This is a genomic window from Embleya sp. NPDC020886 (assembly GCF_044333915.1).
Taxonomy (GTDB): domain Bacteria; phylum Actinomycetota; class Actinomycetes; order Streptomycetales; family Streptomycetaceae; genus Embleya.
Map to the genome: position 1 here is coordinate 1 of NZ_JBIRRX010000001.1, position 80,850 is coordinate 80,850.

Sequence of the window (80,850 nt, forward strand, 5' to 3'; positions counted from 1 at the left end):
TGAACTGCTGTGTATATCTCTTTGGCACGTGCTTTCTCTTTCCGGTTTCCTACAACCCTACGCGGGTCGCTGTCCGGAAGATCAAGGGCACCTCAGGGGAGCAGGTGGGCGTCGTACTCGGCGGACACGGCAGCGGGGGACCATCCCCGCGTGCGTGGGGAGCAGCGAGGTCGTGCGGCACACGTGCGACGAGCCGAGGGACCATCCCCGCGTGCGTGGGGAGCAGAGCCAAAGCCCAGGGACCGACACGCACCGTCTGGGACCATCCCCGCGTGCGTGGGGAGCAGATCAAGTTCGTCGCGCTGGGAGCCGTGACCGAGGGACCATCCCCGCGTGCGTGGGGAGCAGCCCCGGAGGCATCCGCCTCCGGGGGTTTCACTGGGACCATCCCCGCGTGCGTGGGGAGCAGCCGATCCGCTCGCGGGTCCGGGTGGGGGTGGGGGGGACCATCCCCGCGTGCGTGGGGAGCAGTTCCCGAATCTCCTTGTGTAGGCGTTGCGTGAGGGACCATCCCCGCGTGCGTGGGGAGCAGCCGTCGAGTTGTGGCGCGGGAGCGTCCCCGAGCGGGACCATCCCCGCGTGCGTGGGGAGCAGCTGAGCTGCTGCTGCCACGACCCGACCCCAGCGGGACCATCCCCGCGTGCGTGGGGAGCAGCGGGAGATGTTTACCGCCGGGGGATGGACGGTGGGACCATCCCCGCGTGCGTGGGGAGCAGGGACCGCACAGCGGCCCCAACGACGTGAAGTCGGGACCATCCCCGCGTGCGTGGGGAGCAGTTCCCCCGACCCCCACCTTCCCGTTCAACGTGAGGACCATCCCCGCGTGCGTGGGGAGCAGCTACTTCTGTTGGGGCGCGAGTTGCGCGACGCGGGACCATCCCCGCGTGCGTGGGGAGCAGTTCGACCAGGAACACCCGGAGATCCGAGCCGAGGGACCATCCCCGCGTGCGTGGGGAGCAGGGTGACCTGTGGGTTTAGGGCTCGGGGAGGGTGTTTCCGAGCGGTTTCGTTGAGTCGGTCATAGAGGCCATTTCTCGCTTTTGGTGCGTTGGCGACAGTTGCTGGTGTGCTTTCTAGCGGCTCCCGAAGCGGCGGCGTTTGGCGGCCTTGCTCCAGCCCTGGGCGGGCGGCGCAGGTGGGCGGGCCTGTTCGTTGGGTCGCTTGATCAGCGTGAGGCCTTCGTGGTCGACCGGGTGCCATTTGTGGTCGTGGGTCTCGAAGGTGAAGCCTTGTTCGTTGTTGGTGCTGTAGGCCATCAGCGCGCGGCCGTTGCCGGCGTATTGACGCACCTCGTCCCACAGCGCCTGGCGGATTCGGGCGTTGGGGCCGCCGATGAAGACGCCGGGGGAGATCTCCAACAGCCAGCGGGTGAGGAACCCGCGTAGGCCGATGGGGCATTGGGTCAGGACGATGACGGTCACCACACCACCCCGTCGGCGTAGTTGACGCCCGATTCGACGTCTTGTCCGCGGTCGGATTGCAGGGTTACCCGGTCGTCGTAGTCCTCCGCCGGGTCGCCGGACTCCATGTCGGGCAGCAGAAGTCCCTTGATGTCCCGAACGCACCGGTCCAGCAGGGCGACTTCGTTGACACGATCCCGGACGGCGCGTCGGGTTCGCGAGCCGACGTCGTCGTCGCCTTCCGCCGCGACGTCGAAGGCGATCGGGATGCCGATCTCGGTCTTGTAGAGATCCGCCACATCCAGGACGAACGACAGTTCGTGGCCGGAGTGGACGAAGCCCAGCCCCGGTGCGCAGCCCAGGGCGGAGACCACCGCTTGAGCGATCCCGTACATGCACTGGGCCGCCGCCGTGACGGCCTGATTGGCCGCGTCGCCGGAGGCGAAGTCGCCCGGTGTGAAGCGACGTCCGCGCCATGGGACACCCGTCCGGGCGGCTTCCTTGCGGTAGCAGTCCTTGACTCGTGAGCCCTCCCGGCCGAGGAGTTCGTGCCGCGTGCAGCCCGCCGGGTCCTCGTCCGGGAACCGCAGCCGGTACATGGCGCGGGCGACGTGCAACCGACTGCGGCGGTTGGCCCATTGGGTCGCCTGTGCCTCGACCAGGGCCGAGGAACGGCTCAACGCTCGCCCGCCCGCGTAGAAGCGCACCCCCTGTTCCCCCACCCACACCACGCCCGCACCGCTCTCGCCCAGGACGCTCATCGCCTGGTGGGTGATCCGGGTGCCGGGGCCCAGGAGCAGGGTGCCGATCGTGGCCGACGGGATGTGAGTGGTGCCTTGGGCGTCCTCGGCGGTAATGGCGTTCGCGTCGCGGTGCACGACGCAGCGTTCCAGGTAGACGAAGGAAAGCCGGTCGCCGACGCGGGTCAGTTCGCGCGGTGTGGACAGGTTGCGTTTGCCGATGGTGGACACCGCTCACCCCACCGGTGCGAGGGTCATCAGTCCACAGCCGTACGCCTTCGCCTTCCCCAGGCCGGCCACGAGGGTGCGCCGGAGAGTGTCGGCGTCCACGACCTCCAGTCGGCCGTCGAAGGTGGCGGTGGTCAGGGTCACCCGCGCACCGCCCCGGCCTCCGGCTGCGCCGGACTTGCCGAAGGAGAGTCCCTGCCCGTTGCCAACCGTCAGTTCGAACTCGTCGCCCTCGGAGGCAAGTCGACGTTCGGCGGGTTTCGTCAGGACGCGGAAGCCGGATGCCTCCTGACGTTGCAGCAGCCAGCCCATCTGGTGTCGTGGAGTTCGATGGGCGGTGCGCTTGGTGGGTTCGCCGTCGGTGCGGCGGATGTTGTGCACCGGATTCGCGGTGAGTCGGAATGCCCAGATGCCACCCGGGCTGAGCCGGTCCAGGAAAGCGCTGTAGTCGTACGTGTCCCAACCGGGCGAAAGTGTGGGCCAGCCCGCCTGTTCGACGAGGTGGGTGAGGTCGGGGCGAGTCGGGCCGACGATGTAGAGGAGTACTTCGGCCTTGGCATTGTGGTCGATCCGCCACAGCACCCTGGGGGTGCCGGACGTGCTCGGCAGGATGTCCGCGAAGGACGACATCACTGCGGCGTGCAGCACCTGGGGCGAGGACAACAGTCGGCGCGCGCCGGTCCGTGCGGTGTTGACACGAAAACGAGTCAGGTACATCAGGCGCCTTTCAGGCCGCGCGTCGGATCGTGGTCGGCGGGTGTCACGTCGGCGCTCGAAGGCTGCGGTTCGGGGCGAGTCCCCGGAACAGGCACGGTCATCGTCCGAATCGTGCGCAGCGCGTATCGGCGATGTCGCGGGTCGAAGCTGAGCGGCTGATCCCGAAGGGTGTCCCCCGCATCGTCGCCGGCGTCGGCCTCGGTGATCACCGTCAATTCGGTGCGCAGTGCACGTCGGCGGCGCTTGCGGTACCACTCGGACGCTTGCCAGGCTTCGCCGGCCAGGGCCGCGTGGAGAGTGGCGCCGTGGTGGACGCGGATGTCCACCGGCCGATCCGGCGGGCACGATCGACGCCCCAGATATGGCAGGTACACGGGAGCGCGCACGGCCTCGTACAACGCGTTCACGAGCGCGTCGTCGCCCTCGACCGCCGCGACGAAGACGGCGTCGGCGAGGTAGAAGCGCTCGGACACCGGCATGGCCTTCTCGGTGTCGGCGTGCTCGGCGGTCTGGTAGTCGCGGATCCGGGTGCCGGGTTGGTCCACCCGTACCCCGAAGCGCAGCGCGGCGAGGTCCGCCGGGTCTTCCGCACGGTCGCGGCCCTGGGCCGCTGCCAGCAGGCCCAGGACGCCGCTTTTCGTCGGCGCCGACTCAGTGGTGCGGCGGGCGAACCGGGCCGAGGCCCCCCACGATTGCAGGGGGCCGGCCAGACACAAGGTCAGCACACTGCTCACGTGCCCTGGCCCGCGCGCTCGGTCACGGCCGCGCCGACGGCGGTGACGAGTTCCCGGAGGGTCACCTCCGTGCCCAGGTCGGCGAGTGCTGCCGTGTTGGGGCCGATCCGCAGGACCCAGGTGCTGGTGCCCTCGTCGGCGCCGTACGCCTTCTCGGTCGCGGGGACGGAGTCCGCGAGTCGTTCGCAGGCGCGGCGCACGTACCCGCTCGCCGAGTCGGCGGTGATCGGTTCCTCGAAGGCGCCCACGAAGCTGATCGGGCGGGCGGTGCGCAGCTTGACCACGACCGCGTCGGGGAGGGTGTGGTTGCCGAAGGTATTGATCTTCCCGGTGGGCAACGACTCGACGAATCCGCGCACGAACGCCTCGACCGCGCGGCGCACCGGTTCGTCGATCGGTTCGTCCTCGCGCAGGCCCGCGCCGAGGTTGCGGCGCAACAGGTCGACGTCGACGGCGGCGTAGCGGTACAGGGTGGCGGAGTTGAAGTCGACGGTACCGATCATGCCGGCGCCCGGTTCGGCGTCGGTGTTGCGGTCGTCTACGGCGGTGTAGTAGTCGGTCTCGTTCTCGACCGCGTGCACGCTGATCGCGTGGGCGACCTGGGCGGCGGCGTCGACGTTGATGTCGGCCGAGTCGGCGACCATGCGGCCGAACAGGGCGATGTCGACCGAGTGTCGGGTGTCGGCGATGCGTTTGGCCTGGGCCTTGTTGTCCTTGTCCTTGAGGAACGCCTTGATGTCGGCCGCCCCTTCGACGGCCAGTCGGGCAAGGCCGTCGAACTGCCGGTAGCCGAGGAACATCAAGTACGACGATTCGGGAGCGGGCTCCTCTTCGCCCTTCTTCTTGGCGGCCTCGGCGCGGCGCTTGGGCACCTCGATCTTGGCGCCGGTCGCTGCGTGGATCGTCTCCGCCGCCAACGCGAGGGCTTCGGGCCCCTTCAACGACGGGTCGAGTGTCGTGATCCGGTCGGCGAGGATCTCGACGACCCGCTTGGTACGCACGCCCAGGTCCGCGGGATCGAGTAAGTCCCCGAAGAAGCGTCGGGTGGCGCGCTTCCATGCCTGGCTGGAGACTCGGGCCCGTCGTACTCCGCCGTAGACGGCGGTCTTGGGAGAACCGGTGTCGTCGCGGTTGAGGTTGCTCGGGGGCACGGTTTGCAGCACGTGTACGTCGAGGATGGTCCGGCTCACGAAACGTCGTCCTTGTCGGTGGTTGTGTCGGTGTCGTCGTCCGGGCTCGCGTCGGCAGCGGTGGCGGGGGCTGTTTTCGGATCCCGGTAGGCGTGGAAGGCTGTGCCCCAGGCTCGGCGGATCTGTTGCCTCCCGCCTGGTTGCTGCCATCGGTAGAGCTGATCGGCGAGCAGTCCGTAGTCCAGGGGGATCTCCTCCCGACGCAGCAACTGCACGATGTCGCGCAGTCGTTCCGCAAGGGCGATCAGGTGGGGAGCCGAGCCGGCGCGGACGAAACGCTTTCGAATGGGTTCGTCGATTTCCATGCCGGGCATCAACCGGCGTACGGCGGACCCGAGTTCGTGGCCGCCCGGCACGTGCATGCGGTGTACCCGATGGGATTGCTGGTGCAGTGCCCACAGGGTCAGCGCGATGTAGGCGGCGTCGGCGGCACGATCCGTGTCCCCCTCACCGAGCCTGCCGGGTTCGTACAGCGGCTCCGTGCCGAGCAGGCCCCACAGGTCCGGCATGTCTTCGGACGGCTTGCCGGCGCCGCGCCGGATGCGGGCGATCGCGGCGACGGCGTCGCCGCGATCGTCGAGGTAGCCCTTCTGCAGGCCGCGGATGTGATCCGAGACGGTGTTGCCGACCGGGCCGAGCGGGCGGCGGCGGGTGGGGTTCGCGGTTTCGATGGTCATGCGTCGGCCTCTGGGGTGTGGGTCGTCGTGTCGGCCGGGATGGGGGTGAAGGGATGGCCGAGTGCCTTGTTCAGACGGGTCCGGAAGCGCAGGTGGGCCAAGGAGGCGGTGAGCCATTGGGGTCCGCCCTTGGCGTCGACCATGCGGCCTTCCCAGGCGGCGTCACCGGCGCCGTCCACCAGCTCTTCGCCCAGGTCGGCGATGATCCGGTGGGCTTGGCGTTGCCACTCGTGGCGACGTGCGAGCGGGTCGTCGCCGTTGCGGAGGTGGTACAGCCAATGGCGGAACGGGCGGTCCAGGGTGCCGAAGCCGAGATCGCGTGCCGCGGCCCGGCGCGGGTCCGATTCCTCTCCCGCGGCTTGGGCGAGTGCGGTGGCGAGATCTCCCAGTGCCATGACTGCGGCGTCCGCATCGGCGACCGCTTCCACTGCCGCCCGACCGAAACGAAAATCACTCTCGTGGAGCAGGACGACGTCCATCGTCACGCCGTCGTCGACCACCTCGTCGATGACGGATTGTTGCGTGCCGTACACGGCTCCCACGATCCGGGTTCGGATCAATCGTCGTCCCGGCAAAGGGCCTTCGGTGCTCAGACGTGCCACCCAGTCGAGGATCCGCGGCGAGATCACGGACGCGGCGTCTTGCCGCTGTTCCGCGATGCCCCGTTCCCTGCCCGCGGGGAGCAAGGCGGCGAGACCGCGCCACGCGGCACGGGTGGGGTCGTGCTCACGAGGCAGATAGACCAGCGGGAGGCCCAACTTCTTCTCCTGCGTGCGGCTGCGTCGCCAGCCCGTCATCGGTTCGTTGCGATGCATGTCGCGTGCGGCGAGCGGGTCGCCATAGGACAGGACGACGCCGTGGACGCCCTGTGCGTCGTGGTGCAGGCGTACCCGCCGGGACTGCCAGGTGTACAAGTCGCGCACGCCCGAAGGTCGCGAGACGATTTCGACGGAATGCGTTGCACCCGGGCCGTGTTGATCCCTGCGCCACGCGGGGCGGTCGTCCTTGTCGGCCCGTATCGTGCCGGTGTCGGTGGCGATCAGGTTGAGCAGGAGGGTCTCGCGGAGCGTGGCGCCCTCGGCAAACACGCCGCCGAGGTTGCCGGCCCAACCGACGCCCTGCGGATAGCCCTTGCCGCCCTTGACCCTGGGGTCGCCCACCGCGCCCGACTTGATGCCGGAGACGTCGAACGCGTGGGCGTGGACGAGCCAGCGGGCGGACTCGGCGAAATCGAGACGGTCCGCACCGGGCATCCGCATGGCAAAGAACGGATCCCCATTGGGGACGTCGGCGACGATCCGGTTGAGCGAGGCGACCTCGTCCTTGGCCGTATGGAGGTCGGCCACTTGATAGAACGGCGTCGAGGGGTGAAGCAGGTCGAACCGAGTCCGGTGGCGGTCGAGATAGGCCGGTACGGCGGCGAAGGGGTCCTCGCTCTCCCACAGATCCGCCCACGCGTCGATGTCCTCGGGCCCGTCGACCGCGTCGTGTGCGATCGCCAGCAGTAAGCGCAGTAACGCGAACTCCTGCGTGGGCAGGTCACCCACGATCCGTCGAAGGCTTCCCGCCTGAGCGAAGACCTCAGCCAACGACAGTTCGTCCTCGCTCCCGTCCGACCGCTGCACCGGCAACCAAGGCCGATCCACCAGATCGAACGACGGCGGACCCACGTCCATTCGGATGTGCTGCTCATTCCGTGCGGCGACGTTGCCCACCTGAAGTCCATCGGTCCGGCTGTAGTGAAGTTCGAACCCTGCCAGACGGCTCCGACAGTTCTCGTCGAGGACGAGAATCAGCTCGCCCGCGAGCCAGTGGCACTCCTTCGTCTGCCACGCGGGGACGCACAGTTCCTCCAGTTCGGCGATCGCCCGGTCCAGGATCTGCGGCCAGGAGAACTGGTGGGGAAGCCGTAGCCCGCACGAGGCGACGGCTCTGGCCACGGCGGGCAAGGGCACGGCGTCCGTGGGTAGTTCGCGTCCGCCAAGTCCTTTGCCCAACCACGGCAGGGTGGTCAGGGTGCCGTCGGCACGCCGTTGGACGACCAGCACCTCCAGACTTTCCTTGCTGTCGCGCACCTGGGCGCGTCCCGCGCGGGTGTCGTCTGCGTCGCCGACGCCCGCGTCGATCCAACCGATGATGGGGCGGCCGTCCTTGCGGACCTCGTCCAGCCTGAAGGCGTCGGCGGCCGTCCGCTGACGGGCCCGGCGAACCTCGTAGTCGGCAAGAGCCTCCTCCATGGCCGCCGCCCACGCGTCCGGTCCTTGCGGGGCGGACCCGTAGGCTCCCTGGACCAAGCCGCTGATGTCCTCGGGCAGGCACAGGAATCGGTCGTCCGAGTTGCCGTCCTCGTTCATGTGCGGGCCGAGCACGGCCAAGGAGCGCATGAGCGCGTACGGGCCGTAGACGCTGCGGGATCCGTCCACCGGTCGAGGTGGCGTCGCCTGCCAGTCGACGCCCACGACGAGGCAGCGGGCCGTGCGCAGCCGGGGCGGGCGCCGGTCCTGGTTTTCTCCCCGTGGATGACGGTGGAGTCGACCCATGCGCTGCAACATCAGGTCGACCGGACACAGGTCCGTCACCAACAGGTCGAAGTCGATGTCGAGCGACTGCTCGGCGACCTGGCTGGCGACCACGATGTGCGGACCCCGGGGACGCTTGGCCGTCGTACCCGAGGGCCGGCCCTCCTTGCGATCCGGGGGGCCGAATCGAACCAGCAGATCCGCGTCCTTGTCGGCGCGGTCGACGTCGACGAAGCGGGAGTGCGCGACGGTGACGTGTTCGGTACCGAACCTCCGGCGCAGGACGGCAGCCGTCTCCAGCACTCGATTCACCGTGTTGCGCACCACCAGGGCACAGCCACCGTCGGCCAGTTCATGGGCCAGCCGATCGGCCAGCAACTCCGGTTCGTCGTCGAGTCGTTCGAGCAGTACGTCGGTTCGCCGCCCCGAGGCGGCCGGACACGCTGTTTCCGGAGCCGACCCGGGCGACACCGAGGTCAACAGCGGGTAGCCCCCGATCGACGCGAGCGCCGCGAAGCCCTCTTCCGCCGCGGCCGCCGGCCCGGCGCCGGGGGTCCGCTCGGTCGACAGGCCGGCGTATGCCTCGGCCAGTTCGCGTCGCCGCGACGCGGGCAGGGTCGCGGACAGCATGATCACGGGCACCCGGTAGGCACCGAGCCAGGACAGCACCCGGTCCAGATAGGTGTTCATGTAGGTGTCGTAGGCGTGTACCTCGTCGATCACGACGACCTTGCCGGCGAGCGCGAGATGGCGCAGCGCGAGGTGACGGCTCTTGAGGCCGGCCATCAGGAGTTGGTCGATCGTCCCGACCACGAACGACGCCAGCGTGCCCTTCTTGCGTCCCCGCAGCCACTGGTGCGCCACCAACTCCGCCGAACAGCCCCGCACATCGGCCGACGGCCGCCACACATCCTGCGGCCCGAACTGGTCGACGGCGGCCACGGTGTGCCCGGTCCTGCCCATCAAGCCGGCGTACTGCTCGTTGAGCGCCGCCTTGGAGTGGGCCAGGAACACGGACCGTTCCCCGGACACGTCGCCGTCCGTGGGGAGCCGTTCCACCCAGTCCAGCAAGCGAGGGAACATCGCGTTACCGGTGGCCATGGTGGGCAACGCCACGAAACAGCCGCCGGCGCCGGAGCGAGCCGCGAAGATCTCGGCGACCGCGAGCGCCGCCTCGGTCTTTCCGTCCCCCATCGGCGCCTCGATCATCAGCAGACCGGGTACGGGCATCTCGCCCGCCAGCCGCACGGCCTCTTCCTGTACCGGGCGCACTCGCGCTCCGGGCGGCAGCTCGAAGCGCGACGCGAACAACTCGGCCGTCGGCTCGGTGGGTTCCCGTGCGCGCCACGACGGCGGAAGCTTGAGCCCACGCCAGGCTGCGGCCACCCGCTCGGCGTCGGTGCGTGGGTGCTCCTCGGGGAAGTACGGGAACAGGTCGGGGTTGCTGGCGATCCAGTCGGCGATGATGACCAGCCCGGTCAGCAATGCCTGGACGGGCTGCGGGAGCTTCAACGCTCGCCAATCGGACAGCCGATCCCCTACGCCGTACGTATCCGCGCAGGCATCGAGCAGTTCCGTCTGGATCCGGACCCAGGATGCCTCGCTTGCGCCGGGAGTACGCAGCAGTTCGGGATGGGCGACGAGATTGTGGATCTGCTCGTGCGCCGGTGGCGCTCCGTGATGCCCCCCTGGCACGATCCCGAACTGGACCGCGGCTCGGCCCGGCCAGCCGTGACGGTCTGCCAACCACTCCTGCAACAGGAGTTGCCCCGCCAGGGCGTGCGGAGCCATTCGCCGATCCTCACCGAACTGCTTCCGCAACGGCATGCCGAGCCCCGCGCTCCGCATCCGATCCGCGAGGGAGTCGACCTGACACGCGAACGCCGGCGTCGCCTTCCCGATGTCGTGCACAGCCGCCAACCACACCACCAGGAGCCGAGCATCACCGCCCTTCCGAGGCAACGCATCCGCCACCAGACGCCGGACGTTCTCCGGCACCCACCGGTCCCACAACAACCCCGCCACGGCGGCGCTGTCGGCCATGTGCCGCCACAGCGGCAACCATCCGTCCGTCTTTTGATCGTGCTTGGCCCACACCACCCGCGCGGCCGTCGACAACCCATCCCCCAGGCGCGACCCGTCGCACCGCTCACCACTCATGCCTGCATTGAATACACAAACGACTCCGGCCAAACGTTTATCGCCATACCGGCCCCTGGTGATCGCCGATGCGATATGCAAGCCCGGGGCTGCGCCCAACACCTGACGATTCCCCCGGGCAGGCACGGCAACTCAGCGTGCGCGGGAAGCAGCGCGACAGCCGTACCGCCGAACTTGTGCGGACGGGACCATCCCCGCGTGCGCGGGGAGCAGGACACACATCACCCCCTATGGCGTCTCTGACTGGGACCATCCCCGCATGCGCGGGGAGCAGCACCGGTTCTTTCGCGATCACGGATCGTGACGGGGACCATCCCCGCGTGCGCGGGGAGCAGCTTCCACAGCCCGAGTCGGGGCTGACGTTCCCGGGACCATCCCCGCGTGCGCGGGGAGCAGGGCCGGATCACGGCAACCCGCGTGAACCCCCTGGGACCATCCCCGCGTGCGCGGGGAGCAGGAGTCGGGTTCGTCGTCGTCCTGGTGCTCGGGACCATCCCCGCGTGCGCGGGGAGCAGTGACCAGATAGTGAGCGGGAGCCAAAGTCGTGGGGACCATCCCCGCGTGCGTGGGGAGCAGCCGTACCCCTGCGGGTACGCGACGCCATCCGAGGGACCATCCCCGCGTGCGTGGGGAGCAGGTCCGCTTGGCGGCGGGCTGAAGGAAGCGCCTGGGACCATCCCCGCGTGCGTGGGGAGCAGGTTCCGCACGACCACTTCGAGCGGGCGCGCCGGGGACCATCCCCGCGTGCGTGGGGAGCAGCGACCGGGCGCACAACTATCGAGCGGGTTGTCGGGACCATCCCCGCGTGCGTGGGGAGCAGTCCGCCGAAACGAGCGCGGGCGCGGATCGCATGGGACCATCCCCGCGTGCGTGGGGAGCAGCGATACGCCGGCGGATACGACGAGCCCGCCCAGGGACCATCCCCGCGTGCGTGGGGAGCAGCTCGATGCTCTTGCCCATGGCGCTGGCCTGCCGGGACCATCCCCGCGTGCGTGGGGAGCAGGTCATGGGCTGTCGCCGACCGAGGCGGATCTTGGGACCATCCCCGCGTGCGTGGGGAGCAGCCCCGGAGGCATCCGCCTCCGGGGGTTTCACTGGGACCATCCCCGCGTGCGTGGGGAGCAGCGATGGGCTGTTTTCGCAGGTCAGAGAGCTTTGGGACCATCCCCGCGTGCGTGGGGAGCAGGCTTGACGACCTGCGGGTTTAGCGCTTGGCGAGTGCCTTTGCGAGTAGTTTCATTGATTCGGTCATTAGCGCTGTTTTCCTGTCTTTTGGTGCAGATACGAACGCTGTAGTCATGCCTGCGGTGGCCGTGCCGCGAGCAGCACCGAGGAGCAAGATCATCGAGCCCCAGGTCGAACGCCAGCACCTTGGCCCCCGGTCATGATCTCGTGAAGGCGTCGCTCATCCAACTCCCCCGACAGCTTTCACGGTTCGATTCCACAGTCCTGGTCGACGGGATGGCCGCCATCGACACCTCCGGTGAGGTTTCCCTGCGTCCTCCCCGACCGGGTGGGCGTCGGCAAGGTCAAGGGCGGCTCGCCGGTCTCGATTTTCGACAACCGTGCCATGAATCGGGCCAACACGTCGATTCAGACGGCGAAGGCCGGACGCGACGAAGACAACAACGAGCCCGACGAGGAGTGCGCCCCTGGATGCCCGGGCTCCTCGTCCTCGCCAAGGAACTGAAGGAGGTATGACCAGCCTTCCGGGACTGGAGCTTCTGGCCCTGATCAAGCCGCACACGGGGGAGCCAAGAATCATCCGGCCGACGGCGCGTGGCTTCGGTTCCGACGTCGCGGCCCTGGTCGAGGGCGGGAACGGCCGATTCTTCGTCAAGGCTGTGAGGAACCGGCCCGGTGGTCGACGTGACTCTCTCGTCCGGGAACGCCTGATCAACCCGACCGCGCACCCGATTTCTCCAGCGCTGCCATGGAACGCAGAAGACGACGAGTGGGTGGCGCCTGGGTTCGAAATGGTCGAGGGGCGGTGCTCCGATTTTGCGCCGGACTCGCCGGACCTCACCTCGATCGTCGATAGCCTCAACCGCATCGGGGAGTTCGACCTGCCCGAGGTCGCACACGACTGGTCCGAGACCCGATGGAATCGGTTCGCCGCAGACGAGGCGCGGAGCCCGCGCTCTTTCGAAGCGACGCATTGCTCTACACCGACATCAACCCCGACAACCTCCTGATCGGCACCACGACCACCTGGGCGGTGGACTGGTCTTGGCCGACACGCGGCGCCGGATTCATCGATCCGGCCTGCCTGGTCGTGCAGTTGATCGCGGCGGGACAGAGCGCCCTCTCTGCGGAATCCTGGGTATCCCATTGCACGGCCTGGGCCAAAGCCGACCCCACCGCCATCGGCACATTTGCCGGCGCCACCGCGCGTATGTACCGCACGTTCGCCGAGCGCAAGCCGGACGCAGCGTGGCTCGGAGCAATGGCAGCAGCGGCCCGGAAGTGGGCCTCTCACCGCGGCGTGCTCGTCTGAACAAGTCTGCTGGACGACGTTCGGACACAGGAGGCCTGACCAAGCGCTTGGACCCCGACAGAGGGGCTTTTGCGGATGGGTCGGGCCGTTTCGGCGTGCGGTCGCGTCTTGGTCGGGTCGGGCGCGGGTGGCCTTGTGCTAAACGGTCGGCGTGGACCGGCGGAGATGGGCCAGGTCCCACCGTCACCGGCGGTCAGGAGCCCTGGGTCCCCCGGCGAGACCCGGGCGTTGCTCGCCGGGAAAGGCGCTGGCAACGGCGGAGCGGGAGGTCAGCCCGGTGAGGTTCGCCGGGGAGCCTTTCCGAGTGGGCCGGGCCGGTTCGGCGGACGTGTCGGGGTGGGTTCGCGGGGGGAAAGGCTACCCGCGTGGGTTGGGCAGGTCTTCATCCGGATCGCGGGACGACTTCCGGCTCTTCGATTTGCGCCGACCTGCGGTTTTGTGGGGTCGGCCGGCGAGAGCGCGTGCCGAGGGCCGGTTTCTTGAAGCCCGGCGGCGGATTTCGCGTGGGCAGTGTGCTCTCGGCGGGTGTTTCGGGTCGGGGCGGTCGGGAGGGCGTTCCGGCAACGTTCACCGGAGAGCCTTCTTGGGTGGGTCGGGCTGTTTCGGCGGGCGGTTGGGGGTGGGCGGTCGGGCGAGAGGCCGTCCGAGGGCTTCGAGAGTCACAATCCGGATCCCGAGACGGTTTCGAGCGCTCAGGTTTCCGCTGACCTGGGGTTTTGCGTGACCGGGCGGCGAGAGTGGGTGCCGTGGGCCGGGTTGTGCACCCCGGTGACCGGAACCGCCCACTCTCGGCCCGCTTTTCCCTCCTCGCCCCACCGCCCACCTACCGTCCGCCGAACCGGCCCGGCCCACTCGGAAAGGCTCCCCGGCGAACCTCACCGGGCTGACCTCCCGCTCCGCCGTTGCCAGCGCCTTTCCCGGCGAGCAACGCCCGGGTCTCGCCGGGGGACCCAGGGCTCCTGACCGCCGGTGACGGTGGGACCTGGCCCATCTCCGCCGGTCCACGCCGACCGTTTAGCACAAGGCCACCCGCGCCCGACCCGACCAAGACGCGACCGCACGCCGAAACGGCCCGACCCATCCGCAAAAGCCCCTCGGCAGACCTGACGAAAAGCACCCACCCGCTCCGCCGTTGCCGACACCTTTCCGGCAAGCAACACCCCGCGTGCGCGGGGAGCATCGCCGTCGCTGCCCACATCGCGCCTTGCGTCCGGACCATCCGGCGCCTCGTAGCCCTGGTCGCGCCTCGCGGGGGCGCCGAGAGTCGGCCGACCGAGGACGCGGCCCTGGTCGAGGGCCGGGTCGAGGGGCAGCAACGGGGGCGGGGGTGGTTCGTCGCGGATCGGTGGGCGGTGTGGCTCTCTCGTTCGGGGGCGCCTGGTACGGGCGGCCCCGGTCCTTGCCCGTAACCGGAGCCGAAGCCGGAGGCGGAGCCAGGGCCGAAGCCGAAGGCAACCAGACGAGGGCCGGAAGTCCGGCCGGACACCTCCGGTGCACGGCGTCGGAGGCCCGACGGGATCACACACCCGCCGGGAACGGCACGATGTGGCGCGCCACCGGGAAGTCGGCGGCCGCATCGGGTCAGACGGGCCTCGGATCGCGCTCCGGATCAGGGGGCTCGTCGTCGTGGCGCAGACCAACCCGGCCCAAGCGTGGGGACTCGCCGGATCGACGGCACGCGACCACGGCGAGCAGCCCTCGCTCGTGGCCGGCGTCGACCGCCGATGCCGGAGATTCGCTCACACCACGATCAGACCGCCGGGCCCGGGTCGGGGACAAGCCGGAACACCGTTTGCTCACGAGACTTTGAACCGACCGAGAACCCGGAGGCACGTTCCGGCCCTTCGGCCACGTCACCGAGCCGGGACGACCCCGCGTGCCGCGCCGCGATCATTCGGCCATCGGGAACATTTGTCCCCGCCGGTCTCGGATTCCGTCGGGCGGGCCAGGCGACGCCGTAGGTGCGGCGAGCGACTCGGCGGCCCGGAGCAGCTCCTGCAACGCCTTTGAAACCACGTGCAATTCGCGAAGCAGGCGGTCCTCGGAGGGTTCGTGGCACAGTCGAGCCGTGCGCCAACGCATGGTGCCGAGGGCCCGGTGGGTGGACTCGATCGCCGCGCGCAGCTCTTCGAGACGGTCTCCACGAACGGGACCGGAAGGCATCGGGCACTCTCCTTCGCATGTAGCGATCGGCGCGGTATTCACGTGTTCCGCGAAGTCGTCTCGGCTACCCGATCGAACGCCATCACCCGGTCGAGGCGAAGCATCCCGACTCGGATTCGGATTCGGAGACTCGGACTCGGGGCAGCCGCCGCGACTTCGCCCTCTCGACCCGACAGGTCCACGCGCCACGGTTGGCAGTCACTCGTTGCCGGTGTGAGGTCGAGCGCCGGCCGACCGGCGAGTCACGCCGTGCACGTCGATCCGGCAGCGAGACAACCGGACCGAACCGAACCGAACAGGACCTCTCCACGAGAGTAGGGACTCCCCCGACGTCACCCTAGTCGTTCATACGCCGCGCATACGCGAAGAGCCCACACTCGAACACGATTTTGACAACCCATCGGCACCGATACCCGGTCGACCCGTCGGATCGCAGGCGATGCCTTCGTTGGTTGTCTCGGTCCGATCGGACCGTCGCCGTGGCGATCGTGGATGGCGGTGGCCTCCGCCCGGCCGTATCGAGGGCGGTCGGCGGCGCGTGAGGGTGGTGGGGCCGGGCCCGTATGGGACGGAAAACCTTTCGGCTTCAGGACGTTGCTCATGCTCAGGAACGCTCTTCGTACTCTCGCCGCGCAGCGCACGCGGCTTGCCCTGACCGTGCTCGCGATCGTCTTCGGTGTCGCGTTCGTGGCCGGGGTGCTCACGCTCAAGGACAGCATCACCGAGGCGTCCGCGTCGGCTGCGGCCGACGACTTCGCCGGGGTCGCCGTCGGTGTCCGGGCCGATCCCGATCCGGGGACGCCCGACCGGCCGGCGCTGGACGCGCGGCTGGTGGACCGGTTGCGCGCGCTGCCCGGCGTCGGGGCCGTGCGCGGGTCGGTCTCCGGGCCCGCCGTGGTCGTGGACCGCAAGGGGGACCTGGTCGGCCGGGTCGAGGAGGCGGTGGGCACCAACCACGCGCCCGGGCCGGACGGCGTCGATCCGCTGTACCGGGTGACCTCGGGTCGCGCGCCGACCGCCCCCGGGCAGGTCGCCATCGACGACGCCGGGGCCCGCTCGGCCGGCTACCGGGTCGGCGATCGGCTGCGCGTGGTCGCCGGCGGCGGCACCCTGGACGCCACCCTCGTCGGCACCGTGCACGCCGACGACGCCCGGATCCGGCTCGGCGCCACCCTCACCCTGTTCGACACCGCCACCGCGCAACGCCTGTTCGCCGCCCCCGGCGCCTACGACCTGATCACCGTCTCCACCCCGCCCAAGACCAAGACGCCCGACGCCGCACTGCCCCAGGCCGTCCGCGCCCTGGTGCCCGCCGGCGCCGAGACGGTCACCGGCGCCGAACTGACCTCCGAGCGCCGCGAACTGGCCGCCGCAGGCACCGCCGGACTGGCCACCGGGCTGCTCGTGTTCGCGGGCATCGCGCTGTTCGTCGGCACGTTCATCATCACCAACACCTTCACCATGCTGATCGGCCGGCGCACCCGCGAACTCGCGCTGCTGCGCGCGGTCGGCGCCACCCGTCGCCAGGTCACCCGCTCGGTGCGTTTCGAGGCGCTGGCCACCGGGCTGGTCGGCGCACTGCTCGGGTTGCTGCTGGGCATCGCGCTGGCCGCAGGGCTGCTGGCCCTGCTGCGCGGCACCGACGCCGAGCCGCCGCGCGGCCCGCTCGTGGTGCGGCCCACCACGATCCTGTGGTCGCTCCTCGTGGGCGTCGGCGTCACCGTCGCCGCCGCGTGGCTGCCCACCCGCAAGGTGGCCCGGATCCCCCCGATGGCCGCGCTCCGGGCGCACCTGCCCGGTCCGGCCGGGCTGCTGCGCCGCAACCTGATCGGCCTGCTCCTGATCGTGCTGGGCGTGGGCGGCGGCTACGCGACCGTGCGCACCGCGCCCGGCGGCGACGGCCAGTCGGTGCTGATCGTGGTGTGCGGGATGGTGGCCGTGACCGGCGTGCTGATGCTGATCCCGCTGTTGTCCGTGGCCGTGATCGGCCTGCTCGCCCGTCCGCTCACCCGGGTGTTCGGGGTGACCGGCCGGCTCGCGAGCCGCAACGCGCTGCGCGATCCGCGTCGTACCGCGGCCACCGCGTCGGCCCTGATGATCGGCCTGTTCCTGGTCACCGGACTGACCGTGATCGGCGCGTCGTTGAAGGACAGCCTCGACCACGCGGCGGCCCGCGGGTTGACCGCCGACTACGCGGTGTCCACCACGCTGCGCGACCCGATCGCGCCCGCGACCGTGGAGCGGATCGGCCGCCTCCCACATGTCGCCGCCGCGAGTGTGTACCGCACCGCCACCGCGGAGATCGCCGGCGGCGAACGCGAACTGGCCGCCCTGGACCCGGTCGCGGGCCCCGCGGTGATGCGCTTCGACTTCGTCGAGGGCGGCCCCGAAACCCTGCGCACCGACCTGTTCGTGGAGCGGACCGAAGCGAAGGCACGCGGACTGAAAGTCGGCTCGACGGTAGCCGTGACCTTCCCCGACGGAGCCCCGGGCACGCTGCGCGTCGGCGGCATCTTCCGGGCCAACCCGATCGCGCTGCCCTACCTGGTCTCCACCACAACCCTGGATCCGCACCTGGAACGCCCGGTCGGCCGCCAGGTGTTCGTCCGGAGCCTGCCGGGCGAGGCCAAGGCCCTCCAGGCCACCCTGGACGAGGCGTTCGGCGCCGATCCGGCCCTGCGCGTGCAATCCAAGAACGACCTGCGCAAGGGCCTCGCGGCCGGCATCGACCTGCTCCTGAACATCGTCTACGGCCTGCTCGGGATGGCCGTCATGATCGCGGTCATCGGCATCGTCAACACCCTGGCGATGTCCGTGCTCGAACGCACCCGCGAGATCGGCCTGTTGCGCGCGATCGGCTTGGACGCCCGCCGGGTGCGCGACCTGATCCGCCTGGAGGCGGCGCTGATCTCCCTGTTCGGGGGCCTGCTCGGAGTCGGACTGGGCGTCGGGGTGGGCGTGTTGGCGGTGCGCGGCATCGACCTGGGCAACGTGCCGCTCGGCGCGACCATCCCCTGGCTGCGGATCGCCCTGTTCGTGCTCGGCGCGATCGGCGTCGGCGTGCTCGCGGCGGCCTGGCCGGCCCGGCGGGCGGCGCGCATGTCGGTGCTCGGCGCGCTCGGGACCGAGTGAGGATGCGCCGGCTCCCCCGGGCCCGGTTCGCGGTCGGCCCGCCCGGTGACTGGCCGGACCGCTGGACCGGTGCCGGTACCTTGACGGACGTGCCGAACGTGCGTCGCCCACCCGCCGCGTCGATCCCCCGCGCCGTCGTGTTCGACGTCCTGCTCGCCGCGTCGGTCGCCGCCCTGTCCGGGTTGCTGCGCGCGCTCGGGCCGCTGGACGCCGACGGGTGGCATACGCCGAGCGATGTGCCGTGGTGGGGGATCCTGGTCCAGGTCGCCGCCGGCCTCGCCCTGGTGTTGCGGCGGCGCCGGCCGCTCGTCTCGGCCGGGGTCGTGTTCGCCCTCTCGCTCGGCTGGCCGGTCCTGGCCGGGCCCTTCTCCGCCTACGCGCTCGGCGCGTACGCCCCGACCCGGCGCGCGGGTTGGGCACTCGCCGCCGGGCTCGCGCTGACCACGTGCGAACCGTGGCGGACCCAGTCCGGCTCGGACCTGGTCGTCGAGTTCATCGCCATCGGCACCCCGCTGCTGCTCGGCATGTACCTGGCCTCGCGCCGGGGCCTGCTGCTCGCGTTGGCCGAGCGCGCCGAGCGGGTCGAGCGCGAACAGGTCGAACGCGACCGGCAGGCGCGCGCCGAGGAGCGCCGCCGATTGGCGGGCGAGATGCACGACATGATCACCCACCGGGTCTCGCTGATGGTGCTCCAGGCCGGTGCGCTGCGCACGATCGCCGAGCGCGACAACGTGCGTTCGGCCGCCGAGGAGTTGCGCCTGACCGGCTGCCAGGCGCTGGCCGAGCTGCGCGAGTTGGTGGCGGTGCTGCGTGACCCGGACGACCCGTCGCCGACCGGCGCGAGCGCGCGTGGCGGCGGGCCGACCGGGGTGGACGTGGTCGATCTGATCGCCGATTCGCGGGCGGCCGGTGTACCCATCGAGCTGACCGTGAGCGGCACCCCGGCCGCCGTCGACGCCCCGGCCGCCGTGCGTACCGTGCGCCGGGTGGTGCAGGAAGCGCTCACCAATGTGCACAAACACGCGCCCGGCGCGCACGTCGCGGTGTCGATTCGGCACGCGGCCGAGGGCATCGGCGTCACCGTCGCGAACACGGCGGGAGCACGGCCCCCGGACGTCGACCTCGGCACCGGCGGTACCGGCCTGCTCGGCCTGCGCGAACGCGTCGAACTCCTCGGCGGCCGACTGCACGCCAACCCCGACGACGCCGGCGGCTTCGTCGTGGACGCGCACGTCCCGATCGACGTTACCCCGACCATCCACCGAGACCTCGACGAAGGTGCCGCATGATCCGACTCCTGCTCGTGGACGACGAACGCATGGTCTGCGCGCACCTGCGCACGATCCTCGGCGGCGCCCCGGACCTCGAGATCGTCGGCGAGGCGTACGACGGCGCCGAGGCGCTGGAGCAGGTGGTGCGGCACCGCCCCGACGTGGTCCTGCTCGACCTGCACATGCCCGGCGTGGACGGGCTCTCGGCGCTGCGCCGGATGGTCCGACTCGACGCCCCGCCCAAGGTCGTCGTGTTGACCACGATCGACACCGACGACCACGTGCTCCGCGCGCTGCACATCGGAGCGGTGGGCTTCCTGCTCAAGGACACCCCGCCCGAGGACCTGGTCTCGCTGCTGCGGGTGGCCGCCGACGGCAACACGGTGTTGTCGCCGGCCGCCGCGCGCAATCTGATCGGCGCGAGCGCGGCCCGCGACAACGCGCGGCGGGCGGCCCGGCACGCGATCCGCGAACTCAGCGACCGCGAGGCGGAGATCCTGGGCTGCCTCGGCGAGGGCCTGTCCAACGCGCAGATCGCCGGCCGCCTGCACCTCACCGAGGCGACCGTCAAGGCGTACGTGTCCCGCACCCTGACCAAACTCGACTGCACCAACCGCACCCAGGCCGGCCTGATCGCCCACGACGCGGGCCTGACCGGCTGAGGCCGGCCGGACAGGCCCTAGCCGAGCGGATCCCCGAGCCGACCCACGAGTCGATCCACGAGCCGGTCGGCGGTGTCGGGGAGCCAGCCGGATTGGGCGTTGCACAGCAGGTGATCGCCGTGCGGAAGCACGAGCAACTCGCCCAGGGGCGCCTCGTGCGCGGCGAGTTCGGCCGGCAGCACGCCGGGGGTGACGTCATCGCCGCCTTCGACCACCCACAACGGCGTGCCGATGCCCGAGGCGATGCCGGCCAGATCGACGCCGCGCACGAACTCCTCGGCGGCGCCCACGGACCCGGTTCGCACGGTGAGCGTCTCCCGGACGAACAGGGGCAGTTCCGCCCAATCGAGCCGGTACGGGCCGCTGACCGCGACGGTGGCGGCCACGCGGGGTTCGTGCGCGGCGGTCAGGATCGCGTAGAAGCCGCCCAGGCTCATCCCGATCAGGCCGACGCCGGCGCCGGTGTCGAGGTCGGTACGGGTCGCCAAGGCGTCGATCACCCGGCCGACCACCCGGTGGTAGTCGGCCCGGGGCGCGGTGTCGACCAGCACGCCCTGGCCGGGCCCGTCGAAGGAGAAGGTCGCCACGCCGCGCCGCAACAGGGCTTCGTCGACGGCGTGGAACTCCTCCTTGCCGGAATTGAGGCCGGGTACCACGACCACCACCCGGGCCGGCCCGGTTGCCCCGACCGGCCGGCGCAACCAGCCGGCGAACCCCTCCCCCTCGATCCGCGTCGCGCCCGGGTCCAGGTATGCGAACGCCCGCCCCATCGCCGCATCCGCCTCGCGCGCCGCCGCGATGGTGCGCGTGTGGTCGGCGAGCGGCGGGAAGGTGGCACAGTGCAACCAGCGGGCGGCGGTACGAAACGCGTCGCCCGCGGACACGATGTGCCCGTCCGCCGCGTACCGCTCGCCCGCCGCGCGGTACGTCTCGCCGACCCGGCGGAACGCGGGCAGCCAGTCGCGGAGGGTGTCGAGTCCGCCGACGACGCGGTCGTACTCGAACGGGTCGAGTCCGCACACGATCACCCGGGAGCGGTTGCCTGCGGCGAACTGCGGAAGGAATGCGGGCAGTTCGAAAACGGTGGTGCCGGAAGACGAGGTCATGGCGAAGGCAGCGCTCTCTTGCTTGGCGAGTCGGAATCGGTGTCGGACTCGAAATCGGTGTCGGCGTCGGCGTCGGCGTCGGCGTCGGCGTCGAACTCGGCCTCGGAGCCCACGTCGCCCAGGTCAGGCCGCCACGTGGTCCGGGAAGAGCACGCGCGCCGTGTGCCCGGTGTCCGCGTACTCGTGCACCGACGTGATCCGACCGTCCGCGACCACGAAGATCCCCAGGCAGCGGTTGTGGTACTCGACGCCGGTGACCGTCACCGCGTCCGACGTCCACTCGGCGAACACCCGGTCGCCGTCCGCGTGCACCGACACCAGGCGGATCGCCACGGTCTCCGGTCGCAGGAGCGCGCCGACGTCGCCGAGGAAGTCGTCGACGATCGTGTCCCGGCCGACCCAGGTGCGGGAGATGGGCAGTTCACCGGGGTAGGTCCAGGTGGCGTCCTCGGCGAAGCTCGCCCGGATGCTTGGGAGATCGCCTTCGGCGACGGCCTCGACATAGCGGATGACGACGTCCTTGGCGGCGGTGGTGGCGGTGGTCGTGGTGTTCATCGCGTACTCCAAAACGTGTCGGTCGGTCCACCCGGGAAAGCCGGATCAGGGCCGGATCAGGATCGGGATCGGCGTCAGGATCCTGATCGGCGTCAGGAAATGGTCAGTACGGCCTTGCCACGCACCCGGCGTTCGCGCAGCGCGGTGAGGATCGATCCGGTTTCGGACCAGTCGGCGATCCGATCGACCTCCGGATGCAGCCGCCCTCCGTCGACCAGGCGGACCAGCGTGGCGAGATCGGTCGCGTACGGGGTGTCGAAGTCCAGGTAGTGAAAGTGCCGCAGCGTCGCCGATTCGGGCCCGGCGAACAGATCGAAGAAGTCGAGGGTGATCGGCGTGCGACTGGCCTGGCCGAACCAGATCAACAGCCCGCGTCGACGCAACCGGGCCAACGCTCGGGGCAGTTCGGTGCCGCCGGTCGATTCGAGCACGACGTCGTAGGGACCGACCGCGTCGTCGAGATCGTGCACGACCTCGGTCGCGCCCAGTTCGATCAGCCGCCGACCCCGCTCCGGCGACCGGGTGACCGCGGTGACCTCGGCACCGGCGCCGGCCGCGAGTTCGGTGAAGTAGTGGCCGACCCCGCCGGACGCCCCGGTCAGCAGCAGCCGGCGGCCCGCGACCGGTCCCGCCGTGCGCAACAGCCGCAGCGCGGTCAACCCGGCCAGCGGCAGCGCCGCGGCCCGGACGGCGGGGATCGACTCGGGGATCGGCGCGAGCGCGGACGTGGGGACGGCCACGTACTCGGCCCAACCGCCGGCCATCGGGTGCCCGACCACCCGCGTGCACGCCGCGGGCCCCGATCCGTCCGCCGCCGCCTGGACCACCAGGCCCGCGACGTCCTTGCCCGGTCGGTGTCCCGGGCGCGGGTGCTCCAGCAGGAAGGTCTCGCCTCGGTTGACCGCGAACGCCTCGACCTTGACCAGCGCCTCGTCCGGACCCGGGCGCGGCTGCGGTACGTCCTCGTGGGCGACCCACGTGTCGGTCGCTCCGGTCGGTCTCAACGCCTTCATTCGGGGTGCTCCTGGATCGGGTGTTCGGGTTCCGGGCCGGCCCCCGCGAGTGCGCCGGCCGAGTCGGTCGGCCGGGTGCGCCGCTCGGCGTCCCCGTCGGGATCAAGGAAACGTCGACGGCCGAGCCCGGGTCCAACAACCGACCGGCAGCACCGACAACCTTCGGTTGTCACCTATGGTGGGCGGCATGGATCTCGACCTCGCCCGGGTTCGTTCCTTCGTCGCCGTGGCCGAACTGCGGCACTTCGGTCGGGCCGCCGAGCAGTTGGCGATCAGCCAGCAGGCTCTGTCCAAGCGGCTGGCCCGACTGGAGGACGAGCTGGGCGTCGCGCTGGTGGACCGGGGCGGCAAGGGTGGTCGAGGGGTGGCCCCGACCGAGGCCGGGGCCCGCTTCCTGGAACCGGCCCGCCGGGCACTGGCCGCCGCCGACCTCGCGGTCGACGCGCTCCGACAGGCGCGACCCGGCGTGCGACTGGACGTGTGGGGTCACCTGTACGCGCCGATGCGCACGCTCGCCCGGGTGATCGAGGCCGCGCCGGGGCTGGACCTGGAACCGGGCGCGGGCCGCGATCTGCCCACCGTCGCCGCCGCGATCCTGCGGGGCGACGTGGACGCGGGCTTCGGCCGGGTGCATCCGATGCCGGGCGGCACGCCGCACGGGCTGACCCATCGGTTGGTCCGGCTGGAACCGGTGGACGCCGTGGTCGGAATCGGCCACCCGCTGGCCGGCGCCGACGCGCTGCGCCCGAGCGATCTGCGCAACAGTGTGTTGTGGTGCCCGGCGGCGGTGGACCGGCTCGACTTCCTGAAACGTTTCGCCGACACGTTCGGGATCACCGAGTGGGCCACCGGGCCCAACCTGGGCCTGGAGCACTTCGTCGACCGGTTGCGTACCGACCCCACGTGCTTCGCGCTGCTGCCCGCCGACCATGCGCTGCCCGCCGCCGCCCGTGCGGTGCGCTCCATCCCGCTGGTCGAGCCCACCCCGCTGTACGCCTGGTCGCTGCTGTGGAACGCGGATCGCCCTCACCCGCAACTGGCGGACCTGCTACGCGAGTTCGGCCGGATCGGCGCCCGCGAACGCTGGCTCGACCACGACCCGACCCGGGACTGGCTGCCGGACGCCGATCACACCCGGCTCACCGACTGAGGCCGACGCGGCCCGCGTTCACCGCCCCGGGGCGCGCCGGGCGGGTCCGCTCAGGAGACCAGGTCGCACCAGAACGGCACGGTCACCGGTGCGTGTTCGGGGCTGCCGTCGGCGAACTCCACCGCGAGGTAGTTGGCCAGGTTGGCGCCGTAGACCACGATGTCGGTCTGCATCATGGACAACACCGGGTGGTCCCACTGCCCCGCGATGCCGGGCAGGTAACGATGGCCGAATACCGGGACCATCGTCGGCACCCGCGCGAGCTGGTAGCGCGCCGACTTGAGCGCGTGCCGAAGCTGCGCCGGGCGGGCCCCCCACGCCGCCGGCCAGAACGCGTTGTGCTCCACGTCGTACAGCACGCCCTCGGCCGGCCAGCCCAGTTGGGCCTTGAGGCCGCGCGCGTTGCCATCGCGCCAATTCGGCCAACCCTTCCCGATCGGCAGGCCGGCCGACAACAACAGACGGTGATCGGCGGCGAACCGGATATCGAACCGCGTTTCCACCGAATCGAGCTCGTCCGAGGTCAGCCCGGGGGTGATCTCGGCACCGGTGTGCTCCAGCAGCCGGCGGAAATCCTGTTCGGTCGGTCGATCCGGGGGCGGTGTGGTGGTCATGGCCACCGAGCGTAGTCGGCACCGGGCGCCGCCCCGACGGCGCCGGGGCGGCGCGCGGCGTGATTTTGCCCAAGCCGGGCCCACCAGGCACCTGAAAGTCGGAGGATCGGTGTTCTAGCATGAGCGCTCGATATCTGCATGCACGGTGTTGTTGGGATGAACGGTCGGGGGACCCGTTGATCGACGAAGTTCGACATACCCCGTGGGCCGCCCGATGACGGTCCCGCTACTCGCCGCCGTCGCGGCCCTCATCGCCTTGGTGGCCGCCCTGATGTGGTTCGGTATTCGTCGAGGCCCCGCCTCGATCGCGGCCCGCGCCGACACCCTGTTGACCCAGGCCGAGGCCGCGCACCGGGCAGGCCGGCTCGCCGCGGCCGAGCGCGGCTATCGACGTGTCGCGGACGCGCTGGTCCGGCCCGGCACCCCGGACACGCTCACCGGCACCCGCGGCCGGGCGTTGATCGGACTCGGCGAGGTGGCCGGCCGCCAGGGCCGCTCGACGGACGCGATCGCCGCGTTCCGCACCGCGTTCGCGCTGACCGCGCTGCCCGCCGCCGCGCTGGAGCTGACCGCCGCCGAGGCGACCCGGCGGCCCGGACCGGACGCGCTGGACATCGCCATCTGCGTGGACCTGGTCACCCGCACCGACACCGACCCCGACCATGTCGCGTACGACTTCCTGGAGGCCAGGTGCGTGGTCGCCGTCGGCCTGTCCAGGGAGGCGCTGGTCGCGGTCGAGGAGCTCGCGGGTCGGATCGAGGCGGGAGCACCTCGGCTGGAATGGGCGGTGTACGCCCGTGCCTGCGCGCTGCGCGACCTCGGTCGGCCGGCCGAGGCGATCGCCGCGTTCGAGCGCGCCGACCGGCTCGTGGCGCGCGCGGCCACCGGCTACGAGCTGGGCAGGCTGCACCGCGACGCCGGGCGGCCGGACGAGGCGCTCGCGGCGTTCGAACGCTCGCTGACCATCGAGCCGGAGCGGCCCGAGGTGCTGTACGCGATGGCGCTGACCCATCTGCGCCGCAAGCCCGCCGACAAGGTGTCCCGGGACGCGGCGCTGGAAGCCGCCGTGGCCCTGCTCACCCGCACCTGCACGCTGGCCCCCTCCCACGCGCAGGGCTGGCTCGGGCTGGGCCGCGCCCAGCACGCGCTCGGCCGGGACGCGGCCGCCCTGGAGCCGCTGCGCCGGGCGGCCGACCTGCTGCCCGAACACGCGGACGTACAAATGGAGTTCGTGACGCTCACGCTGGCCCGGGGGGAACGGGAGGGGGCCTTCCCGGTGTTGCGACGGGTGCTGGCGAAGCAACCCCGGCACCTCGCGGCCAACCTGACCCTGGGCATCCTGCACGACCAGGACGAGGACTTCGCGGCGGCAGCACCCTGCTTCGAGCGTGTGGTGGCCGCCGAACCCGGGCACGCGCGGGCCCGGTTCGGGCTGGGCCGCGCGCTGTTCGAGCAGGGCGACGCGGCGCGTGCGGTGGTGCACCTGGCCGAGGTCCGCGAGCGCACCGCGGCGCAGCACCATCTGCTCGCCCGCGCCTACAGCGCGGCCGACGAACTCCGGTCGGCCGACGCGGCGTTCTCGGCGGCGATCGCGGCGGGCGACGACAGTGCGCTCGCGCATCATCGGCAGGCGTGCGTGCGTTTGCGGGACGAGCGGCGGCAGGACGCGATCGCCTCGTTCTGGCGCGTGTTGGACCGGGTGGACGACGATTCGCCGTTGGCCGCCGAGGCGTTGTTGTTCCGGGGCATCGCCTATCGGGACGAGGGGGATCTGGGCGCGGCGCGGGCCGACGCGGAGGCCGCGGTGGCCGCCGCGCCGGGCGATCCGCGGGCGCACTACTCGCGTGGGACGCTGGCCGTGCTGGAGGACGAATGGACGCTGGCCCGGCGCGAGTTCGAGATCGCCGCCCGGCTCGACCCGGGGTACGTGCCGGCCCGTTTCGGACTGGGTCTGGTGCGCGAGCACGCCGGCGAGCATCCGGGCGCCGCCGAGGCGTACGAGAGCGGGTTGGCGGATCGGCCGGACTGGACGCCGGGCGTGGTGCGCCTGGGCGCGGCCCGGATCGCGGCGGGCCGGCTCGCGGAGGGGATCGAGGTGCTGGCGCCGGTGCGGACCGAGCCGACCGGCGCGGCGCGCTTCCATCTGGCCCTGGGTTACGCCCGACTGGGCCGGGTCGAGCGGGCGGACGAGTTGTGGGCGGCGCCGGGCGGGGTCAACGACGCGATCCGGACGCACAATGTGGCCACCGCGCGCGATCTGCTGGCCCGTGCCGCGCTGGACGCCGGGGATCACGCGCTCGCGCGCGAGCACTGGCAGGCGTGCCGGGAGGCGTTCCCCGATCACGAGGGGTATCGCGTCGCGTTGGCCGAAACGCTGTTTCGCGAGGGCGCCGAGCTGTTGCGGTTCGGCCGCGATCGCGGCGCGCCGCTGCAGAGCGCGCGGGATCGACTCGGCGCGGCGGTCGCGCTGGTGCCGGGCGATCGGCGGATCCGGGTGCATCTGGCGATCGCGGCGTTGTACGCGGGCGAACCGGCGGTCGCCGTGCGGTTGTCGGCCGCGCTCGATCCGGTGGCCGATCCGCGGGTGGGCCATCTGGCACCGCTGGCCCGGCTCGCGCTCGGCGCGGGCACGGTGCCGCTGGGGGCGCTGGCGGAGGCCGAACCGGCCGCGTGGGCGGTGCGCGGAATGCATGCCGCGCGGGGGCGCCGGTGGGGCGACGCGGCCGAGGCGTACCGGCAGGCGCTGGTGGTCCCCGGGCCGCCGGAGCCGGATCCCCAGGCGGCGATCTGCGAGACGGCGGGCTGTGCGACGTCGGCGCGGGCGGCCTGTGGTCAATGCGGACGGGCCTATTGCGCGGACCACGGGGTGCCGGCCGGCCCCGGTGGGACCGGCGCCGCCGGTGACGCGTTGCCGGCGCGTTGTGCTGGTTGTGTGGACGCGATGTTGGCCGCGTTGACCGCGTGTGCGCATCGGGCCGGGACGAGCGAGGCGGCGGAGGTCGAGCTGATCCGCTGGGCCCGCGGCGGCGACCGCACTTCGGCACACCACCTGTTGGCCCTGTTGCGTGCCCAGCGCGGTGATCACGACGCGGCCGCGGCGGGCCTGGAGCAGTTGTTGGCGGGGCCCGGGGCGAGCGACGAGGGCAGGCTGATCGCGGCGCGGGTGTACGTGCATCGGGCCGCCGTGCACAGTGCCGACCTGGTCGCCGCGGCGGCGGACGTGGAGCGGGCCGCGCGGCTGGTACCGGAATTGCCACAGGTGCGTCGGGCCCGACCGCTGCTGCGCTCGTGGCAGGCGCTCGCGCACGCCCGCGCGGATCGGCACGATGCCTCGATCGCGATCCGGCTCGACCTGGAACGCGCGGTGCCCACCGATGTGCGCAACCTCCAGTGTCTGGCGCTGTCCGCGCTGCGCGCCGGATCGGCCGGCGACGCGGGGCAGACCACCGCGATGTGGCAACTGGTGTGCGGTACTTGGGCCGCGGTGTTGTACAGCCCGAGGTTCTGGATAGACCTGGAGGCGCGCACCGGCCGGGAGATATCCGACGAGCGGATCGACACCGCGCGCACCGGGCAGATCGCGCGGGTGCACCGCGAGTTGCGCGAGCGCGCCGAGCGGAGCGAGGGTCCGGTGGCCGCGTTGTATCGCGAACTGGCCCAGCGCTGGGCGTTGGAGGTGGCCGCGACCGAACGCGTCGCGCAGACCGAGCCGGCGCCGGCCTCGATCGCCTGCGGTCCGCTGTTCCTGGCCCGGGTCGCCGATCCCGAGCACGGCTCGCCGGCGGGCCGCGAACTGGCCGCCGCCGTATCGGCCGCGGTGGATCCGCACACCGCCGAGCTGCTCGGCCCGTTGGGTGTGTACCACCACCTGATCGACGCGGGCCGGTTCGACGAGGCGATCACGGGGCTGACCGCGCTGGCCGGGTTGGCCGGGCCGGCCGCGACACCCGGGGTGGCCGCGCTGCTGGCTCGGGCTCATCTGGCCCGGGCCCGGGATCTGGCCGAGCGCGCGGAGTGGGCGCCGGCGCTGGCGTGTCTGGAGCAGGCCGCGCCGATCCCGGCCGATGCGACGCGGCTGGCGGCCGAGGTGGGAGTCCGGGCCGCGCAGGCCGCTTTGGCCGCCGACCCGCACGAACACACCGAGGCGGCGCGGCTGTTGGAACGCGCGTGGGCGCTGGCTCCGGACGGGCCGGGTCTGCGCGAGGCATTGGCCGGGGCGTACGCGCAACTCGCCCGGCAGGCGCACGAAGGCAAGCTGTACCGCGACGCGATCGCGCTGGTCCGCCGGGCACTGGAGCTGACTCCGCAGGACGAGTCGGTTCGGGCGTTGGCGGCCGGCGCGCTGCGTGGGCTGGTGATGGAGTTGTTGGCGAGGAACACCGACGCGGCCGTCGCGGAGGCGGTGGTGGCGATGCGCGAGGCGTACGCGCTCGATCCCGGCGAGGCGGGTCGGATCGGGCTGACCAACGCGCTGTTCCTGAGCGCCGAGCGCCTGGCGTTGCGCGGCGGCGCGCGCGAGCAGGCGGTGGCGGCGATGCGCGAGGCGCTCGAACTCGCGGACGGGGGCGGCGGGCCGGAGCGTTCGGCCGAGGGCTCGTCCGACTCGGGAGCGCCGGAATCGGCGGCCTCGGGGCCGGCGATCCCGGGCGCCTCGATCGTCGGCTCCTCGATCGCGGCCGAGGCGCGCCGTCGGGTGGCCGCGCTGTTGGTGGACGCGGCCCAAACGCGCGAGCGGGACGACGACTTCGACCGGGCCATCGATCTGCTGGAGGAGGCCCGGCACTACGGCGACGACCCGCCCACCCGCCGGGCGTTGGCGTTCAACCACTACTACGCGCGGCACTACGAGGTCGCGGAGGAGTTGCTGCGCCACGAGATCGCCGGCGGCCTGGAGATCGAGTCGCTGCGCGAGGCGTGGATCGTGGTGGTGGTGGACCGGGCCTACGATCTGCTCGCCAAGGGCGGCGCGTACGAGGCGATCGAGGTGCTCACCCGGGCGCTCGGCGAGTACGAGGAGCCCAGGCTGCGGGACGCGCTGGTGGCGGTGTACCTGCGCGAGGAGCGCTACCAGGACGCGATCCGGACCCTGGAGGCGATCCCGTTGACCCCGGAGAACACCGTGCTGCTGGCCCTGGCGCTGCACAACGAGGGGGTCCGGCAGGCGAACATGGGTCACAACCACACGGCGCTCGTGCACCTGGAGCGCGCGAACGAGTACCACCCGACGGACGGCACCCGGGAGATCCTGGACGAGATCCGAGCCCGGATCCACGGCTACTACTGAACGATCGTCCCCACCAAGCACACCTCGGAGCACCGAACATGCCCGCAGCGGAGCGTTCGCCCTACGACGTCCTCGGCATCACCCCGGCGGCCACCCCGCCCGAGGTGCACGCCGCCTACGAGCGGGCACTGGCCGAGGCCGGCGGCACCACCGAGCGCGAGGACTGCACAACGGCCTACCTGCACCTGCGCAACACCGGCCGCCGGTTGGGCGCCGACATCCTGGAGTACGCCGCCCCCGACCCGGCGACCACGGCCCGCGAAGCCTTCGCCGGCGTCACCGACGAGCCCTTCCTGGCCCCCGACCCGCCGGCCCCACCGATCGCCGGCCTGGTCGTCCTGCGCCGCACCGACTCCACCGCCGACCACCACGAACCCCCGCCCACCACCGGCACCTTCGCCACCCCGACCCGCTTCACCCCCACCGCCGACGTCCTGCCCCCGATCGACATCCCGCGCTGACCGATCCCGACGATCGTCACCGTCACGCACCCGTCCTCGACACGCCGTTCCCCATCGCCGCGCACCCGGCCTCGTGCGCCGGTCTCGTCCCGGCGACGAAGTCCTGCGAGTCGTCCGTCCACGGGCGGAGTGTGCCCAGGGTTCGGGGTGCCCCGCGGCGACGAGGACTTCGGGCCGACCGACGGCCTCCAGGCGGTCTTTGTCGTCGGCGCCGGGCGAACGGTTCCCGTGTCACCGCGTCGCGGGTCGCGTCGAACTGCCTTCTACGGTCGGCAATACGGAGTAGTAACCGCGCGTACTGGTGCGGAACGCTTCCCGCACCGATACTGCGACAGCCCGCGAGAGCCACCTCACATTAGGGACAGGGAACCCTTGACCAGAAACCGTGTCGGACCCGTCGTCATAGGCACCGCCCTGACCACATTGGCCGCTGCCCTACTCGTCCCGACCACCGCGAAAGCAGGGCCGCCGCCGAGCGCGCCCGGCACCGTCACCACCGCCCTCGCCGAGTCGTGGACCCCACCGCTCAGCACTCGGGGGCGGTGGATCGTCGACGCCGACGGAAACCGCTTCAAGCTCAAATCCGGTAGTTGGCACGGCGCCTCGGGTACCTGGGGCGGCTCCGGGGACATCGAGGACCCGGCCAACTATCACGACAAGGAGATCTCCCACGAGATGCCGATGGGGCTGGATCGCGTCGCGATCCCGACCGTCGTCGACAACTTCCGGCAGCTCGGACTGAACAGCGTCCGGCTCCAGTTCTCCAACGAGATGATCCACAAGAGCACGCCGGTCACGGACGCCTCCGTCGCCGCCAATCCGCAACTGCGCGGCAAGACCCCGATTCAGGTCTACGACGCCGTGGTCACCGCGCTCACCGACGCCGGCTTCGCGGTCGTCATGAACAACCACACCACGACGTCCCGTTGGTGCTGCGGCCTCGACGGCAACGAGCGCTGGAACACGTCGCAGCCCACCGAGACGTGGGAGAACGACTGGCTGTTCATGGCCCGCAGGTACAGGGACAACAAACGCGTCGTCGGCGCCGACCTGTACAACGAGGTCCGCCGCAACACGTGGGACGACCCCAACTGGGGCTGGGGCAACGACAAGGACTGGCAGGCCGCGTCCCAGCACGTGGGCGACCGGATCCTGACCGAGGCCAATCCGGATCTGCTGATCGTGGTCGAGGGGATCAACTGGCAGGGCATCCCGCTGGACGGACTCCCGCACGGGCGCCCCACGTTGGAGCCGGCGAACACGCTCTCGCACACGCTCGTGAACGCGCACAAGCTGGTCTACTCGGCGCACTTCTACGGCTACACCGGGCCCAACCACACCGGCGCGACCGGTACCGGCGAGACGCACGACTGGCGCTACCAGGAGCTCTCCCTCACCGAGCTTCGGGCCACGCTGGATCGGCAGGCGTTCTTCGTCACGACCGAGGGGCAACACTTCACGGCACCGCTGTGGATCAGCGAGTTCGGCGACGGATTCACCGAGACGAACCCGCAGTCCCGCGCGTGGTTCGGCAACTTCGTGGACCATCTGATCAGCCGGGACACCGACTTCGCGGTGTGGCCGCTGGTGGGTTGGCAGCGGGACGGGGTCCCGAACAGTTGGTCCCTGGTGTCCTGGGATGCCGCCGGCAACCGCGCCGGCATCCTGGACCCGGGCGACTGGCGCACCCCGATCTGGAACCGTCTGATCACCGCGCCCGCCCGTACCGGACGGATCGCACCGGTCGCCGACTGGTCGATGCTCAACCTGGACCACGGCGACTTCGACGCGTCGCTCGAGATGCGGTCCCGTCCGGACTGGGACACCGGCGCCCGCAAGGGCACGTGCCCCGATGGCCAAAGGCTGATCGGCCTGTCCCACCATGACGGCCGCGGCCTGTGCACCGACGCGGGCGCGGTGGTACCGAGCGCGCCGGCCACGGTCGTGTGGGACGAGCGTTACGTGTCGTACGACTGGGCCGGCGGCTACTCGAAGGTCCAGTGCCCGACCGGGCAGATGATGGTCGGGTACAGCCTGCGCGGCACCACCTTCGCAAGCGCGTTGTGCGCGCCGGCGCCGGTCGGTGCGTCGTCGAGCCGCACGGTGTGGTTCGACCGGGGCGACGCGCGACCCGCGGGCAATCCCGGCGGCGAGTTCGCCTCGGGCAACTACAAGGGTCAGTGCGCGACGAACGAGTACGTGGCGGGCGTCGCCTACACCGGCCGCTTCGGCAAGCCGTTCAAGTACCCGGACGCGCTGTACTGCCGCAGCCTGGCCTGAGCCGGGGAGGCGGGGACCCCGGGTCCCCGCCTCCCCGTACGCGTCGGCGACGGCACCGGCCGCCCGGCTCGCGGGTTTCACGGGGTGGGATTTCGGGCCCTGATGGTTGACCTAGTCCACTGTTGTGAGGATGGTGTCGGCAGGCAGTTGTCCGGAAGCAGGGGAGAGACGCCGTGGCCAAGCGGTTCGAGGGACGTAGGGCATTGATCACCGGGGCCAGTCGGGGGATCGGGGCGGCGCTGGCGGTGCGGCTCGCGGCCGAAGGGGCCGATGTGGCGGTGACCGCGCGGACCCTGCGGCAGGGGAACCTGGCCGGGTCGTTGGAGCGCACCGAGACGCTGATCGCCCGGCACGGTCGGCGCAGTGCGGTCGTGGTGGCCGATCTGTCCGACGAGGCGCAGCGGGCCCGGATCGTCCCCACCGCCGTGGAGGCACTCGGCGGGCCGATCGACATCCTGGTCAACAACGCGGCGATGGCCTCCTACGCGTCGTTGCGGGTGTATCCGCAACGGCGCGCCCGGCTGCACTTCGAGGTGAACGTGCTGGCCCCGATGGAGTTGTGTCAGGCGGTGGTGCCCGCGATGGCCGGCCGCGGCGAGGGCTGGATCGTGAACGTGACCAGCGGCACCGCGCGGCCGTGGGCGGGGCCGCCGTTCGAGTTGGGCGTGCTGGGTACCAAGACCGCGGTGTACGGGGCGTCCAAGGCGGCGCTGAACAGGATCACCAACGCGCTGGCCGCGGAGCTGTACGGGACCGGGATCCGGGTGAACACCATCGAACCGCGAGCCGCGGTGCTCAGCGAGGGCGCGGAGGAGTTGGTCGGCGGCCAGTTGCGGCCCGATCAGATCGAGACCATGGACCAGATGGTCTCCGCCACCCTCGAACTGTGCGACGGTCCGGCGTCCCGGACCGGCGGCGAGTACGTGAGCCTGGATCTGTTGGACGAACTCGGCATCAACGTCTGAGCGTTCCGCCGCGGGGCCGACGAGCGTGCGCCGCCGGGTCGTCACTCCGACAATCGCAACAGCAGCGCGGCGAGCAGGCGGGTCTTGGCGTCGGTCAGGTCCAGGCCGGTGAGTTCGCCGGCCCGGCGGATCCGGTAGCGCAGCGTGTTGGGGTGGATGTGCAGCCCCGCCGCCGCGGCGCGCACGTCGCCCAGCGCTTCCAGCCAGGCCAGCACCGAGTCCGCGTATTCGGTGTCGTGCTCGGCGTCGTGCGCCCGCAGCGCGATCAGTCGGGGGTCGCGAATCTGCCGTTGCTCCCGCAGCAGCGCCTGGACCTCGCCGTACAGCACCGCCGGCCGCACCTGGGACAGCGCCGCCACCTCGGCCGACACGTCGCCGGCCGCCATCGCGTCCAGGACCCGGTCGACCGATTCCCGGGCCGCCGGCGTGCGGGCCAGGCTCGGTGCCGGGTCGCCGACCGCGCCGCGCACCGCCAGGTCGAGGTGGCCGTGCGCGGCCTCGGCGATCTCCTGCGCCCAACCGAGCACGACCGACTCGGGCGGCGGCGCGGACAGCAGTACGTACAGGCGCGAGCCCAGCGGCGCGACGTGCGCGTGGCTGTGCCGGGCCGCCGCGTACACCGAGACCAGGTTGGCCAACTCGGTCCGGGCCAGCTCCTGTGACGACTCGTCCGGCGCGCCCGCCCGCACCGCGAAGCCGATGACCAGCACCGGCCGCACCGGATCCAGGCCCAACTGCGCGGCGGCGGTCCGGGCCGCGACCACGCCGGTGAGCAGGCCCGCGACGCCCTCCCGGGTCACCCCGGCCTCGGCGGGCAGCCGGGTACGCCGGCGGACCAGGTGCAGCGCGGCCACCCGGGCCGCCCCGAGCAGCACCTCCTCGGCCCGCTCGGCGAGCGGCCGGCGGCCCTCCTGGACCCAGATCGTGCCCAGCCAGCGCCCGCCCGCGTGCACGCCGACCGCGAGTCGGCGGCGGATGCCCAGGTCGGGGCGCTCCTCGACGGCGACCACCTCGGTCGTGGTGCGCAGCCGATGGAAGACACCCCAGTCGCGCAGCCGGGCCATGTACTCCTCCGGCCCCTGCCAACCCAGGATGGACAACCGGCGCAGTTCGTCCGCCTCGTCCGGCCCGGTCGAGCGCGAGTAGGCGAGCACCCGGTTGGCGCTGTCCTCGATGCTCACCCCGCCGCCGGTGAGCATCGCGGTGGTCTGGGCGAGCGAGAAAAGGTCGCCGCCGTCCGGGGGTTCGGCGTCCGGCTGCTCGTCCAAGGCGGCGTGCGCGAGGGCGGCGACCCGCTCCCAGCGCGCCTCCGGGCGCACCGAGAGCAGCACCACGCCCGCCGCGTCGGCCACCTCGCGCAGCGCGGCGTGTTCGCCCTTGACCGCGACCGCCACCGCGCCGGCCGCGCCCGCCGCGCGGACCGTGCCCGCCGCCGCCCGGCCGCGCAGCCCCACCGCCAGGAGCAGGTCGCCCGGCATCGCGTGCGGCTCCTCCTCGGGGTCCAGGATCGACACGTGCCGAACCAGGCCCTCCAGGCCGCCGGCGGCGGCTGCGACCCGGACCGGGCCGTCGCCGACCGGGCCACCCAGCGCGGCCAGGAGTTCGCGGAGCGGGACACCGCTTTCGGGCACTGCGGCCCCTTCGTGGGTGTTGGCCGATGAGCAAAGCGTGGAGTTTCGAGTTTAGCCGATCGGATAAACACCGTGGGTCGCGCCCGGCCTACCGTTGAGCGCGAGATCAATGCCCGAAATCGTGGTGGTTCAGCCCCGTCGGCGCGTGGCATTCACACACCGCCGGACCGCCGACACCTCGACGGTCGGCCACCCGAACAGCCGAGAACCAGAGCACCGAACAGGAGCGCCGTTTTGGACGCTGTGACCCAGGTCCCCGCCCCGGTCAACGAGCCGGTACACGACTACGCCCCCGGCACGCCCGCGCGGGCCCGCCTCGAAGCGAAGCTCAAGGAACTGGCCGCGGCCCCGATCGAGCTCCCGATGACCATCGGTGGCGCGCGCCGAATGGGCTCCGGTGAGCACGGCGACGTGGTTCAGCCGCACAACCACGGCGCGCGGCTGGGCACCTTCGCGCACGCCGGCACCCAGGACGCCCGGGACGCGATCGACGCGGCCCTGGCCGCCGCGCCCGGCTGGGCCGACCTGTCCTTCGACGACCGTGCGGCGATCTTCCTCAAGGCCGCCGACCTGCTCGCCGGCCCGTGGCGCGAGACGATCGCCGCCGCGACCATGCTGGGCCAGGGCAAGAACGCGCAGCAGGCCGAGATCGACTCGGCCTGCGAGCTGATCGACTTCTGGCGCTTCAACGTGCACTTCGCCCGCCGCGTGCTGGCCGAGCAGCCGATCAGCAGCCCGGGTGTGTGGAACCGCACGGACCACCGGCCGCTGGAGGGCTTCGTCTACGCGATCACCCCGTTCAACTTCACCGCCATCGCGGGCAACCTGCCCACCGCACCGGCGCTGATGGGCAACGTGGTGGTCTGGAAGCCGTCGCCGACCCAGACCTTCTCGGCCGTGCTGCTGATGCGCCTGCTGGAAGAGGCCGGACTGCCGGCCGGTGTGATCAACCTGGTCACCGGCGACGGCATCGCGGTCTCCGAGGTCGCGCTGAAGCACCCCGCGCTCGCGGGCATCCACTTCACCGGCTCCACCGCCACCTTCCAGCACCTGTGGCGCACGGTCGGCGAGAACATCGCCGGCTACCGCACCTACCCGCGGATCGTCGGCGAGACCGGCGGCAAGGACTTCGTGGTCGCGCACCCCAGCGCCGACCACGACGTGCTGCGGACCGCGCTGGTGCGCGGCGCGTTCGAGTACCAGGGGCAGAAGTGCTCGGCCGCCTCGCGCGCCTACATCCCGCGCTCGATCTGGGAGAGCGGCTTCAAGGACGACTTCCTGGCCACCGTCGACGGCCTGTCGATGGGCGACCCCACCGACCTGAGCCACTTCCTGGGCGCGGTCATCGACGAGCGCGCGTTCGCCAAGAACAAGGCCGCGATCGACCGTGCGCACGCCGACGACACGGTCGAGGTCGTCGCGGGCGGCAGCTACGACGACAGCGTCGGCTGGTTCGTCCGACCCACCGTGCTGGTCTCGGCGAACGCCGACCACGAGATCTTCAAGGACGAGTACTTCGGCCCGATCCTGGCCGTGCACGTCTACGAGGACGACGCGTACGAGGCGATGCTCACCCAGATGGAGTCGGTGTCCGCGTACGGCCTGACCGGCGCGATCATCGCCCAGGACCGCGAGGTGATCGCCCACACGGCGCACGTGTTGCGGTTCGCGGCGGGCAACTTCTACATCAACGACCGCCCCACCGGCGCGGTGGTGGGTCAGCAGCCGTTCGGCGGCGGGCGCGCGTCCGGCACCAACGACAAGGCCGGCGCGATGCAGAACCTGATGCGCTGGACCAGCTCGCGCTCGATCAAGGAGACGTTCGTCCCGGCGACGGACCACCGCTACCCGCACATGGGCTGACCCTCACCCCACCGGTATTTCGGGAGTAGAACATGCTTCGCAGTCCCATCCTCGCGGCGGCCCGCTCGCCGCGGACCCGCTCGCTGGTCGAGAACCTGCCGCCGACCCGGGCCATCGTGGACCGGTTCGTCGCGGGCGACGTGCTCGCGGACGCGGTCCGGGTGACCCGCGAACTGGTCGACTCCGGCCGCAAGGTGACGCTCGATCACCTCGGCGAGGACACCGCCGACCGGTCCCAGGCCGACGCGACGGTGGACGCCTACGAGGCGCTGCTCGACACGCTCGGCCAGACCGGGCTCGCGCGCAGCGCCGAGGTGTCCGTCAAGCTCTCCGCCGTCGGGCAGTTCCTGCCCGGCGACGGCGAGCGGATAGCCCTGGAGAACGCCCGGCGGATCTGCGCGGCCGCGGCGAAGGTGGGCACCACGGTCACCCTGGACATGGAGGACCACACCACGACCGACTCGACCCTGGGCATCCTGCGCGAGCTGCGGGTGGACTTCCCATGGGTGGGCGCGGTGCTCCAGGCGTACCTGCGCCGCACCGAGCAGGACTGTCGGGACCTGGCCTACGAGGGCTCGCGGGTGCGGTTGTGCAAGGGCGCCTACCAGGAGCCGGAGTCGGTCGCGTTCCAGGGCAAGAGCGACGTGGACCGTTCGTACGTGCGATGCCTGCGGATCCTGATGGGGGGTGCGGGCTACCCGATGGTGGCCTCGCACGACCCGCGCCTGATCGCCATCGCGCGTCACCTGGCGGACCTGGCCGGGCGGGCGCCGGGCAGCTTCGAGTTCCAGATGTTGTACGGGATCCGCCCGGAGGAGCAGGCCCGGATCGTCGAGCGCGGCGACCTGATGCGGATCTACCTTCCCTACGGCGCCGAGTGGTACGGCTACTTCATGCGCAGGCTCGCCGAACGCCCGGCGAACCTGACCTTCTTCCTGAGGGCGATGGCCACGAAGAGCTAACCCCCGGTCGGCCGCTCCCCCGCGCCGGACGAGCCGAACACTCGGCCCGTCCGGCGCGTGCGCGTTTCCGGATGCGCCCGGCCGGACGCGATGCGGCGGCTGCGGGCTGCGTGGTGCGGCGGGTGAGACGAAGTGGCCTTGTGGGCGCCGTCGTTCAGACCGGTCGGGTGATCGGGCCTGCCTTGTACATCTCGGCGGCGGGCGCGGTGTCCGTCTGCCGCGTTCGCACGCCGTGTTCGTATTCGACCATCCATCGGGTGCCGTCGTGCCAGATTCGGGTGATGGTGCCGAGGTGGTGGTTGCCGGGGCCGAGCTTGCGCCAGAGATGATCGCCGATCGACCACGGGGGTGAGGTGGGCACGGTCGCTCCTTGGATACGGAATAGGACGGCGGGGGCGATCTGCGTCCGGTGCCGAATGGGCGCGGGGGTGTGTTCGCGGTGCAGGATCATCCGTACGTAGCCGGGTGAGAATCCGACGGTGCGGGCGATGATTTCGGCGGGTATGCCGGCGTGGTGGGCGTCGGCGACTGCGGCACGGAGTGCGGCGCCGGCGGTGCGGCACTGTTGGTGGTGGGTTTGCCGTCGGTGCTGCGGCGTTGTTGCGGGGTTCGGTGGTCGGCCCTGAAGTCGGGTGCGTTCGGCGGCGGTTGCGGCGAGGCGAGCGAGGGCGGCTTGGCGGCCGTGGGGTGGTGGGGTCACGACCCTCCTTTCGGGCGGTGGGTCGATGGCCTTGCCCGGCCGGGCGTGCGGGGGTCTTCAGGCACCCGGCCGGGCAAGGGGTCGAAGGGCCCGGCCCCGCAGCCGTGTCGGAGACTGCGGGACCGGGCGCCGCCCGCCGGCGTGGTCGGGCGCGGGCGGCGGCAGGGGACGGTTCAGGTACCGGACGTGGCCCGGCCGGTCCGGTCGACCGGGTCGAGAATCCCGGCCGGGTCGCGGATCAGGACGGTGTGCAGAAGTTCCGTACCGACCAACGGCGCATCCGGCGTCGGCTTCGAGAGCCACCGCAGCAGGCACGAGCCACCACTCAAGGCAGGTATCTCGACACTGAAGTCCCGCCGCCCGTCCCAGACTTGGATGCCGGGGGGCCAGTGGAATTCGCGGACGGTGCGGGGCCGCGTCAGAAAATGCACCCACTCACGTCCGTACAGCTCCTGCACGATCGGCCCCGCAGCACCGGCGGCGGCCTTCACGAGCAACCTGGCTATGCCATCGCCACGAAACCCCGCAATGCGCACGAGGTCGAAGTGTTCACCGACACTCACAAGTTGCGAATACGCGTGCGGAATCCACTCGTGCGAATCCGGAGTCGGCGTCGCGATCGGGTGGTGATCGGCTGTCATGCCTCCGAGAGTGCCGTTCCCCACTTAGCTTGGATAGATGGCCGGCAGTGACGCCGAGAACCGTGTCGTCGAACACTCCGCCCGTAACGTACGGCCGGCCGTCGTATCAAGCGCAGTCAGGGAGGACGGCGCGGTGTCACAACGACCCAAGCGTGTATCACCCGCGTACAGGATCTTCGGGAGTCAGATCCGGTTCCACAGAAAGGCCGCGAGACTTACCGTCGAGGAACTCGGAAAGCTGATCGGCCAGGCACCCTCGACAGTGCGCGCCTTCGAGTCCGGCAATCGACCCGTACTACCGCCCACGGTGGCGAGATTGGACGAGGTGCTGAGTACCGGTGGTGCTCTCGCCACGTCCGCCGAGTACCTGGCAGGAGAGAAGGTGGCCGATTTCTTCGCGGACACCGCTGCGGTGGAGGCAGAGTGCCTCGGCCTCGATTCGTTCGAGAGCTCGGTAATTCCGGGTCTGCTACAGACCGAAGCGTACGCAAGGGCCGTCATCAGCTCGCGGCGTCCGCCACTGGACGAGGACGAGATCGAGCAGCGTGTCGAGGGACGACTGAGCAGGCAGATATTGCTGACCCGCAAGCCGGCCGCCGCTCTGAGCTTCATCATCGACGAGTGGGTTCTCCGCAGGCCCATCGGAGGTGATGCCGTCTTCAAGGACCAGTTGTACCGGCTCTTGGAGTGCGCGAACATGCGCACTGTGACCTTGCAAGTCATGCCCACGCGATGCGTCGAACACGCAGGGCTCGACGGGCCCATCCTGGTGCTGGAGATGGCGGACGGCCAATACTGTGCCTACACCGAAAGCCAGGGTGACGGCGCGGTCATCGCCGACCCGGAGCGGGTCCGCATTTTCCGTCACAGGTATGCCATTATCCGGGCGCAGGCCAAGTCCATCGAGAAGTCACGCAAGTTGATCGCGGAGATCGCAGGGGAGCTATGACCGTGAAAAGTCTTGGTAGGCCGGCGTGGCGCAAGTCGACCTACAGCGGCAGCGAGGGCGGAAACTGTGTCGAGGTTGCACCGCTGACCGGCACGGTCGGCGTCCGGGACAGCAAGCACAACCCGTCTCCCGTCATCACCACCAGCGTCGAGGCATGGTCCGCATTCCTCGCCGCCACCCGCTGACGCACCGCATTCCGCCCCGCCCCTCGGACCACGGGGGCGGGGCGGTCGCGCGGTCGAAACCGTCCGGGCGATGCGCCGCCGACGGGGAGCGCCGAGCAGCCGCAGCGCGCACTGCGCATTTCCGTAGCGGACCGGGACGCCAGCCCATCTCTTCAAGCATTTCGCTGCGGGGGTTGTGACCTGCGGCGAGTTCGGAGTCGCGGGGGCGCACTCCCCGACGCGTGTTGCGCCCGCGTGCGCCGGCTGTCCCTGGCGAACGGAACGATGCCATCCTGGATGGCCGCTGCGAAAGGGAGGCCATCCATGCCCAGGACCACCGTCGTCCGTGGCGAGCGGATCGAGTTGCCGAACACGCTCGCCGAGATTCGGGCGGCGCTGCCCGAGGACCGCCGCGACGAGTTCGACAAGGTCATGTACGAGACCCCGCTCGATCGACTCGAACGAGACGCCATCCTGCACTGGGCGCTTCCCCCGGAGGCCCAGGAGGACGACGAGGCTGTACATGAGCGCCTCAAGGCCGGCGACTTCAGCGACTGCGTGGACCGAGACGGGAACGCGATCACATGAGCTATCGCGTGCAATACACGAATGAGGCCGAAGACGGCCTCAAACCCCTGTCCTTTGGGCAGGTTCGGGCCTTCAAGGACGCCGTGGACTCGTCCATCGGCCACGCGCCCTACGGGTCCGGCTCCGTACAGGTCGGCAGCGACCGAGATCGCCGGGAAGCGACGATCACGGGAGTGTTCGTCCGCTACACGATCAGCGCCGGAATCCTTGTTGTCACCGTCACCCGCGCCGTTGCGCTGTGAAGCCGCCCACCTGCCCAGGACGCCGGCCTCCCGGGACGGCGAGCGTCCCGGGAGGCCGGCGTCGATGGGCCGTCGTGATCAGCGCGGCAGGCCCAACTCGCGGGCGATCAGCATGCGCTGGACCTCGCTGGTGCCCTCGCCGATTTCGAGGATCTTGGCGTCGCGCCAGAAGCGGGCCACCGGGTATTCGTTCATGAAGCCGTAGCCGCCGTGGATCTGGGTGGCTTCGCGGGCGTTGTCGACGGCGCTTTCCGAGCTGTACAGCTTGGCCAGCGCGGCTTCCTTCTTGAAGCGCTCGCCGTGCACCAGCAGCGAGGCCGCGTGCCGCCAGGCCAACCGGGAGTTGTGGGCGCGCAGTTCCATGTCGGCGAGCTTGAAGGCGATCGCCTGGTTGGCGCCGATCGGCCGGCCGAACGCCTCGCGTTCGCCGGCGTAGCGCACCGATTCGTCCACGCAGCCCTGGGCCAGCCCGGTGGCCAACGCGGCGATGGCCACCCGGCCCTCGTCCAGGATGGACAGGAACTGGGCGTAGCCCCGGCCGCGTTCGCCGAGCAGGTTCTCGGCGGGCACGCGCACGTCGGTGAAGGACAGTTCGCGGGTGTCCGAGCAGTTCCAGCCGACCTTGGAGTACGGCGGCGCCACGGTGAAGCCCTTGGTGCCGGAGGGCACGATGATCGTGCTGATCTCCTTGCCGCCGTCGCCCTTGGTGCCGGTGACCGCGGTGACCGTGACGAAGCCGGTGATGTCGGTGCCGGAGTTGGTGATGAAGCACTTGCCGCCGTTGATCACCCACTCCCCCGCCGCCTCGTCCAGGCGCGCGGTGGTGCGCGTGGCGCCCGCGTCCGAGCCGCCGCCGGGCTCGGTCAGGCCGAAGGCGCCGAGCATTTCCCCGCTGGTCAGCTTGGGCAGCCAGGTCTGCTTCTGCTCCTTGGTGCCGAAGCGGTGGATCGGCATCGCGCCCAGCGAGACGGCCGCCTCCAGGGTGATCGCGACCGAGGAGTCGACGCGGGCCAGCTCCTCCAGGACCAGGCCGAGCGCGAGGTAGTCGCCGCCCATGCCGCCGTACTCCTCCGGGAAGGGCAGCCCGAACAGGCCCATCCGTCCCATCTCGCGCACGATGGCGTACGGGAATTCGTGCTTCTCGTACAGCTCGCCGATCGCGGGCGCGATCACGTCCTTGGAGAACTCGGCGACGGTGCGCCGCAGTTGCTCGTACTCGTCGTCGAGGCGGTGGTCCAACATGGGGCAGGCTCCCGGATTCGGTGTGCGGGGCGGCTCGGCGCGCTCGTGGCGGCACCGGTCCTTCGGAGGGTGGTCGGTCGGCTGCGGGTGTGCAGCCGTCAGGAGTTCGGGTCGGGCAGCACCAGGCCGTGTGCGTCCACCCGCTTGCCGATCAGCGCCTGGACCGCGCGCGAGGGGCTGGGGCGGCCGAGCAGTTCGGCCATCCAGACGCTGGTGGCGACCAGTTCGCCCAGGTCGACGCCGGTCTCGATGCCCAGGCCGTGCAGCATCCAGACCAGGTCCTCGGTGGCCAGGTTGCCGGTCGCGCTGTCCGCGTACGGGCAACCGCCCAGGCCGCCTGCCGAGGCGTCCACGGTGGTCACGCCGAAGCGCAGCGCCGCGAGCGTGTTGGCCAGTGCCTGGCCGTAGCTGTCGTGGAAGTGCACCGCGATTCGCTCGGCCGGCACGCCGGCCTCGGCGAAGGCGGTCAGCAGGGCGGTGACGTGTCCGGGCGTGGCGGCGCCGATCGTGTCGCCCAGACTGAGCTGCGAACAGCCCATCTCGATCAGGGCCTTGCCGACCCGGACCACCTGGTCGAGCGGTACCGGTCCCTCCCACGGGTCGCCCCAGCACATGGACAGGTAGCCGCGCGTGTCGATGCCGGCGGCGCCGGCCCGCTCGACCACGGGGGCGAACATGGCCAGCGATTCGGCCACCGTGCGGTTGAGGTTGCGCCGGGCGAAGGTCTCGGTGGCGCTGCCGAACACCGCGATGCGATCGGCGCCCAGTTCGAGCGCCCGGTCGAAGCCGCGCTCGTTGGGCACCAGCACCGGCAACCGGCGGTCCGCCGTCGCGATCTCGGCATCCGCCCGTACCGCCGCGAACACCTCTGCGGCGTCCGCGAGTTGGGGCACCCACTTGGGTGGTACGAAGCTGGTCACCTCGATCGTGCGCAGACCCGCGCGGGCCAGCCGGCGGACGAACTCGATCTTGGCCTCGGTGGGCACCACCCCGGATTCGTTCTGCAATCCGTCCCGGGCACCCACCTCGTGGATGAACACCCGCTCCGGCAGCCCGGATTCGCGGTGTGTATCCGGCAATCGTCGCGTCATCAGGCCCTCGCCTCCCGGTCGAGCGATCCATCGGGCGAGCCGGCGGGCGACCCGTCGAGCGCTTCTCCGCCCGGTGCGGCCGGCGCCGCATCGGCCGGCGCCGCATCCGGCGTCACCACCGCCAGCGCCTGGTCCATCGCCACCGACGCGCCGGCCGCCACGCCGATCTCGGTGACCACACCGTCGAACGGCGCGGTCAGCGCGTGTTCCATCTTCATCGCTTCCACCACGACCACGGTCTGGCCGCGGCCGACCCGGTCGCCGACCGCGGCCTTGACCACGGTCACGGTGCCCGGCATCGGCGAGGTCAGCGCGCCACTGGCCGCCGCACCGCCGGCCGCCTCGGCCCGCACGGTGTCCACCTCGCTCACCCGCCAGGTGTCCGGCCCGTACGCGAGCCAGCGCACCCCGGACGACTCGGCGACGTAGTCGAAGCGCCTGGTCAGGCCGTCGTGGCCGACCGCGAGCCCCCCGGGCACCACCTGCACCGACGCCGGCACCGGCGGGCCGCCGTCCACGGACACCTCGCCGCCGCGCACCCGCACCTCGATCGGCTCACCCGGCCCGATCCGCAACACGTGCGTGTCCCAGGCCGGCCCGCCGATCCGCCACCCGGTCTGCGCCGAGAACGGATCCGCCCAGCCGGTGCCGGTCCCGCGTTCGGCCCGCGCCGCCAGCGCCGCGGCGACCGCCACCTCCGGCGGGGCCGGGTGCCCGGTCAGGTCGTCCGTCCTGGCCTCGACCAGCCCGGTGTCCAGGTCGCCCGCGAGCACCGCCGGGTCGCCCAACAGCCGGTACAGGAAGCCCAGGTTGGTGGTCACGCCCAGCACCCGGGTCTGCGCAAGTGCCGCCCGCAGTCGGCTGATCGCCGTCGCCCGGTCGTCGCCGTAGGCGATCACCTTGGCCAGCATCGGGTCGTAGGAGCTGCCGATCTCGCCGCCCTCGCGCAGCCCGGAGTCCACCCGGACGCCCTCCAGGTCCGGCTCGCACACCGTCAGCACCCGGCCGCCGGTGGGCAGGAAGCCCCGGTCGGGGTCCTCGGCGTAGATCCGCGCCTCGACCGCGTGGCCGTGCATGGACACGTCGGACTTGCCGATCGCGGCGCCCGCGGCGATCCGCAGTTGGCTCTCCACCAGGTCGACCCGGGTGACCAGTTCGGTCACCGGGTGCTCGACCTGGAGGCGGGTGTTCATCTCCATGAAGTAGAACGAGCCGGGATCCTCGGCCGGCACGATGAACTCGATGGTGCCCGCGTTCACGTAGCCGCAGGCCCGCGCGGCGCGCACGGCGGCGGCGCCCATCGCGGCCCGGGTGTCCGCGTCCAGCAGCGCGGACGGGGCCTCCTCGATGATCTTCTGGTGTCGGCGCTGCAGGCTGCACTCGCGTTCGCCCAGGTGCACGACCGTGCCGTGGGTGTCGGCGAGCACCTGGATCTCGATGTGTCGGGGCCGGTCGATCCAGCGCTCGACCAGCAACGTGTCGTCGCCGAACGCGCCCTTGGCCTGCCGCCGCGCCGCCGCGATCTCGTCCGCGAGCAGCGCGCCGTCGTGCACCAGGCGCATGCCCTTGCCACCGCCGCCCGCCGACGGCTTGATCAGTACCGGGAAGCCGATCTCGCGGGCGATGTCCGCGAGTTCGGCATCGCTCATGCCGGCCGCGCCGCCGCCCGGGACCACCGGGACGCCGAAGGCGGCGACCGTCTCCTTGGCCCGGATCTTGTCGCCCATCAGCTCGATCACGCCCGCCGGCGGACCGACGAAGACCAGTCCGGCCTGCTCCACGGCGGCGGCGAACGCGGCGTTCTCGGACAGGAATCCATACCCCGGGTGGATCGCCCGCGCGCCGGATCGCACCGCCCCGGCGACCACGGCGGCGACGTCCAGATAGCTGGGCACCGCGACCGCCACGTCCGCCTCGCGCACGTGCCGCGCGTCGGCGTCGCCCGGCCCGTAGACGGTGATCGCCCGCACGCCCATGCGGCGCAGCGTGCGGATCACCCGGACCGCGATCTCGCCTCGGTTGGCGACCAGTACAGCCTCGAACACGTCGTGACCCCTCACATCCGGAACAGACCGAATTGCGGCTGCGCCAGCGGCGCGTTTCCGCACGCCGTCAGCGCGAGCCCCAACACGGTGCGGGTGTCGAGCGGGTCGATGATCCCGTCGTCCCACAGCCGCGCGGTCGCGTAGTAGGCGTTGCCCTGCCGCTCGTACTGGTCGCGGATCGGCTGCTTGAACTCTTCCTCGCCGGTCCAGTTCCCGCCGCTCGCCTCGACCTGGTCGCGCTTGACCGTGGCGAGCACGGTCGCGGCCTGCTCGCCGCCCATCACCGAGATCTTGGCGGTGGGCCACATCCACAAAAAGCGCGGACTGTACGCGCGGCCGCACATCGAGTAGTTGCCCGCGCCGTGCGAGCCGCCGATCACCACGGTCAGCTTGGGCACGCGCGTGGTGGCCACGGCGGTGACCATCTTGGCGCCGTGCTTGGCGATGCCGCCGTGCTCGTAGTCCTTGCCGACCATGAAGCCGGTGATGTTCTGCAGGAACACCAGCGGCACGCCGCGCTGGTCGCACAGTTCGATGAAGTGCGCGCCCTTGACCGCGGATTCGGCGAACAGGATGCCGTTGTTGGCGACGATGCCCACCGGGTGGCCGTGGATCCGGGCGAACCCGGTGACCAGCGTGGTGCCGTATTCGCCCTTGAACTCGTGGAAGCGCGAGCCGTCCACGATCCGGGCGATCACCTCGCGCACGTCGTAGGGTGTGCGCGCGTCGGGTGGGACCACCCCGTAGAGCCCGGCCGGGTCGACCGCGGGCGGTTCGATCTCGCGCACGTCCCACGGCAGTTGCGGGCGGTCGCCGAGGGTGCCGACGATGTCGCGGACGATCCGCAGCGCGTCCTTGTCGTCGCTCGCCAGGTGGTCGACCACGCCGGAGATGCGCGCGTGCACGTCGCCGCCGCCCAGGTCCTCGGCGCTGACCACCTCGCCGGTCGCGGCCTTCACCAGCGGCGGGCCGCCGAGGAAGATCGTGCCCTGGTTGCGCACGATCACCGTCTCGTCGCTCATCGCCGGCACGTACGCGCCGCCGGCGGTGCACGAGCCGAGCACCGCGGAGATCTGCGGAATGCCCTTGGCGCTCATCTGCGCCTGGTTGAAGAAGATCCGCCCGAAATGGTCCCGGTCGGGGAACACCTCGTCCTGCATCGGCAGGAACGCGCCGCCGGAGTCGACCAGGTACAGGCACGGAAGCCGGTTCTCCAGTGCGATCTCCTGCGCCCGAAGGTGCTTCTTGACCGTCATCGGGTAGTACGTGCCGCCCTTGACGGTCGCGTCGTTGGCCGCGATCACGCATTCGCGGCCGGCCACCCGGCCGACGCCCGCGATGATCCCGGCGGCCGGCGCGTCGCCGCCGTACATGCCGTCGGCGGCCAGTGGGGCCACCTCCAGGAACGGCGTGCCCGGGTCGAGCAACGCCTCCACCCGGTCGCGCGGCAGCAATTTGCCGCGCGCGGTGTGCCGCTCCCGGGCACGTTCGCCGCCGCCCAGGGCGGTTGCCGCCAGCCGGTCGCGCAGCTCGCCGACCGCGCGTTCGTGTGCCTCCGCGTTGGCCCGGTACGTCTTCGCCCCCGGGTCGGCGGCTGTGCCGAGCACGCTCTCCATGACACCGCCTCAAGTTAACCTGCGTTCACCTGCCCCCGAGGTTAACCACGGTTAATCCGAGTGTCTAGCATGGACACATGACCATGAGCCGTCGAGAGCAGATCCTGCAGGTGGCAGCCCGACTGTTCGCCGAGCGCGGCTACCAGGGCGTGGGCATGGACGACATCGGCGCGGCGGTGGGCATCAGCGGCCCCGCGCTGTACAAGCATTTCCGGGGCAAGGAGGCGATGCTGACCGAGTTGCTGGTCGACATCAGCGAGAAACTCCTGGCCAGGGGGCGGGAGCGGGCCGCGATCGAGGATCCGGCGCAGGCGTTGGCGGCGCTGATCGAGGGGCAGGTCGACTTCGCGCTGCGCCACCCGGACCTGATCACGCTGCACGACCACGCGCTCAACCAGGTGCCCACGGCCGAGCGGCACCGGATCCGCCGGGTGCAGCGCGCGTACGTGGAGATCTGGGTCGACGTCGCCCTCAAGGCCCATCCGGGCCGACTGGAGGACCGCGAGGCGCGCGCGGCGGTGCACGCGGCCTTCGGCCTGATCAACTCGACCCCGCACACCCTGCGCACCCCGCAGCGCATCCTGGCGCCGATGTTGCACCGGATGGCCCTGGGCGCCCTCGCGGCGGCGGCGACGCCCTAGCGGCGAGGGGGCCGCCGGAGGTCGGGCTAACCGACCTCGTATGGGATGTCCACCGCGTCGGTGCGGCCGGACCAGGACAGGTCCAGGTGCCAGCAGCCGGGCGCGGGCAGGTCGATGTCGGCCGGGCCGGGGCCGTTCGCCAGCTCGCGGGTGACGAAGTGGCTGCCGCCGACCAGGGTCGCCTCGATGTGCAGCGCCCGGCTCGGCCGGTCGTCTTCGGCCGGGCCCGGGCGGGCCGCCCACAGGATCCTGCTGGGCCGGCCGGGCTTGGCCGGGGCCGAGTACGGATAGCCGAGCAGGATCGCGACGATCTCCCCGCGCGCGCCGAACACGTGCGGGGCGGACGCCCCCGGCGCGAGGCCCGAGCGCGCCCACCCGGGTAACTCCCCGCGGGCGACCGCGGACCGGCACGGGCCGGCGGCGGCCGCCGGCGACGCCGAGACCACCGCCTGATACCGGGCCGGGCCGCCACATGCCACCAGGGCTGCGGCACTCAAGGCGATGAGCGGACCGACCCGACGGCGTTGCGACGACATGACGCTCCCAACGGCTCGCCCGGTCGGCCCTGTTCGGGCCGCGACGATGCCTCGTGGTGGACCCGGACTCCCCCGAGGAATCCGAGGGGTGATCGACCGACTCCGTTCGGTTACTCGTACGAGAGTTCCCTTCCCGGGCGTGATCCGTCAACCCCGTCCCACGGGCAGAGACTGCGGGGCCGGGCGCGGCGACCCGAGGCCGGGTGCGGCGAGCGGGCGTGGCGGCCTCGGGGACGCGCCGTCATCGGCCGGGTCGACCCGATGCCCGGATGGTGATGTTGAGCCGCCCGCCGGCCAGGCCGGTGGCCGGATCCCCGGTGCCGGGGCGGATCCTGGGCACCCCGTGGTAGGCGAGCCGGGACGGGCCGCCGAACACCACGAGGTCGCCACCGTGCAGCTCCACGTCCGTCCACGGACGGGTGCGGGTCTCGGTGTTGCCGAAGCGGAACACGCAGGTGTCGCCGATGCTCAGCGACACCACCGGGGCCGGCGAGTCCTCGTCGGCATCCCGATGCAGGCCCATTTTCGCGTTCGCGTCGTAGAAGTTGACCAGGCCGATGTCGTACGGGTCGCTCGGGCTCGATCCGTACACCTCGGCCACCGCCCGCCGGGCCAACGCGCCCAGCAGCGGCGGAAAGGGCTTCACCCGCTCGCCGGTGGGCAGTTGCTCGGTGTAGCGATACGGCTCCCAGTAGAGCCCCAGGCACACGCTGCGCACGCTCATCACGCCGCCCGAGGGCATCACCACGTTCCGCATACCGGCCGGCGGCGCCGCCCAGGCCCGCGCCGCCACCACCAGTTCGCGCTGCTCGTCGAGCGTGAGCCAGTCCGGTACGTGCCAGGCCCCGGGCGCGAGTTCGACCCGCTCCCGGGGCAGCCGGAACAGTCCCTCGTTCACCCGCGGCACCGGTTCGTCCGGGCCGAATCGGCCGAAGTCACCACGCACCGCCCGCCGATGCCCGGCCGACGCGGCGCCCGCGGGTGTTCGCTCACCCGGTCACCCACTTCGGCGCGCGCTTCTCCCGGAAGGCCGCCATGCCCTCGGTCGCGTCCGCGGAGGCGAACAACTCGGCGGAGCGCTGCGCGAGGGCCCGACCGTCCCGATCGAAGCCGGCCCGGAGCGCTCCGGTGGTCAGCTTCTTGGACTCGATCAGCCCCTGGCGCGAGCACAGTCGGAACGAGGCGACCAGCGCCGCGACCGCGTCGTCCGCGCCGGCGACGCCGTCCACCGCGCGGGTGAGCAGCCCGATCCGCTCGGCCTCGACGCCGTCGAACACGTCGCCGGTGAGGAAGTAGCGCGACACCGAGCGCGGGTCCATCCGCGGCGCCGTGGTCAGCGAGATCACCGCCGGGCTGAGCCCCAACCGCGCCTCGGTGAAGGCGAACGTGGCCTGTGCGGGCGCGATCGCCAGGTCGGCGGCCCCGACCAGACCGATGCCGCCCGCGCGCGCGTTGCCGCGCAGGTGCGCGACCACCGGCACCGGCACCTCCACCACCAGGCGCAGCAGCGCGAGCAGTTGCTCCGCGCCCTGGGCCATGCCGCCCTCGGCCGCCTCGCGCAGGTCCATGCCCGAACAGAAGGTCGGTCCGGTGTGGGTGAGCACCACCGCGCGCACCCGCTCGTCCACGCCGGCCTCGGCCAGGTGGTGCCGCAGTCGGGCGACCAGGCGGGCGGAGAGTGCGTTGCGGTTGGCGGGCGAGTCCAGGGTGATGGTCGCGATCCCGTCGTCCAGGGTCATCCGCGCCGGGTCGTCGGTCGGCGTCGGGTGTTCCGGTTCGGCGTCCAGGTTGATGCGTGCCGGCTCGGCGTCCACGGTTCTCCTCCGGGTTCGGGGCGGTCGGCGCGACGGCCGGGGGTGACCGGGTCGCGCGGGCCCAGCGCCGCGACCGGCGGGAGTTGCCGCTCGCGATACTGGTGCCGTGGCCCTAGATCCTCACATGAGCGGGTCACCTTCGATCGAACGGCGTCGCTTTCATGTTCCTTTCATGTCCAGCGCGCACATTGGCACGACACGCATAGTGCCGAGTCCACACGGAGGGTGTCCGCGTGCGACCGTGGGGCCACCCGCAGTAATCGATCCCCGGGTCCGCCGAATGAAGGAGCCGCTCGCCATGACGCCCGCCGCCGACACCGGAACGCCGCACATCCTCGTCGTGGACGACGAGCCCGCCGTACGCGAGGCGCTCGAATCCAGCCTGCGCTTCGAGGGCTACCGGGTCACCCTCGCCGACGAGGGCGTGGCCGCGCTCAGCGCGATCGCCGGCGACGCGCCGGATCTGGTCCTGTTGGACGTGTTGATGCCGCGGATGGACGGCCTCACCGCGTGCCGGCGACTGCGCGCCCGGGGCGACACGCTCCCGGTGCTGATGCTCACCGCCCGCGACGCGGTCGGCGACCGGGTCACCGGGCTGGACGCGGGCGCGGACGACTACCTGGTGAAGCCGTTCGAGCTGGACGAACTGCTGGCCCGGGTACGGGCGCTGCTGCGGCGCAGCGCGATGTCCGGCCCGACCGAGACGGCGGACGACGCGCTCGCGTTCGCCGACCTGCGGATGGACACCGCCTCGCGTGAGGTCACCCGGGCGGGCCGGCCGATCGATCTGACCCGAACGGAGTACACCCTGTTGGAACTCTTGCTCACCCACCCGCGTCAGGTGCTGACCCGGGAGCAGATCCTGCGCAACGTCTGGGGGTTCGACTTCGAGCCCGCGTCCAATTCGCTCGACGTCTACGTGATGTACCTGCGCCGCAAGACCGAGGCGGGCGGGCTCCCCCGACTGGTGCACACCGTGCGCGGCGTCGGCTACGTACTGCGTGCGGCGGAGACGCCGGCCTGATGCATCGTCACCTGCCGCTGCGCGCCCGCCTGGCGCTGCTCACCGCGCTCGCCGTCGCACTCGCCGTCGCGGCGGCGGCGGTGACCTGCTGGGTATTGACGCGCAATCAGCTCCGCGAGCAGATGGACCGGACGCTGGCCACCACCGGGACGCCGTTCATGAACCCGCGCGGCGGGCCCAGCGCCACCATCGCCGACATCTGCGGCCGGCCCGCACCGCCGTTCCAGCGTGGCCTGTTGACCTACCAGGTGGTCCGGGCCGACGGGTGGTCGTGCACGCAGTTGGGCACCACGACCGACCCGGTCGCCCCGGTGCCGGTGCACGCGGCGGACAAGGAGGTCGCGGCGGCGAACGCGGCGGAGGACAACAAGGTGGTCTTCCACGACGCGACGGCCAAGGACGGCAAGCACGTCCGGGTGATGACGCAGCACGTGAGTCGGGATACGGCGGTGTCGGTGTCCCGACCGCTGGCCGAGATCGAGAGTTCGCTGGACAGCCTCGCGGTGTGGCTGGCGGTGGTGAGCGCGATCGGCATCCTGGGCGCCGCGACGCTGGGCCTGTTGGTGGCGCGGGCCGCGCTGCGGCCGGTGGACCGGCTCACCGAGGCGGCCGAGCACGTGGCGCGCACCGAGGATCTGGACATCGTGATCCCGGTCGCGGGCAAGGACGAGATCGCGCGTCTGGGCCGTTCGTTCAACGCGATGACCGCCTCGCTCAAGGCGTCCCGGCTGCGCCAACAGCGGCTGATCGCCGACGCGGGGCACGAACTGCGCACGCCGCTCACGTCGTTGCGCACCAACACCGACCTGCTGTTGCGCAGCGAGCAGACCGGACGGCCGATCCCGAGCGCCGACAAGGAGCGCCTGCTGCACAACGTCAAGGCGCAACTGGTCGAACTCTCCGACCTGGTCGGCGACCTGCTGTTGCTGGCCCGCCCGGAGCACGTGCCCAGCACGCCGCCGAGCACGAGTACCGGGCTGCACATGGCGATCGAACGTGCGGTCGAGCGGGCCCGGTTGCGGGCGCCGGATGCCCGGATCGAGACGGAGATCGAACCCTGGTTCGTGCGGGGCGAGCCGGCGGCGTTGGAGCGGGCGGTGGTCAACCTGCTGGACAACGCGCTCAAGTTCGGCGGTTCCGGCGCCGAGGCCACGGTGTCGGTGCGCCTGCGGGACGGCGAACTCACCGTGCGCGACCACGGGCCCGGGATCGCCGCCGCCGATGTCCCCTACGTCTTCGAGCGCTTCTGGCGCGCGCCCGCCGCCCGCGGCCTGCCCGGCTCCGGTCTGGGGCTGGCCATCGTGGCCCGCACGGTCGCCGAGGCGGGCGGCACGGTGGCCCTGGAGCCGGCCGCCGACGGGCCCGGCACGATCGCGCGGATACGGCTGCCGGGCACGCCGGGGTGAGCGCGGGCCCCGCCCGGGGGGTCGCCGGGCCCTGTCCGGCGGATCCTGGTGGGTCCGCGCCGCCCGGCACCGGACGACCCGGCCCGATCCGTCAGGATCCGCCGGACAGGGCCTGAGCAACCACCCGGATGCATGCGGTCGCGGTCGCCACGGCCACCGGTTTGCCGTCGGAGCCGACGAGTTCACCGGCGAGGAAGCACACCTCCCGGCCCCGTTGCACGATCCGCCCGCGTCCCAACAGCCGGCCGGGGCGGGCGGGCCGCAGGAACTGCACGTGCAGGTCGAGCGTCGGCGCGAACCGGTCCGGCGGCAACGTGGCGACCAGCGCCGGCCCGAGGGTGTCGTCGAGCATCGCGGCCAGGAAACCGCCCTGGATCACCCCGACCGGGTTCACGAACCGCTCGTCGGCCGCGAACGCCACCTCGATGGTGCCCCGCTCCGGATCGACCTCGACCAACTCCCACCCGAGCAACAACGCCGCCGGCGGCGGCGCCACACCCGAGCACGCTGCCCCGGGAGCGAAAACCTTACGGGACGTGTCCGATGACTCCATTAGAGTTACCGGATCCTTGTTCGACTCTGTGCTGGGGGCGACTATTCATGGTTGACGCGGTACCGGACGGTGGCGGCGGAAGCTTTCAGGTCACTGTGGATCATCTGCGAAAGACTGTGGATCCGTTGATCGCAACGCTGCAGGTGGCGGATCGGATCTGGAAGGACGATGGCCAGATCGCGGCCGGGGTCGAGCGGTGCGGTTCGGATCCTGTGACGAACGGCGTGCGGCGTTTCGTCCATGAGTGGGGTCATGCCATGGGTGTGGTGGTGAAGCAGGGGTCGGCGATCGCCGCAGCACTCCAACAGGTGGTTGCCAACTACGAGTTGGCCGAGCATCAGGCGCAGCAGGGGTTCGTCCCTGTTCCGCCCGGGCCCCTCGAGCAGCTGTCACAGAACGCCGGGATCCCTCGGCAACCGAATCCGCTCGCGCCGAACCCGCCGGTTCCCCCGGCCGGCCGGACTCCGCCGGCTTCTGCCGCGCCTGCGGCGAAGTAGGGGTGGGCTCTGTGGGCAAGAACAGCATTCCCGATTGCCCGGTCGTCACGGACCTGATCCCGGGTGACGCAAGTGTCCTGGAGACGCTGGCGGATACGTTCGCCTTGTATTCGACCTCGTCGGCGGACGCGGCCGGTCGAATGCGGCCCATGGCGAAGATTGAGGAGTGGGGCGGCAAGGCTGCCGAGGGGTTCGTCGGCCAGATGGAGGATCTGCCGAAGACCCTGGACAAGGCCGTTCGGCATTTCACCGATGCGGCGAACGCGTTGCGCGGATATGCGGGTGCGTTGCGGCAGGCGCAGGCAGACGTCGCGGCGCGGGTAATCCCGGAGGCAAACGCGGCGCGCGCATGGTCGGCGCAGTGGCAGATCGACCGCGAAACCGCCCGGAACAACAACGTGGCCCCGTCGACCCCCGACAAGGACTTGGGCAAGGAACGACTCAAAGAGGCCGAGGAGGAGTTGGGCCGGATCCGGGCCCGACTCAAGGACGCTCAGGAGAGCTTCACCGAGAGCATCGACAAGGGCATCCAGGCGGCACCCAGCGGCGGTGACCCGATCACCACGGCGCTCACCAGCTTCGGGGGCGGTGCGAAGGACAGCGTGGTCGGTCTGGTGGAGACGGCCGCGATGCTGAACCCGGGCCGGCTGTACGCGGAACCCGGGGCCTACCTGACGGACCTCAAGCAGATCGCTGCCGGTTACCAACAGGCGTTCAGCGACCCCGTGGGGTTCGCGAAGAACGCGGTCAACTGGGAGGAGTGGAGCAAGAACCCGGCACGAGCCCTCGGTCTCACCGCCCCCGACCTGCTCATCTCGGTGCTGACAGGCGGCGGCAGCAAGGCGGTGACAATCGCCCGACCGGACGCCCCCGATCCGGTCGATCTGAGCAAAAAGGACCGCCCGAAGGAGACGTGTGAGTCCTGCGGGGATCCCGTCGATCCGGTCACCGGCGAGGTGTCGTTGACGCAGATCGATCTGCGATTGGCGGGTGTGCTACCACTCGTGCTCGGGCGCGATCACCGATCCTCCTACCGCCACGGCCGCCACTTCGGCGCATCGTGGGCATCGGTACTCGACCAGCATGTGGAGTTCGACCAGGACGGGGTCGTCTTCCGGTCCGCCGACGGAGTGACCCTGCGGTATCCGATGCCCGAGCCGGACCGATTCGTACTTCCATACGGCGGCTCGCGCTGGCCACTGGCCTGGGACGGTCAGCCGGACGGAGCGGTCGTGATCGGCAAACCGAAGCTCGGTCTGGGGTTGACGTTCCGCCCAATCGCCGACACGAGGATCTTCCTCCTCGAATCCATCATCGATCGCAACGGCAACGCCATCGCAATCGAATACGACGACCACGGCACCCTCATCGGGGTCCGACACAACGGCGGCTACCAAATCGCCGTGGACACGGCAATGGGTCGGATCGTCACCCTGCGCCTGCTCGACACGCATCCGGAGAGTCATCTTCCGTCTGCGGGCGACGAGTTGGTTTTGGTGCGCTATGGGTACAGTGAGCGGGGCGACCTGACGGAGGTGTTCGACTCCAGCGGTGCGGCCCAGCGCTTCACCTACGACGACGAACACCGGATGATCTCGTGGTGCGATCGCAACGGAACCGAGTATCACTACGAGTACGACTCCGCAGGTCGGTGCGTACGTGCGTGCGGGTCCGACGGATACCTGAGCGGTTCTTTCCGCTACGACGACACGTACCGGGTCACCTACTACACAAACTCCCTCGGCGACATCAGCAAGTACGCCTACAACGAGTGGTCACAGGTCGAGCGAATAGTCGACCCGATCGGCCACACCGTCGTCAAGCAGTGGGACCAATGGCACCAACTCCTCGCCGTCACGGACCGATCCGGGCACACAACCCGATACACATACGACCACCTTGGCAACGTGCTGGGCATCGAGCGCCCCGACGGCACGCAGATAACCACGGAGTATGACGGGCCTGTTTGTCTCCCCGTTCGGGTGACCGGTCCCGGGGATTCGGTTCGGTTGTATACATACTCGGCACGAGGAAATCTTCTCACCTCAACAACCTCCACCGGAAACACCACGGTCTTCGATGTCGACGAATACGGCGCCATCACATCTGCCACGAACTCACTTGGGGCCGCCACAACGATGACGCGGAACCCCGCTGGTCTGCTCACTCGGATGGTCGATCCGTCAGGTGGCGTCACGACGTACGAACGTGATGCCTGGGGCCGGGTGGTTGCCACTACCGCACCCGACGGCGCGGTAACCCGCCAAGCTTGGACTCCCGAGGGCCGACCCTGCCGGCGCGAAGGCCCGGACGGCGCACACCAGACCTGGATCTGGGACGGCGAAGGAAACCTGATCGAGCAGTGCGACGCGGTGGGAGGGATCACCCGCTTCGAGGTGGCTCACTTCGATTTACCTGCGGCCCGGATCGACCCCGATGGAGTGCGATACGAGTTTGCCTACGACACCGAGCTTCGACTGACCGAGGTCACCAACCCACACGGACAGACCTGGACGTACGAATACGACCCGGGAGGTCGCCTGATCGCCGAGACCGACTTCGACGGCCGGGAAATCACCTACCGCCACGATCCATCGGGCCGGTTGATTCTGCGCAGCAACGGCGCAGCCGAGGTCGTCTCGTACGCTCGTGACACAATGGGTCGCTTGGTCTCCCAGCGGCTCGAAGCCGATGGGCACACCACCACCTTCGCGTACGACGCCTGCGGCCGCCTGATCCAAGCGACAAACCGCGACGTGCATCTTGCCTTGAAACGCGACATGGCCGGTCGAGTCGTCGAAGAGAACAGCAACGGTCATGTGTTGGCCAACACATATGACGAAGTGGGACAGCGTACGCGTCGCGAAACCCCGAACGGCGCAATCGCCGAGTGCCGCTGGTCGGCCGGTCGCGCTGACCACGGCGGACGAGACGATGGTTTTTACTTACAATGAGGCGGGCCGTGAAGTCGGGCGAGCCTTCGGTTCGAGTCTCAACCTCGCCACAACCTGGGATATCGCAGGACGATTGAGAACTCAATCCCTCAGCGCCGGCTCGGAACAAAATAAACTGATCGCTACTCTGGATCCAAGCGGGGCGCCCGAGCGGATTACCCATCGCGAGTACAGCTATCGCGCGGATGGCTTCGTCACATCATTGGAGGATCAAGCGACCGGAATTCGTACTTATGATCTCGACCAGATGGGGAGGGTTACCGCAGTCCACGGCCACAACTGGTCGGAACGCTATGCATACGATGCGATCGGCAACGTCACGGATGCATTCTGGCCGGGTTCCGATAACCACGATCAAGGTGGTCGGGAGACTAAAGGGACATTGGTCCGCCGCGCCGGCCGCACCCACTATATTCACGACGATCAAGGACGCATCGCCCGTGTGACACGCAAAACCTTGTCGGGGAAAAGTAGAGTCTGGCGGTACTCGTGGGATGCCGATGACCGTCTGACCCACGTTGTGACACCGGCGGGTGAGCAGTGGAAATACACATACGACCCCCTCGGGCGTCGGGTCGAGAAACGACGGATCGTCGACGACCATGAACTCGCTGAGCGAATTTCTTTCACCTGGGACGGCAATAGACTCGCCGAGCAGTCGACGAACGCAGGTGAAGTCACCACGTGGGACTACGCGCCGGGAACCCACCGCCCGCTGACCCAAACCGATTTCAAGCACTCCGCTCAGGACGAGATAGACCGACGTTTCTACGCGATCCTCACGGATTTGGTCGGCACACCCACCGAATTGGTGTCCTCGACCAGTGAGGTTTCCTGGCGCTCACGGCCGAGCTTGTGGGGAGCGTCCACCGAGGCGGCCGCAGACGTCGTTTGCCTTCTTCGATTCCCCGGTCAGTACTATGATGCCGAAACAGATTCGAGCTATAATCTGTTCCGATATTATCGACCAGAGATCGCATCCTACCAATCTGCCGACCCTTTAGGGCTTGCGGCGGCTCACAACAACCATGGCTATGTGACCAATCCGCTCACACTTCAGGACCCTCTCGGTCTCATTCACTGCGGCACGGGATCACCCGATGACGAGCCCTATTCATTCCCTATTCCCGACTGGGATCCAGGTAACGGGGACGGCGATGGATACGACACCACCCAAGACCACGAGAGGCAGAACAAACAAGCCAGGGACGCCATCGTAGTCGTGCAAGGTGAGATTGGTCGCACACTGACTCCTGCGGAAGTGGAGCGCGTGCATCATGAGATCTCCGGGAAGGGCTACGGCTATCAAGGTGTCTTGGCTGAAGTCCGGCATATGTTTGGAGGAGGGCGGCAATGAGCTTCGAACTGGAGCGGGTGAATGAGAGTCTGCAACGCGTGGTCGGTCTGACGTTTCACGAGATCGGCAGGTTTGAAAGCATGGCAACCCTCGGGTTCGGAGACGAGGTCCCGTTGACGACGACGGACGGCGGACCTGCTCGAACCGGCCGCGCATATGCGTTGCATATTCAATGTCCGTTCCGCTTGTTGCAAGGCAATCGGATCGTGCTTGGGTCCGAGGACCTGTATCGACGCCTACCCGAAGGTTCCCCTCCATCTGCGGACAGGGAACAGGAGTATGCGTACGACCGTGGGGCGGAAGTCGTCGAAGGTGTCCTGAGCCGCGCAAAACCACGCATCCTTTCCATCGCCGTCGCTGAAATCGGGGATCTGCGAATCGAACTGGAACAGGCGATCAGGGTCCAGGTATTTCCGGCGACTCCATCGCGTCATGAGGCGTGGCGTTTCCTGCTGCCCAGGTTCGGGCACGACGACGTCGTCTTCCCCTGGGCGCGCAAAGCGCCGTGATGGGGCCCACTTGGTGCTTCGAGCGCGGATGGCAAACACGGCGCAGAATGGTCCCGACTGTGATCGGGTCCGCCCGGGCCCGACGATGGGACCGGGCGGAGCGCGGGTCACTCCCGGGGGAAGGCCGCCAGGTGCTCCAGTAGTAGGGCGGTCAGGGCTTGCGCGCCGTTCTCGGGGACCCAGTGGTCGACGTCGGCCAGTACCTCGAAGCGGTATGGGCCTGCGACCGAGGCGGCGGTGGCCTCGGCGGCGGTGCGTCCGAGGGCCGTGTCCCGGTCGCTCCAGACGTAGAGGGTCGGGACTTCGATCTCGCCGATGTCCCGCAGCACCTTCGGGTCGATCGCCCGGTACCAGTTCAACGCCCCGGTGAGCGCGCCCGGTTCACGCAGCACCGCGAGGTAGCGTTCGGTGATCTCGGTCGGGAGCGAGGCGAACGCCGCCCGCAGGTAGGCCGCGTCGTCCGCCAACAGCTTCTCCTCGGCGACCCCGCGGGTGCGGAACAGGTTGATGTACGAGGACTGTTCGCGCTGCCCGCTGCTGTCGTCGCGCACCGCCGCGGCGAGTGCGGCCGGGTGCGGCGTGGACACCACGGTCAGCGTGCGCAACCGCTCCGGCCGCAACCCCGCGACCTGCCACGCGAGCGCGCCGCCCCAGTCGTGCCCGACCAGATCCACCCGGGACAGGCCCAGCGTGTCCAGTACGGCGAACACGTCGCCGACCAACTCGTCGCGCCCGTAGGCCGATTCCTGGGGCGGCCGGGCGCCCGGCGAGTAGCCGCGCTGGTCGAAGGCGATCGCCCGGTAGCCGGCCCGGGCCAGGCCCAGGAGTTGCGCCGTCCAGGAGGCGGATGTCTGTGGGAACCCGTGCAGGAACAACACCGGGCGGCCGTTCGCCGGTCCGGCTACTCGGGCGTTGAAGACCCATTCCCCGGCCGGGATCTCGACGGCCTCCACGAACGGTTGCGCGGAATCCGCGCCCACTGAGCTACCCGCCGAGGTGTTCATCCGACCTCCGAATCGCTGTGTCGCGCCGCGCCCGTCTTGCGATCGGCAGCATCGGCGTCTCGAAACGCGAGATTCGCATCCCACGGCCGTCCGCGCCAGCCCCCATCCGGCCGACTGCCGGCGCTACCCCGGTTTCCGGCCGCACATCGATTCTCATCCCGCCTTAAGAAACGCCTCAGACGGCTCCCAGGCCGTCTCGACACCGTCGCGGCATGAGCCTGACGACACCGATTCGCACGCGGATCGTGGACGTGGTGGTGCCCGTGTACAACGAGGCACACGTCCTGGCCGCGAGCGTGCATCGACTGCACGCCTATCTGCTCGGCGGATTCCCGTACGCCTTCCGCATCGTCATCGCGGACAACGCCAGCACCGACGCGACCTGGCGGGTGGCCCGCGAACTGGCCCGCGAACTGCCGCACGTACGTGCGGTGCACCTGGACCGCAAGGGTCGCGGCCGGGCGCTGCGCAAGGTGTGGGCCGAGTCCGACGCGGACGTGGTCGCGTACATGGACGTCGACCTGTCCACCGACCTGGACGCCTTCCTGCCGCTGGTCGCGCCGTTGGTCAGCGGCCACAGCGATCTGGCCATCGGCACCCGACTGGCCCGTTCGGCGGCGGTGGTCCGCGGGCCGCGCCGCGAGGTGGTCTCGCGGTCCTACAACCTGCTGCTGCGCGGGGTGTTCGCGACGCACTTCTCGGACGCGCAGTGCGGCTTCAAGGCGGCGCGCACGGTGGTCGCGCAGGCGTTGCTGCCGCATGTGCACGACGAGGAGTGGTTCTTCGACACCGAACTGCTTTTGCTCGCCGAGCGCAACGGGTTGCGCATCCACGAGGTCCCGGTGGACTGGATCGACGACCCGGACAGTCGGGTCGACGTGTGGCACACCGCGCTGGACGATCTGCGCGGCATGGCGCGGGTGGCCAGGCGGATCGCGGCGGGAACGTTCCGGGTGTCGGTCCCGGCGCGGGTGCGCGACGCGCGGCTGCCGGCGTCCATGCGCGTGCAACTCCCGCGCTTCGCGCTGATCGGGCTGGTCAGCACGCTGGCGCACCTGCTGCTGTACGTCCTGTTGCGCGGTGACATGGGCCCGCTGGCCGCGAACGCGCTGGCCCTGACGATGACCACGATCGCGAACACCGCGGCCAACCGCCGGTTCACCTTCGGGGTACGCGGGCGGGCCGGGGTGTGGCGCCATCAGGCCCAGGGCGGCCTGGCCTTCGTGGTCGGGCTCGCGTTGAGCAGCGCGACGTTGGGCGCCCTGCACGCGGCCGTACAGCGGCCTTCGCGGGGGGTCGAAGTGGGCGCGCTGGTCGTGGCGGGGGCGGTGGCCACCATCGTGCGGTTCCTGCTGCTGCGGGTGTGGGTGTTTCGTACGGCGGGAGTGGTGGCTTCGGTGCATGCGTCGGGGTCGGACGATCCGGGTGGGCCGGACGATCCGAGCGACCCGGCGGATCCGGGCGGGTCGGCGGGTTCGGCCGGGTCGGCGGGCGCGACAGGCCCGGGCGCGCGGATTGCCTCGGTGACTTCGATCACGTCCAACGCGACGCGCGGTGCGGCCGGTTCGGCGGGGTCGACCGGTTCGCCGGTCTCGTCGGGCTCGGTCGGCTCGGTCGGTTCGATCGCTCCGGTCGGTTCGATCGATTCGGCAGGTGAGGACGCATGACCGCCGTGGTGGCTCCGCTGCCCATCCCGGTGCCCGGGAGCGGCGCGGCGACGCGACAGCCCTGGTACGCCCGACTGGCTCGCGGACGCGAGGCGGATGCGCCCTGGGTGCGCCCCGCGTTGCTCGCGCTGCTGATCGGGACCGGTCTGCTGTACATCTGGGGCCTGGGCGCCTCGGGCTGGGCGAACTCGTTCTATTCGGCCGCCGTTCAGGCCGGGACGCAGAGTTGGGAGGCGTTCTTCTTCGGGTCCTCGGACGCGGGCAACTCGATCACCGTCGACAAGACCCCGGCGTCGCTGTGGGTGATGGGCCTGTCCGCCCGGGTCTTCGGCGTCAACGCGTGGAGCATCCTGGTCCCGCAGGCGCTGGAGGGCGTGGCCACGGTCGGTGTGCTCTACCTGGCCGTACGGCGCCGATTCCCGGCCTGGGCCGGGCTGTTGGCCGGTGCCGTGCTGGCCCTGACCCCGGTCGCGGCGTTGATGTTCCGGTTCAACAATCCGGACGCGCTGCTGGTGCTGCTGCTGACCGTCGCCGGATACGCGGTGTTGCGCGCCCAGGAGCACGCGAGCACCCGATGGCTGTTGCTGGCCGGCGCCTGTGTGGGCTTCGGGTTCCTGGCCAAGATGCTCCAGGCGTTCCTGATCGTGCCCGCCTTCGCGCTGGTGTACCTGGTCTGCGCGCCGGTCGGCTTCTGGCGTCGGGTACGGCAACTGCTGTGGTCCGGGCTCGCGTTGTTGGTCGCCGGCGGCTGGTGGATCGCGATCGTCGAATTGTGGCCTGAATCGTCCCGTCCCTACATCGGCGGCTCGCAACACAACTCGATCCTCGAACTGACGCTGGGTTACAACGGCCTCGGCCGGCTCAACGGCAACGAGACCGGCAGCGTGGGCGGCGGTGGCGGAGGGCCGCGCGGTGGCGGCGGCAACTGGGGTGCCACCGGGTGGGACCGGCTGTTCAACGCCGAAATGGGCGGCCAGATCTCCTGGTTGTTGCCCGCCGCGCTGATCCTGCCGGTGGTGGGCCTGTGGGCGACCCGGCGCGCGCCGCGGACCGATCCGGCCCGGGCGGCGATCGTGTTGTGGGGCGGCTGGTTGCTGACCACCGGGTTGGTCTTCAGCTACATGGCGGGCATCTTCCACGCCTACTACAACATCGCGTTGGCCCCGGCGATCGCCGCGGTGGTGGCGATGGGGGCCGCGCTGCTGTGGGAACGGCGGCACGATCCGCGCGCCGCGGCGGTCGCGGCGGTGACCGTCGCGGTCGGCGCGTGGTGGTCGTACCACCTGCTCGACCGCACGCCGGACTGGCATCCGTGGTTGCGGCACGTCGTGCTCGTCGGCGGAATCCTCGGCGCACTGGCCGTGTTCGGCGCCGCGTTCGTCGCGCTGCGTGGGCTCGCGCCGGTGGCCGCCGCGGTGTCCGTGGCGGCGCTGCTGGCGGGGCCTGCGGCGTACACGTGGGACACCGTCGCCACCGCCAAGGGCGGGTCGATCCCGAGCGCGGGCCCGGCGGGCGTGGGCTTCGGGCGCGGCGGACCGGGTGGGCCCGGTGGACCGGGCGGCTTCGGGGACGGGCAGCGTGGGGTCCAGGGCGGCGGGCCGCCGGGGCAAGCCCAGGGCGGGCAACCCGGCCAGGGAGCCCAGCCGTTCCAGGGCCTTCCCGGGCAGAACGGGCAGACCCCCGACGGTACGGCCGGTCCGCGCGGGCAGCGAACCACTCCGGGCAACGGCGCCGTTCCGCCCGGAACGACGCCGCGTCGAGGCGGCGGCGCAGGCGGCGGCGCAGGCGGGGGCGGCATGGGCGGCCTGCTCAACGGCAGCACCCCCGGCAAGGAGGTGGTCGCCGCCCTGAAGAAGAACAGCGACGACTACACGTGGGTGGCCGCCTCGGTCGGCTCCAACAGCGCCTCGGGCTATCAACTCGCCACCGGGAAGCCGGTCATGCCGATCGGCGGCTTCAACGGCAGCGACCCGTCGCCGACCCTGGCCGAGTTCCAAAAGTTGGTCAGGGATGGTCGCATCCACTACTTCATCGGCGGCGGGGCCGGTGGCGGCATGGGCGGCGGCGGAATGCGCAGCATGGGCGGCAGCAACGCCTCGCAGAGCATCTCGACCTGGGTCGAGCAGACGTTCACCGCGAGCACCGTGGGCGGGGTGACCCTGTACGACCTGACGGCACCGACCGGGAATGTTTCCGACGAATCGTCACCAACCGCCTGACGGGCTGTCAATCCACCTACGGTGAGCGGCAAACGGCGGGCCGTTTAGATCCGTAGGATCCTCCCCCGTGACGATCAAGATGCGAAAGGTCGGGGCCGGTGTGATCGGCCTGCTGACGACCTTGGCTGTCGTGGGCGGTTCCGCACCGTCCGCGATGGCCGACGAGACGAATCCGACCGGGCCACCGCCGAAAGTCGAGCTGGTCCTCGACGTGAGCGGTTCGATGAAGGCCAACGACGCCGGCGGGATGACCCGCATGGACGCCGCGAAGAAGGCCTTCAACGAGGTCGTGGACAGTGTCCCGGAGCCGGCCGACTTCGGCGTCCGGGTGCTGGGTGCCACGTACCCGGGCAACGACAAGGCCAAGGGTTGCGTGGACACCCAGCAACTGGCCCCGGTCGGCAGACCCAACAAGGTCGTGATCAAGAACGAGATCGCCAAGTTGGCGCCGACCGGCTGGACTCCGATCGCACTGTCGTTGCGCGAGGCCGCCAAGGACCTGGGCACCGGAGCCGGCAGCCGCCGAATCGTGCTGATCACCGACGGCGAGGAGACCTGCGCGCCGCCCGACCCGTGCGACGTGGCCCGCGAGTTGGCCGCGTCCGGACTCAACCTGATCGTGGACACGCTGGGCCTGGTCCCGGACGAGAACACCCGCCGTCAGCTCTCCTGCATCGCCGAGGCCACCGGCGGCACCTACACCTCGGTGCTGAACGCGGACGAGCTGTCGCAGAAGGTCCAGCAGATCGTCAAGCGCGCGGTGCGCGAGGCGGACGAGACGCCCGCGTCGGTCAAGGGCAGCCCGAACGGCTGCCAGGACGCGCCGTTGCTCGCGCCCGGCGTGTACAGCGACCGCGAGGAGTTCAGCCAGCACCTCTGGTACAAGGTGCCGCTCAAGCCCAACCAGGAGTTGCGGGCCACCGCGACGGTCGGCGCGGACCGCAAGGTCGCGCGCGACTACGACGTGACGGTCACCGCGTTCAGTGAGGACGGCCGCGAACTGGTCGGCAACGCGGGTGCCGGCAACGGCCGTACCGACGTGCAGTCCGCCGGTCTGCGCTACCCGTACAAGACCGACAGCGACAACGCGAAGACGAAGACGATCTGCCTAGTCGTCACCAACGCGTTCGCCGCGCAGCCGAATGTGGCCACCAAGCCGGGCCTGCCGCTGGAGTTGACGGTGGACCTGGTCAAGGCCACCGACAGCAAGGCCGCGAACGTGCACGGCCTGGGCCGGGGTTGGGTGTTCCTCGGCGTACTCGCCGGATTCGGCCTGATCGCAGGGCTGTTGGCCGGTTGGCTGCGTCGCGCGTTCAAGGCTCTCGGAAAGGCGATGTCATGACGGGCGCGATCCGTGGAATGAAGCGGGCGTTGGCGGCGGTCGCCGCGGCGTTCGTGGGTGTGACGTTGTTCGCGGGCCCGGCGATGGCCGACCAGGACACGCCGCCGGGCACCTCGTTCCTGGGTGCGGGCACGCTCGAGTTGGGCGAGGAGGCGCGCTGGTCGGCCTCCCAAGGTGAGTACCTGTACTGGCAGTTCCCGGCCAAGGCGGGCAAGGAGATCCACGCCAAGGTGGACCTGGAGCTGGCCTCGGGCAATGCGCGCAGCGGCCCGGTGACCTACCGGATCGAGATCTACGACGGCCTGCGCCGGCGGCAGCCGTGCGTCGAGGGCAAGCAGGTCGCCACCGCGCAGAAGACCGACAACAAGATCGCCCTGACCTGCACCCCGCGCACGGTGCGCGACTGGGCCGAGCCGTGGTCCACCGACCCGCTGCCCGGGATGTACTTCGTCCGGATCGCCGCGATGGACGTGCCCGCCCTGGACACGGGCGCCGCGACCAAGGTGACCGTACGGGTGGACACCAAGGACGGCGACGACCAGGTGCCGACCTCGGACCGCAGGCTCGCCGACCCGCTGGTGCCGATCACCAAGGCCGGCTCGGTGCTCAAGAGCGGCCAGACCGCGGACACCCGGTCGGTGGCCTGGGACCAGGAAGAGGACCACTGGTACCAGTGGGACTGGATGGACGGCCCGAACGCGCGCTGGTTCTGGACCGCGATGGCGACCTTCGTCGCGGTCGTGTTCGGCATCCTGGGCTACCAGCTCACCCGTAAGAAGCGGCACTGGTTCAGCTAGGACCGGGCCGTCGACGCTCGCTCGTCGGCACCGACGAACCGCCCCGGCACGCTCGACGCCGGGGCGGTTCGCCATGATCCATATCCTGGTGTCGCCTTGACCCGATCCGACGAAGCACGGAGCTTGCCATGATCATCGAACACGCGGACATCACCGTCACGGAGGGCCGCGAGGCGGACTTCGAGGCCGCGTTCCTGCGCGGACGCGAGGTCGTCGCCAAGTCTCCCGGCTTCCGCTGGGCCCGCCTGGTCCGCCAGGTCGAGTCCCCCACGTCGTTCCTGCTGTTGATCGGCTGGGAGACCCTGGAGGCGCACACGGTCGGCTTCCGTGAATCCGACCTCTTCCCGCAGTGGCGGGCCATCGTCGGCGAGTTCTTCGCCGTCCCGCCGACGATCGTGCACTACGAGAGCGACTTGACGCCGGCCGACGAGGGCTGAGCCGCGGCGCCGACGCGGCCCCGATTTGCGCGCCGGATCGGGGTCGCGTTCCCCGACGACTCAGGCCACGAGCAGGCGCAGACCCAGCTCGGCCGCGTCGAGGTCGACCAGGTCGGGGTTGCGTTCGGCCCACCGGCCCGAGGCGAGGTCGGCGCGGAGTGCGTCCACCGCGCGCTTCTCGGCCTGCGGCCCGACCCTGGTCCAGACCGATATCGCGCGGCGCACGTGTTCGTCCAGGTACGCCTCGGGTCGGCGCCAGTACGCCTCGAAGAAGCCGTCGGCACAGTCCCACGGGATGAGCACCGGCTCCATCCGAGCCCCGATCGCGCGGGCGAGCCGATCCACCGAGGGCCGACCGGTGACCAGACCGGCGACCTCGGGCAGGTAGTCGCGGGTGAGCCAGAACCGGTGCAGCCAGCCGGTGTCGGTGGCGTCGTGCGTGAACACCACCACACGACGCGCCACCCGGCGCATCTCGCGCAGCCCGGCGATCGGGTCCTGCCAGTGATGAACGGTGCTGAACGCCATCGCGGCATCGAACGACCGGTCCTCGAACGGCAGGCTCTCCGCGCCGGCGGCCACACACGGCGCCGCACCGGCGGGACGCAACGCCCGCATCACCGCGGACGGTTCCACCGCCGTGACCTCGCGGTCGGGAGGCTCGTAGGAGCCGGTGCCGGCCCCGACGTTGAGCACCGTACGCGCGTCCCCGAGCGCCTCCCAGACCCGCGCGGCGATCCGCGGCTCGGTGCGCCGCGTCGCCGGGTAGGCGGACCCGATGGTGTCGTACAACTGCTTTCCGACCCCTCTCAGTTGCTCCTCCGGCGTGGTCCTGATCCCCATCGCCCGTGCCTCCAGTTCCTTGTCGATGGCCGTCACCATGCCCGCGGCGCGGTCCCGCTGATCCAGCAGCAGGCCGCGCAGTCGACGCAGGTGCGCGACCGCGTCGGTGGCCGGGTCGTCGACCAGATCGGCGATCTCGCGCAACCCGAAGCCCAACCGCCGGTAGGCCAGCACCTCCCGCAGTCGCTCGACGTCCGCCACCGCGTAGGCCCGATACCCTGCCGCGGTCCGCGCGGACGGCCGCACGAGGCCGATCTCGTCGTAGTGATGCAGCGTGCGGACGGTCACTTCGGCCAACTCGGCCACCCGCCCCACGGTCAGGTGCTCTTCCACACCCCCGACAATGCGCCATGACGCCACGTGAGGGTCAACCACGCCACTCCCCCCGGCGCGGCTCCCGGTCGGCCGGGGGACGGCCGGGCGCGCCCGGCCGGCGCCCCGCCGAGCGGCGAACTCAGCCGCGGGGCAGGTCCCAGGTCAGGGAATTGTCGGGAAGGTGGACGGTTTGTCGATCGGGCGTGATCGACAGGCGGAAGGCGTCGACGGCGGGTGAGCCCTGCACCCGCCATGCGGCCGCAGCCCGCTCGGCGAGGTCCCAGAGGCGACGAGGGCCTCCTTCGCGGACCCGCCACGACCCATCCCGCTGGGGCAACAGCGTCGCGAAGGAGCCGTCGACGTCCAGGACATGGTCCAACTGCGGGCCGTCGCCCACCAGCATCCCCACGACCAGGCCCGGCAACGTCGACGACGACGGCACTCCGAAGACGGGCCCGGTCGCGTCCCTGGGACGAACTCCGTTGTCGAGTTGGGTGACCAGAGTGACGTCCTCGTACACCCGGGCCAACGTCGCGGCATCTCCGACCACGGGAGCCCACATCGTGCCCCGCTCGGTGTCCACGCGCTCGAACCACTCGGGCGCGAACACCTCCCGGGGCACCGACTCCACAGCCACGCGCCACGCCGGCGTGCGCAGATCCCCGCGGGCGGCGAGTTCGTCGGCGAGACGACGCCGCAACAGGGCACCGTCCCGGATCGAGGCGGAGGGGGCGGGAGGATTCACGTCGAGCTTCCGTTCCGGAGTAGATCGGCGATCGCCGCCGAGATCGGCATCCCTGTGGACGCCTCGATCCACCCGTACTGCCCCAGTGGATTGCATTCGTAGAACAGAAACTCCCGGACGCGGTGAGGGCAAAATCCAGGGCTCCGTAGGACAGCCGCTGGTCGCGCATGTACCGGATGGTGGCCCGGGCCACGGGTTCGGGGAGTTCCATGACGCTGTACCGGTGACGGCCGTAGTCGCTGCGCCAGTCCAACAGGCCCGAGTCGATGCGCGCGGTGAACCGTGACTCCTTGCTACTGCGGGGACTTCCACGGTGCGTGGAGTTCGTTGTCGGGGGACTTGAACCACGGGCGTTGGCATACCGTGCCGTCGTCCGCGACGGTGACGGTCAAGCCGAAGGCGTGCGCGGGTGGTTGGCCGGCGTTCGTCCAGCAGTGGTAGGCCGCTTGGACCTCGGTCCACAGGTCTCGTGGGCCGGCTTCGTACGCGGCGGACTTGTAGCCGTCGGCGAAGGTGGCCGCTGCAATGGACGGGCCCGCTCCCATGTCGGGGGCGTACAACCACAGGGTGCCCGGTACGGGGTCCGGAACGCAGTTGGGAACGTGGAGGCCGATCACGAATTGCACGGGGTCGTAGGCTCCGCCCGTGATATCGCCGATGTCGATGTCGGGGGTGGACTCGCGCGCGTTGTCGGTCCAGTCGTCCGGGAAAGACGTCTCGGGGTATCCGTGACGTTGGTCGCGGAGTTTTAAATGAGGACGGTCGAACGAACGGCCCACACGCGCGTCCGGGTTCGGTTTTGGTAAGCCTGAGAATCTGGTCGTGAGGGGTGTAGTCGGTACCCCAGGGCATGACGATGGTGGCGCTGTCGCCGACCTGTTCGATCCAGGCTGCGGGAACGCGGCGCACGCCGGCGGTGATGTGGACGCGCTCGTACGGCGCACCAGCCGGGTGGCCGAGTGCGCCGTCGCCTGTGCAACGCACGGGTGCCACGCGCGGAACGTCAATCGCGCACCGCGAAGAATGGCGGCCAAAACGTGTCAACGCCGGCAGATACGGTGACGCAGACGAGGACGCCCCCTATACCGGGGGCCGCCCTCCAGGGTGATCTTTGGGCGACGGTCCGCCGCGCTCTATGTCAACGGAAGCCATCGCTCAGGAACTGCTCCCATGCGCTGGGGGCGAACTCCTGAACAGGGCCGGCATTGAGCTTGCTGTCCTTGACGCCGATGGTCGAGTCGAGCGGTGCAACGGTGACGCAGCCGTTGCCCTCTCCCGAATGGGTGGACTTGCGCCAAGGCGCATCGGGGTGCCTGTTCTGGATCACGAAATCTCTCTCAATTTTCGGTGAAGAAGTTCGAGGGTCTTCTCCTGTGGCAACGCCTGCCTGTCCAACTCCTCGAACACTCGCAGTGTGCGTTGGATGTCGCGCTCATTGTCGCGCAGGACACTCCCGCCGACTACGTCCAGGTATACGACCGAGCTGCTGGCGTCACCAAACTCCAGAAGGTTGATGCCGCAGGGGTACATGGCCTTGAGACCGGCGCTGTTGGGCACGACGCGAATCGTGATGTTCGAGCGGTCGACCTCATCGATGAGGCGTTGCATCTGAGCCGCCATCAGCTCCGGTCCCGCACCAGCGGTCAACAAGAGCGTCGCCTCGGTGATGTAGGCGGTCAGCACGAGGGGTTCGGAACCGTCAAGACGTTCCTGCCGAAGCATTCGTACTCGCGTGTGGTCCGCGCGTTCGTCGGCACCCATGGCCAGGTAGGCGCCGTGCTGGGTCAACGCGGCGTAGTCCCGAGTCTGGAGCAGGCCAGGAATGCCGAGAGGCAAATATTCCTGGGACCGGACGGCTTCGTGCTCGATTGCGATGCGTTGGTACAAGTCCGCGCTCAGGATCGAACCGTACGCCTCGTACCACAGGTGCGGTTTTGGCAGCGCGCCCTCCGCAGGCAACAACTCGTAGAAGCGACCCTGTTGATCCTTCGGCACACCGTAAAGCTTGAGAAGAAGTTTGACGTCATCACGCGTCGGCTTGGCGTCTCCGTTCTCGAGTCGGCTCAACCGGCTGACCGAGAAGGCGCTTTGGGTCTTCTCCACGACCCACTTCAGCGATCTTCCGCGCACTCGCTTGCGTTCCGCCTTGAGCATCGCACCGAGCGTGCGTTGCCCAACGACGCTGCCGCCGGTGACCGAACCGCGTGTGCTCGCCATGACTGCCTCCCTGTGAGCGCTCATTCTGCACCACGAACGACCGTGACGATGTCGCCCGTTCGGGGGACTAAGAAATTCTCTCTGGGATTTTCATTGACGTCACCAGTGAAAGTTTGGCACGGTACGAACAGCAACCCACAGCGCATGCAAGATCACCTTGTGCAACAGGAACACTCAGCCGCACCGACCCCAACCTCCAGGGGAGAGCCGTGCCTACCGACACCACATGCCTGCCGACCCGCGCCGATGACCTGCCGTTGGCGATCGAACGCCCGGATGCGGATGGCCTCGACGAAGTCGCCTCGCTCTCCGCCATACGGAAGAGGGCGGTGGGCCTGTGTGTCGCCGCCCGCATCGACAGTCGAAGATCGACAGCGCGGAGTTGGCGCTCAACGAGTTGGCGACGAACGCCGTTACCTACGGCAGGCGCCCGATCGTGGTGTGTATCGCCATCGCGGGGCGTCGGTTGGTGGTGGCGGTGTGGGGACGCGCGGGGTGACTGCCTTCCGAAGCCGGTCCTCACCAAGTCCTCGGCAAACGGCACTCGCGGCCGGGGATTGCTCATCGTCAAGGAGTTGGCCGACGCCGTCTCATGGCTGACCGACGGCACATCCAAGTGCGTCCGGGCCGTCTTCGAACTGCCGACCTCGGCCAATCCGCACTTCCTCGCGGTGCGCCTGTGCTGTCCCGCTCCGCCGCCGGATTCCGAGGAATCGGCCCTCGCGTCGTGAGCGAGCGACCGAAGCGACCGGCATCCGAACATCCGCCCGACTACGGGTCGGTCATCGAATCCCAGTCGCCCGAACCGCCGTACCGCCGTCGCGGCATCGTGGTTCGGCTCGCCGGTGACCAGGTCGTCGTGGGCTTGCCGAGCCCACGAGCCACCCCTGAGCGGCCCACCGACTCGGCGCCCTGGGCGGCGATGGCCACGGTGGTCGTTCGAAAGCCGAGACACAGCACCATTCCTGACGACACGTCATCTCAGAGCTGAGCTGCCTGCACCACTCCCACCAGCTGCGCCGGCGCGGGCCTCCCGTTGCACATTCCACCCTGCATCGACGCGAGGCCCAACTCCCGCTCCACTGAGGCGACTTGCCGTCCCGGCGGACTCTCGCCCCACCGTGCCGCCTTCCCGCCCGGATCCGCCACCGCGCCCACCCGCTGGAGCCTTTATGTCCCGCACGCCCTCCACCGTCGGCATCCACCGCCTGTCCCCCGCCCAAGGAGTCGCGTTCACCGATGCCGGGGATGTCGCCCGCCTGTTCCTGCCGGCGCTTCGCCTCGCGGAGTCGACCCTGCTGCCCGGCTCGAACCTGGGCCGAGCCGTCTTCGAGTGGGTCGTACCGGGAGAACACGTCTCGCGCACCCTCGAACATGAATCCGGTTGCCGCGCCTGGCCGGAGACCGTGCCGCTCGCGCTCGGCGAACTGGACGCGAGGCTGCACACCTCGCCCATCGGCAGCCACACCACCGCCCCCTTGTCCCTCATCCACCCCGCGACCGGGTTCTCCGCAGTCTTCCCGGCGTACGAGGCGCCTTCCGTCGACGCCCAGGGGGTGTTCGTCAACGCAACCGGGAGACCGGTCGACACGCCACCGTTGACCCTGGGAGTCGTCACCGCCGCGCCGGACGGCATCGTCGTCACCGATCGAGGTGTGTGGCACACCCTCGTCCCCGAATACCCGCCCCTGGTGGGGTTCGGCACGAACCTGGCCGTCCACCTGGCCCACTTGGCTCCCGTACACACGGCCCTCCCGCCCGAGATGTATCGCCTGGCCGTCGCGAACCGGTGGGTCGGCGTCGTCGCCACGTTCGGCACCCGCACGGCCCGGCACTGTCCATGCGGTCGCACAACCAGGGAGCACCGCCCCTCGTGGCGCGACCTCCGCATCGCGGCTGCCGCCTCGGGCCAGTGCCTTCCGGACGTGGCCGCCCTTCGGCGGGCCGGCCCGACCTGACGCCCCGACTCCACCACCACGCCGGCCCGCCCACTCATGCGAACGCATGCCGCCGCCTCAGCGTGACAACCGCCCAAAATCCGGACAGTGTGCGACTTTTCGAACAGACTGAGTGATGTGCCGTGCATCGGAAACAAGTCCCGGCACGACATCACCGAAGGGAACAACGCGCGTGACCACAGTCCTCGACCAGCAAACCCCACCGGCCGCCACCCAACGCCTCAAGGTGGTCCGACTCACGATCACCCATGCCTGCCAGGCCAGTTGCGTGCACTGCTTCAACAAGTCCGGCCCGCAGGGCACCGCCGGCAGCATGGCGCTCACCGACTGGCTGTCCGTCCTGGACCAAGGAGCCGCCCTGGGCGCGACGCAAACCCAGATCTCCGGCGGAGAAGCCACACTGAACCCGAACCTGCCCGACCTCGTCCACCACGCCCTGAAGCTCGGCATGTGGGTCGAGGTGTTCAGCAACCTCATCCACGTCCGCGAACCCCACTGGGCCACCTTCCGGCACGACGGCGTGAGCCTCGGCTTCTCCTACTACAGCGACCTCGCATCCCAGCACGAGAAGATCACCCGGCAACGCGGTTCCTACGAGCGCACCAAGGCCAACGTCCGCAAAGCCGTGGAATACCGCATCCCGCTGCGCGCCTCGATAGTCGACATCCTCGAAGGCCAACGCATCACCGAGGCCGAAGCCGAACTCCGCGCCCTGGGCGTGACGCGCATCGGAATCGACCGGCAACGCGCGATCGGCCGCGCCGCCGTCGGCGACACCCTCGACCCAGGCCAGTTGTGCGGCCACTGCACCGACGGCCAGATCGCCATCGGCCCCGACGGGGACGTCTCCGCCTGCCCGATGTCCGCCCAGGTCGTCACCGGCAACGCACACACCCAATCCCTCGAAACCATCATCGGCGGTCAACCCTGGCGAGCGTTGGCGAAGTCCATCCCGCGACGACTCGCCGATCCCCCGTGCCAACCGAAGTCCGACTCCTGCGCGCCCAATCCCGGCGTCCGCAACGCCTGACGGCCGCACAACATCCGACGAAAGACGAAAGCAGGCCCATGGACTGGAAATCCCGTGCGGCAGCGCTGGCCGCCGACACCGTGCACGCCTCGTCGCGCTGGCACGCGCCGATCACCGAGATCCCCCGCCACGAATTCGTGCCCCGCTGGTGGCAGGCCGATCGTGACCGGTCGCGCTGGACCTTGCGCGACGGCGTCTCCGATCCGGACCGGTGGCTCGACACCGCCTACGCCAACCGCACCATCGTCACCCGCCTCGGCGCGCTGCACGCCGACCACGCCGACCCCACCGACCGCCCCACCGGCAACCCCACCTCCTCCTCGACCCTCCCCTGCCTGGTCGTCGCGATGTACCGCCAGGCGATGATCACCGACGGCGCCGAAACGTTGTGCGTGACCGGCACCGGGTACGGCACCGCGCTGCTCGCCCACCGGCTCGGCGATCGACACGTGACCAGCGTCGACGTCGACCCGTACCTCGTCGACACCGCCGCGGACCGCCTGGCGCGGGTCGGCCGTCACCCACACGTGCAGGTCTGCGACATCACCGGCCCGCTACCCGGCGCCTATGACCGCATCGTCGCCACCGTCGGCCTACCCGGCGTCCCGACGAGTTGGCTCGCCGCACTCCGGCCGGGCGGCAGGCTGGTGACCAACCTCGGCGGCACCGGCCTGGTCATCGCCGCCGACGCCACGCCCGACGGCGGCGCCCGAGGGCAAGTCACCGAGGAGCGCGCCGGGTTCATGGTCACTCGGTCCGGCCAGGACTACCCGCCCTCGCTCGACACCGCGCACGCCTGGACCGACGAGGGGGACGACGTCGGCATCGGCCGATACCCGGTCGTCAGCGTGCAGGACACCTGGGGACTGATGTCGGCCTTCGCGCTGGAGGCCCCGGGCGTACACCACGCGTACCGGGTGGCCGAGAACGACATCCGCACCGCGGTCATGGTCCACGAGGACGGATCATGGGCCCGGGCCACCGGCCGCTACGGCGAACCGCCGACCCTGCACCAGTCCGGCCCGCAACGCCTGTGGACCGTCCTGGACGACATCCGCAGCCGATGGCTCTCCGACGGCGGATTGCCGGAATACGGCGCCACGGCCGTCATCGACCCGGACGGCACCCTGCACCTCTGCCGAGGCGCGTGGAAGGCGACCATCTCACCCGCCTGAACCCGAGCACGACCACACGACCACGGCCCCGGTCCCGCGCCCGCCCCTCAGTCCTCCCACAGCCCCGCCACCGTCAGGCCCGGGTCGATGTCGGCCAGGGCTCGGGTCGGGTCCAGGGTCGGGAGCACGCGGTGGGTCGCCGCGGCGTGGGCGTAGACCAGGAGGAGGTCCTCGGCGGTCCAGCGGACCGAGGGCCACACCGCGTCCCGGCCCGGCAGCAGCCGGGTGAGCCGGGTGTGGAATTCGTCGAGTTCGGCCGGGTTCGTGAAGGTCCGGGCCGCCTCGATCGCGTCGTGGTCGGTGCGCAGCAGCGCGTGCGCGGGCACCACCGGGACCCGCATCACCGCGTCGGGGTCGGTGTCCGCCATGCCCATGGTGTGCGCCACGCGGTAGAGCGCCGACGCCATCAGCAGCGCGACGAGCAGCCCACTGTCCTCCCGCACGCCCCCGGACGGGAAGAACCTCGCGTCCCAGAAGGGCTGTTCGGTGTGCAGATGCTCGCGCACGAGCATGCAGCCGACTCCCACGCAGCTCTGCGGCAGGGTTCTGGCAGCCATGCGGCTACGTTACGGCTCCGGTGGCGCGCCGTGGCGCAGTTCCGTTTATTTACGATATTGGTCTACTTCGGAGCATTGGGCGCCGAAGTAGACAGCAGACGCAGCCCCGCAGGTCATCCGAGCTGGATGGACCGCTTGGACAGGCCGAACCAAAAGCCGTCGATGACCTGGTTCAGCCGGTCCAGATCCTCGTGGCCCGCGCCGAGCGAGACGAACAGCGGCGCCAAGTGCTCGGTCCGGGGGTGCGCCAGGCGCGCGGCGGGCGCCTTGTGGGTGAAGTCGAGCAGCGTGTCCACGTCACCACCCCGAAACGCCTCGTCGCCCCAGTGGTCGAATTCGCGCGACCACCCCGGCGCCGGCGCCTCCGGCCGCATGTCCAGGCCGCGCAGGTTGTGGGTGAAGAACCCGCTGCCCACGATCAGCACGCCCTCGTCCCGCAGCGGCGCGAGCCGTTGGCCGACCCGGTAGAGCCCGACCGGATCGAGCGTGGGCAGCGACATCTGCAGCACCGGCACGTCGGCGTCGGGATACATCTCCACCAGCGGCACGTACGCGCCGTGATCCAGCCCGCGCTCCGGCGCGTCCCGCACGTCCGGCCCGAGCAGCGCCCGCACCCGCGCCGCCAGCTCCGGCGCGCCCGGCGCCGGATAGGTGACCCGGTAGTAGTGCTCGGGAAAGCCCCCGAAGTCGTACACCAGCGGGATCGTGCGGGTCGCACCGAGCGCGATCGGGGCGTCCTCCCAGTGCGCGGACACCATCAGGATCGCGGTGGGCCGGGGCAGGTCGGCGGACCAGGCGGCGAGCTGGCCGGTCCACAAAGCGTCGTCCGCGAGCGGCGGCGCACCGTGGCCGAGATAGAGGACGGGCATGCGCGGTACGGCGCGCGGCGACGAGACGGTGTCCATGGGCCCAGGATACCAAGTAGTTCTACGTTCAACAATTGACACGACAGGGGGATCGAGGAGTGAAACACCGCCGATCACCGTCGGGAGTAATCCACTGGCCTGCGCCCCGGGGGTGCCACTTATCCTTGACCCCGTAATGGGAACGCCAGTAGCCACATCTCAGCTCGCCGACCTCCAGGCGCGCCTGCCCCACCTGATGCTTCGGGATCAGGACCGTCTGCGCCGTCGCCTCGACCGGACCCGCAAGAGCCGCAAGGGCCCGCAGCAGGTCGCCGAGACCGAGAGCCTGATCACCGCGTTCGACGCCGCCGAGACGCGGATCGCGAACCGGCGCGCCGCCGTGCCCACGATCGGGTACCCCCAGGCCCTGCCGGTCAGCCAGAAGAAGGACGACATCCTGGCCGCGATCCGCGATCACCAGGTCGTGATCGTCGCGGGCGAGACCGGCTCCGGCAAGACCACCCAGATCCCCAAGATCTGCCTCGAACTCGGTCGCGGTGTCCAGGGACTGATCGGCCACACCCAGCCCCGCCGCATCGCCGCGCGCACGGTCGGTGACCGGATCGCCGAGGAGCTGGGCGGACAACTCGGCGACGTGGTCGGGTACAAGGTCCGCTTCAACGACCAGTCGAGCGACAACACGCTGGTCAAGCTGATGACCGACGGCATCCTGCTCGCCGAGGTGCAAAACGATCGGCTGTTGCGCCAGTACGACACGCTGATCATCGACGAGGCCCACGAGCGCAGCCTCAACATCGACTTCCTGCTCGGCTACCTCAAACAGTTGTTGCCGCGTCGGCCCGACCTCAAGGTGATCATCACCTCGGCCACGATCGACCCGGAGCGTTTCTCGCAACACTTCGACGACGCGCCGATCATCGAGGTGTCCGGCCGTACCTATCCGGTCGAGGTGCGATATCGCCCGCTCGTCGCGGAGGTCGACGAGGACGAGGACGACGACGAGCCGGCGGCCAAGCGCCGACCCGACGATCGTGATCAGGTCCAGGCGATCAGCGACGCGGTGGACGAACTGCTCGGCGAGCCGGCCGGCGACATCCTGGTCTTCCTCAGCGGCGAGCGGGAGATCCGGGACACCGCCGAGGCGCTGAACAAACGCCAGTTGCGCAACACCGAGGTGCTGCCGCTGTACGCGCGGCTGTCCGCCGCCGAACAACATCGGGTCTTCCAGCAACACTCCGGTCGCCGGATCGTGCTCGCGACCAACGTCGCGGAGACCTCGCTGACCGTGCCGGGCATCAAGTACGTGATCGACCCGGGCACCGCGCGCATCTCCCGGTACAGCCTGCGCACCAAGGTGCAGCGGTTGCCGATCGAGGCCGTCTCGCAAGCCTCCGCCAATCAGCGCAAGGGCCGCAGCGGGCGCACCTCGGACGGCATCTGCATCCGGCTGTACTCCGAGGAGGACTTCGAGTCGCGGCCCGAGTTCACCGACCCGGAGATCCTGCGCACCAACCTGGCCTCGGTCATCCTGCAGATGACCGCGCTGGGCCTGGGCGACATCGCCGCCTTCCCGTTCGTGGAGCCGCCGGATCGGCGCAACATCAAGGACGGCGTACAACTCCTCCAGGAACTGGGCGCGCTGGACCCGGACGAGGCGGACGTACGCAAGCGGCTGACCCCGGTCGGCCGCAAGTTGTCCCAGCTTCCGGTGGACCCTCGGCTGGCCCGGATGATCCTGGAGGCGGACCGCAACGGCGTGGTCCGCGAAGTGCTGATCATCGCGTCCGCGCTGTCCATCCAGGACCCGCGCGAGCGACCCGTCGAACACCAGCAGCACGCCGACCAGTTGCACGCGCGGTTCGCGGACAAGGAATCCGACTTCCTCGCGTATCTCAACCTGTGGAACTACATCAAGGAACAGCGCGACGAGCTGTCCTCCAGCCGGTTCCGCAAGTTGTGCAAGAGCGAGTTCCTGCACTACCTGCGCATACGCGAATGGCAGGACCTGCACAGCCAGTTGCGCTCGGCCGCCAAGTCGCTGGGCATCGAGGCGACCGGTGAGCCGCAGGAGCCGAACACCCAGCACATCCACACCGCGATCCTCTCCGGCCTGCTCTCGCACATCGGCCTGATGGACCCGGCCAAGCGCGAGTACGGCGGCGCGCGCGGCACCCGCTTCTCGGTCTTCCCCGGCTCGGCGCTGTTCAAGAAGCCGCCGCGCTGGGTGATGGCGGCCGAACTGGTCGAGACGTCGCGGCTGTGGGCGCGGATCGCCGGCCGGATCGAGCCGGAGTGGATCGAGCCGCTGGCCGGGCACCTGGTCAAGCACACCTACAGCGAGCCGCACTGGGAACAGAAGATGGCCGCGGTGATGGCCTACGAGAAGGTCACGCTGTACGGCGTGCCGATCGTGGCCGCGCGCAAGGTCGGCTACGGCAAGGTCGATCCGGAGCTGTCCCGCGAACTGTTCATCCGGCACGCCCTGGTGGAGGGCGACTGGCGTACGCACCACAAGTTCTTCGCGGCCAACCGGCGACTGCTCGCCGACGTCGAGGAGCTCGAACACCGGGCCCGGCGCCGGGACATCATGGTCGACGACGAGACCCTGTTCGACTTCTACGACGAGCGCATCCCCGCCGACGTGGTCTCCGGACGGCACTTCGACGCGTGGTGGAAGAAGGCCCACCGCACCGAGCCGGACCTGCTGAGCTTCGAGAAGTCCATGCTGATCAACGCCAAGGCGGGCGGGATCACCGAGGAGGACTACCCGAACACGTGGGTCGAGGAGGGCCTGGAGCTCAGGCTGACCTACCAGTTCGAGCCCGGCTCGAACGCGGACGGGGTCACCGCGCACATCCCGGTCGCGGTGCTCAACCAGCTCACCGGCGACGGCTTCGACTGGCAGATCCCGGGCCTGCGCGAGGAGTTGGTGACCTCGTACATCCGCGCGCTGCCCAAGGGCATCCGCCGCGGGTTCGTGCCCGCGCCGGACTACGCCCGCGCGATCCTGGCCCGGATCCCGGCCCGCCGGGGGTCGTTGGTGGACGTGCTGGAGCGCGAGCTGAGCCGGATGGCCGGCATGCCGGTCAAGCGCGAGACGTGGGACCTGTCGAAGGTGCCCGACCACGTACGGATGACCTTCCGGGTGCTCGACGACGACCGGCGCACGCTCGCCGAGGGCAAGGACCTGGAGGCGCTCAAGCTCAAGCTGCGCGACCGCATGCGGGCGGCGGTGTCCGAGGCGGCGAGCACGCTGGACATCGAGCGCACCGGCGTGACCGCCTGGACCATCGGCGAACTGCCGCGCGTGGTCGAGCAGCGGCGCGGGCCGCTGGTGGTCAAGGCGTATCCGGCGCTGGTCGACGAGGGCGCCTCGGTGGCGGTCCGGCTGTTCGACAGCGAGTCGGAGCAGGCGCGCGCGATGCGGCTCGGGACGCGGCGCCTGGTGTTGCTGAACGTGCAGTCGCCGGTCAAGCAGATCCAGGGGCGGCTGCCCAACATGGCCAAGCTGACCCTCAGTCACAACCCGCACGGGGGCATCGATCCGCTCTTCGAGGACATCCTCGCGTGCGCGGCGGACATGCTGATCCAGGACGCGGGCGGCCCGGTGTGGGACGAGGCGGGCTTCGTCCGGCTGCGCGACCGGGTCAAGGCGGGGCTGCCGCGGCTGACCGAGGACACCGTGGTCAAGGTCGAGCGCATCCTGGGCGCGTCGCACAACGTCGCCGGGCGGCTGAAGGCGACCCGGAGTCCGGCCCTGGCGCCGGCGCTGGCCGACCTGAAGGCGCAGTACACGGCGCTGGTGCACAAGGGATTCGTGGCCGGGGCGGGTTGGCGGCGGCTGCCGGACGTACATCGCTATCTCCAGGCGATGGAGCGCCGGCTGCAACGCCTGGAGGCGGACCCGGTGCGGGACCGCGAGCGCATGCTGAAGGTCCATCAGATCCAGGCTGCCTACCGGGATTTGATGGACCGTCAGACCAAGGGTGCGCCGATTCCGGCCGAGGTGGCGGCGGTGCGTTGGCAGATCGAGGAACTGCGGGTGAGCTACTTCGCCCAGTCCCTGGGCACGCCGCAGCCGGTGTCGGACAAGCGGATCCTGAAGACGATCGAGGAACTGGGCCAGTAGCGGAGCGGCGCGAAATCGGGCGCCGCCCGCCCGCGTTCAGACCAGGTCGTTCTTGAACAGGTCGTGGTCGGTCAGCAACTTCTCCAGGCGCGCCTGGTCGACCCGATTGACCACGGCCTCGCTCTCCTGGCGGTCACGGACGACCTTGGCGACGGTGATGCTGGACGTCACGACGTAGAGCACGCCGAGCCCGAGGAAGGCGCGGATCCAGCGGTCCACCGGGAGGTAGACGATCCCGATCATGACCGCGCTCACGGACACGCCGAAGGACAGCGCGGCCTGGACGAAGAAGCCATGGGTGTTGTTGGTGCGCAGCGGCGATGTCATGGCAACAGTGTTGGGCCGGATGGGTGTTGTGCACATGAGTAGATGTACTCATCCGGACCCGGCCCCCGGTTCGAATCCGGGGGCCGGGCCGTACGGATCACGTCGGCCGCGAAGGTGTGCCTCGGTCGGGGTCAGGCGGCTCGCCAACGCGCCCGGATGTCGCCCGCCTTGTTCGAGCAGATCATCGCCGTGCCCTTGACCGTGGTGCCGCGAGCGCCGACCGGCGCGCGGAACGCGCCGGGATGGACCGAACCGGCCTGCCCGGAATCAGGCTTTGCCGGAGGATCCTTCTTCGGCGGGTCCGGCTTGGGCGGATCCTTCTTCGGCGGATCCTGTCGGCGCGGATCCTGCTTGGGTGGATCGACTGCGGCCGGGTCCTGTTTCGGCGGTTCCTCGGCCTTCGGCGGCACGGCGGCCGGCGGCGAGGTCGGCGGCGCGGACGAGGACTGCGTGGCGGTCGGCGGCGCGCTGGTCGACGGGGCCGTGGCAGGCGAGTTGGCAATCCGATCATGTGATCGAATCGAGATGCATGGCCAACCGGGTTGTCCGGTCCTGGCCGAAAAGTGCCGCGGGGGGGCCCCCGGGGGGGGGGGGGCGGGGGGGGGGGCCCCAACCCACCCCCCGGGGGGGGGGGCCGCCGGGGGGGCGGGGTGGGCGGGGCCCGGGGCGGCGGCGCGCC

Annotated in this window: 64 protein-coding genes, 1 pseudogene and 2 CRISPR repeat arrays; of the genes and pseudogenes, 33 read left to right on the top strand and 32 right to left on the bottom strand. The window is 70.5% G+C overall.

What is annotated here, in order from left to right:
* The first annotated feature begins 75 nt into the window (after nt 1-75).
* A CRISPR array of direct repeats spans nt 76-960; the repeat unit is 29 nt; unit sequence GGGACCATCCCCGCGTGCGTGGGGAGCAG.
* 113 nt (nt 961-1,073) lie between these two features.
* Genes cas2e through casA form a run of 7 tightly spaced genes read right to left on the bottom strand, consistent with a single transcriptional unit; the run spans nt 1,074 to nt 10,365 of the window.
* Entirely contained in the window at nt 1,074-1,421 is a 348-nt protein-coding gene (gene cas2e / locus ACH4U8_RS00005) for a type I-E CRISPR-associated endoribonuclease Cas2e (protein ID WP_379988169.1), read from the bottom strand.
* The gene (cas1e, locus tag ACH4U8_RS00010) at nt 1,418-2,371 is read right to left on the bottom strand and encodes a type I-E CRISPR-associated endonuclease Cas1e (protein ID WP_395775367.1); all 954 of its coding nucleotides are present in this window, start codon (nt 2,369-2,371) and stop codon (nt 1,418-1,420) included. Before cas1e ends, cas2e begins: the two co-directional genes overlap by 4 nt.
* Before the next feature lie 3 nt (nt 2,372-2,374).
* A complete protein-coding gene (cas6e, locus tag ACH4U8_RS00015) occupies nt 2,375-3,085 on the bottom strand; it encodes a type I-E CRISPR-associated protein Cas6/Cse3/CasE (RefSeq protein ID WP_395775368.1) in 711 nt (236 codons plus the stop codon).
* Nucleotides 3,085-3,819 carry a type I-E CRISPR-associated protein Cas5/CasD gene (gene cas5e, locus ACH4U8_RS00020; RefSeq protein ID WP_395775369.1) on the bottom strand — a complete coding sequence of 245 codons (735 nt, stop codon included), beginning with the start codon at nt 3,817-3,819 and terminating at the stop codon, nt 3,085-3,087. Before cas5e ends, cas6e begins: the two co-directional genes overlap by 1 nt.
* Nucleotides 3,816-5,009, bottom strand: coding sequence for a type I-E CRISPR-associated protein Cas7/Cse4/CasC (gene cas7e / locus ACH4U8_RS00025; protein ID WP_379988164.1), 1,194 nt, complete (start codon nt 5,007-5,009; stop codon nt 3,816-3,818). Before cas7e ends, cas5e begins: the two co-directional genes overlap by 4 nt.
* Nucleotides 5,006-5,686 carry a type I-E CRISPR-associated protein Cse2/CasB gene (gene casB / locus ACH4U8_RS00030; RefSeq protein ID WP_395775370.1) on the bottom strand — a complete coding sequence of 227 codons (681 nt, stop codon included), beginning with the start codon at nt 5,684-5,686 and terminating at the stop codon, nt 5,006-5,008. The genes cas7e and casB overlap by 4 nt, the downstream gene beginning before the upstream one ends.
* Nucleotides 5,683-10,365: a type I-E CRISPR-associated protein Cse1/CasA gene (gene casA, locus ACH4U8_RS00035; RefSeq protein WP_395775371.1), complete on the bottom strand. Its 4,683-nt coding sequence runs from the start codon at nt 10,363-10,365 to the stop codon at nt 5,683-5,685. Before casA ends, casB begins: the two co-directional genes overlap by 4 nt.
* A 184-nt stretch (nt 10,366-10,549) precedes the next feature.
* Nucleotides 10,550-11,551: a CRISPR direct-repeat array (repeat unit 19 nt; unit sequence GGGACCATCCCCGCGTGCG).
* Between the two features lie 511 nt (nt 11,552-12,062).
* On the opposite strand from casA, the gene ACH4U8_RS00040 reads away from it, so the two are divergent.
* The 5 genes from ACH4U8_RS00040 (at nt 12,063) to ACH4U8_RS00060 (ending at nt 20,090) form a co-directional block, all read left to right on the top strand.
* On the top strand, nt 12,063-12,560 hold the full coding sequence (locus tag ACH4U8_RS00040) for a hypothetical protein (RefSeq protein WP_395775372.1): 498 nt from the start codon (nt 12,063-12,065) through the stop codon (nt 12,558-12,560).
* Nucleotides 12,524-12,862, top strand: coding sequence for a hypothetical protein (locus tag ACH4U8_RS00045; RefSeq protein WP_395775373.1), 339 nt, complete (start codon nt 12,524-12,526; stop codon nt 12,860-12,862). The genes ACH4U8_RS00040 and ACH4U8_RS00045 overlap by 37 nt, the downstream gene beginning before the upstream one ends.
* A gap of 2,763 nt (nt 12,863-15,625) precedes the next feature.
* Complete coding sequence (locus ACH4U8_RS00050; RefSeq protein WP_395775374.1) at nt 15,626-18,157, top strand: FtsX-like permease family protein; 2,532 nt, start codon at nt 15,626-15,628, stop codon at nt 18,155-18,157.
* An 89-nt stretch (nt 18,158-18,246) separates the two neighbouring features.
* Nucleotides 18,247-19,446 (top strand): sensor histidine kinase, encoded by a 1,200-nt coding sequence (locus ACH4U8_RS00055; protein ID WP_395775375.1) that lies wholly within the window; start codon nt 18,247-18,249, stop codon nt 19,444-19,446.
* Complete coding sequence (locus tag ACH4U8_RS00060) at nt 19,443-20,090, top strand: response regulator transcription factor (protein ID WP_360312720.1); 648 nt, start codon at nt 19,443-19,445, stop codon at nt 20,088-20,090. Before ACH4U8_RS00055 ends, ACH4U8_RS00060 begins: the two co-directional genes overlap by 4 nt.
* 17 nt (nt 20,091-20,107) lie before the next feature.
* On the opposite strand, the gene ACH4U8_RS00065 is transcribed toward ACH4U8_RS00060, so the two are convergent.
* The 3 genes from ACH4U8_RS00065 to ACH4U8_RS00075 all read right to left on the bottom strand — a co-directional run bounded on the left by ACH4U8_RS00065 (nt 20,108) and on the right by ACH4U8_RS00075 (nt 22,764).
* Entirely contained in the window at nt 20,108-21,196 is a 1,089-nt protein-coding gene (locus tag ACH4U8_RS00065; protein WP_395775376.1) for an alpha/beta hydrolase, read from the bottom strand.
* A 123-nt stretch (nt 21,197-21,319) separates the two neighbouring features.
* Nucleotides 21,320-21,751 carry a nuclear transport factor 2 family protein gene (locus ACH4U8_RS00070; protein ID WP_395775377.1) on the bottom strand — a complete coding sequence of 144 codons (432 nt, stop codon included), beginning with the start codon at nt 21,749-21,751 and terminating at the stop codon, nt 21,320-21,322.
* 92 nt (nt 21,752-21,843) lie between these two features.
* Nucleotides 21,844-22,764, bottom strand: coding sequence for a zinc-binding dehydrogenase (locus tag ACH4U8_RS00075; protein ID WP_395775378.1), 921 nt, complete (start codon nt 22,762-22,764; stop codon nt 21,844-21,846).
* 187 nt (nt 22,765-22,951) lie between these two features.
* On the opposite strand from ACH4U8_RS00075, the gene ACH4U8_RS00080 reads away from it, so the two are divergent.
* The gene (locus ACH4U8_RS00080) at nt 22,952-23,914 is read left to right on the top strand and encodes a LysR family transcriptional regulator (protein ID WP_395775379.1); all 963 of its coding nucleotides are present in this window, start codon (nt 22,952-22,954) and stop codon (nt 23,912-23,914) included.
* A gap of 50 nt (nt 23,915-23,964) precedes the next feature.
* On the opposite strand, the gene ACH4U8_RS00085 is transcribed toward ACH4U8_RS00080, so the two are convergent.
* Nucleotides 23,965-24,528, bottom strand: a complete 564-nt coding sequence (locus ACH4U8_RS00085) for a hypothetical protein (RefSeq protein WP_360312708.1) — start codon at nt 24,526-24,528, stop codon at nt 23,965-23,967.
* 214 nt (nt 24,529-24,742) lie between these two features.
* Between ACH4U8_RS00085 and ACH4U8_RS00090 the strand changes: the two genes are divergently transcribed.
* From ACH4U8_RS00090 to ACH4U8_RS00105, 4 genes are all read left to right on the top strand, one after another.
* Nucleotides 24,743-29,812, top strand: a complete 5,070-nt coding sequence (locus tag ACH4U8_RS00090; RefSeq protein WP_395775380.1) for a tetratricopeptide repeat protein — start codon at nt 24,743-24,745, stop codon at nt 29,810-29,812.
* A gap of 38 nt (nt 29,813-29,850) precedes the next feature.
* The gene (locus ACH4U8_RS00095) at nt 29,851-30,273 is read left to right on the top strand and encodes a hypothetical protein (RefSeq protein WP_360312704.1); all 423 of its coding nucleotides are present in this window, start codon (nt 29,851-29,853) and stop codon (nt 30,271-30,273) included.
* A 372-nt stretch (nt 30,274-30,645) separates the two neighbouring features.
* On the top strand, nt 30,646-32,553 hold the full coding sequence (locus ACH4U8_RS00100) for a glycoside hydrolase family 5 protein (RefSeq protein ID WP_395775381.1): 1,908 nt from the start codon (nt 30,646-30,648) through the stop codon (nt 32,551-32,553).
* A 173-nt stretch (nt 32,554-32,726) separates the two neighbouring features.
* On the top strand, nt 32,727-33,518 hold the full coding sequence (locus ACH4U8_RS00105; RefSeq protein ID WP_360312700.1) for an SDR family oxidoreductase: 792 nt from the start codon (nt 32,727-32,729) through the stop codon (nt 33,516-33,518).
* 41 nt (nt 33,519-33,559) lie between these two features.
* On the opposite strand, the gene ACH4U8_RS00110 is transcribed toward ACH4U8_RS00105, so the two are convergent.
* Entirely contained in the window at nt 33,560-35,149 is a 1,590-nt protein-coding gene (locus tag ACH4U8_RS00110) for a helix-turn-helix domain-containing protein (protein ID WP_360312698.1), read from the bottom strand.
* A gap of 234 nt (nt 35,150-35,383) precedes the next feature.
* On the opposite strand from ACH4U8_RS00110, the gene pruA reads away from it, so the two are divergent.
* Both pruA and ACH4U8_RS00120 read left to right on the top strand, forming a co-directional pair.
* Complete coding sequence (gene pruA / locus ACH4U8_RS00115) at nt 35,384-37,012, top strand: L-glutamate gamma-semialdehyde dehydrogenase (protein WP_360312696.1); 1,629 nt, start codon at nt 35,384-35,386, stop codon at nt 37,010-37,012.
* Nucleotides 37,013-37,044: 32 nt separating this feature from the next.
* Entirely contained in the window at nt 37,045-37,974 is a 930-nt protein-coding gene (locus ACH4U8_RS00120) for a proline dehydrogenase family protein (protein WP_360312694.1), read from the top strand.
* Between the two features lie 154 nt (nt 37,975-38,128).
* Here ACH4U8_RS00120 and ACH4U8_RS00125 read toward each other — a convergent pair whose 3' ends face one another.
* Nucleotides 38,129-38,335, bottom strand: a complete 207-nt coding sequence (locus tag ACH4U8_RS00125) for a hypothetical protein (RefSeq protein WP_360312692.1) — start codon at nt 38,333-38,335, stop codon at nt 38,129-38,131.
* A 512-nt stretch (nt 38,336-38,847) separates the two neighbouring features.
* A complete protein-coding gene (locus ACH4U8_RS00130; RefSeq protein ID WP_360312690.1) occupies nt 38,848-39,315 on the bottom strand; it encodes a hypothetical protein in 468 nt (155 codons plus the stop codon).
* Nucleotides 39,316-39,352: 37 nt separating this feature from the next.
* Between ACH4U8_RS00130 and ACH4U8_RS00135 the strand changes: the two genes are divergently transcribed.
* The 4 genes from ACH4U8_RS00135 to ACH4U8_RS00150 all read left to right on the top strand — a co-directional run bounded on the left by ACH4U8_RS00135 (nt 39,353) and on the right by ACH4U8_RS00150 (nt 41,258).
* Entirely contained in the window at nt 39,353-40,264 is a 912-nt protein-coding gene (locus tag ACH4U8_RS00135; RefSeq protein WP_395775382.1) for a helix-turn-helix domain-containing protein, read from the top strand.
* A 2-nt stretch (nt 40,265-40,266) separates the two neighbouring features.
* Entirely contained in the window at nt 40,267-40,449 is a 183-nt protein-coding gene (locus ACH4U8_RS00140; RefSeq protein ID WP_360312686.1) for a DUF397 domain-containing protein, read from the top strand.
* Nucleotides 40,450-40,752: 303 nt separating this feature from the next.
* Entirely contained in the window at nt 40,753-41,016 is a 264-nt protein-coding gene (locus tag ACH4U8_RS00145) for a hypothetical protein (protein ID WP_360312684.1), read from the top strand.
* On the top strand, nt 41,013-41,258 hold the full coding sequence (locus tag ACH4U8_RS00150; RefSeq protein WP_360312682.1) for a hypothetical protein: 246 nt from the start codon (nt 41,013-41,015) through the stop codon (nt 41,256-41,258). The genes ACH4U8_RS00145 and ACH4U8_RS00150 overlap by 4 nt, the downstream gene beginning before the upstream one ends.
* Before the next feature lie 78 nt (nt 41,259-41,336).
* Here the strand turns inward: ACH4U8_RS00150 and ACH4U8_RS00155 are convergent, their stop codons facing one another.
* The 4 genes from ACH4U8_RS00155 to ACH4U8_RS00170 form a co-directional block, all read right to left on the bottom strand.
* Nucleotides 41,337-42,497, bottom strand: a complete 1,161-nt coding sequence (locus ACH4U8_RS00155) for an acyl-CoA dehydrogenase family protein (RefSeq protein WP_360312738.1) — start codon at nt 42,495-42,497, stop codon at nt 41,337-41,339.
* Nucleotides 42,498-42,598: 101 nt separating this feature from the next.
* Nucleotides 42,599-43,591 carry a hydroxymethylglutaryl-CoA lyase gene (locus ACH4U8_RS00160; RefSeq protein WP_360312680.1) on the bottom strand — a complete coding sequence of 331 codons (993 nt, stop codon included), beginning with the start codon at nt 43,589-43,591 and terminating at the stop codon, nt 42,599-42,601.
* Entirely contained in the window at nt 43,591-45,636 is a 2,046-nt protein-coding gene (locus ACH4U8_RS00165; protein ID WP_395775383.1) for an acetyl/propionyl/methylcrotonyl-CoA carboxylase subunit alpha, read from the bottom strand. The genes ACH4U8_RS00160 and ACH4U8_RS00165 overlap by 1 nt, the downstream gene beginning before the upstream one ends.
* Before the next feature lie 11 nt (nt 45,637-45,647).
* Complete coding sequence (locus ACH4U8_RS00170) at nt 45,648-47,252, bottom strand: carboxyl transferase domain-containing protein (RefSeq protein ID WP_360312676.1); 1,605 nt, start codon at nt 47,250-47,252, stop codon at nt 45,648-45,650.
* 77 nt (nt 47,253-47,329) lie between these two features.
* Here ACH4U8_RS00170 and ACH4U8_RS00175 point away from each other — a divergent pair, with 77 nt between their 5' ends.
* Nucleotides 47,330-47,893: a TetR/AcrR family transcriptional regulator gene (locus ACH4U8_RS00175; protein WP_360312674.1), complete on the top strand. Its 564-nt coding sequence runs from the start codon at nt 47,330-47,332 to the stop codon at nt 47,891-47,893.
* A gap of 26 nt (nt 47,894-47,919) precedes the next feature.
* Here ACH4U8_RS00175 and ACH4U8_RS00180 read toward each other — a convergent pair whose 3' ends face one another.
* The 3 genes from ACH4U8_RS00180 to ACH4U8_RS00190 all read right to left on the bottom strand — a co-directional run bounded on the left by ACH4U8_RS00180 (nt 47,920) and on the right by ACH4U8_RS00190 (nt 50,243).
* The gene (locus tag ACH4U8_RS00180) at nt 47,920-48,390 is read right to left on the bottom strand and encodes a hypothetical protein (protein WP_395775384.1); all 471 of its coding nucleotides are present in this window, start codon (nt 48,388-48,390) and stop codon (nt 47,920-47,922) included.
* A 280-nt stretch (nt 48,391-48,670) separates the two neighbouring features.
* Nucleotides 48,671-49,327, bottom strand: a complete 657-nt coding sequence (locus ACH4U8_RS00185) for an alpha-ketoglutarate-dependent dioxygenase AlkB family protein (protein ID WP_395775385.1) — start codon at nt 49,325-49,327, stop codon at nt 48,671-48,673.
* 91 nt (nt 49,328-49,418) lie between these two features.
* On the bottom strand, nt 49,419-50,243 hold the full coding sequence (locus ACH4U8_RS00190) for an enoyl-CoA hydratase family protein (protein WP_360312668.1): 825 nt from the start codon (nt 50,241-50,243) through the stop codon (nt 49,419-49,421).
* A gap of 298 nt (nt 50,244-50,541) precedes the next feature.
* On the opposite strand from ACH4U8_RS00190, the gene ACH4U8_RS00195 reads away from it, so the two are divergent.
* Nucleotides 50,542-51,267, top strand: coding sequence for a response regulator transcription factor (locus tag ACH4U8_RS00195; RefSeq protein ID WP_360312666.1), 726 nt, complete (start codon nt 50,542-50,544; stop codon nt 51,265-51,267).
* A complete protein-coding gene (locus ACH4U8_RS00200) occupies nt 51,267-52,673 on the top strand; it encodes a sensor histidine kinase (protein ID WP_395775386.1) in 1,407 nt (468 codons plus the stop codon). Before ACH4U8_RS00195 ends, ACH4U8_RS00200 begins: the two co-directional genes overlap by 1 nt.
* A 91-nt stretch (nt 52,674-52,764) precedes the next feature.
* On the opposite strand, the gene ACH4U8_RS00205 is transcribed toward ACH4U8_RS00200, so the two are convergent.
* On the bottom strand, nt 52,765-53,169 hold the full coding sequence (locus ACH4U8_RS00205; RefSeq protein ID WP_395775387.1) for a PaaI family thioesterase: 405 nt from the start codon (nt 53,167-53,169) through the stop codon (nt 52,765-52,767).
* 104 nt (nt 53,170-53,273) lie between these two features.
* Here ACH4U8_RS00205 and ACH4U8_RS00210 point away from each other — a divergent pair, with 104 nt between their 5' ends.
* Genes ACH4U8_RS00210 through ACH4U8_RS00225 form a run of 4 tightly spaced genes read left to right on the top strand, consistent with a single transcriptional unit; the run spans nt 53,274 to nt 58,543 of the window.
* Nucleotides 53,274-53,723: a hypothetical protein gene (locus tag ACH4U8_RS00210; RefSeq protein WP_395775388.1), complete on the top strand. Its 450-nt coding sequence runs from the start codon at nt 53,274-53,276 to the stop codon at nt 53,721-53,723.
* 11 nt (nt 53,724-53,734) lie between these two features.
* Complete coding sequence (locus ACH4U8_RS00215; protein ID WP_395775389.1) at nt 53,735-56,677, top strand: DUF6531 domain-containing protein; 2,943 nt, start codon at nt 53,735-53,737, stop codon at nt 56,675-56,677.
* Complete coding sequence (locus ACH4U8_RS00220) at nt 56,658-58,034, top strand: RHS repeat-associated core domain-containing protein (RefSeq protein ID WP_395775390.1); 1,377 nt, start codon at nt 56,658-56,660, stop codon at nt 58,032-58,034. The genes ACH4U8_RS00215 and ACH4U8_RS00220 overlap by 20 nt, the downstream gene beginning before the upstream one ends.
* A complete protein-coding gene (locus tag ACH4U8_RS00225) occupies nt 58,031-58,543 on the top strand; it encodes a hypothetical protein (RefSeq protein ID WP_360312654.1) in 513 nt (170 codons plus the stop codon). Before ACH4U8_RS00220 ends, ACH4U8_RS00225 begins: the two co-directional genes overlap by 4 nt.
* Before the next feature lie 107 nt (nt 58,544-58,650).
* On the opposite strand, the gene ACH4U8_RS00230 is transcribed toward ACH4U8_RS00225, so the two are convergent.
* The gene (locus tag ACH4U8_RS00230) at nt 58,651-59,547 is read right to left on the bottom strand and encodes an alpha/beta hydrolase (RefSeq protein ID WP_360312650.1); all 897 of its coding nucleotides are present in this window, start codon (nt 59,545-59,547) and stop codon (nt 58,651-58,653) included.
* 212 nt (nt 59,548-59,759) lie between these two features.
* Here ACH4U8_RS00230 and ACH4U8_RS00235 point away from each other — a divergent pair, with 212 nt between their 5' ends.
* From ACH4U8_RS00235 to ACH4U8_RS00255, 5 genes are all read left to right on the top strand, one after another.
* Entirely contained in the window at nt 59,760-61,214 is a 1,455-nt protein-coding gene (locus tag ACH4U8_RS00235) for a glycosyltransferase (RefSeq protein ID WP_395775391.1), read from the top strand.
* Nucleotides 61,211-63,433 carry an ArnT family glycosyltransferase gene (locus ACH4U8_RS00240; RefSeq protein WP_395775392.1) on the top strand — a complete coding sequence of 741 codons (2,223 nt, stop codon included), beginning with the start codon at nt 61,211-61,213 and terminating at the stop codon, nt 63,431-63,433. The genes ACH4U8_RS00235 and ACH4U8_RS00240 overlap by 4 nt, the downstream gene beginning before the upstream one ends.
* Nucleotides 63,434-63,500: 67 nt before the next feature.
* Nucleotides 63,501-64,775, top strand: a complete 1,275-nt coding sequence (locus ACH4U8_RS00245) for a VWA domain-containing protein (protein WP_360312644.1) — start codon at nt 63,501-63,503, stop codon at nt 64,773-64,775.
* Nucleotides 64,772-65,572: a peptidase gene (locus ACH4U8_RS00250; protein ID WP_360312642.1), complete on the top strand. Its 801-nt coding sequence runs from the start codon at nt 64,772-64,774 to the stop codon at nt 65,570-65,572. Before ACH4U8_RS00245 ends, ACH4U8_RS00250 begins: the two co-directional genes overlap by 4 nt.
* 128 nt (nt 65,573-65,700) lie before the next feature.
* A complete protein-coding gene (locus tag ACH4U8_RS00255; protein WP_379991507.1) occupies nt 65,701-66,009 on the top strand; it encodes an antibiotic biosynthesis monooxygenase family protein in 309 nt (102 codons plus the stop codon).
* A gap of 60 nt (nt 66,010-66,069) precedes the next feature.
* On the opposite strand, the gene ACH4U8_RS00260 is transcribed toward ACH4U8_RS00255, so the two are convergent.
* From ACH4U8_RS00260 to ACH4U8_RS00285, 6 genes and pseudogenes are all read right to left on the bottom strand, one after another.
* Nucleotides 66,070-67,185 (bottom strand): MerR family transcriptional regulator, encoded by a 1,116-nt coding sequence (locus ACH4U8_RS00260; RefSeq protein WP_395775393.1) that lies wholly within the window; start codon nt 67,183-67,185, stop codon nt 66,070-66,072.
* A gap of 121 nt (nt 67,186-67,306) precedes the next feature.
* The gene (locus ACH4U8_RS00265) at nt 67,307-67,912 is read right to left on the bottom strand and encodes a hypothetical protein (RefSeq protein WP_395776004.1); all 606 of its coding nucleotides are present in this window, start codon (nt 67,910-67,912) and stop codon (nt 67,307-67,309) included.
* 293 nt (nt 67,913-68,205) lie between these two features.
* Nucleotides 68,206-68,691: a hypothetical protein gene (locus ACH4U8_RS00270; protein WP_395776005.1), complete on the bottom strand. Its 486-nt coding sequence runs from the start codon at nt 68,689-68,691 to the stop codon at nt 68,206-68,208.
* A gap of 31 nt (nt 68,692-68,722) precedes the next feature.
* Nucleotides 68,723-68,905 (bottom strand): annotated as a pseudogene (locus ACH4U8_RS00275) (protein-L-isoaspartate(D-aspartate) O-methyltransferase); the annotation flags it as partial.
* A gap of 145 nt (nt 68,906-69,050) precedes the next feature.
* Entirely contained in the window at nt 69,051-69,239 is a 189-nt protein-coding gene (locus ACH4U8_RS00280) for a DUF397 domain-containing protein (protein WP_395775394.1), read from the bottom strand.
* Nucleotides 69,236-70,129 carry a helix-turn-helix transcriptional regulator gene (locus ACH4U8_RS00285; RefSeq protein ID WP_360312630.1) on the bottom strand — a complete coding sequence of 298 codons (894 nt, stop codon included), beginning with the start codon at nt 70,127-70,129 and terminating at the stop codon, nt 69,236-69,238. Before ACH4U8_RS00285 ends, ACH4U8_RS00280 begins: the two co-directional genes overlap by 4 nt.
* 575 nt (nt 70,130-70,704) lie before the next feature.
* On the opposite strand from ACH4U8_RS00285, the gene ACH4U8_RS00290 reads away from it, so the two are divergent.
* From ACH4U8_RS00290 to ACH4U8_RS00305, 4 genes are all read left to right on the top strand, one after another.
* Nucleotides 70,705-70,860 carry a hypothetical protein gene (locus tag ACH4U8_RS00290; protein WP_395775395.1) on the top strand — a complete coding sequence of 52 codons (156 nt, stop codon included), beginning with the start codon at nt 70,705-70,707 and terminating at the stop codon, nt 70,858-70,860.
* A 441-nt stretch (nt 70,861-71,301) separates the two neighbouring features.
* Nucleotides 71,302-72,087 (top strand): hypothetical protein, encoded by a 786-nt coding sequence (locus ACH4U8_RS00295; protein ID WP_395775396.1) that lies wholly within the window; start codon nt 71,302-71,304, stop codon nt 72,085-72,087.
* A 172-nt stretch (nt 72,088-72,259) separates the two neighbouring features.
* On the top strand, nt 72,260-73,117 hold the full coding sequence (locus ACH4U8_RS00300) for a radical SAM protein (RefSeq protein ID WP_395775397.1): 858 nt from the start codon (nt 72,260-72,262) through the stop codon (nt 73,115-73,117).
* A gap of 38 nt (nt 73,118-73,155) precedes the next feature.
* Nucleotides 73,156-74,292, top strand: coding sequence for a protein-L-isoaspartate(D-aspartate) O-methyltransferase (locus tag ACH4U8_RS00305; protein ID WP_360312622.1), 1,137 nt, complete (start codon nt 73,156-73,158; stop codon nt 74,290-74,292).
* 47 nt (nt 74,293-74,339) lie between these two features.
* Here ACH4U8_RS00305 and ACH4U8_RS00310 read toward each other — a convergent pair whose 3' ends face one another.
* Entirely contained in the window at nt 74,340-74,849 is a 510-nt protein-coding gene (locus ACH4U8_RS00310) for a hypothetical protein (protein WP_379991500.1), read from the bottom strand.
* 113 nt (nt 74,850-74,962) lie between these two features.
* Nucleotides 74,963-75,754, bottom strand: a complete 792-nt coding sequence (locus ACH4U8_RS00315; protein WP_360312618.1) for a class III extradiol ring-cleavage dioxygenase — start codon at nt 75,752-75,754, stop codon at nt 74,963-74,965.
* A gap of 136 nt (nt 75,755-75,890) precedes the next feature.
* Here ACH4U8_RS00315 and hrpA point away from each other — a divergent pair, with 136 nt between their 5' ends.
* Complete coding sequence (gene hrpA / locus ACH4U8_RS00320; RefSeq protein WP_395775398.1) at nt 75,891-79,844, top strand: ATP-dependent RNA helicase HrpA; 3,954 nt, start codon at nt 75,891-75,893, stop codon at nt 79,842-79,844.
* 36 nt (nt 79,845-79,880) lie between these two features.
* On the opposite strand, the gene ACH4U8_RS00325 is transcribed toward hrpA, so the two are convergent.
* Complete coding sequence (locus ACH4U8_RS00325; protein ID WP_360312614.1) at nt 79,881-80,171, bottom strand: YiaA/YiaB family inner membrane protein; 291 nt, start codon at nt 80,169-80,171, stop codon at nt 79,881-79,883.
* Nucleotides 80,172-80,850 lie beyond the last annotated feature (679 nt).

What these genes read in the sequence shown, in the direction of transcription:
- ACH4U8_RS00065 (WP_395775376.1), bottom strand. Translation starts at nt 21,196, where the DNA reads ATGACCTCGTCTTCCGGCACCACCGTTTTCGAACTGCCCGCATTCCTT.
- ACH4U8_RS00295 (WP_395775396.1), top strand. Translation starts at nt 71,302, where the DNA reads ATGTCCCGCACGCCCTCCACCGTCGGCATCCACCGCCTGTCCCCCGCC.
- ACH4U8_RS00315 (WP_360312618.1), bottom strand. Translation starts at nt 75,754, where the DNA reads ATGGACACCGTCTCGTCGCCGCGCGCCGTACCGCGCATGCCCGTCCTC.
- cas6e (WP_395775368.1), bottom strand. Translation starts at nt 3,085, where the DNA reads ATGTACCTGACTCGTTTTCGTGTCAACACCGCACGGACCGGCGCGCGC.
- ACH4U8_RS00090 (WP_395775380.1), top strand. Translation starts at nt 24,743, where the DNA reads ATGACGGTCCCGCTACTCGCCGCCGTCGCGGCCCTCATCGCCTTGGTG.
- ACH4U8_RS00220 (WP_395775390.1), top strand. Translation starts at nt 56,658, where the DNA reads ATGGTTTTTACTTACAATGAGGCGGGCCGTGAAGTCGGGCGAGCCTTC.
- ACH4U8_RS00305 (WP_360312622.1), top strand. Translation starts at nt 73,156, where the DNA reads ATGGACTGGAAATCCCGTGCGGCAGCGCTGGCCGCCGACACCGTGCAC.
- ACH4U8_RS00060 (WP_360312720.1), top strand. Translation starts at nt 19,443, where the DNA reads ATGATCCGACTCCTGCTCGTGGACGACGAACGCATGGTCTGCGCGCAC.
- ACH4U8_RS00130 (WP_360312690.1), bottom strand. Translation starts at nt 39,315, where the DNA reads ATGACAGCCGATCACCACCCGATCGCGACGCCGACTCCGGATTCGCAC.
- ACH4U8_RS00200 (WP_395775386.1), top strand. Translation starts at nt 51,267, where the DNA reads ATGCATCGTCACCTGCCGCTGCGCGCCCGCCTGGCGCTGCTCACCGCG.
- casA (WP_395775371.1), bottom strand. Translation starts at nt 10,365, where the DNA reads ATGAGTGGTGAGCGGTGCGACGGGTCGCGCCTGGGGGATGGGTTGTCG.
- ACH4U8_RS00170 (WP_360312676.1), bottom strand. Translation starts at nt 47,252, where the DNA reads ATGGAGAGCGTGCTCGGCACAGCCGCCGACCCGGGGGCGAAGACGTAC.
- ACH4U8_RS00210 (WP_395775388.1), top strand. Translation starts at nt 53,274, where the DNA reads ATGGTTGACGCGGTACCGGACGGTGGCGGCGGAAGCTTTCAGGTCACT.
- ACH4U8_RS00085 (WP_360312708.1), bottom strand. Translation starts at nt 24,528, where the DNA reads ATGACCACCACACCGCCCCCGGATCGACCGACCGAACAGGATTTCCGC.
- ACH4U8_RS00095 (WP_360312704.1), top strand. Translation starts at nt 29,851, where the DNA reads ATGCCCGCAGCGGAGCGTTCGCCCTACGACGTCCTCGGCATCACCCCG.
- ACH4U8_RS00150 (WP_360312682.1), top strand. Translation starts at nt 41,013, where the DNA reads ATGAGCTATCGCGTGCAATACACGAATGAGGCCGAAGACGGCCTCAAA.
- ACH4U8_RS00135 (WP_395775382.1), top strand. Translation starts at nt 39,353, where the DNA reads ATGGCCGGCAGTGACGCCGAGAACCGTGTCGTCGAACACTCCGCCCGT.
- ACH4U8_RS00175 (WP_360312674.1), top strand. Translation starts at nt 47,330, where the DNA reads ATGACCATGAGCCGTCGAGAGCAGATCCTGCAGGTGGCAGCCCGACTG.
- ACH4U8_RS00255 (WP_379991507.1), top strand. Translation starts at nt 65,701, where the DNA reads ATGATCATCGAACACGCGGACATCACCGTCACGGAGGGCCGCGAGGCG.
- ACH4U8_RS00250 (WP_360312642.1), top strand. Translation starts at nt 64,772, where the DNA reads ATGACGGGCGCGATCCGTGGAATGAAGCGGGCGTTGGCGGCGGTCGCC.
- ACH4U8_RS00040 (WP_395775372.1), top strand. Translation starts at nt 12,063, where the DNA reads ATGACCAGCCTTCCGGGACTGGAGCTTCTGGCCCTGATCAAGCCGCAC.
- ACH4U8_RS00225 (WP_360312654.1), top strand. Translation starts at nt 58,031, where the DNA reads ATGAGCTTCGAACTGGAGCGGGTGAATGAGAGTCTGCAACGCGTGGTC.
- ACH4U8_RS00145 (WP_360312684.1), top strand. Translation starts at nt 40,753, where the DNA reads ATGCCCAGGACCACCGTCGTCCGTGGCGAGCGGATCGAGTTGCCGAAC.
- ACH4U8_RS00310 (WP_379991500.1), bottom strand. Translation starts at nt 74,849, where the DNA reads ATGGCTGCCAGAACCCTGCCGCAGAGCTGCGTGGGAGTCGGCTGCATG.
- ACH4U8_RS00285 (WP_360312630.1), bottom strand. Translation starts at nt 70,129, where the DNA reads ATGGCGAGCACACGCGGTTCGGTCACCGGCGGCAGCGTCGTTGGGCAA.
- ACH4U8_RS00075 (WP_395775378.1), bottom strand. Translation starts at nt 22,764, where the DNA reads ATGAAGGCGTTGAGACCGACCGGAGCGACCGACACGTGGGTCGCCCAC.
- ACH4U8_RS00235 (WP_395775391.1), top strand. Translation starts at nt 59,760, where the DNA reads ATGAGCCTGACGACACCGATTCGCACGCGGATCGTGGACGTGGTGGTG.
- casB (WP_395775370.1), bottom strand. Translation starts at nt 5,686, where the DNA reads ATGACCATCGAAACCGCGAACCCCACCCGCCGCCGCCCGCTCGGCCCG.
- ACH4U8_RS00230 (WP_360312650.1), bottom strand. Translation starts at nt 59,547, where the DNA reads ATGAACACCTCGGCGGGTAGCTCAGTGGGCGCGGATTCCGCGCAACCG.
- ACH4U8_RS00240 (WP_395775392.1), top strand. Translation starts at nt 61,211, where the DNA reads ATGACCGCCGTGGTGGCTCCGCTGCCCATCCCGGTGCCCGGGAGCGGC.
- ACH4U8_RS00080 (WP_395775379.1), top strand. Translation starts at nt 22,952, where the DNA reads ATGGATCTCGACCTCGCCCGGGTTCGTTCCTTCGTCGCCGTGGCCGAA.
- ACH4U8_RS00160 (WP_360312680.1), bottom strand. Translation starts at nt 43,591, where the DNA reads ATGACGCGACGATTGCCGGATACACACCGCGAATCCGGGCTGCCGGAG.
- ACH4U8_RS00050 (WP_395775374.1), top strand. Translation starts at nt 15,626, where the DNA reads ATGCTCAGGAACGCTCTTCGTACTCTCGCCGCGCAGCGCACGCGGCTT.
- ACH4U8_RS00120 (WP_360312694.1), top strand. Translation starts at nt 37,045, where the DNA reads ATGCTTCGCAGTCCCATCCTCGCGGCGGCCCGCTCGCCGCGGACCCGC.
- ACH4U8_RS00325 (WP_360312614.1), bottom strand. Translation starts at nt 80,171, where the DNA reads ATGACATCGCCGCTGCGCACCAACAACACCCATGGCTTCTTCGTCCAG.
- ACH4U8_RS00070 (WP_395775377.1), bottom strand. Translation starts at nt 21,751, where the DNA reads ATGAACACCACGACCACCGCCACCACCGCCGCCAAGGACGTCGTCATC.
- ACH4U8_RS00195 (WP_360312666.1), top strand. Translation starts at nt 50,542, where the DNA reads ATGACGCCCGCCGCCGACACCGGAACGCCGCACATCCTCGTCGTGGAC.
- hrpA (WP_395775398.1), top strand. Translation starts at nt 75,891, where the DNA reads ATGGGAACGCCAGTAGCCACATCTCAGCTCGCCGACCTCCAGGCGCGC.